We start from the raw sequence: 106,967 nt of genomic DNA on the forward strand, positions 1-106,967 counted from the left end.
CGCTCCTTCGTCGCATGCGCAGCGGCGCCTGAAACTCGAGACGCGCCGAAAACCGCCCAGGTGTAGTTGCTTTGGCTATCGCTTCGCGGCCGGGGTTGGGAGAGTGGTTCAGTTGGTGGGGGTACAGAGACGCTCTGCCGTAGGGCTCTCGGCGCGGCCTGGTCGGCTTACTCAGCCCTTCCCGCGGCCGGTGTAGTTCGGGGCTTCCACCGTCATCGTGATGTCGTGGGGGTGGCTTTCCTTCAAGCCCGCCGCGGTGATCTGGACGAACTGCGCGCGTTGCAGGTCGGCGATGGATTGGGCGCCGGTGTAGCCCATGGCGGCGCGGAGGCCGCCGACGAGCTGGTGGATCACCTGGTTGACGGGGCCGCGGAAGGGGACCCGGCCCTCGATGCCCTCGGGCACCAGCTTGTCCTCGGCCAGCACGTCGTCCTGGAAGTAGCGGTCCTTGGAATAGGACTTGCCCTGGCCGCGGCCCTGCATGGCGCCCAGCGAGCCCATGCCGCGGTAGCTCTTGAACTGCTTGCCGCCCACCAGGATCAGCTCGCCGGGCGATTCGGCGGTGCCGGCCAGCAGCGAGCCCAGCATCACGGTCGACGCGCCCGCCGCGATGGCCTTGGCGACGTCGCCGGAGAACTGGATGCCGCCGTCGGCGATCACCGGGACGCCCGCCGGGTTGCAGACGGCGACGGCCTCGAGGATCGCGGTGATCTGCGGCGCCCCCACCCCGGCGACCACGCGGGTGGTGCAGATGGAGCCGGGCCCGACACCCACCTTGACCGCGTCGACACCGGCCTCGACGAGCGCGGCCGCGCCCTCGCGGGTGGCGACATTGCCGCCGACCACCTGGATGCGGTCGCCGACCTCGGTCTTGAGCTTGGCGACCATCTGCAGCACCTGCGCCTGGTGGCCGTGGGCCGTATCGACGATCAGCACGTCCACCCCGGCGTCGCGCAGGGTCATCGCGCGCGACCAGGAATCCTCGCCGACGCCGACCGCCGCGCCGACGAGCAGCCGGCCGTCGCGGTCCTTGGTGGCATTCGGGTACTGGTCGGTCTTGACGAAGTCCTTGACGGTGATGAGCCCGCGCAGTCGGCCGTTGCCGTCCACGATCGGCAGCTTCTCCACCTTGTGCCGCCGCAGCAGGCCCAGCGCGGCCTCGGCGGTCACACCCTCCTGCGCGGTGATCAGCGGCGCCTTGGTCATCACCTCTTCGACCCGGCGGTCCTGGTCGACCTCGAAACGCATGTCGCGGTTGGTGATGATGCCCACCAGCTCGCCCGTCTCGTCCACCACCGGCAGGCCCGAGATGCGGTAGCGCGCGCACATGGCGTCGACCTCGGCGAGCGTATCGCTGGGGCGGCAGGTCACCGGATTGGTTACCATGCCCGCCTCGGACCGCTTCACGGTCTCCACCGCGGCCGCCTGGTCGACGGCGGCGAGATTGCGGTGCAGCACACCCATGCCGCCGGAGCGGGCCATCGCGATCGCCATGCGGGCCTCGGTGACGGTGTCCATCGCCGAACTCACCAGCGGGGTGCGCAGGGTGATCTCGCGGGTCAACCGGCTGGAGGTCTCCACCGAACTGGGGATGAGATCCGAAGCGGCCGGCAGCAACAGCACGTCGTCGAACGTGAGGCCGAGCATGGCGATCTTGTTCGGATCGTCACCACCCGTATGAGGGCGGACGGCGCGTTCGCCCATCACGGGACTACTCATCGGATCGACCCCTCCTGGACCTCGAAAGCAACGAACCGGGGAACCACCCGGATCGCGAACATCTGGCGGATTGGCGGAGCCGAAGATCGATACCCGGCACCTGTTCCGTCCATGGTATCGACCGCGCAAATCGAACGGCCACGCGACTCGGCGCAGTTATCTCCGCCACACCCGTCAGATGCGACACGCCGACAACCCCGAGCAACCGCGACGCACCACGCGGTTGCGGTCGGCGCACCACCGTGGGTTGCGAAAAACCGAGCCTTACAGGCAACGTAGGCCGGAGACATCGATGGCGGCGGCATCTGACACGGCCAAAACTTCATCCCAGCGCTGGCGCAGGCACCCCTGTTCTGCGTACCGTGGGATTGTGCGTGACCATCTACCACCTGGCCTGCCGCCGGATCCGTTCGCCGGAGACCCCTCCGACCCGTCGGCCGCGCTCGATGCCATCGAGCCGGGGGAGCCGCTGGATCCTCACGAGCGGCTAGCGGTCGAAGAGGATCTCGCCGACCTCGCGGTCTACGAGGCGCTACTGGCGCACCGCGGTATCCGCGGGCTCGTGGTCAGCTGTGAGGACTGTCGGCAGGATCATTATCACGATTGGGATATGTTGCGCGCCAACCTGCTTCAGCTGCTGGTCGACGGCACGGTGCGCCCGCACGAGCCCGCATACGACCCGACGCCGGAGGCCTACGTCACGTGGGACTACTGCCGCGGGTATGCCGATGCGTCGATGAACGAGGCACTGCACGGCGACGGGTTCGAGGGCTTCGAGGCCTGACTCCGGCATCCGGGCGACAGCCTGATTCCGGCGCGCAGACAGAACAAGCCGACCGCCGGTCGGCGATCGGTTGATGCGTTGTGCGTTCACGCCCGCACGACTCATGCACGACACGACTCTCATGCACGATGTGAATGGCTCGATCGCGGCCGGATCCGGCCGCGGTTCCCGAACCCGGTTATCTGATCCCGCCGGGCACCGAACCCCCTGGCGGCACGATGCCGATACTCGGCGACCCGATGCTGGGTGACCCGGCCGACGGCTGTGTCGGGCGGAACGTCGGTTGGTCCGGCAGGGTGCGCTGCGTCGGGATCTCCGGGATCGACGCCCCCGTCGAGCCGATGGTGCTCGGCCCGGCGGTGGGTTCGTTGGTCGGCGGGTCCTGCGTGTGCGGCAGGGTGGTCGGCCGTCCGGTGGTCGGCAGCGACGGCGTCGTGGGCAGGGTGGTACCCGGCTTGGTGCCGCCCGGTGCCGTCTCGTCCGTCTCGGGATTGGGAGCCATCCGCGGATCGACCGTGGTGCTGGGCTTGGTCGCGCCGCCGGTCGGCCATCCGGTGGTCGGCACCTCGGTGGTCGGGGTCGGCCGGCCGGTCGACTTCGGCGGATTGGGCGGCGTCAGCGACGCGGCGATCTCCGGCGCGACCGTATTCAGCTGCGCCCACAGCTCGTTCCAGCGGCGCTCCAGCTCGTTCTTGCGCTGGTTGTCGTCGACCTGGGTGGCGGTATTGCCGGCGCTGGCCAGCAGGGCCTTCGCCTGTTCCGGGCGACCCTGATCCATGAGGGTCGCGGCCTTGGTCATATCGTCCTCGGCGCGCTGGGCGATGGTGGTCTGCGCCTGCTGGCTGAACACCACCTCCTTGACCCGCCACAGCGGATCGCCGGGCTGGGCGCTGTAGGAGAACGCCGTCATTCCGCCCATGATCAGGGCGAGTGCGGCGGCCGCACCCATGATGGGACGGATCAGCCGCAGATGGCTTCGCCGATTGACGTTAACCCTCGCCTGCCGCGCACCGATCTCCTGATTGACCGACGCGACAACAGCATCCAGGTCCGGCCCGGCCGGTAACGGTTCGTCGACGATCTCTGCCCGCCAGTTCGCGAGTAAAGTCGCGAGCTGATATTCCTCGGCGCTGTCCGTCGTCACGGCCCCGTCGCCGGCGATGGCGTCGATCAGAGCATCGTCGCGGCGTACCGCGGCAATGTCGACCGGCCCCGTATCACCGGATGCCTCGGCGTAGGGATCGCTGCTGTGCGATCCAAGCCGCGCCTTCCAGTCGCCCCGACCGCGCTCGCCATCCCTAGCCATACATTTCACCTGCCCTCGCCACTTGTGACTTCAGTTTCGCGAGCGCCCGGTGCTGGGCTACCCGTATAGCTCCCGCCGTACTGCCCACGGCGACAGCAGTTTCTTCTGCTGACAGACCCATGACCAAACGCAGGATCAGGATCTCTCGATGCTTCTCCGGAAGCGTCGCCAGCAAACTGTTCATCTGCCGGCTCGTTTCGGAATCGAGAGCGCGCTGCTCCGGCCCCTGGTCGGTGGATATGACATCTGGTACTTCGGCCATCGCATCCGCCTTGTTACGGGCGGCATTACGATGGGCGTCGGCGACCTTGTGCGAAGCGATTCCGTACACGAAAGCCATGAACGGCCGACCCTGATCCTGATAACGAGGCAGGGCCGTCATCACAGCCAGACAGACCTCCTGCGCAACGTCGTCCGCGGAGAGCTGCCCACGCTCCGCGGATCCGATCCGCGCACGGCAGTAGCGAACTACCAACGGGCGGATGATCTCCAGTACCTGGGCTAAAGCCGAACGATCGCCCTGCCCTGCGGCAGCGACGGCGGCGTCCAACTCCTCGCCCGTGTTCGTCATCGTCAGAGATATTCCTGGCGTTACAAGTGGCACGGTCGGTTCGTGACCAGTGCTTCCGCCGGTCGGCGGAACGCGTCCAACAATAGCGGCTTCCCTTTGTGCACCGGGCAACACGGGGATCAGCGGCCGCCGCGGAACCCGGCCACTACCGCAGCAGACCGCCCCGACCAGCAAGGTCCTCAGCGCACGCCCTTGCCTCGGCGCCCGCCCGCTCGGCCTCGGGCCCCGCCGCCACCCCCGAACGGAGCATCGCGCAAGCCCACCGCAGCGGCAGCAGTTCGTTCTCGCGGCACTGCGCGGACACCGTCGCGGCCTCTTCGCGCGCTCGATCGAGATTTCCGGCCGCCGCGGCCGCGGCGGCGACCAGTAGACGGGACTTGACCCGATGCCGGACCGAGGGACCGTCCTCGGCGATGGCCAGCGCGGTCTCGGCATGCCGCAGCGCGGGCTCGGCGATCAGACCCGATCCCGGAGCGGCCAGGGCCGTTTCGGCCGCGACCCAGTGCCAGCGCAACACTGTGCGCTGCCCCTGGGAAGGAGCCGGAAGAAATGCCCGGCAACGATCCAGCAGCCGCGCGGCCAGATTCGGCCGGGCGGTCCCGAGCGCATCGGCGGCCAGCCCGGTCAACCCGTCGCAAATGGCCTCCGCACGCACCGGATCGGCCGCCGCTCGCGAGTCCGGCGCCAGCACCAGCCCCACCGCCCGGCCGTCCGCGACGGCGGCGCGCGCGTGCCACCCGAGCTGGCGCAGCAGCGATGCCTCGGTGCTCACGGCCAGCGAGCGCAGCACCGGATCCCGGCTGCCGCGCTGCGTGCGCCGCAGTTCGGCGCGGGCGGCGGCATAGCGGCCCTGGCCACCCAGGACGACCGCGCGCAGCCAGGATTCGGCGGCGGAGGCGGCCGCGGGCAATTCGGCAGCGGCGATGCCGGGGCGAGCGCCGAAGGCCGCCTCGGCGAACACCGTGTCACGTGCGGACGGCCACCGATTCGGCACCGCGGAAAACTGATCCACCGCCGCACCCTATCCGGCCGCGTACCGCCGCGGCCCCGGCGCCGCAACGAACTGCGGGCAACCGTTCAGCGTGAAGAAAGCCACCGAGATGTTTCCATCTCGTAAAACCGGTACGGGCTATCACCCAGCACGTATGTTAGGAATTCGTATGCTTTTCGGATAATTAACCTGGACGCCTCGATGCGGCCATCTCCGCTCGCGGACAATCATCCAAACGGTGTCGCCCGTCACATACCACACCCCAGGCAGGCAACGCCTCGGAAACCCCATTGTTTCAACGAAATGCAGTATGACCAGCTTATTTATGAGATCTCACAGCTTTCACCGAGACACCAACCAACTTGGCCAACCGAACAGTATCGCTATCGGTGGGCTCGATGTAAATAGCAGGAAGGTTAAATCTGAGATCCGCCGGTATTGAAATCGGCGACGGACAAACTATTGACTGGATTTCGCCGCGCGTCCTAACGTACGTCATCGCCGTCGTCGGCGCCGTGCGAAATTGCGGCGACCACGAACTGCGATCGCCGGGGCTCCGGCGACACGGTCCGAGCCCGATCTCGGCGAGGTCTCATCCGGCCCGCCGCGCCCGGGTCCGGACAGACCGCTGCTGACAAGCACCGCTCGACAACGCCGACGAGCTCGCACCACTAGGAGTTCACCATGCCCATGCCCACTCACCTCCCCGGTCCGAACGCCGACATCTGGGATTGGCAGATGCGCGGTTCGTGCCGCGGCGTGGACTCCGCCGTCTTCTTTCACCCCGATGGTGAGCGCGGCCGCGCCCGCACGCAACGCGAGCTGCGTGCCAAGGAGATCTGCCGCACCTGCCCGGTCCTCATGCAGTGCCGCAGCCACGCGCTGAAGGTCAGCGAGCCGTACGGGATCTGGGGCGGGATGTCGGAGACCGAACGCGAGATGCACGCGCGGCGCAACCGCCGCCGCGTGACCGTCTGAACCGACCGCCCCACCGGCGCCGACGGGCGCACTCCGAAATTCCTCCCATCCGGATCGCGCGGGGCGCCGAATGCCTAGCAAACACCCGGCCACTGAGCTACCGGCCGGTGAACACCGACACAGGCGCGCAGGCCCATCCGGTCACCGCCGGTCAGCCTGCCGCGAGATGGCCAGAAGCCTTGCCACCTGTGGTCCCGGTGTACACGGTCCGGCCCGATGGAGGCATTCTGTTCACCTACACAGGGCCCCGTGTACGCGGAATTAGACACAGCGTTTCGCAGATTTTCCGGCGTGTCGCGGCGTGTCCCTCCAAAGACTCCCCCGGCGTGTCGAGAAATGTCCGAAAACCGCTGAGCCACAGTCGGTTTGCCGACACCCCACCCGAGAGGAGGTCATAGCGGCACGCTACGGTAGTGGCCGATGACACAGAATGGAGCGTTGTGACAACGCGGCCGCCGGCCGCAGAGGGCGACTCGTTCCAACAGGCAGTCGGGGACGGGGACGAGCGGGTGGAGACACCCCGCACAGACTCTGCGGTGACGGCACGCGCAGCCGAAAGTATCGAACTAGCCGCGCTTCTCGTGCGCTGCGGACGATCGGATCAGCAGGCATTCGCCGAGCTGTACGACCGAACGTGCGCCCGGGTGTTCGGGCTAGTGCTGCGCGTCCTACACGATCCCGGCTACGCGGAGGAGACGACCCAGGAGGTCTACCTCCAAATCTGGCGTACCGCAGCCAACTTCGACGCCGCCAAGGGTTCGGCGGTCACCTGGCTGATGACGCTCGCCCACCGCCGGGCGGTCGACCGAGTCCGTGCCGAGCAGGCGCACGCCCAGCGCGAGGTCGCTTATGGCGCAAGCGCTCTCGGTAACGAATTCGACGAGGTCACCGAAGAAGTAGGACGAAGACTCGAACAGCAAGCGGTACTGGAGGGTCTGGCCACCCTGACGCAGACGCAGCGAGAGGCCATCTCGCTCGCCTACTTCGGCGGCCGGACCTATGCGGAAGTGGCGGAGTATCTCGGCGTAGGGTTACCGACCGTTAAGTCTCGTATCCGCGATGGGTTGACACGACTGAAGAAGAGTTTGGGAGTGACGTGAGATGAACGAAAGCCAGATCGATCTCGCGCACGCGGTCGCGCTCGGATCGATCGGCGACGAGGACCAGCGCGCGGTGCAACAGCTACTCGACTCGGGTGACGATCGACTGCGCGCGGACTTCAACAGGGAAGTGCAGCTAACCAGAGAAGCTCTCACCGTGTTCTCCTCGGCGTCGGCCGACCAGCCGCCCGCCTCGCTCCGTGATCGTCTGCTGGCCGCCATCGCCGAGGACCAGGCTCCCGCGGCGGCCGCCCGCCACCCCCACCGGGTCACCCGCAACCACGACGGAACCGATTCCACCGCCCATCTCTGAACCTCCCCGGCCGGCAATGCCGGAACCCGGATGAACAGTCGATGGCGAACGATGGTCGGGCCACACTCCGGAAATACGAACGGGCCGTTCACATCCGAGATGTGAACGGCCCGCGTTTCGTTAAACCACTCAGTGCGAGTGACCGTGGTGGTCGTGCTCGTCCTCTTCGGCCGGCTTTTCGACCACGGCGCTCTCGGTGGTGAGCACCATGCGCGCGACCGAGGCGGCGTTCAGCACCGCCGAGCGGGTCACCTTGACCGGATCCACGACACCGTCGGTCACCAGGTCGCCGTAGGTGAGGGTGGCGGCGTTGAAGCCGTCCTTGCCCTCGGAGACCTTGCTGACCACGACGGCACCGTCGACACCGGCGTTGCTGGCGATCCAGTACAGCGGCGCCTGCAGCGCCTTGCGCACCACCTCGACACCGATGGCCTGGTCGCCCGACAGCGAGTCGCGCAGCTCGACCAGCTTGGCCGCCGCCTGCACCAGCGCGGAGCCGCCACCGGGCACGATGCCCTCCTCGATGGCCGCCTTGGCCGCGTTCACCGCATCCTCGACGCGGTACTTGCGCTCCTTGAGCGCGGTCTCGGTGGCCGCGCCGACACGGATCACCGCGACGCCGCCGGACAGCTTGGCCAGCCGCTCCTCCAGCTTCTCGCGATCCCAGTCGGAATCGGTGGCCTCGATCTCGGCCCGCAGCTGGGCGATGCGCGCGTCGATGGCGTCCTGGGTGCCCGCACCGTCGACGATCGTGGTGTCGTCCTTGGAGACGACCACGCGCCGCGCCTTGCCGAGCAGGTCCAGGCCCGCCTCGCGCAGGTTGATGCCCAGGTCCGGGTTGATCACGGTGCCGCCGGTGACGGTGGCCAGATCGTCCAGGAAGGCCTTGCGGCGGTCGCCGAAGAACGGCGCCTTGACCGCGACGACCTTGAGCGTCTTGCGGATCGCGTTGACGACCAGGGTGGACAGCGCCTCGCCCTCGACGTCCTCGGCGATGATCACGACCGGCTTGCCCGATTCGGCGATCTTCTCCAGCAGCGGCAGCAGGTCCGGCAGCGAGGAGATCTTCTCCCGGTGCAGCAGGATGAGGGCGTCCTCGTACACCGCCTCCTGCTTGTCGTGGTCGGTGACGAAGTAGCCCGACAGGTAACCCTTGTCGAACTGCACGCCCTCGGTGACCACGAGGTCGGTGCTCACCAGGGAGGATTCCTCCACCGTGACCACGCCGTCCTTGCCGACGGTGGTCAGCGCCTTGCCGACCATCTCGCCGATCTCCTCGTCACGCGAGGAGACGGTGGCGACCTGTGCGATCGCCGACTCGCTGGACACCGGCTTGGCGGCCGCGATCAGGGCCTCGGAGACCGCGTCGGCGGCCTTGCTGATGCCCGCGCCCAGCGCGATCGGGTTGGCGCCCGCGGCGATGTTCTTCAGGCCGCCCTTGACCAGCGCCTGGGCCAGCACCGTGGCGGTGGTGGTGCCGTCGCCGGCGACGTCGTTGGTCTTGGTGGCGACGCTCTTGACCAGCTGCGCGCCCAGGTTCTCGAAGGGGTCCTCGAGGTCGATGTCGCGGGCGATGGTCACGCCGTCGTTGGTCACCGTCGGACCGCCGAAAGCCTTGGCCAGCACCACGTGCCGGCCGCGCGGGCCCAGCGTGACCTTCACCGCGTCGGCAAGCTTGTCGACGCCGCGTTCCATCGCCCGGCGAGCCTTCTCGTCGAACTCGATCTGCTTTGCCATTGATTAAGTCCTTGATGTGGAAGGGGAATGAACGACAACTGCCCCGGCCCCACACGTGCGGGCACCGGGGCAGTGTCGGATCAGTGCCGTAACGGCTGGATCACTTGTCGACGACGGCCAGCAGGTCGCGCGCCGACAGGATCAGGTACTCCTCGCCGTTGTACTTGATCTCGGTGCCGCCGTACTTCGAGTAGATGACGACGTCGCCTTCCTTGACGTCCAGCGGAATGCGCTTCTCGCCCTCGTCATCCCACCGGCCGGGGCCGACGGCGACGACGGTGCCCTCCTGGGGCTTTTCCTTCGCCGTGTCGGGGATGACCAGGCCGGAGGCGGTCGTCGTCTCGGCCTCGTTGGCCTGGACGAGGATCTTGTCCTCGAGCGGCTTGATGTTCACGCTCGCCACGTTGAGCCCTCCACTTTCAGGGGATTCGTCGCGTCCGGGGCGGTTCCCCGGACTCACGGTTTCGGTCATGGTGTCGACCCTGTGCATAGCCCCGTCGTCGCGGGTGCCGGGACCCCTGCTCAGCAGTCATAGCTGGCACCTGAGCAACATCCGCAGTGCCACCTAGCACTCTATACACGTGAGTGCCAGCGCTCAAGGCTGGGTAGTGCCGAACTCTGTTGCCGACGCGACGTTTGCAACACGCCCAAAGGCGTGGCAATTCATCTTCGAAATCTGTAACGTTCGGATAACGGATTGTGACAGTATGGACGACGGCTCCGTGATGTTGCCCTGCCCGACCCACGCCCTGCCCGGTAGCGCTCTGTCACGTGATCCGCCGAGCTCGACACAACTGCTTCACCCCACCCGCGCGACGACCATCGCGCACGCCTGAGACGAGAGCAAGACCGCAAGTGATCGTAGGCCGGTCCCGACACCCGAACGGACGAGGGCCCCGGCCGGATGCACTGCTCGGGTCGGCCGCCATCCATGCGGGCGCCCGCGCTGTCCGTTCGAGATGGTCGGCGACACCATGACCATCCGCTCGAAGGGAGGTGAACATGCGAACATCCCTCGGCATCTCCGCCGGGAACGAAGTGGTGTGCTCGGCACTCGTCGCCACCGCTCCGAACGGCGCTCAAAGCTTCGACTATCGGGTCGTGTCGGCGGACGCCGCACATTCCGATCTCGGTGATCTGGTGGCGTCGTCGATCGAACTGATGACGACCCAGATGCCCACCCGCGACGTCGTGCACCCCGTCGGCGCGCACACCGCCGGGCTCCCGGCCCTGCACCCCGAGACCGCCGCCGGACCACCGGGGGCGATCGCGGTCGCCTACCGCGACCGGGAACAGGCCGTCGCGATCCGCTCGGCGATCGGCCGTCAGCGCCGCGACGTTCAGCTCATCCCCGAAAGCACCGCCGCCCTCACGTATCTGCGCCACACCGGCCTGCTCGACCGGTACGAGACGGTCGCGATCATCGACCTGGGCGCCTCCGGCATGACCGTCACCGTGGCGGACCTGGCCGACGACACCACGCTGCGCTCCGAGCGCACCACCGCCCTCAGCGGCACCGCCGTCGACGAGCTCATCTACCACCACCTGCTGGACTGCCATTTCGCCCGCCGCGGCACCCGCCCCAATCGCGGCATGCTGATCAACCGCAGCCGCGCGGCCAAGGAGCATCTGTCCATCGCCCCGGCCGTGACCATCGACCACGTCGCAGGGCAGCCGCTGAAGCTGACCCGCGCCGACTTCGAGGAGCTGATCGCGGACCTGGTGCGCGAGGCCGCGGTATTCGCCGCCGCGGTGTTCGCCCGCGCGCCGAAGCTGCCCGAGGCGGTCGCCGTCATCGGCGGCGGCGCGAATATCCCCACCGTCGTCGCCGGTCTGGACGAACTGCTCGACATTCCGGTGCTCACCGTGCCGGAGCCCGAGGCCGCGACGGCGAAAGGCGCTGCGCTGGTGGCGGATTCGGCGCAGCCGTCGGCCTTCCCGGTGATCAGCCTGGGTTCCGACGCCTCCACCGGCACCTTCACCAAGCTGGTCGGCACGCTGGCCGGTGCGGTCGTGGTGGTGGGATTGGTGGTCGGCTACGGCATCAAGGAACTGGTCCCCGCCGACGGCCACGACGTCAGCCCCGTGGGCACCAGCGATACCGCCCAACTCACCACCCCGGCGACGCCGACGCCCACGACGAGCGGCTCCACCACCACCGCCGGGCAGACCCAGCCGGGCCAGACTCAGCCCGGCCGACAGCCCGCCGGGAGCTCCGTGCCGTCGTCCCCGTCGGAGTCCGGTCAGCTCCCGACGACCACCGCGAACCAGCCTCCCACCACCACCGCACCGCCACTGCGTCCGGATCCGAACCTGCCGCAGATCCCGCTACCCGATCTGCCGCGCCTGTTCGGCCCCCTGATGGGCACCACAACGCCCGAAACCACCGTTCCCCGGGGTACGGGTACGGCTGCCCCCACTCCCAGTCCCTCACCCAATCGCCCCATATTGCCGAAGGCGAACTCGGGTTCCGCGGGCATGGCGCCCGTGCAACCGGCCGACTGACTCCGAAACCCCCTCAGCGAAGCTGGCTGGTGGAGACAGGGAGGCCGGGGTCGGTGGCGACGGTCAGAGCGGAGGGCTTGGCGCCGCCGGCGATCACATGGGCGCCGAGGGCCGCGATCATGACGCCGTTGTCGGTGCACAGCCGCGGCTTGGGCACACGCAGCGTCAGACCGGCCGCGGCGCAGCGTTCCTCGGCCATCGAGCGGATGCGGGAATTCGCGGTGGCGCCGCCGCCGAGCACCAGCGTGTCCACGCCGACGTCCTGGGCGGCGCGAACGGCCTTGCTGGTGAGCACGTCGGCGACCGATTCCTGGAACGATGCCGCGATATCCGGGATCGGCAGTTCGGTACCCGCGCGCTGAGCGGCCTCGACGTAGCGGGCGACCGCGGTCTTCAGGCCCGAGAACGAGAAGTCGTAGCGCGCATCGCGCGGACCGGTCATGCCGCGCGGAAACATGATGGCGGTCGGATCACCGTGCGCCGCAGCGGCATCCAGCGCCGGACCGCCCGGGAAACCGAGGCCCAGCAGGCGCGCCACCTTGTCGAAGGCCTCCCCCGCCGCGTCGTCGACCGTGCTGCCCAATTCCACGATCGGTTCGGCCAGGTCCGTGACGTGCAGCAGATGCGTGTGGCCGCCGGACACCAGCAGCGCCACGCACGGCGGCATCGGGCCGTGTTCGAGGGTGTCCACGGCGACATGGCCACCGAGGTGGTTCAGCGCGTAGAACGGGATATCCCAGGCCGCCGCATAGGCTTTCGCCGCCGCCACCCCCACCAGCAGCGCACCGGCCAGGCCGGGACCGATGGTCACGGCGAGCGCGTCGGGCCTGGTCACACCGGCGGTCGACAGCGCCCGCCGCATCGCGGGCACGACCGCCTCCAGATGTGCGCGGGAGGCGATCTCCGGGACCACGCCGCCGAAACGCGCATGCTGATCGACGCTGGAGGCGACCTCGTCGGCGAGCAGCTCGCAGCGGCCCTTGCCCTCCGGGCCGTCGGGATGCCACCGGACGATGCCGATTCCGGTTTCGTCACACGAGCTTTCGATGCCCATGACGATCATGACAGGACCTCTGAACTGTGCGAGGTGCCCGGGTGCGGGAATCCGGTCACCGCCGGGCGGCGCATGGTGAACGCGTCGGCCCCGCTGGGCTGGTAGTAACTCTTCCGCAGGCCGATGATGTGGAATCCGTGCTTCTCGTAGAGCGCGATCGCCGGTGCGTTGTCCGTGCGCACCTCGAGAAATACCGGGCCGCCACGCTTTCCGGCCTCGGCCAGCAGCGCCCGCAGCAGCAGCGTCCCGATGCCGCCGCGGTGCAGGGTCGGATCGACACCGATGGTGTGTATCTCGGCCTCGGGATGCGTGGCGGGGCCCAGCAGGGCGATCCCGGCATAGCCGACCATCCGCCCGGATGCCTCGCGGGCCACCAGATACCGGTTGTGCGCACCCGCGAGTTCGGACTCGAACGCCACTTCCGGCCACGGGTCGTCCTCGGGGAACAGCAGTTTCTCCAGCTCGGCACAGCGGCCGATATCGGCCGGGCCCATCGGTTCGATCTCGATGGCCGGCAGTTCGGTGTCGCTCACGACTCCGCCTCGCTAGCGCTCGGCTCCGTCGTGCGCAAGGCGCGCTGTGTCTTCGGTTCGCTCGCAAGCTCGCTCACGACACCGCCTGATAGCTGCGTTCGACGGCGTCGGGGCGCCGCAGATAGAGCGGAACCAGCGGCTCGGCCGTCGTGCCGGACAGCACCTCGGCGGCCGCGCAGCGCACCAGCCCGGCCGGCGACGGGGTCTCGACCGGCAGCACCGGCAGGTCGAAGAAGTCGACGTGCGAGGCGGATCCGGCGATCACGGTGGATTCGCGCGCGTCCAGATCCGCGGGCTTGCACACGCCCGGTCCGGCGACCCGGCCGACCACCCGCGCACCGGATCCGGCGGCCGCGGGCCCGGCGAACTCGGCATCCGGCACGGCGCGATACCGGGCCCAGTACACCTCGCGGCGCCGGGCATCGGTGACGACCAGCAGTTCGGATTCGGCGGCCGTGGCGATCGTCTGCCCACTGCCACCGGTGATCTCCTGCCACGCGTCGGCGGCGATCGCGTCCAGGCTGCAGACGCCGTACACCGGCAGGCCCAGGGCGTCGCCGAAGGCCGCGGCGGTCGCCATTCCGACCCGCAGTCCGGTGAACGGCCCGGGACCCACCCCGGCGACCACCGCGTCGAGATCGGCCCTGGAACGTCCCGCGGCATCGAGACATTCGAGGATCTGCGGGGTCAGCACCTCGTTGTGGGCGCGCGCGTCCACGGTGACCCGGGCGGCGAGGGTGTGGATCTGCGGCGCCGTCTCCCGATCGGCCCGCTGCCGATCGTGCCCGGAGGCGGCCTGCTCCAGCTCCACCAGCCCGGCTGTAACGGCAGGCGTCGCGGTGTCGACGGTAAGGACAAGCATGATTGGGTCAACGATACCGGTTGGTCACCTTCCGGACGGCACCCATACCACCGCCTCAGGACGGGCCGATCCACTCCCAGCTGGCGGTGCGGGTCTCGGATTCGGGCTCGCGGCGCAGCAGCACGCGCAGATGGCGGTCGGCGAGATGCTCGACGACACCGAGGCCCCATTCGACCACCACCACCGCATCGTCGAGATCGGTGTCGAGGTCCAGGGCGTCCAGCTCGTCGAGGTCGCCGCCGAGCCGGTAGGCGTCGACGTGCACCAGCCCCACCGCGCCCGGCCGGGACCCGGCACGATGCTGGCGGGCGATGATGAAAGTCGGTGAGCTGACCCGTCCCTCGACGCCGAGCCCCGCCGCGATGCCGCGGGTGAGCGCGGTCTTCCCGGCGCCCAGCGGGCCGTCGAGCACCACCAGATCGCCGGGACGCAACTCCGCGGCCAGCTCGCGTCCGAGTGCCTCGGTGTCCTCGACCGTCGGCAGCGTTCGCTGCTCACCCATGTGTCACCACCGTCCCGGTTCGCTCGGCCGGATCGCGTGCCGATCACCCACGTGCTGCCTCCCGGCCGTTGCGCTTCCCGGCCCCGAGCAGGCCGCTGCGCAGCATCAGCCGATCCAGGGCCGCGTTGACCAGCTCCGGATACTGCAGATGCACCATGTGCGCGGCATCGGTGACGCGGACCAGGTCCGCGTCGGGCAGCTGCTGCGCCAGCGCCTGCGAGTTGCGGAACGGGATCACCCGGTCGTGTGCGCCGCCCAGCACCAGCGCGGGCAACGGGGCGAGGGTCGGCAGCGCGGCCGATTCGTCGTGCAGCTCCAGAGCTTTCAGGAATTTCACGATCGTCTCGATCGGGGTGTGGTCGATCATCGAGGTGGTGGCGCGCGACAGCGTCGGGCTCACGTCGCCGTGGAACGAACTCACGTGCAGGATCGGGGCGATCACGTGGCGCGCGGTGGCCCGCCCGGCCTGCACCAGCGCGGGCGCGGCATGCACCGCGACCCGGAAGCCGTCGATCGCCGGATGGCGCAGCAGCTGCGTGACTCCGGCAGCGGCGACCTCGGCGGCCGCCGTCGACAGCAGCGCCACCGCCCGCACCCGCTCGGCGAACAGCTGCGGGAACTGCGCGGCCGCGGCCAGAATCGCCATGCCGCCCATGGAGTGTCCGACCAGCAGCAGCGGACCGCTCGGCACACACCGGCCGATCACGGCGGCCAGATCGCGGCCCAGCTGCGGCACGGTGCAGCTCTCGGTGGTCGGCGTCCCGGAGCGGCCGTGCCCGCGCAGGTCGAAGAACACCATGCGAACCTTTGGGCCCCACAGCTTTTCGAGATCGCGACGCTGAAAGTGGAACGACTCCATGCTGTTGCAGAAGCCGTGCACGTAAACCACTGTGGCGGGGGCGTCTTCGGGACCACACTCGCGGACGGCCAGCTCCACGCCGTCGTCGGCGGTTACCGCGACGGCCCGATCCCGGTCCAGCAGGCCGAAGTCCTCCTCGCGCAGCTCGTCCCGGCGGGCGGGCCAGCGCACGGAGGCGCCGACCCGGCGCAGTGCGTGCACCCCGGCCAGGGCGCCGATCGCTCCGCCGGTCGCGATTCCGCCGCGCCATGCGGTGAACCGAAACCGATGTGGCCGTTCGGATTTCATCAGGCCCCCCCTCGCTGTGCGATATCGCCCAGATAGCGTCGCACGACCCGGCCGCGAGGGGAACAGACGATCTCGTAATGGATGGTGCCGAGCAGGTCGGCCCACCGTTGCGGATGCAGTGCGCCGGGACCGAACAGCACCGCGCTGTCGCCCTCGCGCACTCCGGCGGCATTGTCGCCGAGATCCACCACCAGCTGATCCATGCACACCCGGCCGATATTCGGGTAGAGCGCATCGCCGATACCCACCGCTATGCGCCCGCCCAGCGGACGGAACACACCGTCGGCGTAGCCCGCCGGGATCAGCGCGACCGTGGTGGCGTGCGGCGCGATCCATTCGTGGCCGTAGGAGACCCCCTCGCCCGCGGCGACGTGTTTCACCAGCGTCACCCGCGCGCGGAAGGTCATGGCCGGGCGCAGGCCGAAGTCGGAGATCTCCGGAATCGGGGACAGCCCGTAGGCGGCGATGCCGGGGCGCACCATGTCGAACGCCAGGTCCGGGCGGGTCAATGTGGCCGCGGAATTGGCCAGGTGCACCAGTTCGGGTTGCATGCCGTGGTCCTTGGCGGCGGCGATGGCGTCCAGGAAGCGGTCGCGCTGAACGTCGATGGCCGGATGCTGCGGCTCGTCGGCGCGGGCGAGGTGGGAGAAGATCGCCCGCAGGCGCACCACCCGCTCGTCGACCAGCCCCCGCAGCACCGTGAGGACCTGCGGGTATTCAGCATCGGAGACACCGTTGCGGTTGAGGCCGGTATCGACCTTGAGCGAGACGGTCGCGGTGGTACCCGTGGCGCGGGCGGCCCGTTCCACCGCGCGCAGGTGGGCCACCGAGGACACCCCGATCTCGATATCGGCGGCGATGGCCGCGGCATAGTCGGCATCGGAGGTGTTGAGCCAGCTCAGGATCGGGGCGGTGATCCCGCCCGCGCGCAGGCGCAGCGCCTCGGCGATCGTGGTGACGCCGAGTTCGGAGGCCCCCGCGGCCAGCGCCGCCTGCCCGACCCGCACCGCGCCGTGGTTGTACCCGTCGGCCTTGACGACCACCATCACCGCGGCATCCCCGGCATGCCCGGCCAGCACCCGCACGTTGTGTGCGATCGCGTCCAGGTCTACGACGGTCTCCACCTGCGGGTCGGCACTACTCACGATCCCGATCCTGCCACTCCCGCGAATCGGGGCGGCAGCGGCTACCCGGCCGGGAATTCACCCTTGCTCGGAGTGCGCTCCAGGTCGTTAGCGTGATCGGCGCGGGTATCCGCACAGACCATCGAGCAGAGGGAACGACCACATGAGCAAGGTTTGGTTCATCACCGGCGTCTCGCGCGGCTTCGGGCGGGAATGGGCCCTCGCCGCACTCGACCGCGGCGATCGGGTCGCCGGGACCGCACGCGATCTCGCCACACTCGACGATCTCGTGGCGAAGTACCCGGACACGTTCCTGCCGGTACGGCTGGATGTCACCGACCGGGCGGGTGATTTCGCCGCCGTCGAGCAGGCCGCGCGGCAGTTCGGGCGGCTCGACGTCGTCGTGAACAACGCCGGATACGGGCAGTTCGGCATGATCGAGGAGCTCACCGAGGACGAGATCCGCGCGCAGTTGGAGACCAACGTGTTCGGCGCGCTGTGGGTGACGCAGGCGGCGCTGCCGATCATGCGCGCGCAGGGCAGCGGGCACATCGTCCAGGTCTCCAGCATCGGCGGCATCAGCGCCTTCCCGAACCTCGGCGCGTATCACGCGTCGAAGTGGGCGCTGGAAGGGTTTTCGCAGTCGCTGGCGGCGGAGGTGGCCGGGTTCGGCATCCACGTCACCTTGATCGAGCCCGGCGGGTTCGGCACCGACTGGGCGGGGCCGTCGGCGCGGCACAGCTCCCCCAACGCGGCGTACGACGACGCCCGGGATGTCCGCCACCGGGCGCGCGTCGCACAGCACCGCGGCGACCCGGCGGCCACCCGCGCGGCGATCCTCGCGGTCGTCGACGCCGAGCGGCCGCCGCTGCGCACCTTCCTCGGCGAGACCCCGCTGGCCATAGCCACCGCCGACTACGAGTCGCGCCTGGCCCAGTGGAACGAATGGCAGCCGGTAGCCCTTGCCGCCCAAGGCAACTGAAGCCCGCCGCCTCGGCACGCTCCACACGACCGACACGCTCCACACGACCGGCACGCTCCACACGACCGACACGCTCCACACGACCGACACGCTCCACACGACCGACACGCTCCACACGACCGGCATGCTCCACATGTCCCCGGCACGCTCCACATGTCCCCGGCACGCTCCACATGTCCCCGGCACGCTTTTGGCCGGGGTCTCAGGATTCCGGCAAAGCGTGCCGGAAATATTTGGCTGCCTTCGGTGTCGAACCGTCAGGAGGTTTCGGCGAGGGCGCGGAGGGTTTGGATGGCGGGGCGGATGTGGTGGAGGACAGGGCTCGCGGAGACCGGGGCTCCGGCGGTGCCGTGGGCATGGGCGGCGAGGTTGGCGGACAGGGCGTGCACGCGGGCTGCGGCGGCCGCGGCCCAGGACGGGTCGCGGCCCGCGGCGAGCAGGGCGCCGAGGATGCCGGACAGCACGTCGCCCGAGCCCGCGGTCGCGGCCCAGGAACCACCGGCCTCGTTGACCAGCACCGCCCGGCCCGGCCCGGCCACCAGCGTGGCACGACCCTTCAGGAGCACGGTGACCTGCCAGTCCTCGGCCAGCGCGCGCACGGCGGCGACGCGGTCCGGGCCGGGCTCGCGGCCGGTGAGACGGGCGAATTCGCCCGCGTGCGGGGTGAGTACCGTGGGCGCGCGGCGGCCCGTGACCAGGCCGGGCTCCGCCGCCAACAGAGTGAGGCCGTCGGCGTCCACCACCACCGGCAGATCGGTGGCGAGGATCTCCGAAAGCCGTTCGCGGGCAGCGTCTCCGGTACCGGCTCCCGGGCCGAACACCCAGGCCTGCACCCGGCCGGTTTCCGAAACGCTCTGGGCCGCAATGACCTCCGGAAAGTGCGCCAGCACGTCCGCCGAGCCGGTACCGGCATAGCGGACCATGCCGGAGGTCGCGGCCACCGCCCCGCCGGTGCACAGCACGGCCGCGCCGGGGTATGTCGCACTTCCGGCGCAGATTCCGGTGACACCCTGGGTGTACTTGTCGTCCGCCGGGCCCGGCACCGGCCAGTCGGCACCGATCGAAACCGGTTCCAACGCGGCCAGATTCGGCTCCGGAAGCTCCAGGCCGATGGGCACCAGCTCGATTCGGCCGCAGCTGGGGGCCGCCAGGGCGTGCACGGGCTTGTACGCGCCGAACGACACCGTGACGTCGGCCCGGACCGCCGGGCCGTCGACGGCGCCCGTATTCGGGTCGACCCCGCTGGGCAGGTCGGCCGAGACGATCGGAACATCCACGGCCGCCACCAGTTTCGCCGCGGCGGGACGCAGCGCGCCGCGACCCGAGATCCCCACGATGCCGTCGACCACCAGATCCGGCGACCCCGGGTCGTCGCGGATTCGGCCGCCCGTACGCCGCAGTGCCGCAAGGCCTTCCGCGTGCGCCCGCTCCGGTGACAGCAGCACCGCCGACACCGCGACACCGCGCCGCCGCAGCATCGATCCGGCCCACAGCGCGTCGCCGCCGTTGTCGCCGGATCCGACCAGCAGGGTGACCGATCGGCCGGTGATCCCTCCGGTCCGCTCGCGCAGCTCCGCGGCGACGACATCGGCGAGTCCGCGGGCCGCCCGCCGCATCGGCACTCCGTCGGCGACCTGCTTGAACAGCTCCGTCTCCGCCGCCCGGACCTCGTCGACGGTGAAGTATCCGCGCGCCGCCGGTGGGGTCATCTCCGCCTCCTGCCCGCCGCCGCGACCGTGCGCGGGGCTCGGTACCTTCGCGAACTCGCAACGCCAGCAGATTACGCCCGGGGGTGGAGGCAACACGTCCATCACGGCGCAGCTTCTCCGCCCGTCCGGGCTCGCGGCGCTGCCGACGCGGGGCCGGACCGAGCATGGCCTTCCACAACCTGTCGGCCATTGTGCAGTGTTGACCGGAGTACCGGTTCGGCTGAGCATATTCCGCACAGCGTCAGTGCGCTCGGGGCACAATGTGCACCATCGTGCCGGGCATGTCCGCCGAACCTCGCGGCCCGCTGCGGCGTGGTATCTGCATCGAGCTCGCAGAGCCACGGGAGGTCCCGATGCCCGTACACATTCGACCGCGCACCGATATCCGCCGAAGCACCGCGCACCCGCAACCCGCCGGGCCGTGCACGAAGCGGGAAGGCGCTCCCAGCGCCGTCCGAGAAGTGCCGCGACCGGCGGCGGCCACTGCCCGCGGAGAAGCTACCGCGGCGAATGATCCGCTACTCCCGCCTATTACGCTTGCCCGCATGTCGACTGGTTCATCGGGCATTTCGCCCGCGCGCGTCCTGTTCACGGTGGTCGCGGCGGCGGGAGCCCTGATGGTTGCGGGATGCGGGTCGGACGACGGATACACGCAGCCGTCGGCGCCCGCCACGTCCGCACCCGTGACCACCGGCCCCGCGCAACCCGCGACGACGACGGTCAGCGTCGACAAGATGAAGTTCTCGCCGTCCGCGATCACCATCCGCGCCGGAGACACGGTGACGTGGAAGTTCTCCGATTCGGCACCGCACGGCGTGCAGGGCATCGGCGATACCGCCCTGGGCATCAACAGCCCGATCCTCACCGAGGGCGAGTGGAACCACACCTTCACCACCCCCGGCACCTACCGCTACCTGTGCCCCCTCCACCCCGACATGCGCGGCACCGTCACCGTCCGATAACTCACCGCCGCACCCCGCGTGAACGGTGCTCCACCTCGGCGCACCACGCTCGCTGGCTCCACACGCATCCAGAGCCTGTGGCACACATGGTTCCCGCGCACCCTGCACACCGAGGCAGGCGCATGCACGATGTGCGGAACCCGCGAGGTCCGTTGCGGCCGAAGTCGATTCGAGCGCCGGGATCCAGGCCGAGCCCCGGCGGCGGCACGGTCCGGACGATGTGGCGCTGAGCGTCAAGGCCGCGTCGGGTTCAGGACGGGCGGTACTCGCGGGTGCGGGCGCCCGTGGTGGGGGCGGTGTTGAGGGCTTGGACCGCGGCGACCAGTGGGGCCAGTTCGGGGTCGGCGGCGGCCTGGCCCAGCGCTCCCGCCAAGGCCTCGTCGTAGGCGGGGCGGGCCTGGTCGAGTAGCTCGATGCCCGCCGGGGTGACATCGGTGTAGATGCCGCGTCGGTCGTCGGGGCACAGATAGCGCTGCAGCAGGCCGCGGTCCTCGAGGCGGGTGACCAGGCGGGTGGCCGCGCTCTGGCTCAGCGCCACCGAATCCGCGACCTGGTTCATCCGCAGGTGCCCGTTCGGTCCGTCGTGCTGGCGGCTGAGCACCACCAGCACCGAGTACTCGCGGACGCTCAGGTCGTGCGCCTGCAGTGCGCGTTCGAGATGCGCCGCGATCCGGTCGTGCAGCACCGACAGCGCGCACCAGCCATCGGCCAGACCGGTCAGTGCGGCATCCGCTGTCATGAGTTCCTCCTGGGTCCGCGGGGGCGATGTGACCAGGATACCTACTCCGCGCAATATCCCGCGCTTGCAATTAGTAGGCGTGTGCAATTATTGTTGGCGCTCGTAATGCTCGTACGCAAGACTCTGTGGAGGCTGCTTCCATGCCGCTCGCACTGCTGGCCCTGACGCTCGGGGCGTTTGCCATCGGCACCACCGAATTCATCGTGGTCGGCCTGCTCCCGGGCATCGCCGACAGCTATTCCGTATCCATCCCCACGGTCGGCTGGCTGGTCACCGGGTACGCCCTCGGCGTGCTGGCCGGTGCGCCGCTCATGACCGGGCTCGGCACCCGGGTCTCCCGCAAGCGCATGCTGCTGATCAGCCTGCTGCTGCTCATCGGCGGCAATCTGCTGTCCGCGGTGGCGCCGACCTTCGGCCTGATGCTGACCGGCCGGATCGTGGCCTCGCTGGCACACGGCGCGTTCTTCGGCATCGGGGCCGTCGTGGCCGGGACCCTGGTACGGCCGGACCGCCGGGCGGGCGCGATCGCGCTCATGTTCACCGGGCTGACCGTCGCCACCGTGGTCGGCGTGCCGCTGAGCACCCTGCTCGGCGAACAGGTCAGCTGGCGGCTGGCGTTCACGCTGGTGGCGGTGGTCGGAGCGCTCGCCTTCGCGGGCGTCCTGGCGCTGGTGCCCGATCAGCCCGCGCCCCGCGACGCCCGGTTGCGCAACGAACTGGCCGTGCTCACCAATCCCCAGGTGCTGCTCGCGATGGCGATGACGGTGCTCGGTTTCGGCGGCGTGTTCGCGGCGATCACCTACCTCGCGCCGATGATGATCGAGGTCACCGGGTTCGCGGAGAGTTCCGTCACGTGGATCATGGCCCTGTTCGGGCTCGGGTTCCTCATCGGCAACCTGGTCGGCGGGCGCTATGCCGACCGGCACCTGATGCCGATGCTGTACACCACGCTCGGCGCGCTGGCGATCGTGCTGGGACTGTTCACCCTCACCGCACACAACAAGGTCGCCGCGGGGATCACCGTGGTCCTGATCGGCGCGCTCGGCTTCGCCACCGTGCCGCCGCTGCAGAAGCGCGTGCTCGACCACGCCGCCAGCGCCCCCACCCTGGCATCCGCGCTCAATATCGGCGCGTTCAATCTCGGCAATGCGCTGGCCGCGTGGCTCGGCGGCCTGGTCATCGCCGCCGGATTCGGTTACACCGCGCCCAACTGGGTCGGGGTACTGCTGTCCGGCAGCGCCCTCGGACTAGCGGTGCTGTCGGGCGCCCTGGAGCGGCGCTCGAATGCCCGCGCCGCCGCGCCCGCCGAATCCCTTGTCCCGGTGGGGAGTTAGCCCGGACCCGCGAAAGGCCCGGTCCGGCAGCAAGTCCGGGCCGGGCCTGTGCAGATGCCAAGTGTCGCATCCCGACACGGCACGAGTACCCCTATTTCCAGCGTGCTTTGGCCGGGATCCAGACGGCCGGTGTGGATCCCGGCCACAAACACGCGGGATGACGATTCCACTAGGTGGGCCTCGGAAAGTTAGAGGCCGAATCGTAAAGCAGCGCGCAAATACCTTGGCGGACAGCTTTTCCGATTACTACCGCAGACCTTCCTCGGGTAGCTCGCGCACTCCTCCCTTGTCGGCGGATTGGGCGAGCAGGGCGTAGGCGCGTAGGGCCTTCGACACCGGGCGGTTGCGGTCACGGGGACGGAAGCCGGATTCGGACTGCCGGGTCCGGCGGGCATCCAGCTCTCCCTGCGGCACATCGAGAGTCAGTGTGCGCGACGGGATGTCGATGCCGATCAGATCGCCGTCGGCGACCAGCGCGATCACACCGCCGCCCGCTGCCTCGGGTGAGACGTGTCCGATGGACAGCCCGGAACTGCCGCCGGAGAAGCGGCCGTCGGTGACGATCGCGACCGATCCCGCCAGGCCCCGGCCCTTGAGATATGCGGTGGGATGCAGCATTTCCTGCATGCCCGGCCCACCGCGTGGTCCCTCGTACCGGATCACCAGCACATTTCCGGCCTGCACCCGGCCGGACAGGATGGCATCGACCGCCTCCTCCTGCGATTCGGCCACCACCGCGCGGCCGGTGAAGGTGTGCAGATCCTCCGGCACGCCTGCGGATTTCACCACCGCACCGTCGGCCGCGAGGTTGCCGCGCAGGACGGCCAGCCCACCGTCGGCCGAATACGCATGGGCCACATCGCGAATACAGCCGCCCGAAGCATCCAGATCCAGCGACTCCCAGCGCGCGGACTGCGAGAACGCGGTGGCCGAGCGAGCACCCCCGGGTGCGGCATGGAACAGCTCCAACGCCTCGCGACTCGGATGGGTCCCGCGCACATCCCATTCGGCGAGCCACTGCTCCAGCGAATCAGCATGCACCGCATGCACATTCGACTGCAGCTGCCCCGCGCGGTGCAGCTCACCCAGGATGGCCGGGATACCGCCCGCGCGATGCACGTCCTCCATGAGATAACTGCCGTTGGGCGCCACCTTGCACAGGCACGGCACCTGTCGAGACCGCTCCTCGATATCGCGCAGGGTGTAGTCGAGTTCCGCCTCGCGGGCCGCGGCCAGCAGGTGCAGCACGGTGTTGGTGGAGCCGCCCATCGCCAGATCCAGCGTCATGGCGTTGTCGAACGCCGCGCGCGAGGCGACGGCGCGCGGCAGCATCGCCTCGTCGTCCTTGTCGTAGTAGCGACGGGTGATGTCCATGACGGTGCGGCCGGCCGCTTCGTACAGGGCGCGGCGGGCGGTGTGGGTGGCCAGCGTCGAGCCGTTGCCCGGCAGCGCCAGCCCGAGCGCCTCGACCAGGCAGTTCATCGAGTTGGCGGTGAACATTCCGGCGCAGGAGCCGCAGGTGGGGCACGCGTTCTCCTCGATGCGGGCCAGATCCGCATCGGAGACGGTGTCGTTGACGGCCTCGCTCATCGTGGTGATCAGGTCGAGACGGCGCGCGGTGCCGTCGGTCAGCACGGTGCGGCCGCCCTCCATCGGCCCGCCGGAGACGAACACGGTCGGGATGTTCAGCCGCATCGCCGCCAGCAGCATGCCCGGGGTGATCTTGTCGCAGTTGGAGATGCAGACCAGCGCGTCGGCGCAGTGCGCCTGCACCATGTATTCGATCGAATCGGCGATCAGGTCCCGCGACGGCAGCGAGTACAGCATGCCGCCGTGGCCCATGGCGATGCCGTCGTCGATGGCGATCGTGTTGAACTCCCGGGCGATGCCGCCCGCCTCACCGATCGCCTCGCTCACGATCCGGCCCACCGGCTGCAGATGGGTGTGACCGGGCACGAATTCGGTGAAGCTGTTCGCCACGGCGACAACCGGTTTCACGCCGATATCGGCGCTGGGGACGCCGGAGGCCCGCATCAGCGCGCGGGCGCCGGCCATATTGCGTCCGTGGGTGACCGTCCGTGATCTCAGGTGTGGCATGGGTCGATGCTGCCGACCCGCGGCCCGCCCGCGAAGACGGCGGTTGTACTGGTAGTGGGACTACCAGTAGTTAGGCTGAACCGGTGGGCACCGAGGCACACGCGGGGAGACAGCGCGACGGCACAGCCCGTCGGCCGCGGCGTCTCCGCTCCGGCACGACGGCGCGGCATGCTGCGACCACGGATTTCACCGGACGACAGCACATCGCGAGGGATACGGCGTCGCGCCGAGGGCGTCCCGCGACGGAAGTCACTCGAAGGTGACCGAACACGGCGCTGCCTCCGGCCCGGCGGGTGCGTCCGGCCATCAGCGGCGGGCAGAACTGGGGAGCTTTCTGCGGGCGCGGCGGAACCAGCTGGATCCGACCGCGGTGGGCCTGCCACCTGCCGGTCCGCGCAGGCGGGGCGGGCTGCGGCGGGAGGAAGTGGCGACGCTGTCCGGCGTGAGCGCAACCTGGTACACGTGGCTGGAGCAGGGGCGCGATATCCAGCCGTCCCGCCAGGTGCTCGACGCGCTGGCCCGGACATTGCGGCTGACCACCACCGAGCACAGCTACATCCTGTCGCTCGCCGGGTATGCGCCGCTGCACGAATCCGCCGACGCCACAACGGCTTCGGCGCCCACTCATGTGCAGCACCTACTGGATGCGCTGGACTTCCCCGCCTACGCCATCGCCCCCGACTGGCAGATCAGCGGCTGGAATCGCGCCTACGCCGAGCTGTATCCGAACGTGGCGACGGTCGCGCCCGAGGACCGCAACCTGCTGTGGCTGGTATTCACCGATCCGTACGTGCGCGACCTGCTGCCGGACTGGGAGGTCACGAGCCGCCGCTTTCTCGCCGAGTTCCGCGCGGAGGCCGGGCCGCGGCTGGGCGATCTCGCGCACACCCCGGCGATCCAGCGACTGCTCGAGGCCAGCCCGGAGTTCCGCGCGGGCTGGCACAGTCACGACATCGAGGGCTTCGCCTCCCGGGAGCGGGTCTTCCACCACCCCGAGCGCGGCGAGTTGCGCTACGAGCACCATCGCCTGGCGCCCGCCGATCACCCTGACCTCTATCTGGTGATCTACACGCCGGTCGGTGGCGAGACGCTGTGAACCGGCCTGCGCGGGCACTTTTCGCCCGTACACGGCAAGCAATGCCATAACGCGACGATCCGTGTCCGCTCAGGCCGGTTTCGAATCAGTAGGCCGAGAAGACGTTGGCGATCGACCCGTACCGATTGGCCGCGTAGTTGCAGGCGGCGGCGATATTGGCGACCGGATCGAAGATGTCCCACGACGTGCCCTCGACATGGAAGGCGGCGAAGGTGGGGTCGATGACCTGCATCAGGCCCTTGGACGGGATGCCCGCGGCGGCGTTCGAGTCGTACAGGTTGATGGCGGCCGGATTGCCGCCCGACTCCCGCATGATGTTGCGGTGGATGCTCTCGTAGTCGCCGGGGATGCCGTGCTGGCCCATGACGTAGAGCGCATTGCGGATCCAGCCGTCCAGATCGTTCGCGAAGATCGGCGGGAGGAGCTGCGGCAGCGGCTGCGGGAGCGGCTGGATGGCCTGCTGCAACTGCTCCTGCTGCGGCTGCGGCAACTGGTGCTGCCACGCCTCGGCTTGCTGCTGGACCTGCTGCGCCGGGCCCTGGAGCTCCGGCGGCACCCCGGAGATCGGGGCTTCGGCGTGCGCCTGCAGCGGCGCGGCCACGACAGCGGCGAGGACGGTGAAGGGCAACAGTTTTCGTAAGTGCATAGCGAAATGGCTCCGACAGCGCGCGAGTACTGCGGCGCCTGCCCGCACGGGCCGACGTCGTCGATGCGCTGTTGTGTTGTTGTGGGAATTGGAGATTCAGTTGTCCGCGAACAGGACGCGGTGCACCGCGCGCCGATCAGGGCCGGCGACAGAGGCGGAGCCGTAGCGGCGGGCATTCGCAGGAGCGTTCATCACCGCACGCGACAAACAGACTTGCGGTCCGTTTTCTGGCACATCACAGACTGATTGCGACAGGTTAATAGAAGTTGAACTAGAGATGAACTACAGGTTCTATTGTGCTGAGAGAAATTCTCGGAGCAGCCACTATCGAGGGATAGATCACAGTGGACGAATCGGTTGCCGATGATCGTTCGGGCGCACTACATGTTTGCCGGGTGGAGCGAGGGAGATCCCGGGCAAAGCACGCCGGGACCGGGTGATCACACCGGGATCATCGGTTCGCGCCGGACCACCGGGGCACGCCAACCTCACCGGGCCGCGCCGGACCCACCGGCCACACCAGCCCCACCGGACCACCTACCGGGGCACGCCGGGATCGTGAAGTGAAGCCCACGGGGCAACGGGACTCCTGGGCACGGCTCGCCGCGCACTGCTCTTCGTCATTCCGGCGCGCTTGTGGCCGGAATCCGCCTATTCGACGGTGACCGACTTGGCCAGATTCCGGGGCTTGTCGATGTCGTATCCGCGGGCCTGCGCCACCTCGGCGGCGAAGACCTGCAGCGGGACCGTCGACAGCAGCGGCTGGAAAAGGGTTGGGGCAGCGGGGATTTCGATGAGATGGTCGGCGAACGGGCGCACCGTGTCGTCACCCTCCTCGGCGATCACGATGGTGCGGGCGCCGCGCGCCTGGATCTCGCGAATATTGCTGAGCAGCTTGGAATGCAGCACCGCACGGCCCTTCGGCGAGGGCATCACCACGATCACCGGCAGGCCCTCCTCGATCAGCGCGATCGGGCCGTGCTTGAGCTCTCCCGCGGCGAAGCCCTCGGCGTGCATATACGCCAGCTCCTTGAGCTTGAGCGCACCCTCCAGGGCCACCGGATAGCCGACGTGGCGACCGAGGAACAGCACCGTCGGCACATTCGCGAACTGCCGAGCGATCGAGCGCACCTGCGGCGCCGTCTCCAGCACCCGCTCGACGAGCTTGGGCATCGCCTCCAGCTCGCCGAACTCGCGTGCCACCTCGTCCGGGTACTTGGTGCCGCGGGCCTGGGCAAGGGCAAGGCCCACAAGGTAATTCGCGGTGATCTGGGCCAGGAACGCCTTCGTGGAGGCGACGCCGATCTCCGGGCCGGTGCGGGTGTAGAGCACGGCATCGGACTCGCGCGGAATCTGCGCGCCGTTGGTGTTGCAGATGGCCAGCACGCGGGCCTTCTGCTCCTTGGCGTGCCGCACTGCCTCCAGGGTGTCGGCCGTCTCGCCGGACTGCGAGATCGCCACCACCAGGGTGGAGCGGTCCAAAACCGGGTCGCGGTAACGGAATTCGCTGGCCAGCTCCACCTCGACCGGCAGCCGCGTCCAGTGCTCGATCGCATACTTGGCCAGCAGGCCCGCGTGATACGAACTGCCGCAGGCGACTACGAACACCTTGTCGAATTCGCGCAGTTCCTGTTCGGCCAGGCGCTGCTCGTCGAGCATGATGCGGCCGTTGGCGTAGTGCCCGATCAGGGTTTCGGCGACGCCCGCCGGCTGCTCCTCGATCTCCTTGAGCATGAAGTAGTCGTGGCCGCCCTTCTCGGCCGCGGCCAGATCCCAGTCGATGGTGAACGGGCGGGTGGGCACGTCGGCGTTGCCGTCGAAGTCGGTGACCGCGTAGCTGCCCGAGGTGATCACCACGGCCTGGTCCTGGCCGAGTTCGACGGCCTCGCGGGTGTGCTCGATGAAGGCGGTGACATCGGAGGCGATGAACATCTCGCCCTTGCCGACGCCCACCACGAGCGGGGTGGACCGGCGCGCGGCGACGATCGTATCCGGATGGTCGCCGTGCGTGAAGACCAGCGTGAACGCGCCCTCCAACCGGCGCAGCACGGCCAGCGCGCTGGCGACGAAATCGCCTGCGGTGGGGCCGGAAGCGTAGGCGCGCGACACCAGGTGCACCGCCACCTCGGTATCGGTGTCGCTGCTCAACTCGACCCCGGCGTCCTCGAGTTCGCGACGCAGCGGGGCGAAGTTCTCGATGATGCCGTTGTGCACCACCGCGACCTTCCCGGGGGCGTCGCGATGCGGATGCGCGTTGCGGTCGGTGGGGGCGCCGTGCGTGGCCCAGCGGGTGTGGCCCATGCCGGTGGTGCCGGCGAACCGGTCGACTCCGGCCTCGGCCAGCTCGGCCTCCAGATTGGCCAGCCGACCCGCCTTGCGTTCCACCGCGATGGTGCCCGCGCCGTCGAGGATCGCTACTCCGGCGGAGTCGTACCCCCTGTACTCCATGCGGCGCAGCGCGTCCACGACAACGCCGAGCGCGTCCCGGTACCCGACGTAGCCAACGATTCCGCACATGGTGTTCCAGCCTACTTGGGCCCGGCGGCGCGAGCGACGGGACCGTCGGCGGGGGCGTGAGCTGGGATACGGCCGTGACCAGGTGCGCGCGATAACCGGGTCGAGGCGTCGGATTCGCTCGAGTGGGCCGTTCGACGGATCGGCGGCCGGGCGAAACGCCGCAAGCGGGTCGTCATCGGTTAAGTTCGACCACGTGTCGGCGTCTGTGAAATCGCTCCTGAGCACCCTCAGCACCCCGGGTCCGCACCGGGTCATGCGCGGCAACCTCGGCATCGCGGGGCAGCCGGGGGTGGTGTTCACCCCCGAAAAGGGCCTCAACCTGCCCGCGGTCGTCTTCGGCCACGGCTGGCTAGCCGGTGTCGGCAACTATCGAAAACTCTTGGAGCACCTGGCTTCCTGGGGTTTTGTCGCGGCCGGGCCGGATACCGAGCGCGGTCCGATCCCGTCGCATCTGAACCTCGCGTCCGACCTGCTCACCACGCTCGACATCTGTGTCGGCGTGCGGCTCGGCAATGGCGCCATCAGCGTGCATCCCGACAAGCTCGCGCTGGCCGGGCACGGCATGGGCGCCGGCGCCGCGGTCATCGCCGCCGCCCAGCGCAAGGTCGCCGCCGTCGCGGCGCTGTTTCCCGCGCCCACGGCGCCCAACACCGAATCTCTCGCCCCCGATATCGAGACACCCGCCCTGATCCTGGCCGGTGACGACATCGATTCCGTCAGCTCCAACGCCATCCCGCTCGCCACGTCCTGGGGCGGCCCGATGGTGCTGCGCTCGGTCGACAAGGCCACGCACAACGGCATCGTCGAGGGGCGGCGGGCACTGGCGGCGCTGGGGGCGGCCAAGTACGAGTCCAAGACGGATCGGACCGTGCGCGGGCTGCTGGTGGGATACCTGAGCTATCAACTGCTGGGAGACAAGACCTATAAGGCCTTCGCCGACCCCGAGGCCGTGATTCCGCATACGCAGGCGGTCGATCCGGAGGCCGTCGGCGACGAGGAGCCGGAGAAGCCGTCGAAACTGCAACTGCTGCAGGCGGTTCAGATGCTGCGGAAGTAGGGCGCCGCGGGGGTGTGATACATCCCACACGACCTACGCGTTCGAATTCCGTGCGAGGCAACATCACTCGTCCAGGGGGCCTCTGGTTGCCGCTGAGCTGCGGCCATGCTGGAATTTCACATTCGATGGAACCGATCGCCTCCCTTCCGCGTCGGATTCACTGAAGGACCCTTCTAGGAACGAGGTGAGCACGGTGACGGGGGTGCAGTACGACCCGGACGCGATGCGGGCTACGCAGCCGAAATTCGCGGCCTTGGCGGACACCGTGAAGACCGCGTTGACGGATCTGCAGCGGGTGATCGATGCCGAGGGGGAATGCTGGGGCGGCGATGAGACCGGGCAGGCCTTCGCGAAGAACTACACGCCCGGCGTCACGGAGGGGACCGCGAACATCGAGAAGTTCGCGGGTGCGGTTACCTCGTTCGGAAACAAGGTGGTCTCGGCCGCGAACACTCTGCAGCAGGGCGAGCAGTCCAGTACCGGCTCCGTGAACCAGGTGCAGGCCTGATGGGGATCGAAATCCCGGACAGCCTGCAGTGGGTTGCGAAATGGGTGCTCGGCGCGGGTGATTGGCCGGACGGCGACGAGACGGCCATGCGGCGAGTCGCCGACGCGTGGTCGACCGCCGCGACCACCCTCGGGGGGCTCGACGACGACGCCGGGCAGGTCATCGGCCAGGTCCTGGCCGCGATCGACACCGGGCAGACGCACGATGCGATCAGTCAGGCGTGGCAGCAGCTCGCGGGTAAAGAGGGAGCGCTGCAGGGGCTCGTCAAATACTGCGAGAAACAGGCCGAGCTACTCGACGACGGCGCCAACGATATCGAGCACACCAAGCTGACGATCATCGCGACGATGATCATCACGGCCGCTCAGATGGCCTGGGCGGTGACGGGTGTGGGCGCCGCCGTCAGCGCGGCGGCTCGGACGGCGGCGCAGGTCACCATCCGGATGGCGATCCGTGCGTTGATCCAGCGGATGCTGTCGCGCGCGGGCGCCAAGGCGATCGCCCGCGCGGCGTTGCTGGAGGCGGGGAAGGGCGCGCTGGAAGAGGGCGGCGTCGATCTCGGTGCGCGGCTGGTCCAGGTGGCCAAGGGCGACCGTTCGACCGACAAGTTCGGGCTCGGCGAGTCGATCCAGGCCACGGTCGGCGGCGCCGTCGGCGGTGCGGTGGGCGGCGGGCTCGGCAAGAGCGGCATCGGGGAGGTGGCCGACGATACCGCGGGTAGTGCCGTCGGTCGCTTCGCAGGGAAGGCGGTGACGGAGACCGGCAGCGAACTGGCCTCCGACGTCGCCGGGCAGGCGGCCTCCTCGGCGTACGGCGCCGCCTTCCTCGGCCAGGAGTTCAAGCTCGATCTCGGCGCCGACAGCCTCGTCAACGCGGGTGTCGGAGGCGTACACAGCGCCGCGACGGACGGCGGGGGCGGCAACACCGACTCCGGAGGATCCCCGGATCCGGGCGGCAACACCGATACGGGCAGTAACACCGGGCAGGGCGGTAACACCGACACCGGCGGCAACACCGGCTCGGGCGCGCCCAATCCGTCGGGTTCACAGTCGGGGGGCTCCGACTCGGGCTCCGGCGGGCCGACGCCCACGCAACCGTCCGGAAGCACCGGCAGCGGCACCCAGCCATCGGGCACCCACAGCACCGGCGCCTCCGACGGCGGTGCCGGGAGCACGGGGAGCCAATCGTCGGGTTCCACAGGCAACAGCGGCGCGGGTGACGGGGGGACCGGCAGCCAACCATCAGGCTCGACAGGCAATAGCGGCGCAGGCGACGGCGGGACCGGCAGCCAACAGTCGGGTGGCAGCGCACACGGCGGTGGAGCCGACAGCGGCACCCAATCACCGGGCTCCTCCAGCGGCCCCACCGACAGCGGCAGCGCAGGCAGTCATTCGTCAGGCTCGACCAGCGGCCCCACCGACAGCGGCAGCGGCTCCCAATCATCAAGTGACACAAGCGGAAGCACACCCGCCAACGGGGTCGACAGCGGTACCGGCACCCAGCCATCAGGGACCAGCGGCGGCTACACCGGCAGTGGACCCGACAGCAGCACGAGCACCGGATCCGACAGCAGCACAGGCAGTCAGCACTCAGGCGGCAGCACCCACAGCGGTGAATCCGACAGCGGCACCGGCAGTCAGCCATCAGGCTCCACCGGCGGCCACGCTGGCAGCGGATCCGACGGCAACACGGGCGGCCAACCGTCAAGCGGCACAGGCACACCGTCGTCGGGTGGCATAAGCGACGGTGGCGGTACAGGGAGCCATTCGTCAGGGCCCACCGGCGGGCAATCGGAGGGTGACACCAGCGGCACTACCGGCACCAGCGGCGTGGGCGCCCAATCATCGGGCGCGACAGGCGGATCCGACGGCAGCACCGGCGGCCAGCCGTCCGGTGGCGCAATCGGCAGACCACCCGGCGCGGGGTTCGACGGCGGCACCGGTGCACAAAGTTCAAGCTCCCCCAGCGGGACGACCGACGGCGGTAGCGCAGGCCCCCAGCCCTCGGGCACTGCAGGCGGCAACGCTCCGGGTAGCGGATTCGCGAGCAGCACCGGCAGTCAACCGTCAGGCTCCACCGGCGGCCATGCAGGCAGCGGATCCGACGGCGACACGACCAGCCACGCAGCGGGCCCGGCAAGTAGCCCAGGCAGTGGATCCGACAGCCCCGGAGGCAATCAGCCATCCGGTGGCACAAGCGGAAGTACGCACGGCAGCAGTGGTACGGGCGCTCAATCATCGGGCACCGCGAGCGGCACCGCAGCCGACAGCACCGGCAACCAACCGACGGGCTCGCCGAACGACGGCGCCGACCCAGGCACCCGACCGCCAACCTCCCCCAGCAGCAGCCCCATAGGCGGCACGACCAGCGAATCCAGCGGCGGCCAGCCATCAGGTGGCCCAGGCGGAAACCCCCCGGGCACAGGAGTCGACAGCGGCACCGGCACGCAACCGTCGGGTCCTGCGAGTGGCACGGCTGACAGCAGTACGACCAGCCACGCAGCGGGCCCGGCAAGTAGCCCAGGCGGTGGATCCGACAGCCCCGGAGGCAATCAGCCATCCGGTGGCACAAGCGGAAGTACGCACGGCAGCGGTGGTACGGGCGCTCAATCGTCAGGCACCGCGAGCGGCAACTCGGCGGGCGGCACCACAGCCGACAGCACCGGTAGCCAACCGACGGGCTCGCCAAACGGCGGCGCCGACCCAGGCACCCGACCGCCAAGTTCCCCCAGCAGCCCCATAGGTGGCGCGACCGACAGCGGCACACAACCGCCGGGCAACACGAGCGGCGCACCCGACGGCGGGGGGAGCACCGGGTCGAGCCCGCACGCATCCGGCAGCCAACCCACGGGCTCGACGGGCGGCGGCGCCGATCCGAGCGCCCGGCCGCCCGGCTCCGTTGGCAGCGGTCCCACGGGTGGCGCGACCGACAGCGGCACACAACCGCCGGGCAACACGAGCAGCGCATCCGACGGCGGGGGGAGCACCGGGTCAGGGCCGAACGTGTCCGGCAGCACCGCTTCCCCCACGGGACCCGCGCCGACAAGCACGCACGACTCCGGTGCGACCACTCAGGCGACGCCCCAGCAGTCACCCACCGGCCCCGCACAGGGCACCGGCGGAACTCCGGGGCACAGCGATACCGGTTCGCCACAACACAATTCACCATCGAGCACCGCAGGATCTCCCACGCCATCGACCGGCGCCGGCTCCACGCCAACAGCCGCCGAGGGCCCTGTATCGCCGACCAATTCCGGTGCAGCCCAGGACACTCCGGCCCAGTCGACACCAGACACGTCGCCACAGAACGGCCCCGGAACCAACCCCCCTGTCGGCCAGCACAACCCATCGGCCACAACGGGTTCCACCCCGTCCGGCACCGGCCCGACCTCCGCCGACGCGTCGAGCCTGGACCTCCCATCGCAGGACACGACTCCGCCCCGCACACCGACCGCCGACGCCTCCGGTCTCGACCTGCCACCACAGGCGACCCCACCCGGGACCGCGAACACCGGCACCTCCAGCCTGGACCTACCACCAACCCAAACGCCTGGAACCACCCCCAGCTCGGACGTACCGCCCCAGGGCGCAACTACTCCCCGCACACCGGACACCGGCACCTCCAGCCTGGACCTATCGCCGACCCAAGCGGCGGGAACCAGCCCCGGCTCGGACCTGCCCTCGCAGGGCACGATTACTCCCCACGCACCGGACACCGGGGCCTCCAGCCTGGACCTACCCCCGAATCAGAGCACCGGCACCAGCCCCCATGCTTCGGGCACCGCCAACCAGGGCCTGGACCTGCCGCCGCACGACACGGCTCCGGCACCGTCCCGCCCTGACCAAACCTCCTCCGGATCCAGCCTCGACCTCCCCACCCAAAACTCCGGCCCGACAACACAACCCACTGCCTCAGGCTCGGACCTGCCGCCGCACGGCACCACTCCACAGCCGAGCCACCCCACCGGAGCCTCGAGCCCCGATCTTCCTCCACACGACACCGGCGCACCCAGCCAACCGAACCCTGCGAATTCCCACGGCGGCCAACAGGATTCGACACTGCCCTCCACAACCCCCACCGGCCCGGACGCGGGACCGACCTCCACCCACGCCAGCTCGACCGCCACCGACACTCCCCCGACGACTTCATCCGGCTCACCGGCGATGGGCGGCGTCGGCTCCCCAACCGGCGACGCGGGCCAACGCTCCAACGCACCCACCCACACCCCCTCTACGGAGGCGCCGAGCACGAGCACCCCGGTCCAACCACGCACCGACACGGGAACGCCACCATCCCGCCCGGACCCCGGACCGCAGCGCACCGAAACCCCGTCTGCACCAACTCGTTCCACCCCGGAGACCCCCACTTCACCGAACCGGTCCGAAACCGGCCAACCACGCCCCGAGACCACACGCGCCGACTCCACACCCCGGCCGATCTCGACCCCACCTCGGAGCACCGAGCCGCAATCAACCTCTCGCGAGGGCACTGCACACGACCGGAAGCCGCAGGATCACCTGGAGCGTCCGCGGTCTGCAACTCCGCCGATCGCGACAGCCACACCAACTCCGAGCTCGACACCTCCTGTGGAGGCTCCGGGAGGCCTGTTCTCTCGATTCCGATCCGATCACAGCGACGACAACCAGCAGGCAGGACAGCCCGACGCCACTCCGAGCGTATTCAGCCCGGATACCACCGACTCCGATCCGCGAAAAGCCCCTGTGGAGGGCCGCGCTTACTACGCCAACCCACGGTTCCAAGACTCGGCCGCCGCGGAGGCGTACGCGCGCAAGCATTCCGCATATCTGAACGATGCAATGGACATACGGCGGAAATCCATTGATCACCCGGAGATCTCACGCCTGCGATTGGAAGAGATAGCCGTAATTCGGCACAACCAGTTCGATCCGTTGAACGAGAACGTCAACAAGGCCACACGTGACGGCGACACCGGACTTCTCGAGGAGTACGACACCGAGATCCGTGCGCTGATCAACGCGTACAACAAGCTGCCGGACTATCACGGGACCGTCCATCGATCGCTGCGCTTCTACGACACCGGCAAGCTGCAGAAGTTCCTCGCCGCGTACGAGCGTGGCTATACGCCTACCGACCCTGGGTTCGCATCTACCGATAAGGACGCCCGCCTCGGAAACATCCCGATGGGGACCAAGGTCGAGCTTGTAATCCAATCACGCCACGGCAAAGATATATCCTGGGCCAGTAGCGATCAGGATGAAGTGGTATTCCCGCCGGGGAATCGATTTCTCGTCGAGCACCGCAGCTTCGTCGAATCGCCCAACCCTGCCGAAAGCAAGTACGTTATCCATCTGACAGATCTAGGAAGGGATTCCGATGGCGATCACTCCGGAGGAGAACAGGCGAATAGCACGGGAACTCCTCGGTCCCACGATGGAGGACGAGATCACGGATCCGGAGCTCCGCGCGAGGGTGGAACGCGATCAGGCTTGGCTACAAGAGCTGGAGACGAAGGAGGGATCGGGGCCGACAGAGCAGCAGCTCAAGAACTGGGACCGCTGGCTGGACTCCGAGCTGAATCGGATCGATCGGGAGACGGACACCGACCCGAAGTAGCCCCAAACTCCGATGACGGCCGACCGAACCGTTCATCGCGACCAGTCGATACTCCTCCCGAACCCCCGTACCGACACGGCTTCGACCCCGACACTCAGAAATACGTCGCACGCCACAACGACGGTCGGTTGATAACACCCGACCCGATGTACGGCGGCATGTACAGCCCCGAGATTCGTCGGTACCAGCCGACCTGGGAAGAGATCCAGGCCGCGAAGGCGCATCCGCCGGGTGAGAGCCCCGACGACATTCAGATCCGTCAGTACCAGGAGGCTCAGCGGGCACAAGCCGAGGCGGCACGTGCGGAACAGGCAAGCGCGCAGGATCATTCACTCCCACGCAATTCTTCGAGCACACGCGACACCGGACCGGAGGCTCCGGTCGACCGGGCTCCGACGCACACCGCTTCCCCCTCGAACCCGCAGCCCGACACGGCCTCGACGCCTGATCGATCCGATTCCCCGCCGCGCTGGGCGCACCACGATCCCAACCACCACGTGAACTCGGCCCGTCTGCCCGACTGGTGGCCGCAGCCGAACAACTCACCCACCCGCGGGCCGGAACAGGGTTCTGCCCCAACGCATTCCACTCCGTCACCGCAACGCCCGGACATCACATCGCGACCCGCACCGAGCGAACACCTCACTCGTGCACCGGAATCCGCACCTCCGCAGGATCCGGGGCGTCGGCAGCGGCCGAACAATCCGATGCCGCCCCACACCCCGGTCACCCCACAGCACCACGGCCGACCCAACGATTGGGGCCAACCCCCGGCCCCACGGCAGCCGCATCAGACTCCACCTGTCGCACCGCACAACATGCAGCCGGGACCGCACCACACACCACACCATCCGGCGACTCCGACTCCACCGCATCGTGCGGCCCCACCACAGCGCCCGCACTCTCCGGCACCTACCCCAGATATGCAACGGGCAGCCGAGGCTCGGCAGGCACGCGAGTCATACCGCAACCACCCACCGGAGAACGGCCGCACCACACCCGTCACGAATGGCCGAGGCTCCAATACATCTCCGGCTTACGACGTACGCCGCTACCCGAATGCCCCGGGCGGACCGATCACAGTGGTCAGAGTCCGCGTCCACGTCACCGCGGACGGCCATATCCCCCCACACGCAGTCAACCAACTGTGGGAGAACATGCAGCTGGCTTCCGATCTCGGATTCAACCGGGGCCAGCAACTGCTCGGTGGCGACCGCATCCTCCTGGACATCGTCCACACCGCGGACGCGAGTGCGGCAGACATGCAGGTCCACGTCGGTGATACGACGGGCAGACCCAATACGGTGCACCCGAACACCGATATCGCAACCCTCGCCAACAACGTGCGCGATCAGCTCGGCTTGCCACCATCCGCCGCCCCCGGCTTGAGCCTCGATGACATCCGGCAGCTCAGCAACGACATCGCACACGCAAATACGACGGCCCCATTCGAAAGTCCGGCAGAACGAAGAGTATTCGGACCTCACCGTCTCCAGGGTGTCGAGCGTCCCGAGTACCAGACCGATGTCGAAGACGCGCTCCGTGACGGAGACCGATTCCTGGTCGGAGCCGATCCTCGGACCAACTCGTATGGGCGACTCATCAACGATGGCGGGCCTGCCGTTCCTGGACGGAGCAATAACTGCCTCGACTGCTCCTTGTCGGCTTTGTCTTCGTTCCATGGCCGCCCTGAGGTATCCGCGCCGCGCTGGCGGGATCTGTTGCCCGACAACTCCCCCGATACCACCAGCGGTGAGGTCGGCGGGCCGCAGCGGGCTGCCAACTGGATCGGCGGTAGCTGGCAGGATTTCAACAACGGTCGCTCGGTTCCCGAGCAATTCGATGCGCTACACAATTGGGTCAGCCAGATGGGCCCGGGTTCCTCGGCACTGGTCATCAACTCGTGGCAGGCGGGCGGCAGTCACGCGACGGTCCTGGTGTACCCCCACGGCGCCAGCGGACCGGTCTGGTGGGATCCCCAGGCGGGCACTATGTCCGACCAGCCACCACAGGGCATGGTCAACCGGAGTAACGGCCTGCACTTCATGACAACACCCCCTCAGCAAGGAGCAGGTAATGCCGGAACTGCACAACAGGGAGCAAGTGGAGCGCTATCTGGCGGAGATCTTCAGTCCCAATCGCACGTATCAGATGCTGGAGTTCCCGCACGGATGGGTGTGCACCCCGACGCTGACGCAGGAGGAGATCGCAGCGGGCCAGGACGTGGGCCTGACGAAGCTGGCGGTGGACTCCCGAACGGGGACGGTGATCGAGTACCCCAGCTGGGCACCAGAGATGGTGGCGGAGGACTACATCGAGGCGATGCAGACCGGACGACCCCCGATCGGCCGACAGGTGTACCCACGCCAGTGGCGAGTGACCTACCGTCGCATGCAGGAGACTCCGGAGACAATCGAGTACCGGGTGACAGTCGAGTCGCAGGCACAGCCACCGGAACCGAGCGAGGAGTATCCGCTGTTGATCAACAAGCAGACTCTGACCTATCAAGGGACCGGCCATCTGGCGGGGATCGTGCTCGCGTGGGCAGAGATGCAGAGCTCCCGGGACGGGACGTGGCCGGAACAGGGGACGTTCGAGGAGTAGATGAAACATCCGCTCCTGCAACTTCTTCTACTGACGCAAGGCACGGAGACCTCAGTGCAGGTGCAGTCCCAGGCACAACCTCCGGAGCCGAGCGCGGAGTACCGGCTGGCGATCAACAAGAACACTCTCAACTACCAGGGAGCCGGCCCGATGGCGGGGAACGTGCTCGCGTGGGCGGAGCTGCAGAGCTCCCGGGACGGGACCTGGCCGGAACAGGGGACGTTCGAGGTGTAAGCGATTCACGACAGGCGTCTCCCGCAGCCACCGACGTCACCAGTGATGTCGGCCGTACGGGAGAGAGCGCTCCCCAGCCGGGACAGGGCCCGTCCGAAACCGACCGAGGTAAGCCTGACGAGGACTCCGACTCGACACCTAACGAGCCACCCGCTGATCCGCCCTCTGATGGAGACGGACTCGAAAGCTCGCCGAATGAGCCGAGATTCCGGCAGGTCGATGTCGATGATCCGGAGATTCAGCATCTGGCCGATATGCAGATCCAGGTCCGTCGCGCAGCGAACGTCGGTTGGAAAACGATGGGTGGTGCACTCGAATACAGTGTCGGCGAGCTATCCGGTTCGTTTGCCGGATTCAGCGGTCAGGCCGATATAGAGACAAGGGCAGGCAATCGGTCGGATCTGCCGGAAATCGCACCTCCGACACAGACCAATTCGATAATGCCCGACCCTGCCCCGCCGAACGGATTCCGACCGAATGACGCCGAAAACAATATGTTGGAACACCTGCACCGTGAGCTGCAAGAGGCATATCCCCTCGGACCGGATGGCACCAGCCCGGCATCGGGTAGAGTAACTTTGTTCTCCGAGCAGACCCCATGCGACTCTTGTCTACCCACCATCAAGGCCTTTCAACGCATGTACCCGAACCTGGAAATCGATGTCCTCTTCGTGACGCCGTATCCGCCCGTACGGAAAGACCGGCCCACACTGCAGACGCGAGAAGAACGCCAAGGCCAGTAGAAGGGAGCACCCATGAGCTTCATGGCCGACCTCACAGAGCCGCTGATCAGCCGAGGGCTGGTTGCGCGAGAGGCAGTAGAGGGCTGCACCGATGACGAGATAGCGACGCTGATGCGTGCACAGCATGTGTCGCAGTTACCACAGTCCTATCGCGAGTTCTTGGCCTACGGCGGCAAGAACCCCTACTGGCTCTCCCACACCGGCGAATGGGACTTCGACTGGCTTGTGGAGGCCAAAGACCTGGCCCGCGAAATCGCCGAAGACTACAAGAAGGACTTCACACCCTTCGAGGAAGGTTTTGTTTTCCAAACCCATCAAGGTTACATGTTCTATTGTTTTAGCGCAGAGGACCTTTCGAATCCGGATCCAAATTTCTTCATCTTCACCGGAAACGAGCCGATCCGTGACAGCAGACAATCGTTCACCCAGTGGCTTTCAGGACTGGCAGACTACTTGCCCGAAGCGATCAGACTCCGCGAAGAGCTAGGTCTCCAGTAATTGGCAAATTCGAGATCCCTTACCACCGTTCAATGGCCCCAGGGCTCCTTCGACTACACCGGCCCGGCACCGATTCCGCCGCGCGCGACCTATGACGGGTGGACTCGGCAGCCGCTGTTCTACTTTCCTGTCGTGCTACGCGGGGAGCTGGTGGGTTATCTCTGGGCGTCGGTGACTCACAACTCCGCCAGTTTTATTCGTAAGCTTCGGATGGACGGGGGCGATCCATTTTCCGATCCCTCGCTGTGGGCCACCGATGTGTGGGCGGATCGGCTGGCTGCCGCCTATTCGCAGGGTGTTGCCGCGCAGGATGCGGTCCGCGCGTGGGTGGGCGCACCCGAAGATCCTCAGGGCGGCGGGATCCCGGCTGGCGTCGCGGAGCATCGCACCGAAAGCCTCACCGCGCTTTATGAATTCGCGAATCCCGGTGGCCCGCCGCCGCCCGATCCGCTTGTCCAGGACGGGATGTACCCGGACGGCACGCCCGTCGACCGCTCGCAGGGCTGGGGACCGGTGGTGAGTGCTCCGGTGCGCCGGTATCCGACCGTTACCGACGCCGCTGTCCGATTCGCTCCGGTCTCGAAGGACGGCCGGGTCATCGGCTACCTCTGGGCCTCGCTCGCCGACGACGCCGCCGACTACCTGCCCCGAACCGGGGACCGCGACGGCGAAATCGCCGCCGGAACATGGCAACTCCGCCTCAGCCGCGCATATCGGGAGGGGCAGAGCCCCACACAGGCGCTACAACAGTGTCGGCAGCAGCCCGATGACCACCTGGGCGGAGTTATCGGCCTCGACGTCCCGGAGGGGCAGTTCGCCGGCCTGTCGGAGCTGGAAAACCTTGCGCAGCAGTAGATTCTGACCAGATAACCGCCGTCTGCGCGGAGTCCGCCACGGAATACCTACGCGGACGGCGGTCGATCAGCAGTAGGGCTCACTCCAGCCAGCTTTTGCGGCGGTAGTAGGCGTCGTCCTCGTCTTCGTCGTCGACGGGGACGAAGTTCTGGTTGGCCCTGCGGGCCGCGGCGGCGCGAGCGATCGCCTCGCGCTGCTCGCGGGCCTCGGCCTCCTGACGCTCCCGCTCCTCGGCCTCGGCCCGAGCTTCCTCCTCGGCCACAGCTTCCTGCGCCCAACGTTCCTGAAGCTGGCGCGAAGTCTCGGCGGTCCGACGATTGACCTCTTCGATTTCATCCAGCAGGAGCCCCGTTCGGCGACGGCTCTCCGCGGCGATGCGCTCGATCTCGGCTACGTAGTCCATGGGCCGTTCACCTCGTCATTTCAGTGCTCACAGGGGACCGGCCTCGGCCAGTTCGGCACCGCTGCCGAACGGGTCCTCGGGTGGCGCCTGATGCGGCGGAGGCGCTGCCGCATCGGGCGACTGCCGACCGCCACCCTCGTCGTCGCCGCGACGTCCGGGTGGCGGCCCCGGCGGGATATTGCCCGACGGGCCTTGCGACTCGCCGCCGTCGGGTCGGCCATCGGGCGCCGCTGCGGGAGCGTTCGGTCTCGGGTCGGCCGATTCCGAACCGCCCGGGCCGGAGGCATCTTCACCCTGCGGGTCCGAAGCGCCGTCACCCGGCTCGCCCGCACCGGGTTTCGGGGCGCCCTCGACATCTTCGCCCTCGCCGGGATTCGAGCCCTCTTCGCCGGGTCGGCCCTCACCGGGCTTCCCCTCCCCTGTCTCGATAACCGGGTTGCCATGCTCGTCCAGCTTGACGCTGAAGCTCTTTTCTTCGCCGCCTTCCGACATCATCAGCTTCAACTCGCCGTTGGCGCCCATCTCGAACTTCAGATGCTTGCCGGCGATATCGAATTCGGCCGCCTTGCTCCCGTCCGCGCCGCCCGTAGGATTCAGCGCCCCCTGGACGGCCTGCGTGATGCTGTCGACGCCTTGTTGGATCGTCGGTCCCAGTGCGGAAATCCCCTGCTGGATGGTCTGCGCGGCGGTACTCGCCAGCGGGCTGAGAGTGCTCGCCAGCGAAGCCAGACCGGTGAGCCCGGTGTCCGTCGTGCTCGCCGCCGTGGTTTGAGTCGGCGTCTCGGTATTCGTTGTGCTCGGACCCGGAGGTCCGGGTGGCCCAGGGGGGCCGGGTGGGCCCGGCTGTGAGGTGTCCTGGGTCTCGGGCTTCATGTACGGGTCATCGTTGACCTTCTGTAGCGCATCGTCGGCTTTTTTGAAGAAGTTCTCGACATCGAAATGACAGGCGTCACAGACCCTGTTGAATATATCTACTTTGGCCTTGACGTCGTCGTAGAACGGCCCCCGGACCCATTCCCAGCATTTCTTGGCCATGTCACTGTCCGACACCCCCGGAAATATCTTCCTCAGATGATCGATTCTTTGATCACCGTCGAACGGATTTTTACCGGATCCCGAAATAGTGCGCGCCTTGGCAACCTGAACAATATCGTAGACCTCGCTCGGATTCTTGCCGTCGACGAGCCCCCTCGACGAGTCCCAGATATCCTTGACCACAATTGCCTTTCCTGCAATCGCAGTCTTGATCCCGGGGATAGCAGACTCGATAGTGGCGAGGGCGGCCTTGGAGGTGGTCCGGTCCTCGTTCGCACGAGTTACGAGGTCTCGCATCATGTCCGTAGCAGCAGTCGCCGCAGCTCCCTGCCAGATGGATGGAAGGGCTTGGACCTGGCCGTTCTGCACTTCCCATTCGGTGTCCGCCGTCGACAACGCGCGTTTGAGACCGTCCGCGACATTGCTCAGCGCGGTGAGATCCATACCGCGCTGCATATCGTACTTGGCACACATATCGAGATAAGAGGGTCCAGTCGTTTTGACGGCATCCAAGCAGAGCTCGAGGTATCGATCGAAGTACTGAAGCCCAGGGGTGCCATGATCCAAGAGCGCCTTTACATCACCCGAGTTCGCGAGGTCATCGATTGGACTCATGAAAGGCTATTCCTGTCGACTGCTTCGAATTTCCTGATCCACGACTATTTATTTCGCAGAGCCCGTACTCGCCACCTTTTGAGCGCTCGCGGCGTCGGTCGTGCCTATAATAACGACACTCTGCCCCATTGCGTCGGCAAGAGCATTGGAAGCGTCTTGCCATTGTAGTAGCCAGGATTCGATCCGTACCAGACCCTCGTTGATCTTCTTACCGTGATTGCCGTACTGCATTCCCGCTTGAGCAGCGCCGAAGGTATGAGCTTGAATCCCTTTGGCCTGATTTCCTATCGAGCCAGCAGACTGCTTCAGCTTTCCGGCCAGGGCCGACAGTGCCCCGGAATCCACAACAACGCTGCCCGATGCTTGCCGTGCCGACTCCGTCACGATCCCCTCCTCGTCTGCGCCTGGTCGCCCGGCCCGACCGAACTCCGTCCCGCCATACTCCCTTGGACGCGCCGGAACTGGCTCGGGTTCCCCGATCGGGCGAAAACCTTGTACCGGGAAACTACTCGGTACGCGCAGAGGACGGCAACCGAACGCCGCGGCGTGGCTACGACAGCGGCGACGACCGCACTAGGACCGCCCTCCCCTTACTTCCCCAGTTCCCCCTGGTCCGTCCGGACCCACTCGCTTGTCCCGTCGGGATGCTGGTGGAACTCCCAGGCCGAGTATTCGCCGTCCTTGTCGAGGATGGTGACGTGGTCGGCGGTGCCGTCGTGGTCCATGTCGGTCCACAGGTCGGTGCCGCCGGGGCCCGCTACCGATTCGGTGTCGGGGATGCCGTCGGCGTCGATGTCCTGGGTGGGGTGGTGGAGTTCGACGGCGCCGAGGCCGCCTAGGTCGGAGTGCGCATCGACGTCCGGCAGGTTCAGACCCGGCAGATCGTCCGATGTCATCATGTGCGTCTCCTCGAGGGACGTGCGGCGAATGTCGCTCCATCCTGACATCCGCCGGGCCCCTCGCGCACCCTCCTGTGGACAACCGCGGAGACGCGAACCGAATCCTCGCCGTTGCCTGTGGATAACTACGCGCCGACCCCGGTCGGCGCGATTCCACGGCCGAGGCGGGAGGAGTGCTGCCTCAGCGCTTCGGGATGACCAACCACAGGATCAGGTAAAGGATGAACTGCGGCCCGGGGAGCAGGCACGACAGCACGAACAGCAGGCGCACGACGGTGGCGTTCCAGCCGAAGTATTCGGCGATACCGCCGCAGACGCCGGCGATCCACTTGTTGTTGCGTGAGCGGGTGAAGCGGCGGGCGGGGGCGGTCATGGTGTTCTCCTTCTCTCGTTCGCTACGCCTCCACTCTGCGCCGCCCCCGGGCGTCGCGGCATCGGGCTGGGGACCGATCGGCACCCTGATTTCTCCGGGGCCGGACTCAGGGTCGGACCCGGAGCACGGCAGACTTGGTGCGATGAGCGCCACCCTGCACGCCCGCGGCCTCTCCGCCGGGCACGGCGAGCGCACGCTGTTCACCGACCTCGACCTGGTCCTCGCCCCCGGCGACGTGATCGGTCTCGTGGGCGTGAACGGCGCGGGCAAGTCGACGCTGCTGCGGATGCTGGCCGATCGCCGCGCACCGACCGGAGAGATCACGTTCAGCCCGCCCGATGCGACCGTCGGATACCTCGCGCAGGAGCCCGAGCGAATTCCCGACGAGACCGTGCTGCAGTTCCTGGCTCGGCGCACGGGAGTGGCCGCGGCGCAGGCGATCATGGATTCCGCCGCGGAACGCCTCGCGGAATCCGTTGGGGCCACCGACGATTACACTCCTGCCCTGGAGCGCTGGCTGGCACTCGGTGGCGCGGACCTGGATTCGCGGGCCGCCGAGGTGGCGGCAGACCTGGACCTGCTCGACGGCCTCCCGATGGGCCTGGAGACCCCGATGACGGCCCTGTCGGGCGGGCAGGCCGCCCGGGCGGGGCTGGCGTCGGTGCTGTTGTCGCGCTTCGACATTCTGCTGCTGGACGAGCCCACCAACGACCTGGACCTGGACGGCCTGGCGCGGCTGGAGCGGTTCGTCACCGGGGTCCGGGTGCCGCTGATGGTGATCAGCCACGACCGGGAGTTCCTGGCGCGCACCGTGAATCGGATCGTCGAACTGGATCTGGCGCAGCAGCAGGTAGGCGTCTACGACGGCGGCTACGAGGCATTCCTCACCGAACGCGAGACGGCCCGCCGTCATGCCCGGGAGGCCTACGACGAATACGCCGACGCCAAGTCCGCCCTGGAGGCCCGCGCACTCACGCAGCGCAATTGGATGGAGCACGGCGTGCGCACCGCCCGCCGGCAGGCGCGTGATCCGCGAAAGCTGGACTCGGACAAGATCGGACGCAAGATGCGCGTCGAATCCACCGAGAAACAGGCGTCGAAGATCCGCCAGACGCAGCGCCGCATCGAACGTCTCGACGCGGTGGAGGAGCCGCGCAAGGAGTGGGAGCTGCGGATGTCTATCGCCGCGGCGCCGCGCAGCGGATCGGTGGTCGCCACCGTGTCCGACGCCACCGTCACCCGGGGCGAGTTCACATTGGGACCGGTGACGGCACAGGTGGATTGGGGCGATCGTATCGTTCTGACCGGCGCCAACGGCTCCGGCAAATCGACGCTGCTGGCGCTGCTGCTGGGAAAGATGCAGCCCGACAGCGGATCTGCCTCGCTGGGCTCCGGCGTGGCCATCGGCGAGGTGGATCAGGCACGCGGGCTGTTCCGCGGAAATGCCACGCTCGCCGATACTTTCAGCGCCGAGGTGCCCGACTGGAACCAGGCCGATATGCGCACGTTGCTGGCCAAGTTCGGCCTGCGCGGCCCACATGTGTTGCGCGCCAACGACACCCTGTCCCCCGGTGAGCGCACCCGCGCCGCGCTCGCGCTGCTGCAGGCGCGCGGGGTGAACCTGCTCGTCCTCGACGAACCCACCAACCACCTCGACCTGCCCGCCATCGAGCAGCTCGAGCAGGCCGTCGAATCCTTCGCGGGCACACTGCTGCTGGTCACCCACGACCGCCGCATGCTCGAGAGTGTCCGCGCGACCAGGCGCTGGCAGATGGACTCCGGCATCCTCACAGAGGATCGCTGAGCGAGGCGGGCCATCGTCGTGAACGGCGGCGGCCGATGCGCGACGCCGATCCGACCGCGGCCCGGTCGACGAGCCCGGCCACCTCGCCGCCTGTCGTTGGTGCAACCATGCGTCACATAGAGTGACTCGCAGCGAGCGGTGGCGGACGAGAGGATCGCGATGGAACAGCTGGAACTGGGCATCGACACCCGGATCACACTGCTGATCACCGGCCTGCTGTTCCTCTGGGCGTTGCTGCTGGGCGCCTGGAAGTACCACGGGATCCGCACCTCGGAGGAGGGCGCGGCGCACGTGTACGTCGATATCGCCCACCGGTCCGCGCTGATGTACAGCTTCGCCGGTGTCCTGCTGGCGGTGTTCGTGGCGCTCAGCGATTGGCCGTCCGCCGTGAATCTAGTTGCGGCACTGGTGGTTCTGGGTTTCTTCGCCGGAGCGATCGCCACCTACTGCTGGCACGGCTGGCGGCGTGACACCACCAATCAGTTCCGCGGCGAACTCGACTCACCGGTCCGGCTGGCGATGTACGCGCTCATCGCCGGAGAGTTCGGCGGTTTCCTTGTTCCCTTCACCGGTTTCGTACACGCTCAGTTCTGACGGCCCGTCCATCGGCTTGTGCCACACCAGGAAATACCGCCAGTAGACCAGCCGCCGCACCTGCGCCCCGGGCAGCAGCGCCGCGGCCGCATCCCGGGCCTCGCGGGTGGTCAGCGGCGGATCCAGCACCATCGGCATCGCCGGGTCGTCACCGGCGGCGAACCAGCTACCCCGACCCAGCGTGCGCAGCACGAAGAACAGGCCCGCGAGGATCCGCTGGCCGAGCATGGCCACCAGCTCGAAGGGCCACTCGCGCAGATCCTTCCGAGGCAGCACGACCGCCGCCAAGACCCCGCCGGGCCGCAGCGCGCGAGCCAGGGTGGGCAGGGTTTCCTCCAGCGGGACGTGGTGCAGCGCGGTGACCGAGACGATCGCGTCGTATCCGTCGTCCGGCAACTCCCAGTCCCGCACGTCGCCGAGGATGCAGCTGACATTTCCGGGAACCGAGCGCAGCGCCCCGTCGATCATGTCCGGCGATCGATCGATCGCATCCACGTGCTCGGCATGCCGGGCCAGTTCCGCGGCGAACGCCCCGGAGCCGCAGCCGACGTCGAGCACCCGTCGGCAATGCTCCGGCAGCTGACGCAGGAGCAGCCGGTGATAGAACTCGTTATGACTCCAGGCGAACGCGCTCATCGGCGACACCCGAAGATCGCGGCCGTACCCATGTCGAACGCCTGCTCGAAGAAGTCACCTGTGTTCGCCGCATCGGAGGGGAACTCCACGAAGTCGATCTCGTACATCGGCGCCCACACTACCGCCGGCTCGGCTCATCCCCCGTGGATAGCCGTGATCAAGGTGCGGTTGGAAATGGTGCGGGTGGTGACGATCTGGGTGAACGACTTCGGAGGCTCGTCGGGCAGCTGCTGGGTCAGCTTGACCTCCCACTGCCCCTCCCCGCCCGAACGGGTGATGTGCACGCAGTAGCGCGTGCCGACCGGCACCTGGTTGATGCCGCGCTGAATCTGTTCCGCCGCCGGAACATCGGCGGTGTCGGCGACCACGGCACGGGCCGCGAACCCGGAGCGCTGCACGTAATAGGCGCGCTCGAAGGCCAGGATGGCGTCGGGGCCGTTGCCGGTACCGCCGGGATCGGTGCCCGAGATGATATCGGCGGTGCGGCGCTGCTCGCACCCGTCGGTCGCGAAGGTCGCCGGCTGGGTGGTGCTCGCCGGCGGCGCGGTGGTGCGGGCCGGAACCCCTTGCACCGGTGTCGGTTTCGCGGTGGCGGCCGGAGTGCGGTCGCGCGTGGTGTGGATGACGGTCAGCACGATCGAGACGATCACGACACCCAGGCCGAGCATGATCAGCACCGCGACCAGCTTGTCGGCGCGGCGGTTGTCCGGCCGACGCCGCCGCGGATGCCGCAGCCGCATACCGGGATTGCCGCCCGACCGGTCGATCAATTCCGGAATCAGGCCGGACTTGTCTCGCTCGGCGGTATCGCCCTCGTCGATGCCCGGCCCGATCCGGTCCGGTGGGATCGGCTCGGCGGCCGGTTCCCGTTGCGGCGCAACGGTCGGATCCAGCCACTGCTCCCAATCACCCGATTGGTAGGACGGCCCGTCCGGCGGCGGTAGGGCATCGACATCGATCTCGGGCGGGCGTCGGCGCCGGGCACCGCGGCGACCCGGACGCCGCCGCTTCTGTTTGCGCGCCGGCATGCGCACCATCGGCAGGCCCAGGTCGAACGGATTGCCCTGATCCCGGTTCGGATCCCCCGAATCAGATCGTGTCATCGCCGAAATCGCCGATGACGGCCGCCGGGACCGTCTCCTCGACGCGGGCCGGCACCGTCACACCCAGCTGGCCCTCGCCCCGCGGCTTGTGCTCCTGATCGTTCGACGGCGGCGGTGGCATGGCCAGGCCACCGGCCGTACCGGGCGGAACATGGTCGGGCGCCGCGGGTTTCGGTGCGGGCGCGGGGTCGGCCGGGGCCGGGGTGTCCGGCAGGATGGAGGACGGGGGCGGTGCGGCGGGGGCCGGTTTGGCATCCGCCTTCTCCGCCCCGCCGGGCGCGCCCGGTGCATTCGCCGCGGGGGGAATGACGACCCCCGGCGCGGTACCCGACGGTGTCGACTGCCCGGTCTGCCCGGTGCCGCCGAAGTCGAACAGCTTGTTCGACCCGCTGCCGCCGCTCGAGGTGCCGTCACTCGCGCCGGGATTGATCGCCTCGGTGATCGCCTTGTCGGCCGAGGCCGCCACCGTATCGATGGTGTGCGTGCCGACCTCGGCGATCTTGTCGATCAGGTGCGTTCCGATATCGACACCCGCGGTAATCGCCGTGGTGCCGACCTCCACACCCGCGGAGATGAGCTGCTGCTGCAACTGCATCTGGGCGACCAGCGCCGGATCCATCGGCTGCCCCGGTACCTGACCGGGCACCGTCGGGGCCTGCCCCGGCGCCGTCGACCAGGACTGGCCCTGCGTTCCGCCCCAGCCCTGATTGACCCCGGACGGCGTGGTGACGGTGAGCGGCTCCATCCGGTCCAGCCGCCGGGTGTGGTCGTCCATTTCGCCCCGCGCGGTATTGACCGTGCCGAGCGCATCTCGCAGCGCCCGGCTGGCTCGCGCGATCACCGCGTCGGTATCCGGCGACGAGGAGGCGTTGTCCAGGATGATCCGCGCATCGCGGCGGAAATCCTCGATGATCTTGTCTACCTTGGTGGCCGCGCGCGAGCTGGTGGACTGCGCGTCGGCCAGCACCGACAGATAGGCCGGGCCGCGGTCGGAGATGTCACCGATCTCGGTCTGCGTGGTGCGCAGCGAGGGAACGGCGGCATCGGAACCCTTGCCCGTCCAGGTGGATTCGATGGCGTGCAGGCCGTCGCGGTGGGGGGCCTCGGTTTCCGCGGCGCGGGCGGACGCCGACGACAGGGCGGCGGAAATCGCCTCGTCGGGGATGCCGACGCCGGTGCCGAGCGACGCACGCAACGCCAGCAGGGGCTCCACCAGCCGCGCCACGATCGGCGGATCACCCGTGGGATCGGACGCCGCGGCCGGGGTGGTCGGCTCGGACGGCCGATTCTTCAGGCGCCTCATGGTAGGGACTCCCCTGCCTGCTTCATGGCGGCGGCCGCATCGGTCTCGTTGCTCGCCACCGAGGCGTCGAATCCGCGCAGCACCTGCCCGTAGGCCGAGACCAGTTGGCCCGCCGTGGACAGCGCCTGTGCGTGTTCGGTCACCGCCGCGGTGAACCGCGCCGCGAAATCAGCACCGAGCAAGCCCAGATCGGCCGCCAGCCGCTCCGGGTCGACCGCACCTTCAGCAACAGTTGCCGCCGAGGCCAGCTGTTGCGAGACAGTATCCGCGATGGTGGTGTAGGCGGCCATTGCCGCCGGATCGAGCTTCAGCGTGTTCACTGTTCCCCCTCACGGAAACCCAAGCCTTCGCTGTCGCATCATGATTCGGGTCCACCATACGTCGTGGTCCCGAACCTTGCGTCCCGATCCCACGGATGGTCACCGGACGTCCAGTCGAGACTAGCGCTTCTTACCAGCTCATGCATTGTTTCGAGCCGCCGCTCGTGGGAACGGGTCCGACCGGGGTTCACAACGACCTTGGTACGCGCGTACCGCACGGGTGGCGGCATTCGACGCCGATCTCGCGCAACGCCGTTCGATACCGGGCTCAGACGGCGGCGACCCGCTTGGCCAGATCGTCGGCGAGCTGGTGCGCACGATCGGGATCGGTGGCCTCGACCATGACGCGGACCAGCTGCTCGGTCCCGCTGGGACGCAGCAGGACTCGGCCGGTCTCGCCCAGGACGCGCTCGGCCTCGCTGACCGCGTCGCGGATCTCGGGGGCCACGGCGACCGCGGACTTGTCCGAGACCGGCACGTTGATCAGCACCTGCGGCACGGTCTGCACCACGCTCGCGAGATCGGCGAGGCTGCGGCCGGTCCGGACCATGCGCGCCATCAGCTTGAGGCCGGTCAGCACCCCGTCGCCGGTGGTACCGAACTTCGGGAACACCACATGCCCGGACTGTTCGCCACCGAGGGTGTAGCCGCCGCGGCGCAGCTCCTCCAGCACGTACCGGTCGCCGACGGCGGTGGTGCGCATCGTGATTCCCGCCGCCCGCAGCGCCAGGTGCAGGCCCAGGTTGCTCATCACGGTCGCGACCAGGGTGTCGTGGGCGAGTTCGCCGGCCTCGTGCATGTCCAGCGCGAGGATGGCCATGATCGCGTCGCCGTCGACGACAGTGCCCGCGGCGTCCACCGCCAGGCAGCGGTCGGCGTCGCCGTCGTGCGCCAGCCCCAGATCGGCGCCGTGCTCGCGGACCGCGTGCTGCACCTGGTCCAAATGCGTGGAGCCGCACCGCTCGTTGATGTTCAGACCGTTGGGTTCGGCATTGATCGCGATGACCCGCGCCCCCGCCTCGCGATAGGCGGCCGGGCCCACGTCCGAGGCCGCGCCGTGCGCGCAATCCACCACGACGGTCAGGCCGTTCAGGTCGCGCCCGGTCGCCTCCACCAGATGTTCGACGTAGCGTTCGTGCGTGCCCGCCAGGCTGTAGTGGTCGTCGACATGACCGTCGAGGCCGGATACGCTCAGCACCCGCCCGATGGCGGCGCCGGTCGGCCGCGCGAAGGTCTTCTCCCGCACCAGATCCTCGATGCGGTCCTCGACCGCGTCGTCGAGCTTGTGCCCGCCCGCGGCGAAGATCTTGATTCCGTTGTCGGGCATCGGGTTGTGCGAGGCGGAGATCATCACGCCCAGGCAGGCGTCGTAGGCCGCCGTCAGATAGGCGACCGCAGGCGTCGGCAGCACGCCGACCGAGAGCACGTCCACCCCGGCGGCGGTCAGTCCGGCCGTCACCGCGGCCTCCAGCATCTCGCCGCTGGCGCGCGGGTCGCGGCCCACCACCGCCACCGCGCGCTTCTTGCCGCGGCCGAGCACCTGTGCCGCCGCCGCCGAAACATGCAGCGCCAGTTCCGGACTCAGCGAGTCGTTGGCGAGCCCCCGAACTCCGTCGGTGCCGAACAAACGTCCCATTCCCTCGCTCCTGAGCAGTGTGTGGATGCGGCTCGGATCCGCGACGCCCAAGGATCCTATTGCGCCCGCGGCAATCTCCATCGTCACGCAGGCCGGGCGGCTGCGTGCGCGATTGCGTGCCGCGGTGAATACAGCACGAGAGCAGGCGCCCGGACAGGGGCGCCTGCTCTCGTGTACAGCTGCAAGATCAGCGCTTGGAGTACTGCGGAGCCTTGCGGGCCTTCTTGAGGCCGTACTTCTTGCGCTCGGTGGCGCGGGGGTCACGGGTCAGGAAGCCGGCCCGCTTCAGGGCGGGGCGGTCGTCCGGGGTGACCTCGATCAGCGCGCGGGCGATCGCCAGCCGCAGGGCGCCGGCCTGACCGGACGGGCCGCCGCCGACCAGGCGGGCGTACACGTCGAAGGTCTCGGTGCGCTCGACGGTGACCAGCGGGGACTTCACCAACTGCTGGTGCACCTTGTTCGGGAAGTAGTCCTCGATGGTGCGGCCGTTCAGCACGAAGTTGCCGGTACCGGGCACCAGGCGGACGCGAACCACGGCCTCCTTGCGACGGCCGACGGTCTGCACCGGGCGGTCGATCAGAGCCGGGGCGGCGGGAGCCTCGAAGGTCTCCTCGTAGCCGGCACCGTCCTCGACGATCTCGGCGGGAGCTTCCTCGACGTACTCTTCGTTGAATTCCTCAGGAGCGGTCACTGGGCCACCTGCTTGATCTCGAACGGAACGGGCTGCTGGGCCGCGTGCGGATGCGACGGGCCGGCGTAGACCTTCAGCTTGCGGGCGACCTGGTTGCCCAGCTTGTTCTTCGGGATCATGCCCTTGATGGCACGCTCCACGACACGCTCGGGGCGGGTCTCCATCACCTGACGGACAGACCGGGTCTTCAGACCGCCCGGGAAGCCGGAGTGGGTGTGGATGAACTTGCGGTCGGCCTTGTTGCCGGCGATCGCAATCTTGTCGGCGTTGATGATGATGACGAAGTCGCCACCATCGACGTTCGGCGCGTAGGTCGGCTTGTTCTTGCCACGCAGCAGATTCGCTGCCTGCACGGCAAGGCGGCCGAGCACTACGTCAGTGGCGTCGATGACGTACCACTTACGGGTCACGTCACCCGCCTTCGGGCTGTACGTAGGCACAGTGCTTCCCTGTCTGTCGTCGGTGTTCTGCCGGCCAGGCGAACGGTCGGGTGATCCCGGCGGCCAGTGGAGACCCGGGGCCCGTGGGACGACACGAGTCACCTCGCGACGTACCGCACGCCAACGCGCAACGATACCAGCACGCTCTCCACCTCTTTTCCCGGCATGCTTTTGGCCGGGATCAGATGTGCATCGGCGGCCCGTGGTCGATGACTCCGCGCGGGGTGGGGACCGAATATTGCAGGTTGTTGATGCCGAGCTGCGGACAGTCGGCCCCGTCGGACGTGGCACCGACGCCCGGGGAACCCGGTCCGGTCACGCTCGGGGTCAGCGCGCAGAGCGGAGCCGAATGCGGGACGCCCGCGACTTGCTCGATCGAGGGCCAGGCGCCGAAGTCTGTCGTCGCGAAGGCCCCGACCGAGCGGACGTCGAAGTCGCCGACCGCGCCGGGGACGGCCGTGTGCGGGGCGCCCCTATCGGCGCCCGGCGCCGTGAAGCCGATGTCGCGCGCGTCGGCCCACGCGCCCGGCACGTGCGCGGCCAACCCGATGCCATCGGGCGCCTGTCCTTCGGCGGAGGTGACGACCTCGTCGGCGGGATGCGCCACGTGGTCGGCGCCGCCGTCCGGCGACAGCGCCATCGCGGCCAAGGCCACGGCGCCCACGATGGTCGGCGCCCCGAACAGGTTGTCCTTGACCCTGTGCCACATCTTGCCGTGATCGTCGCCCTCCCCGTGAGCGTGCTCGGGGCGTTCGTATTCGGAGGTCGGGCCGGGGGAACCACCGCGATTACCGGTAGCCACGTCCGGCAGCCCATCCGGTCCGCGGGTGACCCGCGTGGTCGGCTCCTCGTCGACCTCGCGCGCGGCGTGCCGCCCCACTCGCGGCGGCGAATCCGTATGCCGCGGAGCCATATACGGCTGCTGCGGCATCGGCTCCGGCTGGCGGCGCAGCGGCTGCGCACCGAGCCCGGCGTGCTGCGACGCCGGGTCGACCGGCCGACCGCCGTGCCGCACCGTATCGCCCGCGACCGCCTGCGGTGTCCGCAGGCTGTGCCGCCCGCCCTCGGAGTCCCGCGTGGCGGGCGAGGACGTCATCCGGCGCCCCGAACCCGGATGTTCGCTGGTCATTCCCTGTCCCCCGGCGGATGTGCCGGGCGCCGAGCTCGTCTGACGAGCCGGGCCCGGCCCGGGATTCCCCGGATCGGCCCCGCGTCCCCCACCGGACAGGCCGGGCGCCGGGTGACCGGAACCGGGCGCACGGCCCTCCCGGCCGACCGCGCGTCCCGGCTCCTCGGCGGAGCCGTGCGCGCCACCCGAACCGGGTGGCTGTCGCTGTGTGGAATACGACGGGCCCTCGCCCGGCGGAGGATTCGGATGGCGGCTTGCGGCCTGGCGCGCGTCGGGGCCGGGCGCCGGTCTGGGCGGCTCCGGATCCGGATAGGCCTCCTCCTCGGCGTACTCGCTGTCGGTGACCAGCAGGTGTGCCGCACCGAGCGCGAGAGCGCGTGCATCGGATGGTCCGCCACGCGTAGTCGATGGCCGAGGTGGTTCTGGAACGCCAGCCGCAGCGCGTCGTTGAAGCACACGTTGCCGGTGAGCAGCACGGTGGAGGTGTCGGCGCTGATCGAGCGGGCCGCGGCCATCACCTCGATCACCACATTGTCGGCCGAATGGGCATCGCGAATGGCATCGGGCGAGATGGGCACGCCGACCGATTCGGTGGGCTGCTCGTCGTCCCCGTGCACGGCGACCACCAGGCACACCCGGCCGTCGGAGTAGACGCCGGTGGCACCCGAACCGGCGAAACCCGGCTCCGGCGGGCGCACCAGGCCGAGCGCGCGCACGTATCCGGACAGTGCCACCGACTCCGGTAGCGGTTCGGTTGCCACATCCAGCAATTCGACGAGCCGGCAGTATTCGTCGATCTTCTCGTCCGGCCAGTCGTCCGGGAAGGGCAGCGCGACGACCTCGGGCTTGCCGCGCAGGTACTTACCCGTCGCGGCGAGCGGGTTGTACATCCGGGCCCGGAACACCAGCTCCACCGGCCAGGTCGCGCCCGCGATCCGGATCTGCCGGTGGCCCAGCACGTCGCGCACGTCGGAGATGGCAATGCCCAGGTCGGGGCGCTGCCGCTCGCCGCCCGCCGTGTGCAGACGACCGGACGCGTCCGCCAGCAGGTACGCCGGCGGCGTGTATGTGCCTTCCACCTGGACCGGGCGGATCGGTGTGCCACCGCCGCCTGCGGCCACGGACACCACATCCCAGCCGAGATGTATTGCCCCAACTCGAGCCGTCACACGCATAAGTGTGCCTGCTGTGACGACGACACGCGCGGGGCAGGTCCAAATCCCCACTCTGACCTGCGATTTTGCCCGATCATGCGGTTGTCTTCTTCAAACGCAGCCGCCACCAGGTCAGGACCGACAGCACCGTCGTGATCACCAGCAGCATGGCGATGTCCAACAGCCAGAAGCCGGGCTTGTGCTGCCACAGCGCATCGGGCTGGGCGTTGGCGAACAGATAGCGCAGGTCCACCGTCGCGGCGCCGGAGGCGAAGCCCCAGCGCGACGGGAAGAGATAGGACAGCTGCTCCAGCACGATGCGGTCGGTCACCGGGATCATGCCGCCCGCCATCACCAGCTGGCACATGATCATCACGACCAGCAGGGGCATCACCTGCTCGTTGGACTTGGCGATCGTCGACAGCAGCAGGCCGATGACGACACAGGCCACCGCCGTGAACGCCAGATCGAAGTACAGCTCGACACTGCCCGACGGGATCAGGGCCCCCTTGCCCGGCGGATTCTTGCCCGCCAGCACGATCGCGACCAGGACAGCGGACTGCAGCAGCGCCGCGATGCCGAAGATGGCGACCTTCGCCAGCAGATACGCCGAGGGCAGCAGCCCCACCGCCCGCTCGCGGAAGAAGATCGGGCGCTCGCCGACGAGATCGCGCACGGTCAGCGTCGACCCCATGAAGCAGGCGCCGAGGATGAGCACCACCAGCAACTGCTGGGTCTCCCCGCCGCCGTCGAGCACGAAGGTGCCGTCCGGCAGCGGCACCGGCACGCCGGGGGCGAAGCCGTTCTCACCCGGCACCACCAGCGACAGGATGCCGAGCACGAACGGCAGCACCACCAGGAAGGCCAGATAACCGCGGTCGGCGAGGATCAGCCGCACCTGTCTCCTCGACAGGGTCGAGAACTGTTTCCAGCCACTGGACTTCGGCGGCCGCCCGACGGCCCCGTTCGGCGCGACCGGCGGCGGGGGCGGCGCCACGGCGGCCTGGCGGGACCGGTAGTTGGCGAAGGCGCCGTCCGGATCGGCCGCCACCCGGGCGAAGATGTCCGCCCAATCGCTGGTGCCCAGGAAGTCGCCGACGGTGGCGGGATGTCCGCAGAACGCGGTCTTGCCGCCGGGCGCCAGCAGCAGCACCTGATCGCACATGTCCAGGCAGGCCACCGAGTGGGTGACGACGATGACCGTGCGCCCCGCGTCGGCCAGCTCCCGCAGCATGGTCATCACCTGGCGGTCCAGCGCCGGGTCCAGGCCCGAGGTGGGCTCGTCGAGCAGCAGCAGCGCCGGGCCGGTCAGCAGTTCCAGGGCCACCGAGGCGCGTTTGCGCTGGCCGCCGGACAGCCGATCGACGCGGGTATCGGCGTGTTCGGTGAGCGAAAGTTCCTTCAGCACACCGTCGATCACCTGCTGGCGGTCGGCCTTGCTGGAGTCGGGCGGCAGCCGCAGTTCGGCGGCGAAGCCGAGCGCCTGGCGGACGGTGAGCTGGCGGTGCAGCACGTCGTCCTGCGGGACCATGCCGATCCGGCTGCGCATCGCCTCGTACTCGGCGTGCAGGTTGCGGCCCTCGAAGGTGACCACACCCGCGGACGGATGCGTCGTTCCCGCAACGAGTTTCGACAGCGTGGACTTGCCCGCGCCGGAGGGCCCGATGAGCGCGGTCAGGGTGCCGCGACCGGCCTGCATGTTCACATCGATCAGCAGCTGCTTGTTGCCCTCGACGACGAATCCGACGCCGTGCACGTGCAGCCCCTGTTCGGCGACCGGCTTCCGGCGGTGCTTCAGCGTGCCTTCCTGCACGACGAAGTCGACATTGCCGATGGTGACGATGTCGCGCTCGCGCAACACCACCCGCTGCTCGCGGCGGCCGTTGACGAAGGTGCCGTTGGCCGAGCCCAGGTCCTCGAGGAGCAGGCCCTCGCCGCCCTTGGCCAGCCGGGCGTGCCGGCGCGAGGCCAGCGGATCGTTGACCACGATCTGGTTGTCGCTGGTGCGGCCGATGGTCAGGCCGCCCGCCGGGATCCGGTCTGCGCGCGCGACCGGCGCGGTGGAGGCGCGGGCGCGCATCGGCGGCAGCGCGGAGCTGTCGGCCTTGGTGGTCATGTTGACGTTCGGCGCGGCCGGAACCGGTTGCTGCGGTTGCGGATCCGGACGGCGCGGCGGCGCACCGGCGCGGCCCTGGGAAGGAGCGGGCGGATGCTGGGGCGGCGTGCCGGGGCGGTGCGGCGGGATGTTCGGGCGCTGCGGCGGAGTCTGCGGTCGCTGCGCCGGGGAATGCTGCGCCGGTGGCTGTTGCCGCGGGGGCGACGCCGGGCGGTAACCGTCGGCCGGTGGCTGCCCGCGGGACGGCCCCGGACGCTGCTGCGGCGGCGGTGCCGGGCGCGCGGATTCGGGAACCAGATGGAGTAGCGGCCCACTGATCGCGTCCCCCAACCGGACCAGTGTCGGCCGCTCGATCGGCACCGGCCGCGACAGCCGCTGCGCGTCCACGAACACGCCGTTGGTACTTCCGTTGTCGCTGAGTAACCAGGCATTACCCTGCCAGACAAGTGTCGCGTGCACACGGGAAACCAGCGGACTGTCGACGAACAGCGTCACCTCCGGCGCACGGCCCATGGTGATCTGCTGCTGGGAGTCGAAGACACGATCGGTTCCCTCATGGCGCACGGTGATCTTCTGCGCCCCCGGTGATGACATGTGCCGGATACTATTCGATGGTCCGGACATCGGTGGGGCTCGAAGCTGCCCTCTATTACCCTGTACCGGCGACCGAGACCGATATGTGACCGGCCCCGGGGAGGGAGTGGATGTGGCGAGACGCCAGGTGATCACGGCGCTGGCCGTCTGGGCACTGGTAGCCACGCTGCTCGCCGGTTGCGCCATGACCACCGACGGCCGGGCGGTATCGATCTACGACGATCCCTTCAAGGTGGCCGGACTTCCCACCACCGATGGGCCGAGCGGCCCGCGCCAGGGCGTCCCCGACACCCCGATGAGCGCCGTCGGCGGCGACAACGGCGAGATCGACAAGCTGGCGCTGAACGCCCTCGACGATATCCAAAACTATTGGCAGGGCGAGTATCACAACGAATTCGAGGGTCAGTTCGCGCCGGTCACCAAGTTCCACTCCTGGAGCGCCAAAGCGCCGAAGACCCAAGAGGGCGAGTTCTGCAAGGAGACCACCTACCGCCTGGTGAACGCCGCCTACTGCCGCCTGGACAACTCGGTCGGCTGGGATCGCGGCGTACTGCTGCCGATGATGCAGGACAGCTTCGGGAAGATGGCGGTGGTGATGGTGCTGGCCCACGAGTACGGGCACGCCGTCCAGACCATGGCGCGCATGGTGGGCCCGAAGGATCCGGTCCTGGTCAAGGAGCAGCAGGCCGACTGTTTCGCGGGGGCGTTCATGCGGCACGTGGCCGAGGACAAGGCGCCGCACTTCACCATCAACACCTCCGAGGGCCTCAACAACGTGCTCGCCGCGACGGTGGCGATCCGCGACGCCAATCCGGAGGATCCCGAGGCCGTGCACGGTTCGGCGTTCGAGCGCGTGACCGCCGTGCAGATCGGCTTCACCGACGGGCCCAAGGGCTGCAAGTCGATCGATATGAAGGACGTCAACCAGCGCCGCAAGAATCTGCCGCAGTCCTACAGCCAGTACGACGACAATCAGGGCGAACTGCAGATCACCAAGGACAGCCTCACCGAGCTGAGCAAGGCGATGTCGTCGATCATGCCGGTCCCGCACGCCCCGGCCTACGACTATCACGGGGCCCAGCTGAACTGCCGCAACGGCGCCGACACCGTGCCGGTCACCTACTGTCCGGCGACCAACACCATCGGCACCGACGTGCCCGCCCTCGCCGAGCGCGGCGTCGCGAACACCGAAGAGCAGGACGGCTTTCCGACCCGCGTCGGCGGTGACTACAACGCCTACGTGGTGTTCGTGTCGCGCTATGCGCTCGCGGTGCAGAACAACGCCCGCCAGGCCCTCACCGGCGCCAAGACCGGCCTCCGGGCCGCCTGCCTGTCCGGGGTGATCACCGCGCGGCTCGCCGACGAGAACCGCTCGCCCACCCAGGGCGATATCGCCCTGTCCCCCGGCGATCTCGACAAGGCGGTCTCGGGCCTGCTCACCGACGGCCTGGCCGCCAGCGACGTCGAGGGCAATACGGTCCCCAGCGGCTTCTCCCGCGTGGACGCCTTCCGGGCGGGCGTCCTCGGCAACCAGCAAACCTGCGAATCCCGCTACTCCTGACCGGCCACCGGACTTCTCGCACCCTCGGCATGACCACGCACCCCGTGCAGGGAGTGCGGGAACACGCGCGGGGTGCGGGAGACGGGGGTGCTCACTCGGCGCGCCGGAGGCGGGTGCGTGGCGAGGACATGGCGTGTGGGCGAGAGTGTAGGAGTTGATCTTCGGACTCGTGGGAGGCGGAACCATGGGTGAGCCCACGCAGGATGTACCCGAGCAATCGATTCCCGTGCGGCGGCGCGGGCCCGTGCTGTGGCTGCTGGTACTGCCGGGGCTGCTCTACTGTCTGGCGCCGTTCGTGGCCGACCGGATCGAGCCGCGAATCTTCGGGATTCCGTTCCTGATCTGCTATCTGCTGGCGGTGACGGTCCTGACCGGGCCGATCGTGGCGCTGGTGGCCCGCTTCGACCCCGCATACCGCAGCGGCGCCGCGGAATTCGTTCCGGCCGACGAGAACCCGGCGGAGCCGTCGTGACCTCGGCCGCGGCGGTGGCGGTCGCGCTGTTCGCCGTCGCGATGGCCGCGACGGTCGCGATCGGGGTGCTGTCCGGCCGGGGCCGGGAACGCTCGATGGCGGAGTGGTCGGTATCCGGGCGCGGGCTGGGCACGGTGTTCGTGCTGCTGCTCATGGCGGGCGAGTCGTATACGAGCTTCTCGTTCCTCGGCGCCGCCGGATGGTCGTACAAATACGGCGTCCCCATCTTCTATCTGATCGCGTACCTGAGCACCGGACTCGTCGTCGCCTACTTCGTCGCCCCGCTGATCTGGACCTATTGCGCCCGGCACCATCTGGTGTCGATCGCCGACATCGCCGAGCACCGCTTCTCCTCGCGCCGCCTCGGCATCGTCGTCGCCGTCGTCTGCACCGTATTCCTGATTCCCTACGTGCAGCTGCAGATCCAGGGCATGGGCGTGGTCGTCAACGCCATGTCCTACGGCGCGATCGATCTGAAGGTGGCCGCCGTGGTGTCGTTCGTCGTGGCCGAGGCGTTCATCCTCGCGTCGGGCCTGCGCGGCTCGGCCTGGGTGAGCGTGCTGAAGGACGGGCTCGCGGTGCTGGCGGTGCTGTTCCTGGCGATCTACGTGCCCTGGCACTACTTCGACGGTCCCGGCGAACTGCTGGATCGTCTCGTCGCGGAGAAGCCGCAGTGGCTGACCTTCCCGGGCGCGGGCGGGGGCACGTTCGGTGCGGCCTGGTTCGTCTCGACGATCCTGCTGAACGTGGCGACCATCTGCATCTTCCCGACCACCGTCGCCGGATACCTGTCGGCCGCCGGACCCACCCCGCTGCGCCGCAATTCGATGCTGCTGCCCTGGTATCAGCTGCTGCTGTGCATCCCGATGTTCATCGGCGCCGCCGCGCTGTTCGTGGTGCCCGCGCTGTCGAATCCGGATCTGGCCCTGTTCGAGCTGGTCACCGACTCGCTGCCGCCCGCGGTGGTGGCGGTGATCGGAATCGCGGGGGCGCTGTCGGCGATCGTGCCGATGAGCGTGTTCCTGGTGTCGATCGGAACGCTGTGGGGCCGCACCATTCTCGGCGGTGGCCTGCACGGGACGCGGCGGGCCGACGGCATCACCGATCGCGGGCAGCGCGGCCGGTCGCAGCTGGTCTGCTTCGTCGTGGGCGCGCTGGCGCTGGCGGGAGCGCTGATCTACCCGAGTGCGCTGGTCGATCTGTCGGTGCTGTCCTACGAGGGCATCGCGCAACTGCTGCCCGCCGTGCTGGTCGGGCTGTACTGGCGGCGACTGACGGCGGGCGGCGTCACGGCCGGGCTGCTGGTGGGCACCGCGATCGTGCTGATCCTGCACGCCCTGGGCCGCGACCCGCTGTTCGGGGTGAACGGCGGGCTCATCGCGCTGGTCGCCAATCTGGCCGTTGCCGTGGTCGTTTCGCTGGTCACCGGGACCGCTGACCGGGTACCGCCAGTCGGAGCACTCTCCGCCTCGCAGTGAGGCGAGCGGACGCGACGCTCGGCTGCAGCGCACGTCGGCACGGTTGACCGGGCCCGCACCTCGGGGCATGGTTGGGCGATGAGCAGCGAAGAGTCACGCGGGGGCGTGACGCTGACCAATCTCGACAAGCCGTTGTTCGACGGTGCGGACGCCACCAAGCGCGACCTCGTCGACTATCTCGAATTCGTCGGCGACCGCATGGTGCGCGGGCTGCGCGACCGGCCGCTCTCGGTGGTGCGCATCCGGCCCGGGCAGGAGCCGTTCATGCAGAAGAATCTGCCCAAGTACACCCCGGAGTGGGTGGCGCGGGTGACGATGTGGGCCGAGAGTTCGCGGCGCGAGGTGACCTACGCCCTCTGCGACGACGTCCGCACGCTGCTGTGGTTCGGCAATCAGCGTGCGATCGAATACCACCCCTTGCTGCTGCTCACCGACCACACCGCCGGGCCCACCCACCTCGTGCTCGACCTCGATCCCCCGTCCGGCCAACACTTCCGGCAGGCCGTGGCGGCCGCCCGTCTCATCAAGGAGGCCCTGGGCAACGACGGCCTGGCGGGCGCGGTGAAGACCAGCGGCGCCAAGGGCCTGCACGTCTTCGTTCCGGTCGAACCGGGCATCGCGATCGAGGACGCCGCGGCCGCCACCCGCGCCGTCGCCGCCCGCGCCGAACGGATCGACCCCGACCTGGCCACCACCGCGTTCATCCGAGAGGACCGCGGCGGCAAGGTCTTCCTCGATTCCACGCGGTCCGGCGGAGCCACCGTGGTCGCGGCCTACAGCCCCCGCGTGCGCCCCGGGGCGCCGGTGTCGTTCCCGCTGTCGTGGACCGAGCTCGACGACGTCGTTCCGGGCGATTTCACGATCCATACGGCGGCAGCGCAACTCGCGGACCGGGACCCGTGGCGCGACGAGATGCCCGCGCCGCAGGCACTTCCGGCCGATCTGGTCGAGGAGGGCCACACCATCCCCATCGCGCGGGTGCAGGCCATGCACGAGGGGAAGCGCCGCGCCCGCGCACGCCGTGCCGCCGAGGACTCTTGACGGGCCGACGAATACGGACCGAACGGTACGTATCGTGCGCGGAACGGCCACTCTCCCAAACTAATCCGGTGACCAGTATGTAATCGGGGCTAATAAAAACTTGCATCACGGTTTGAGTGACTATTTACTGGGTAATTGCCACAGCGTGCGCGAGCATCGCCCGCCAGAACTGGCGGAGCGCAACCATGAGGAGCGCGGCATGTTCGATATTGCCTACCGTCGAGCCCAGCTCGATGAGGATACGCAACGCATTACACCAATGCCGGTCGACGGCGAATCCGACAGTGCACAACGCGTCGGGGAATTCCGCACGGAACCGGCAATTCACACATCGGAGACGGCTGAAAAGCTGTTGACTTAGCGACGTCTCACCGATGTCGGGTCAAATGACCTTCGCAGAAAGTATGTCTATAACGCGGAATTCCGACCGTTCCACAACGGCCGGTGGTTCGCGGTTGCCAGCACATGAATAATTCCCGACGACCGGAGGGCAGTGCGGTGAATGCTGAGAAGGCCCGAAGCCTGCAGCACCGACCGTGAAAGAATCATCACAGCCGTCGCCTGCTGCAGAGGCGGATCTCTGGCTGACGCAATATCGCGATTGTGGCTGTGAACCAGTGGGATTGACGCCGGACAAAGCTCGATTCGTGCGCACGGTGCACGCCGGCCATGGTCCCGGATGCCACCAATACCTGGCCGCTGCGGCCTTTTTGAGCACAGTGGTCGATACAGCGAACGACTCGGTCACAACTCCACACCATCGAGGAGGAAGTACCATGAGCAGTACCCAGTCCGGCACGGATTCGATCCTTCACCAGCTCCGCGGATCCGGCTCGCCGCTGCACATCGTGATGGTCGCACCCCCGTACTTCGAGGTACCACCGGCCGGTTACGGCGGTGTCGAAGCAGTGGTCGCCCAGCTCGCCGATGCGCTCGTCGACTGCGGACACCGGGTCACGCTGCTGGGTGCGGGTCGTTCCGGGACCAAGGCCAATTTCGTGCGAGTGTGGGACGACATTCTCGCGGACCGGCTCGGCGATCCTTTCCCCGAGGTCCTGAATGCACTCAAGGTCCGCCGCATCATCACTGAGATCGCGCAGCACGACCGAATAGACATCGTGCACGATCACACCTTCGCGGGACCGCTGAATGCCCCGATGTACAAGGAGCTCGGCATTCCGTCGGTGGTGACCGTGCACGGCCCCGTCGACGGTGATGCAGGGGAATACTATCGAGCGCTGGGCGATACGGCCCACCTGGTCGCCATCAGCGACCGGCAGCGCTCACTGGCGGCCGAGCTGAACTGGCTTGGGCGCGTGTACAACTCGATCCGGCCGAGCGAGTTCCCATTCCAGGACGAAAAGCAGAATTTCGCACTGTTCCTGGGCCGCTACGCGTCCTACAAGGGGCCGGACCTGGCATTGGAGGCGGCGCATGCCGCGGATATTCCACTGGTCCTCGCGGCAAAAATGAACGAACCGCCCGAAAAGGCCTATTTCGAACGTTCGGTGCGGCCGTTGCTGTCCGATCGCGATGTCGTATTCGGCGAGGCCGATGCGGTTGCCAAGAAGCTGCTGCTCTCACAAGCGCGCTGCTTGCTGTTCCCGATTCGCTGGGAAGAACCGTTCGGCATCGTGATGATCGAGGCCATGGTGTGCGGCACCCCGGTGGTGGCCCTGCGCGGCGGCGCGGTCGCCGAGGTCATCGAGGACGGCGTCACCGGCATCATCTGTGACGACCCGGCCGAACTCCCCGCCGCGATCGCCAAGGCCGGGGACATCGATCCCGCCGCGTGCCGTCGCCGCGTCATGGAGCGCTTCTCGACCGAGCACCTGGGCGCCGGATACGAGGCGGTCTACTACGCCGCCCTCGACTCCGCGGAACTGCCGCGGATCCCCGCCGCCCCCGCCGGTCGGCGGCGCAGCCGCACCCTCTCGGTCGCCAGCAACGGCTGAGACCGAAGGTAATTCGGCGCCAACCGATTGCCGATGATCGATCGCGCCCGAGCCGGACCACCGGCTCGGGCGCGCGGCGTCATCGCCGAAAGCGGTGCCATCGGCTCAGTGCTCCAGACCGCCGAGCCGCCCTTCCAGCATCAGCAGCAGGTCGCCGAGTATCGCCGCCAGTTCCGCGCGCTCATTCGCCGGGAGTCCCGAGAGCAGGTTGTGCTCGTAGGAAAGCTGTTGTGGCAGTACGCGATCCACCAACTCCCGGCCCGCGTCGGTAAGGCCGAGATGGGCGACGCGGCGATCGCGGCCATCGATGCGGCGGGAGACCAGTCCGCGATTCTCCAGTCCCCGAACGCGTTTGGTGACGGCGGCGGGTGACGCGAAGGTCTCGCGCGCGAGTCGGCCGGGGGTCAGCTCGGCGCCGACCCGGCGCAGCGCGCACAGGATGTCGAACTCGGGCCGGGTCAGATCGGCCCGCCCCAGCGGTGCGTCCGTCACCTGCTGCAGCAGCGCGGCACACCGGTTGATGCGCCCGATGACCGCCACCGGTTCGGTATCGAGGTCCGGATGCACGCCGGCCCACTGCCGCAGCACCCCGGCAACCGCGTCCTCCGACGGTCTCCGGCCGACATCCCGCGGCACGGCGACACCACCGCCGCCCGGTTCTTCCACCACCGACACACGATCACCGCCCTAACGACGCAGCATCAACCACGGTTTCCCCGCGGCCGCCCACTGTTGACCCACCACCACTACCCGACCACACCACCGAACGATCACCCACCAACCGAGCAACACCCCGGCCACCTCACCGAACGACCGTCCCCGACCCCGCGCCGACCGACAGATGATGTCACCGGTCGCGCCGTGAACTCGGCGAACAGCCGATGCCCGGTGCACCGGCAACACACTGCACCGGGCACCGACGTAACCCGACTCCCGGAGTACTCCACGCCTGCACGACCTGTGGAGCCGACTCCGCACCGGCCGCCATCAGCGGACAGTCACCGGCCGCGGTGACAGCTCGGCGAGCAGGCGATGTCCCGTGCGTTCGGCCGCCACCACCCGCTCCTGCGGTACCGGCGCGCTCCACCACTCTCCCGATGCGGTGTCGGAGGCTTCGCGTAGTTCGATCAATGCGGCCGCCAGGCGCTCTCGCGCGGCGAGCCGCCCGTCCGGCGTGCGGGCCTGCACCATGGCGGCGTCGACCGTGCGCAGGGCGGCGTCCACCCGGCCGGTCACCCGCCTGTTCGGAATGGCGAGGCAGACCAGCATGCCCACCGCGGCGCCCACGCAGGTGTCGAGCCACCGGTCGGCGACCAGTTCCCGGGCCGGGTGGCGGAGCGCGAACTCGGTCATCACCAGTGCCATCGGCGTGACGAATACGGTGGCCAGGGCGTAGTTGCGGGAGATGGTCGCCTCCACCACCAGCTGGCATGCGAGCGCCACCAAGACGAGAACGGCGGCGCTGCGCAACAGCGGCACGAGCGCGGTGAACAGCAGCACGCCGCCGAGATTACCCAGCACGCGCTGCACCGCACGCTGCCACGTGAGCGCCGTATTCGCGACATACACGGCCGCCGCCGTCACCACGGCCCAATACGGCCGGTCCACGCCCAGCGCCATCGAGGCCCACCCCGCCGCGGCGCTGCCGATCGCGACCCGGGCCCCGATCGGAAACAGCGGCGAAGAAGGAGCGAAAGCCCTTGCCACCCGGCGCAATCCACGATCCCGACGATCGGCGGCCCGCTCCACCGCCAGCCCGAGCACCTCCGCATCCTCCCCCGCAACCCGATCCACCACCGGCACCGGATGCCCACCCCGCAACGCACCGGCCCAGCCCTCCAACACCTCGGCCGGATTCGACTGCGACACCCCAGCTCGCGAGCCGGTAGCACGTCCAGGAACATCGCCGGGAGCACGTCCAGGAACATCCAGGCTTGGTCGGCCCTCGTCATCCCGGCATGCGTCCGGCCGGGATCCACACCGCGCGGCAAGGTTCCGGCCGACAGCACGCCGGAGCGACGGAGGGAACACCGATGCACCCTTCCCGGAGGTACCACCGGCCGCCCCGGCTGTGTCCGTCCGCGGAGTCCCAGCGTGTGAACTGTCGTGTGCAACAGCCCGATCCGGCCGTGGGGCCACGGCGTGCGAATCTTCGAAGGCGGCAGCCTCTCCCGATCGCGGCGCTGAGGTGCGCAGGCTCCCGGGCGGGTGGCGGTGGGCCGCGGCCGCCAGGGATTCGGCGCGGACGACGAGGTGTGCCAGTGCCTCGAGTTCGGCCGCGCGGGCCGTCGTCCGCGCGGGAACCAGGCGCAGCGCGTGCCAGGCCGCCTGTACGGCCGCGGCGGTTTCGTAGCGCAGGCGGGGCGCGGCCGGGTCGTCAGCCGAGAGCAGGCGTGCCGTCGACTCGAGGGCACGGGCCACCGCTCGCCGCTCGGGACCGTGCGGGCGAATCAGGCTGGGCGCCAGGCACACCAGCCACGCCAGCACTCCCCCCGCCAGGACCAGGGTCAGATGCCAGGGCAGGTCGGTCAGGCGGGTCGGCAGGAACGCGGCGGTGGCGGTGACGAAGGTCAGGATGACGTTCCCGGGCGGCCCGATCCGCGTCGCATCGCAGACGACCTTGAACACCCCGGCGAGCAGCGCGATGACCGCCACCCGCACGGCCGCGGACTCTGTGAGCGCCGCCGTGGCCAGCGCGACCCCGGTACCCGCGACCATTCCGGCCACCACCCACGCCAGTGCGCGCGCCCGCGCCGCGTACGGCAGCCCGTGCGCGTACAGCGCGCACAGCCCGCCCGCACAGGTGTAGAACGCCAGCTCCAGATGGCCGACGGCGAGCAGCACCACCTCCGGGACACCGATCGCGATCAGCGCGCTGAGCGCCGACCAGCGCCAGGTGTCGGCCACCGGCCGCAGCCGAAAGGTCCCGCGCAGTGGCATCGTCCGGCGCACGCGGCCGTACCCGCGCACGGCCGGGCCGTGCTGTCGCTGAGCAGGGGATGACATGGCGGAAGCTTAACAGATGTTTTACTTGGAAAACTTCTCCATGCAGGCCTCCAGCTACGGTTGAATACCGACAAATCGGACATTTTCAACAGCGCGGCAGCACCTCCGGGACTTCACCCCAAGCGGACGGCACCGGCAGCTGTGCCGAATCACAAGAATTGCATAGGAAACCGCGTAAGCATTATTTTCTGTTCAACTATCAGGCGATTGATATGGCTCCCAATTTTCGCTGATTTCCGTCCTAAGTTTTGTCCCGAAATCTACTTACGTAATACCGATTGCCGGTATGCCCGCGGGCTCATACCGCGCCAGCGCGTGAAGGCATGGGTGAAGTTCGCGGTTTCGGCATAGCCGAGTCGGCGCGCCACATCCTCGACCGTCGCCGACGTACGCAACAGTTCGGCCGCCTTGATCTCGCGCACGTTGTTGAGCAGGCCACGGAACGTGACGCCCTCGTCGGCCAGGCGGCGCCGAAGTGTGCGCACCGTGACATGCAACTCCACGGCAATCTCGGCCATCGACGGCATCCGATCCGGATCGCTCAGCAGCCGTTCCCGCACCTTCGCCGTCAAACGCCAACTCGCCCCGAGCAATTGCCGGAACGCCTCCCGGCACTGCCGTTCGAGTGCCGATGCGGTACGCGAATCTGCTTGCGGCATAGGGTGATCCAGGAACGACCGAGGCAGGACTATGACGTTCCTGGGCTGCTCGAAGGCCGTCGGATGCCGGTCGAACGGGGTGATGGCCGACAGCTCCTCACCGCGCTCCGCGGAGATCTGCATCTCGACACCGATGACCGGGATCTCGACGTCGAGCAACTCGCCGGCCATGAAGACGAACGCCACCTCGCGCTCGACGAAGAAGTCGCGCACATCCTCGGGAATCGCCTCGCCGTCGACGACTATCGCCACCTCGTCGCCGCGGTCCTCCAGCGCGTAACGCGCCGCGACGGACACCAGGTCCTGGTAGCGGATCGTGATCGCGAGGACGTCCCCGATAGTGGGGCTGACCAGGGCGGCAAGGCCCACCATGCCGCCCTTGCCGATGGTGGCGTGCCGGGCGGTCTGTACGCCGAGGCCGGGCAGGTCGCCGAGGTGGCCGATCAGATTTCGCGCCACGGCGAATTCCTGATCCGGCCAGATTTGCGCATTCTCGTCGGCGAGCTCGCCGGAGGTTATTCCGGTGCCCTCCAATAACAATGTTTCATCCAGCCCGTGCGCCTGTCCGACACTGACCATCATCCGCACACTGACGCTGCTGTGGGGTAGCACGCCGGGCGGACCACCAAAGGAAACCACTGTCCGAAATTACCAACATTCCGTCCCGTCGGCACATTCTTTCGGACAGAAATGCTGAATAGCCTCGATCACACCGGCGTCGGCGCACACCCCACACGACGCCCTCCGGTGTTTCAGGGATCGAAGAAGAGGCCTCCGACGTGGACATGTTCAGTACCTGCTGGATCGAACCCCTCCAGCTCACCCCGCAAAAAGCCCACGCCATCATGCAGATGCACCTGTCCTGCCGGACCGAGGAGTGCCCGAGACGGCGGGCGGCGGTGCGGACCTTGGTCGAGGCCGGGCACCTGGTTCCCGACTCCTCCCGCGTCCGGTGAGCCCCTGCGCACGGCCCACCCTGCTCAGCCGAGCGGGCGCCAGCGCCAAGACATCCCGGCGATCAGCGGAGCGTCCGGGGAGACCGCCTGCGGCGCGGTGTTCAGCCCGTTCGGCGGACCAGACTGCGGCTCGATGCACACGGTGTCGGTGGGGAGGTCGTACACCACCACCCACCGCAGCGGGCTGCGCACGGTCAGCTCGAGACTTTCCGGCCAGGTGAGCGTGACCAGCACGCCGTCGGGCATGCCGAAGCAGTCGTCCCACGGTCCCGGCAGCGGGGCGATGCGGTTGCCGTCGGGCAGGTAGTCGGGGCCGCGCTCCTCCTGCCATGCCGGGGCGAAGTCGATCTCGACCGCCGCGGCATCGGGTCCGAGGCGCCGCTCGAACCAGGGGTGCCAACCGACCTGTGCGGGAAAGGAATCCGACGCCGATTCGACGCTCATGCGGAACGTGGCCGATTCGCCGGTCAACGCGAACGACTGGATGACCCGACCGGCGAACGGCCAGGGCTCCCGAAGCTCCTGGGCGAGAACGACTTCGCTCTCCGTGCGGCGCACCACCTCCCACGGGTGGTCGCGCACCGTGCCGTGGATGGCATGCGGTTCGGCATTGCGGGGCAGCCGGTAGTCGCGCCCGTCCCACCGCAGCACGCCGTCGCGCATGCGCCCACACCAGGGCGCCATCGGGAAGCTGCCGAAGCGCGCTCCGGTCTTCAGCACTTCGAGATCACCGACCCGGAAACGCGCAATCCGCCCGGTGGACGCGTCGACCACCATCCGCGCCGCGCCCGCGACCAGTTCCACACCCTCGTCAGCCACCCTCGACACCTCACCTCGAGTCACCCCGCCGCCCGGCCCAGCATGTCACACCCACCCCTCCCTGCCCGTGCACCAACCCTTCCCGCACCCCCTGCTCGTTCCCGCACCCTCTCCAAGCGCGTGCAGAGGGTGCGTGAACGTGTAAGGGGTGCGTGAAACTCAGCCCTTGGCCCAGGCGGTGGTCCAGGCGCGGGCGATGCGGGTGGCGCGGGCGGAGGGCATGCGATCGGGTTCGGTGAGGATCGCGATGGTGACGCCGTCCAGGAGGCCCAGGAGTTCGGCGGCGGCCTCGGTGGCATCGCCGGCGCGCGCAGGGTTGACGGCGGTGAGGGTGCGGGCGAGCAGGCCCTCGATCGTGCTCCACTGCCCGCGGTGCAGGGCGGCGATCTCCGGATCGTGGGCGGCACGGGCCACCAGCGCGAGCCAGACACGCGCGAGGATGTCGTCGGGGCCGGGGGCGATGAGCAGGTCGACCAGGCGGTTCAGGCGCTCCTCCGGAGTTAGCGCGGGGGCGTCCGAGGCCGCGAAACGGCGGGCGGCCTCGTCGCGCACATGCTCCCAGACCCGTTGCAGCAGGTCGTTTTTCGTCGAGAAGTAGTACTGCACCGTGCCGATCGAGACCTGGGCGCGCGCGGCCAGGGCGCGGATGCTGACGCCCTCGATGCCGTCCTCGGCGATCACCTCTGCCAGCCGGTCGAGCAGTTCGCGGCGCCGGTCGATCGCCTCGGCGGTCGGCACCGCCTTCCTGGCGCCCATCAGGCCGACTCCTCTCCCGCCGATTGCGTCCCCGATCGTAGTGCCAGGCTGCCCCTCACGACGTCGCCGCATCACGGCCGCCGGGACCGCGCTCAGCAGCACCGACGCCTCGGCATCGGCTGGGAGTTCCCTATTCGCCTGCGGCGCGGCGGATTTCGCCGCCCGCCGCGCGATTCCGAGTGGCGCGAGCGGCGGCCGCGTCGAAGGTCTCCAGGTGATCGAACGCGGCGTCCTCGTCGTCGATGTCCATCACGACGGCGCGGCGGCGCAGAACGCGGGCGGCATCGCGGTCGATCGCCTCGTCCTCGCGGCGCGCCGATCCGGACTCGGCATCCTCGGCCCGTCCGCGGCCCCGCGACAGGCGCGCGGCGCGGCGACGGCGGATCTCCTCCTCCATATGCACCTGGCGGCGCAGGTAGACCAGGTAGGCGCCGAGCACCCCGACCGACAGGGCGCACCCCCACCACAGCATCGGCGCCACGGCAAAGGCGAAGGCGCCGAACATGAGTGCGCTCAGCGCCAGCCCGAGGGCGGTGCGCTGCCGGAACCGGTAGCGGGCGCGGCGGGCGATGGCGTCGGACTCCGGGTCGTAGCCGCCGCGACCGCGGCGGGTCGGTACGAAATCCTCGTCGCCGGAATCGGATTCATCGATCTCGGGCAGCAGCGCCGGGTCGGCGGCCGCGCGGGCCGGAGGGATGCGGGCCATCGCCGGGGACGGCTGCTCGTCGTCGTACTCGGTGTCGTCCTCCGCGGTCGCGGGCGCGTCGCGCTCGTCGACATCGTTCACGTCATCGGTTGCCGCACCGTCGATCTCGGCCTCGTCGTCGAACCGAGCGTCATCGAGGTCGGCGTCGTCCATCTCGGCGTCCTCGATCTCGGCGTCGAGGATTTCACTGTCGGTATCGGCCGCCACCGGCTCGTCGCGGTCGCGGTCGCGGGCGGTCTCGTCGTCGCGCTCGGTGACGGACTCATCGGCCGATGTCGTCATCCGATCCTCCGCATCATCGCCGTGGGAAAGCTTTCTGTGCACGCGGGTCGGCACCCAGTCCGGGTCGGACTCGTGCCCGGCCGCCGGTCCCTTCTTCATGCGCCGCTTGGTGCCGCCGCGGTGCAGCACCCGGGTGGCCAGAGCGGCATCCGTGGTGCGCCGGATGCGCGGATGCCGATCGGCGAGCATCGGGAACAGCACGAAGACCCAGAGCACGACCAGGCCGACCCACAAGATCGAATTCGGCATCGCGCTCGCACCTCCGTCCCCGCCTGGCTGATATCCCTTCGACGGTTTTCACCTCATCACCGGCGCAGCGTCCCGCCGCCGCGCCGGTCGCACCGCCGCCTCGTCGGGTCACTTCGCAGGCTCCCTTCCGGTAGCGCAGGACGCACCACCGACGTCCGTAGGCTAGTGCCGCGCCCCAGGAATATCCCGCAGGCGCGCCGCCCACACCCATCACATGAGTAACATTCAGGACAATGTCGCCCGGCCCGCGCGGACCAGGCGTTCGACCACGGTGCCCGAGATCTCCTCGGCGGTCATCGCCACCAGCAGGTGGTCGCGCCAGGAGCCGTCGACGTCGAGGTAGCGGCGCAGCAGACCCTCCTCGCGGAAGCCGACATTGCGGAGCACGGCCTGGCTGGCCAGGTTCTCGGGGCGCACGGTCGCCTCCACCCGGTGCAGGCCCACCGGTCCGAAGCAGTGGTCCAGGCCCATTGCCAGCGCGGCGGTGGCCACGCCCTGCCCGCCGACGTCCTTGGCGACCCAGTAGCCGATCCAGGCCGAACGCAGCGCGCCGCGCACGATATTGCCGACGGTCAGCTGGCCCGAGAACGACCCGTCGACCTCGATCACCAGCGGAATCATCGCTCCGCGACGGGCTTCCGCCTTCAGGCTCGACCACAGCGACGGCCAGTTGGACGGATGGTTGCGCGCCTCCCACGAACCGCGGCCGGTCGGCTCCCACGGTTCCAGGTGATCGCGGTCGCGGACCCGGATCCGCGCCCACGCGGCGGCATCACGCAACCGGATCGGCCGCAGCGTGACCTGACCCGCGGCCACCCGCACCGGACCGAGATGCGCCGGCCAGCCCGGGTGCTGGGCGGCCCGGAACACGTTCATGTCCACATCTCACCCGCGCTGGGCGAGAAAGGCGACCGGAACCTCGTCACCGGTGCGCACCTCGGTGACATCCGGTTCCAGCACGATCAGGCTGTTCGCCTCCGCCAGCGTGGACAGCAGGTGCGACGAGCCGTTGCCGCCGAGCGGCTGCACGAGATACTCACCGGTCTGCTCGTCGCGCATGAGCTGCGCCCGCAGATAACCGCGCCGGCCGGGCATCGACGTGATCGGCATGATGGTGCGCGCCCGCACGACCCGGCGCATCGGATGCCGCCGGCCCAGTGCGATCCGGATCAGCGGCCGCACCATCACCTCGAAGACCACCAGCGCGCCAACGGGATTCGACGGCAGCAGGAAGGTCGGCACCTCGTCGCGGCCCAGCCGCCCGAAGCCCTGCACCGAGCCCGGGTGCATGGCGACCCGGGCGATCTCCAGCTCCCCCAGGCCGGCCAGCGCCTCGCGAATCTGCTCGGAGGCCCAGCCGCCGACCGCACCGGCGATCACGACCACCTCGGAGCGAACCAGCTGCCCCTCCACCACATCGCGCAGCCGCCGGGGATCGGCACTGACGATGCCCACCCGGTTCACATCGGCGCCGGCGTCGCGGGCCGCGGCCGCCAGCGCGTAGGAGTTCACGTCGTAGACCTGACCGGGGCCGGGCGTGCGGTCGATGTCGACCAGTTCCCCGCCGATCGAGATCACCGACAGCCGCGGTCGCGGATGCACCAGCACCTTGTCGCGGCCCACCGCGGCCAGCAGTCCCACCTGTGCCGCGCCGATGATGGTGCCCGCCCGGACCGCGATATCGCCGGGCTGCACGTCATCGCCGATGCGGCGGACGTAATCCCCCGAACGCACCGGCTCGTACACCTTGATCCGAGCCCGGCCGCCGTCGGTGAAGTCCAGCGGCAGCACGGCGTCGGCCAGCGTGGGCAGCGGCGCACCGGTGTCGACCCGCACGGTCTGGCGCGGTTGCAGGCGGATCGGCTGCCGCGACCCCGCGGCCACCTCGCCGACCACCGGCAGCGTCAGATCGATCGGATCGCCGTCCTCGTCGCGGATGTCGGCACCGGCGCCCTGCACATCCACGCTGCGCACCGCGTACCCATCGATCGCCGCCTGGTCGAAGCCGGGTAGCGGCCGCTCGGTGACGACGTCCTCAGCACACAGCAGACCCTGGGCCTCGGAGATCGCGACCCGGACGGGCCGCGGGGCGACGGCCGCCGCGGTCACCTTGATCTGCTGGTCCTCAACCGAGCGCATGCAGCCCTTCCCTCATATGTCCGGCGTCCTTCCGACCCCGCACGACGAGAAACCGGGCTGCCCCCGTCACTCGGACGAGGTCAGCTGCGGATTCCAGTCGGGAGCGAGCCGACGCTCCAGCCACTCACGCAGCGCGGGGCCGTATTCGTCTCGCTCCAAAGCGAAATCGACCGCAGCACGAAGATAACCGCCCGGGTTGCCCAGGTCGTGGCGCGACCCACGGTGCACCACAACATGAACCGGGTGACCCTCGTCGATCAGCAGCGAGATAGCGTCCGTGAGTTGCAGCTCACCACCCGCGCCGGGCTCGATCCGGCGCAGTGCGTCGAAGATCGCGCGATCGAGCAGATAGCGCCCGGCCGCGGCGTAGGTCGACGGCGCGTCGGCCAGCTCGGGCTTCTCCACCATGCCCTTGACGCGCAACACATTCGGATTCGCCGCATCGGGCACCGTGGCCACATCGAAGACGCCGTAGGCGCTCACCTCGTCCTTGGGCACATCGATGGCGCACAGCACCGAACCGCCGCGCTTGCGCCGCACCCGGGCCATCACCTCGAGCACACCGCTGGGCAGGACCAGGTCGTCGGGCAGCAGCACGGCGAGCGCGTCCTCGTCGGCGTCGAGTACCTGCTCGGCCTGGGCCACCGCGTGGCCGAGCCCCAGCGGCTCCTCCTGCACCACCGACGTCACGTCCAGCAGGCCCGGCGCCTTGCGCACCTTCTCCAGCAGGTGGAACTTGCCCCGCTCCTCGAGGGTGCTCTCCAGCATCAGGTCCTCGACGAAGTGCGCGACCACGCCGTCCTTACCGGGCGAGGTCACGATCACCAGACGACCGGCGCCGGAGTCGGCGGCCTCCGCCGCGACCAGCTCGATGCCGGGCGTGTCCACCACCGGCAGCAGTTCCTTCGGCACCGTCTTGGTCGCGGGCAGGAATCGTGTCCCGAGTCCGGCCGCGGGCACCACCGCCGTGCGAAAACAGGCCTGTGTGGGCTGCGTGGCATCAGATCCGGCGTCACGCCCACCCGTCGCCCGGCCGCCACCCCTCACGGAATCGCTGCGCGATGCTGTCATAAGCACACCCTATCCATCTGCAGTCGTCGACCGATGCGGCTTCGCACCGGTCTCGCGTCTTCGAGAGCCTAAGGGGCATCGGGGTCGTGAGCGCGCCGAACGAAATGCGCGGAACTCGCGATCACACCGGCGGGAGCCGGTGGCCGATGTCGGCGGCCGCATATGGGTCACGCCGGACTCCCGCGCATCGAGCAACCCTCACGCCGCCCCTCGGCGTTCGAGGTTGGTTGGATTAGTACCCGCCGACCTGCACCGAAAACCTTTCCCGGCGCGACCCCGTCCGAACGTCACGTTTGCCCGGCCCGCGCCGCGCGGCGCATCTGAGGCCGGACGACCCCGGGGGCGAGACCGCCCGAGCCGGGCGCCGCCGCGACGTTCGGTCTGGTGACGGCGCACGGTGCACGGCTGCTTAAGGTGACCGGTGTGCAAGGACCCGGTCGGTGGGACAAACAGGCTTGGCGCACGGAATTGCTGGCACGCCGCGCGGCGGTGGAACCGGCTGTGCGCGAGGCGGAGTCGGCGGCGCTCGCCGCGGCCGCCGCACGGCTGGCCGCGCAATGGCCGCGGGCCGAGTGGATCGCCGCCTACGTCCCGATTCGGGGCGAGCCCGGTTCGATCGCAATGCTGGACGCGCTGCGCTCCGCCGGGTCCCGCGTCCTGCTGCCGGTGACCGGAGCGCCGGGCCCCCTGGACTGGGCCGAGTACGGCGACGCGGAGGCATTGCGCCCCGCCCGATTCGGGCTGCTGGAGCCCACCGGCGCCCGGATGTCGCCCGCCGCGATCGAATCGGCTGCGGTGATCCTGATCCCGGCGCTCGCGGTGGATCGGCGGGGCGTCCGGCTGGGCCGCGGCGCCGGCTACTACGACCGCACCCTGCCCGCGGCCGACCCCGCCGCGGCGCTGATCGCGGTCGTGCGGGACGATGAGCTGGTACGACGGCTGCCGGAGGAACCGCACGATCGGCGCATGGGCTGGGCGCTGACCCCCGGCGGCGGACTGCACCGATTGGGCGACCGGTCGGACGGGAATTAATGTCGAATTGGCTATGTTGGCACTGTCGGCTGTAGAGTGCTAAGCGGCAGAGACTGTGGAGGTTCGCAAGTGCCTACTTACTCGTATCAGTGCACGCAGTGCGGCGATAAGTTCGACATCGTTCAGTCGTTCTCCGACGACGCCCTGACCACCTGCGAGAAGTGCAGCGGTAAGTTGCGCAAGCTCTTCAATTCGGTCGGCATCGTGTTCAAGGGCAGCGGTTTCTACCGCACCGACAGCCGCAACGGCTCGTCGACCGCGAGCGAGCCCGCCAAGGCCAAGGAGTCCTCCTCGTCGAGTTCGGAATCGTCGAGCAGCAGTTCCGCTGCCACGACGTCCAGCAGCTCCAGCTCCGCCAAGACCGATTCCGCCGCCTGATCCGGCACCTTCCGGCGCGCGAGTTGTCCACAGCCGCATCGTTATCCACAGCTCGGCGATGACCAGCTGATTTTCAGCAGGGTACGTCCCCGGCAGGTCGTAGCGTGCCGGTCATGAAGCGATCGCGTCCCGATGCCGACCTCGGCCGCGGCCCACGCTGGGACCTGGCGATTCGGTACCGGCCCGCCTGGGCCGACGCCACTCTGGCGCGCCGCCTGCTCGCCGCGATCCTCGCGGTGCTCGCCGGTGCCCTGTTCCTGCGCGGCAACCCCCGGACCGAGCAGGTGGAGGTGGTCGTCGCCGCGCGCGACCTGGCCCCCGGCCGAATACTGGACGTCGGCGATCTGCGCCGCAAGCCACTACCCGCCGGCACCCTGCCCGAAGGCGCCGCCCGCGAACTCGCGCCGCTGCTCGGCGCGACCGCGACGGGCGCCGTGCGCGCCGGTGAGATCCTCACCGACCTGCGCGTGATCGGGCCGCGCCTGGCCGCGGTGGCGGCCGGAACTCCGGAGGCGCGAATAGTGCCGATTCGCCTGGCGGACAAGGCCGTTGCCGACATTCTGCGCACCGGCGACCGGGTCGATGTGGTGGCGGCCGAGGAGTCCGCGGACGGCGCCCACGGCACCGGGCCGCCCCGCACACTGGCCGTCGACGCCGCGGTCGTGCTGATCGCGGGCGCCGGGAAGACGCGCGGAGCCGAGGAGCGCATCGTGCTGGTCGCACTCGACGCCACCCGGGCGACCGCGGTTGCCGCCGCCTCGCTGCACACCGCCCTGACCGTCGTCTTCCATTAGTTCATCAAGATCGCCGAACATTTGCCCCAGAACTCGAGTAGCATCCGAGTTACCCGAACCGAACCCAGTCATCCACCGCGTCCAACGCCGCTACCAGCCCTTACCTACGATTCGCAGGGGCGCGGTGATGAGACAGGAGCCGCAATGCTGAAGGGTTTCAAGGATTTCCTGCTTCGCGGGAATGTGATCGACTTGGCGGTTGCGGTGGTGATGGGCACCGCCTTCGTCGCGATCGTCACGGCATTCACCAACGGGATCATCAACCCGCTGCTGGCCATCTTCGGTGACAGTGGCGAGGAACTGGGCTGGGGCGTCCAGCTGGTGGCCGATAAACCGGCCACCTTCATCGCGATCGGCCCGATCGTCACCGCCGCGCTCAACTTCCTGATCATCGCGGCGATCCTCTACTTCGTGCTCGTGATGCCCGCGGCCAGGGCCAAGAAGCGCTGGGGCGCCGCCTCCAAGGACGAGGCCAACGAACTCGAGCTGCTGCGCGAAATCCGCGATCTGCTCGCCGAGAGCGGCCGGAGCGCCGGTGGCCGACACGAGTCCCGAACACCGGGGAGCCTGAACGACACCGAGCTCTGAGTATTGATACGAACGATGGGCCCGGTGCACGCGGCACCGGGCCCATCGCTGTGACGTCGCCGTCATTCCGGCGGGTTCACGACCGGAATCAGCCGAGGCTGAAGGGCTGGCCCCACACCGTCACCCAGCTGATGACGTTGTCGGTCTCGACCTCCACGTTGACGAACGAACGCGCCTGCGCGTAGCCGCCGCAGCCACTCAGGCCGATGGTCGAGTCGGCCCAGGACACCGAGCCGCTGCTGCCCTTGAACTTGTTGCGCTTCTTGTGCGACTCGTTGCCGAAGTCGTCCGCCTGCTCGAGATCGAGGATGTAGAACGACTGCGCCTGGCCGGGTCCGAGGGTCAGGTCACCGCCGCCGGTGCCCTTGAGCGACGGAGTGACATTGCCTTCGCTGTCCCACTCGGCGCCGGCCTCGGGCCCGCCGTTGACGCCGCCGCCGTCGATATTGACCTGGCAGCCCACGACATAGCCGGGGAAGATCGAGCCACCGGTGGCGGTGGTGTCACCGGAGATGTCCACGTGCGCGGTGCCGGAGACCCACGCGTTGCGGTGCACCGGGGTCGAGCCCATCGACGGGTTGATGTTCGCCGACTCGCCGTCGACGTAGACGTGCACCACGGTGCCGTCGGACAGGGTCTTGGTCAGGTCGGCGCCCGGCAGCGGCACGAACGTGTCGGCATTGGCGGCGCCGGTGGAGAACAGGCCCAGGGCGGCGGTGGCGACAGCGCCGATACCGGCCGCGCGAACCACGGACTTTCGGATGTTCATAATTTGGTCCCTCGAGGGTGAATCGCTTTACGCGGGAATGGGATTGGCGGAATCGAAACGTCAGCCGATGGAGAACGGCTGCCCGTAGAGGGTGGTCTTCGAGTAGTGATTACCGACGACCTCGACCACGGTGTACGACCGCGCCTGGGCATAACCCGCGCAGTTCTGGATCTGGATCTCCGCATCCTGGTACTCGACCGAGTAGCGGCCGGGCTTGGTGATGTCCTTGTAGTCGATCTGGACGAACTTGACCTCGCCGGGGCCCAGCTCCAGGCCGATGGAACCGCCGATGCTGGCATCGGTCATGCTGATCCCGCCGGAGATTCCGGCCGAGATGGCGTCGGAGCCGATGTTGACCTGGCAGCCCACGATGTAGCCGCTGTTGACCTGGGACGTGCCGTGCGTGGACGAGTTGTTCGTCCCCGGCGAATTGAGTGGCCCGTTGTTCGGGCCGACGGTGCTCTCGGGTGCGTTCGGCACGTCGGCGATCGCGTTGCCCGACACCCAGACGGTGCGCCCGGCACCGTTGGCCGCCAGGGACGGTGAGATGGTTGCGTGCTCTCCGGTGCGGGTGATCACAACGCCGTTCGGACCCGCCTTCTGGCCGTCCGGCAACGGCACGAAGGTGTCGGCGTTGGCAGCACCGGTGGAGAACAGGCCGATGGCCACGGCTGCGGCCGCGCCGATGCCCGCGAAACGGGCACCACGCCGCAGACCGATGGTGCGGTTCTCGCTCATACTTCCCCTCATCAGGTTTCTAACGTCAGCCTCGACCATCGAGGCTGAAAAGCGGTCCTTTCAGGCCCAGCTCAGTTTGTCGCTGGTTTGTTGCCGCCGTGTAACCGACGACGAACTTCCGGCAACGACAACCAACGGTCGGGACCGGGCTATGTCCCGCTGAGGTCGGCGCCGGCACGCCTTCCTCAAGCCGTTGGGAACCGCAGGTGGAGCAGCCCAAAGTTGGACATTAAACGCACCGGCGAGGCCGTGACAACGTAAGGCCCTGTAAAGGGGGTGTGATCTGGATCACATCAAGCGGGGATACTCATCACGATTTACGCATAAATGCTGTGAGTGCTCGGATTCGAGCGGATTACGACGGCATGGCGCATCTGAGCCGTCGTAATAGCTCCGTAATACACGGAGTCAGCCGTGATGAGGGGGCACCTGCGAGCGCAACCAGTCGTCCGAGGAGACCGGTCGCTCGCCGTCGGGACCGCGCTCGTCACTGGTTGTTTGCGGGAGGGTGTCGCCGAAGATGCGCGCCAGCCTGGCGGCCTCGGCCGAGGAACGCGAACGGCCCCGTGCCGGGCCGTCGGAACGGCGCGGGCTCGGGGCCGGATGCTCCTCGCGCGGCGTGTCTGTCACTCTTCCAATCCGGACAGTTCGTTGATAACCCGGGAGACCAGCGGGCCCAGGGTTGCCATGCCGTCGCGCACCGCGGCGCGGGTGCCGGGCAGATTGACCACCAGCGTGCTTCCGGACACCCCCGCCAGGCCACGGGACAGCCCGGCGTCGAGGGATCCCGCGGCCAGCCCCGACGAACGCAGCGCCTCGCAGATACCCGGCAGCTCGCGGTCGAGCACCTCGGAGGTGGCCTCCGGGGTGACGTCGCGCGGGGACATGCCGGTGCCGCCGACCGAGATCACCAGATCGACGCCACCGATGACCGCGGTGTTGAGCGCGTTGCGAATCTCGACCTCGTCCATGGCCACCGAGACCGTGGCGTCGACCAGGAATCCGGCCTCGGAGAGCAGCTCGGTCACCAACGGCCCCAACGAATCCACCCCGCCGTGCGCGGTTCGGTCGTCGACGACCACGACAAGGGCACGGCCGGCGACAGCGGCATCGATTTCCATGCCGCTAACCGTAGCGTCCACCGCCGACATCGGCGCAGTGTCCCCTGGTCCGGAGCGGTGGTCGGCCAGGACCGAGACCGGGCGCGGGCGGTCGATCATCGGGGGGCTCCGTCCGCGGGCGCGGCGGCCAGGGTCACCTCGACGGTCTTCGGGTTCTGGCCCTTGTCATCGGTGTAGGTGACCTTCACCTTGTCGCCGGGCTGATGCGAGCGGACGGCGGCCACCAGCGCGTTGCCGGAGTCGATGACCTGGTCGTCGACCTTGGTCACCACCGAACCCGGCGGGATACCCGCCTTGGCGGCCGGGCCGTCCGGCGTCACCTCCAGCACCCGGGCGCCGTTGATGTCATCGGCCGGGCGCACCGACATGCCGATCTGGGCGTAGGTGGCGTGACCGGTCTTGATCAGCTGATCGGCGACCCGGCGGGCCTGGTCGACCGGGATGGCGAAGCCGAGCCCGATGGAACCGCTCTGCTGGCCGGTGAGCTCGGAGGAGCCGAGCGTGGCGATCGCGGTGTTGATGCCGATGAGATTGCCGTTCATGTCGACCAGCGCGCCGCCGGAGTTGCCGGGGTTGATCGGCGCGTCCGTCTGGACCGCGGAGATCACCGAGCGGGTCCCGCCGCCCTCCTCCCCGCTGGTGGACACCGGCCGGTTCAGGGCCGAGACGATGCCGGTGGTGACGGTTCCGGCCAGGCCGAGCGGCGAGCCGACCGCCACGACCGACTGACCGACCTGCAGATTCTGCGAGGAACCCAGCTCGATCGGGGTCAGGCCGGACTTGTCGGCCTTGATGACGGCCAGATCCGAGATCGGGTCCAGGCCGACGACGCTGGCGGAGGCGACGCTGCCGTCGCTGAACTGCACCTCGATCTTCGCGTTCGGACCCGCACCGCTGGCGACGTGGTTGTTGGTGAGGATCATCCCGTCGGACGTCAGCACCACGCCCGAGCCCTCGCCCTCGGCCCGGGCGCCCGCCACGCGGATCATGACCACGCTGGGCACCACCCGCTGCGCGACCGCGGGGACGGTCCCGGCCGGCGCGTTGGCGGCGGGCTGGCCCGCCTTGGGCGGCGGCGCGTTCAGCGCGTTGGTGGCCACCGAGTTGTCGTCGGAGCCGGTCACGAGCGCACCGACGGCACCGCCGATGCCACCGCTGACCAGCGCCAGCACGACAGCCCCGGCCACCAGGCCGGTGCGGCCGCGGCGCGGCGCGGGTCCGGCGGGCGGGTACCCGGCGACGGGCTGACCCGGCTCCCCCGGCGCCCCGTAGCCATGCGGGTAGGGCGGGATGGGCGCGGTGTGGTGGGTGCCCGGATCGGGCGGGTAGGCCGAGTGCTGCGCGGTCACCGGCTCGGTCGGCTGCCCGCCGGGCGGCGCGTACGGCGACGGCGGCACGGCAGCGGCTTGCGGCTGCGCGGCCGTATCCGGCTGCCCGGCGGTATCCGGCTGCGCGGCTCCGGTAACCGGCTGCGCCGCGCCGGGCTGCGGCTGCGCGGCACCGGGCTGCGGCTGGCTCGGCTGCGGCATGCTGGGCTGCTGGCTCGGCTGCCCGGGCTGCGGCTGGTTCGGCTGCCCGGGCTGCGGCTGGTTCGAGGCCCAGGGCTGGTTCGCTTGCGGCGCACCGGAATAGGGCTGGTTCGGCTGTGGTTCGTTGGGCACGGCTGTCGGGAACTCCTCGGTCGGCTGTCGACCCGGTGCTTCGGGGTGCGAGCCCGGGCCGACCGGCGTCTCGGCCGACTCGTCCCGCCTGTCCTTCGAATCCTCGGTCATTTCTCTCGTTTCTCCTCGAGTCTGTCGCCCAGCTTGGTGACAAGGACTGAGAGCGGACTGAGACCGCGCTTTCAGTTCTCCGTGAGAGCGGGTGCGGCGCCCTCACCCGGCAATACGATGCGGATCAGTGCTCCGCCACGATCGGATGTGTCGATTGTGATGGTTCCACCGTGCTTAGTCACGACTTGCTTGACGATGGCGAGTCCCAGCCCGGATCCGGGCATCGAGCGCGACGCGGTGGTGCGGTAGAAGCGCTCGAACACCAGCTCCCGTTCGTTGGGCGGGATTCCGGGCCCCGCGTCGTCGACGGTGAATTCCAGCAGGCCCGGACCGGTTTCGCGCATATCGACGCGCACCCGTGCACCCGCCGGGCTCCACTTCGCCGCATTGTCGAGCACGTTGAGAATCGCGCGTTCCAGCCCGGCCTCGTGCCCGTAGACGAACCACGGGCGCAACTCGGCGGCGAATTCGATGCCGGTGCGCCGACGTCGCGCGCGCTCCAGGGCACGCTCGGCCACCTCGCCCAGATCGACTCGCTCGTACACGGTTTCGGGGGCGTCCTCGCGGGCGAGGTCCACCAGGTCGCCGACCAGCGTGGACAGCTCCTGGATCTGCGCCATCACGTCGGCGCGCAGCTCCGCCATATCCTGTTCGGGAATCGGCGGTGCACCGGGACGCTGCGAGGCGATCAGCAGCTCCATATTGGTCCGCAGCGACGTGAGCGGCGTGCGCAACTCGTGCCCGGCGTCCGCGACCAGCCTGCGCTGGCGTTCGCGGGATTCCGCGAGGGCGCGCAGCATGGTGTTGAAACTGTCGGTGAGCCGGGCGAGTTCGTCGTCACCGGAGACCGGGATGGGGGTCAGGTCGTCGGTGCGGGCCACCCGCTCGGTGGCCGACGTCAACCGGGCGATCGGGCGCAATCCGGTGCGCCCCACCGTGGTTCCCGCGGCCGCCGCCAGGACCACGCCGCAGCCGCCGATGACGAACAGGAGCAGGGCGAGCCGATCCAATATCTCCTTGGTCGGCTGCAGCGACCGCGAGATCACCAGCGTGCTGCCGGAGTTCGTGCGCTCGGCCAGCACCCGCTGATTGCCGACGGTGCGCAGCGAGTCGTGGGAACGGCCCTGCGCCACCGCCCATTCCGCCGCCGCGATCGGAGGGTCGAGCGGCTGCGGCGGCCGCCACGGCCGGTCCGCACCCGGATAGATGATCGCGATACCGAGGTCGTTGGAGTACAGGCTGCTGAGCCCGACGATCACCTGGAAACCCTGCAGGTCGATGTCGGCGTTGATCATCACGTCGGCGCGCGACCGCAGCTGGTTGTCGACATCGGCGTACAGGGCGCGGGCCACCATGGCGTAGGCCGCGATCGAGGTCACCGCGACCGCCACCGCGACCACCGAGGCCGCCAGCAGCGTCACCCGCCAGCGCAGCGAGACCGATCGGGTCAGCGGCATGGGCGGGCGCATCTCGTGCGCCTCCGCCCGCGGCCGCAAGCCGGCGACGACCGGCTGGCGCGGAGCTGTCCTTCCCACAATTACGGCACTCCTAGGGCGGCGTCTCGCGCAGCACGTAGCCGACGCCGCGCACGGTATGAATCAGCCGGGTCTCGCCCTCGGCCTCGGTCTTGCGGCGGAGGTAGCCGATGTACACCTCGAGCGCGTTACCGGAGGTCGGAAAGTCGTAGCCCCACACCTCCTCGAGAATGCGGCTGCGGGTCAGCACCCGGCGCGGATTGGCCATCAGCATTTCCAGCAGCGAGAACTCGGTGCGGGTGAGGCTGATGGATCGCTCGGCGCGCGAGACCTCGCGAGTGACCGGGTCCAGCGACAGGTCGGCGAACGTCATCGTCTCCGAGGAGTCGGCCCCCGGATCGGCGGTGGTGCGGCGCAGCAGCGCGCGCAACCGGGCCAGCAGTTCCTCCAGCGCGAACGGCTTGGGCAGGTAGTCGTCGGCCCCGGCGTCGAGGCCGGCGACCCGCTCGGATACCGAATCCCGCGCGGTCAGAACGAGAATCGGGAGGTCGTCGCCGGTGCTGCGCAGCCGGCGGCACACCTCGAGCCCGTCCAGCCGCGGCATCATCACGTCGAGTACGAGGGCGTCGGGCCGCTGGGCTCCCACCTTGTCGAGGGCGTCGACCCCGTCGACGGCCAGGTCGACGGTGTAGCCGTTGAAGGTGAGCGATCGGCGCAGCGATTCCCGTACCGCCCGATCGTCATCGACAACCAGAATGCGCATGACTCTCAGTCTGACTGCAACGACTGAGAGTCGACTGAGAAGCAAACATCCGACACGCCGGGCCATCCTGGGGCGATGACCAGTCGCTTTGGCGGCGGGTCACCGGCCGGCCATCCAGGGCCTTGCGAAACATGTTGTGCGCAGCAAGAATCGCCATTCACGGGAGCCGATCTCCGAATTGCCGTCCCTGACTCCACACGGTATGTTGCCTGCCGTAAAAGAAGACCTCCAGTTGGTTCTGCGCGGGATCCGCCCCACGAAGACCGCTACATCCTGGCAACGAATTCCAGCCTCGAGTCGGAGCTTTCCGGGCTGTGGCAGGGATTGCGGTCGGTACCCGTTCGAGTGGACCGGAGGGCCATAAGCAAGCGGAGGCGACACAAGCGGGATGGGCAATGCACCGCGGCCGTGGCAGAGGAGTCTGTCCAACCTGTCCGTGACGAGCAAGGTCGGCATCGTCTTGCTGCTGCCCGTCATCCTCGCCTCGGCGTTCGGCGTGCTGCGCATCAAGGACGAGCTGTCCACGATCTCGCAATTGAACACGGCCAGTGAGCAGGCTCGGATCATCCGGCCGATGCTGGAATACAGCACGGCCGCCAACCAGCTCGCGGTCACCGCGGCCGCCAGCGGAGGCCCCGGGGACCGCAGCTCACAACCGGCGCTGGATCAGGACGCCGCCCACTTCGACCAGGCCCTGGCCGATCTGCAGGCGGCGCTGCAGGTTTCGCAGCTCGACAAGCGGGTGACCACCGCGATCACCAACGCCCTGGCCGCGGGGCGCACCCTGCGCGACAGCCGCAACGGCACCGCGCCGTTCCAGATCGGCCGGCAGGCCGACGAGGTCTCCACCCATATCGACACCGCGATCACCGCGCTGCCCACCCCCAAGGAAACCGCCATCGAGCGGTACTACGTGCAGATGGGCGTCATCGCCATCGCGCGGCAGATGTTCACTCAGGAACAGCTGTGGATCATCAGCGGGGATCTCGGCAACAATCCGGCACTCGTGGCCCAGGCCCTGCTGTCGGCCGGCGGCGAGTCGGCCACGATCCACCAGTACTCCGCCGTATATCCCGAGACGGCCGAGAAGCCCGATGTGCTGCTCGCCGCGTTGCAGACCCGCGTCGACGCCCTCAGCCAGGGCACGGCCGAACCGATCAGCGTGCCCGGAGTCGCCGAATCGCTGCAGACCAGCGCCGGTATCTACGCCGATTCCACCAATCGTCTGGTGGACCTGATCGACACCAGCCTGTCCGAGCGCCTGACCGATGCGCGCGGACAGGTGCTGCGCGATGTGGCGCTGGTGGTCGTCACGCTGCTCGCCGGGCTGGCGCTTGCCCTGGCCGTGGCGCGCTCGCTGGTGATCCCGGTGCGGCGCCTGCGGCGCGACGCGCTGCAGGTGGCCCACGAGGACCTGCCCGCCGAACTCGCCGTGGTGCGAGGCGGCGGCGCCACGCCGGAGATCGTCCCGGTGGACGTGCAGACCACCGAGGAGATCGGCCAGCTGGCCCGTGCCGTCGACGATATGCACCGTCAGGCCCTGCATCTCGCCGCCGACCAGGCGCGGCTGCGGCTGCAGATCAGCAGCATGTTCGAGACCCTGTCGCGGCGCAGCCAGTCGCTGGTCGAGCAGCAGCTGAATCTTATCGAGGACCTCGAGCGCGACGAAGACAACTCCGTGCGGCTGCAGAGCCTGTTCCGCCTCGACCATCTGGCCACCCGCATGCGCCGCAACGGCGACAATCTGCTGGTGCTGGCCGGTACCGCCCTGCGTCGCGGGCACCTGCCACCGGTTCCGCTGTCGGACATGCTGTGGAGTGCGGTCTCGCAGGTGGAGGACTATCAGCGGGTCGAGATCGGCGCGGTCCCCGACGGCATCGTCGCCGGCGAGCCCGCGGTAGACATCGAGCATCTGCTGGCCGAGCTGATCGACAACTCGCTGCGCTACTCCCCGCCCACGACCCCGGTGGCCGTATCGGTGACGCGCGCCGTGGACGGCGGCTACCTGATCGAGATCACCGACCGCGGTCTCGGCATGTCGGGGGACGATCTGCGCACCATCAACGAGCGGCTGGCGTCGGGCGGCGAGGTCACCATCGAAACCGCCCGCCGCATGGGTCTTTTCGTCGTCGGCCGACTGGCCACCCGGCACACCATCACCGTCAGCCTGCGCCGCACCTCGGCCATGACGCATCAGTCGGGGATCACCGCCAGCGTGCACCTGCCGGGACCGCTGGTGTCGCCGGCGCCGGACGCGGCCGGTGGGCCGCAGCCGATCACGGCGACCTTCGCCGCGGTGGCATCGGGACCGGAGACGACGGAACCCACCACGCCACAGCGTTCCTCGAATGCCTTGCAGGCGGAATTCGGGTCGTTCGGGTCGGCCGGTTCGGGACTGCCGCAGCGACGCCCGGCCGAGCCCGCCCCTGCCCAGCCGGAATCCCGGGGCGATGCCTCCACCGATATTCCCTTCGCGCTGCCGCAGCGTGGCGCGCCCGATCGGCATCCGGAGGAAGACAGGGCCACGGACACCTGGCCGCCGCTGGCATCGCCGGACGGTCCGACCCAGCACCTTCCGACGTTGAACATGGGCTCCGGGACCGACGAGCGCACCACCCCGGCTCGTTCCGAGGAGCACGACTATCTCGCCAACCGGGGTCACTCGGGCCCCGCGACCACCCCCACTCGCGCCGAGGAACGCGACTACTTCGGCAACGGGGCCAACAGCCTCGGCAGCGAGCACGACTACCTCGCCAGCCGCGATCGCCCGGCCCCCGCGGCCACCTCCGCAAACACGGCTGAAGAGCGGGAGGACACCGCAAGCCCGGCCGGACAGTGGGGCTCCTCCGCGACCCCGGTCGAACAATGGGACGACCCGGAGGCCCCAGCCGGTCAATGGGACAACTCGGCGGCTCCAGCCGAACAGTGGGACAACTCGGCGGCCCCGGCCGAACAGTGGAACGACTCGGCGGCCCCGGCCGAACAGTGGAACGACTCGGCGGGCCCGGCCGAACAGTGGAACGACTCGGCGGCTCCGGCCGAACAATGGGACGACGCGGGGGCCGCAGCCGAACAATGGGACGACTCCACGAGCACGGCCGGACAGTGGGACGCCTCCGTTAGTCCGGCCGAGCGATGGGACGACTCAGCGACCCCTCCGAACGGCACCGCCGCGCTGCCGAATCGGAACCCGGCACCGCCGAATCGCATTGCCGCGCGTGCGAATCGGGTTGCCGCACTGCAGAATCGGAATACCGCGCCGCCCCAGGACTCTGCGACACCGCCGGACGCCGCGACACCGCCGGACGCCGCCGACCCGGCACCGTCCAACCGCGAACCCACGACGCCGATCTATCAGCGCATGGTGTCGGAATGGCTGGTGGAGCCGTCGTCGAGCAGCCCGGCCGAGATGTGGAACTCCCCGGCCGACGAGGGCTGGGCCGCGGCCGCCGACGCCGTCCGGCCACCCACCGATTCCCGCACCACCGGCGGGCTCCCGATCCGCCGGCCCGGAGCTCAGCTGGTCCCGGGCGGGCTGGCCCCGGCCACCGACGCCGGCGCTCCCGACCCGGAGGAGATCCGCAACAACTTGTCCAGGCATCTGAGTGGTGTCCGCAGCGGACGAGCCGATGCCCAGCACAACGACGACGGAGGCCCGAGATGACCGACACCGAGCAGACCACGGACGAGAACCTGAACTGGCTGGTCGACCGCTTCACCCGGGAGGTCCCCGGGGTCTCGCACGCGGTGCTCGTCTCGGCCGACGGCCTGCTCCAGGCCACCAGCCCGAACCTGCCGTCGGATCGGGCGGAGCAGCTCGCGGCCGTCACGGCCGGACTGGCCAGCCTGTCGTCGGGCGCGGCGCAGCTGTTCAACGGCGGCAAGGTGATGCAGTCGGTCGTCGATATGCAGCGCGGCTACCTGCTGGTGATGAGCGTCGGCAACGGCTCGCACTTAGCCGTCCTAGCCAACAAGCAGCACGACATCGGCCGCATCGGATACGAAATGGCACTGCTGGTCGACCGCGTCGGTGCGGTCGTACAAGCCACGGCGAGAGCGGTCTAGCGAACGCGATGTCCAACTTCCACGGGGCCGGGCCCGGCCGGCCCACCACTCGAGTCCGCCCCTACGCGCTGACCGCCGGGCGTACCCAGCCCGCGGTGGAGCTGCCGATGGAGGCGGTGATCGAGACGCTGCCCTACGCCAATCAGTTCGACTGGCCCGTCGGCGACGTCCGCACCGATATTCTGCGGCTGGGCGCCGCACGGCTGTCGGTCGCCGAGATAGCGGCCCACCTGCAGCGGCCGCTCGGCATGGTCCGGGTGGTGATCGGCGATCTGGTGGTCGCCGGAACGGTGCGTGTGTACACCACGTTGAGCGACGATGCGAGCTTCGATGAGCGCCGATCTCTGATGGAAAGGACCCTGCGTGGACTCCGTGCCCTCTGATGCTGTGCCCGGTGCCGCACTTTCGGCCGCCGGGCTGGAGACCCCCACCGCGTCCACCAAGATCGTGGTCGCCGGCGGGTTCGGCGCCGGAAAGACCACCTTCGTCGGCGCGGTCTCGGAGATCGTGCCGCTGCGCACCGAGGCCATGGTGACCGGCGTCTCCGACGGCATCGATGACCTGTCGGCCACCCCGGGCAAGGAAACCACCACGGTGGCCATGGATTTCGGGCGCATCATCCTGCCGGGCAATCTGACGCTGTATCTGTTCGGCACGCCCGGGCAGCGCCGGTTCTGGTTCATGTGGGACGACCTGATCCGCGGCGCCATCGGTGCGGTGGTGCTGGTGGACACCCGCCGCATCGAGGACAGCTTCGCCGTCGTCGACTTCTTCGAGGCCCGTTCGCTGCCGTTCCTGGTGGCGGTCAACCGGTTTCCCGACGCCCCGCAGTTCCCGGTCGGCGAACTGCGCGAGGCGCTGTCGATCCGCGAGGACGTGCCGGTCGTGGACATCGACGCCCGGGAGGCGAACGAGGTCCGGCGGTCGCTGGCCGCGGTGACCGAGTACGCGATCGCGCGCCTCACCGCCGCACAGCAACAGCAGACCGTCGCGCAGGGCTGAAGCGCCGAGGAAGGACCAACGGATGATCTATTTCGCCATGGGCTACTGGGTACTCGGCCTGGCCGCGGGTGTCGCGTTGATCGGGGGCGTGGTCGGGCTGGCCTGTGTGCGGCAGTCGACGCTGTCGGTCACCGCGCGCTTCCGGTTGGTATGGCTGACCGCTGCGGCGGTATCCCTCGGCGGCGTCGGGACCTGGCTGGCGGTCTACGTCACCATGCTGGGCGTCGACGTGCCCACCGGCGTTATGCACTACGACGTGGCCCGGATGGTGCTGGCGGCATTCATCGCGGTGGCGGCGGTGCTGGGCGGACTGCTCGTCCGCGGGCGGGTGCGGGATCCGAAGCGACTGGCCGGGGGCGTCGCGGTGATGGGCCTGGGCCTCGGCCTCATGCACTTTCTCGGCATGGGCGCCATCCGGGTGCAGGGCTCGGTCGAGGTGAATCCGTGGGCCAGTGTCGGTGCGACGGCGATCGCCCTGGCGATCTCGTTCGGCGTGCTGTGGGCGACCGCGCGGTTCCGGCCGCTGCCGGTGCTGATCGGGGTGGGGGCGCTGTTCGCCCTCGCGGTCAACGCGCTGCACTACGTCGGTCTGGCGGGCGTCGATGTCCAGGTGGACCCGGCCGTGCTGCCGCCGTCGGGCGAGGTGCTGTTCACGCTGTTCGTCCCGGTGTTCGCCATGGGCACGCTGTCGCTGGCGATCCCGATCACCGCCATCCTCGTCGCCCCGGACCGCAGCCGATCCGCACGGCCCACCGTCCCCACCCCGGACGCCCCGCGTGAACGATCAGCCCAGCGGCGTGTTCCTTCTCCGGTGAGCTGATCCCGGCCAAAAGCATGCCGGGAATGAGTAGGCCGAGCACGCCGGGAATGAGTAGGCCGAGCACGCCGGGAAATGAGAAGGCCGAGCACTCTGGAAGGCCGCACTCCCGGGATATGAGAAGGCCGAGCATCCCGGGATAGCAGGACCAACTGTTGCATCGGGCCGGGCCGCCACTGTGGCGGTCCGGCCCGATTGCTCTTCTAGCCGCGATCAGCCTGCGGCGGGGGTGTTGATCCGGTTGAAGTACTCGATCGCGACGGCGATGCCCGCGACGCCACCGACGGTGATCATGCCCGCCGCGGCGCCCAGCGGGGCGGCCAGCGCGGCGCCGGTGAGGCAGCCGCCGATCGCACCCGGGATGATCAGGAACGGGGTGCCGACGAGCGCACCCAGGGCGCAGCCGGCGCCCAGGCCGATGACGGTGCCGACCAGTGTGCCGACGCCGGTGGCCAGGGCGAATTCGGTACCCGCGTTCGACATCGCATCGTCCATATCCTCGCGGGAGGCGACGTCGTGCAGCATCGGGGCCGGGTGGGCGGTCGCGGGATCGACGCTCGGGGTCAGCGTGATCTTGTTGGCGCCGTCGGCCTGGGCCGCGATCGGGTACTCCAGGCCGTCCCGCAGGTAGCTCAGCGGAAACCCAGCAACCACATTGCCCAGATTGTCGCGGACCTGTAGCTGATTGCCTTCGGTATCGATCGAGCCGACGTCGGTCTGCAGCACCACCGACTTGTCGACCACGTTCGCGTTGTAGTGGATATCGGGATTGTCGACCGCCGCGGGCTGCGCGTAGGACGAACCGGCACTGATCCCGACAGCCGCAATGACCAGGGCGGATGTTGCGGCGAACTTCCTGAACTTCATACCCTCAAACACTTTCTGTCAGCAGTTGCGCCACCAACCTCCGGCGCGCGCAGGCTCGGAAAAATGAACCTGTCAGTAGGTTCACCCGAGATGATTACGGATTGGTAACATACTGTGCCGAAAGGTCGCTAGGGAAGTGCCAGACGTGTTAAAAGGCCGCAAATTCGGACACAGAACATGCTTCTGACGGGCTCAGCAAACTCTCAGCCTGTTTACTGTGAGATGCGCTACAGCGATGCCCCGCGAGGTATCGACCGAGGGCCTGCCGCGCGACCACCGGATCGACCCGCCGCGGCGCGGCGAACCCGCCCGCGAGCAGTTCGCGAATGCGCCAGCGGGCGGCACAGCACGCGAATTACACTGGTGGATATGCGTTTCGGCTTGGACTACGCCGCCGGAAGACCGGGCGGCCGAGCCATCCGGGCCGCCGGATACGACTTCGTGGTGCGGTATCTGTCACCGGGCGGGCCGACCCTGCCGGGCAAGCTGCTCACCCCCGAGGAAGCCGACGACCTGCGCGCGCACGACGTGTCGATCGCGTCGAATTGGGAGACCACCGCCACCCGCATGCTCGACGGCTACGGCGCCGGCGTCACGGACGCGAACGCCGCGCTGGCGCAGGTGCTGCGCTGCGGCGGCCGCACCGACCGGCCCATCTACTTCTCGGTCGATTTCGATGCCACGCCCGGCCAGCAGGTGCCGATCAATGCCTATCTCGACGGCGCGGCCACGGTGATCGGCCGCGAGTGGGTGGGAATCTACGGCGGGTACTGGCCGTTGAGCCGGGCGCTCGACGCCGGGGTCGCGCACTGGGCCTGGCAGACCGATGCCTGGTCGGGCGGCAACGTCGAGCCGCGGCGGCAGCTGCACCAGACCCTCCGGCAGGTGGTCGTCGGGGGCGTGGTCTGCGATGTGAACGAGGCCGAGGCCGAAGATTTCGGACAATGGGATTGGGAGGAACCGGACGTGACGCCGGAACAGGACGCGATTCTGCGCGATATTCAGATCCAGCTGCGCGGACCCGGCCTGTCCGGCTGGCCGCAGTTGGGCAAGGACGCCCAGGGCCGCAATCGCACGCTGGTGGACGGGGTATCCGGCGCACTGGCGTTGATCGACGAATTGCGCACCGAGATAGGCGATCTGGAGGCGACGGTCGCGGAGCTGGAAAAGGAAGTGGAGCGATTGTCGGGCCGCCGCTGGCCGTGGCCGCTGTCGCTGCTGGAGGGCCCGGCCGGGCTGGTCGGCGATCAGTTGGCGCGACTGGAGGCACTACTGCCCGAACTGCCGGGCCGCGGCGACGACCCGCATCGGGCGGACGGCGATCCGCAACGGGCTACCGGCACACCGTCTTCGAAGTGATGGTGCCGACGCGATAGGGGGAGCTGCCCGATCGGGCTACGAAGTGGCGATGAGCGGGTTCTCCCGATCTTCTCGGGGGAACCCGCCCTCTCGGATGAGAGTACCGGCGGCACAGCACGAAATCATCACTTCGATGAGACTTTTTCGTTCCCCAAAAACCAACTACCAGTAGGTAGTTCGCCATTTAGCTACCGGCAGGCAATCGAACCGAGTTTCGCCCGCGCAGCTCATCACCATCTTGCAAGTAGCCACCCGAACGCCACATCCAGGCATATCGGCCATGTCGGACATCTCCCAATAGGACCGGACGGTCTGTTGCCGAAGCGGCCGATACCGCCCGGAACGGGCACACTTCGAGTTATCGTCGGTTGGCACGAACACCACTCGCTCCCAAGGAGATTCCGATGGCAGTCACCGTGTCCCTCGACAAGGCCCTCGACAAGGCGTACGAGAACAAGACGCTGAAGGAGATCCTGTCCGCTCCCCCGTCGGCACTGGCCGGGCTGACCGAAAAGCATGACGCCCAGCTACTGGATGCCCTGGGCGTCAAGACCGTCGCCGACCTGGCGTCGAACAAGTACTTCCGGCTCGCGGCCGCCCTGGCCGACCTGGCCGACAAGGAGGGGTAACCCCTACGAACGACACCGCGGCCACCGTGCGACCGCACGGTGGCCGCGGTGCGTCCGGGCCCGAGGCGCGCTACAGCCGCTCGGGATCGATCAGTCCGCGCCGCACCGCGGCCACCAGCCGCCGCGGCACCTTGTGGATGACGCCCCCGACGCTGACCGGCACCAGGTCGGGTGGCGTCGCCTTCCAGTTCGCCCGCCGGCTGCGGGTGTTCGCCCGCGACATGCGCCGCTTCGGAACCGCCATGGTCTAGTCCTCCCCTCGATCGGACCGGACCGCGGAATCCCCCTGGCCGCGTTGCCGTTTGCCGTATTTGCGTTCGAACTTCTCCACCCGCCCCTGGGTGTCCAGCACGCGGTTGGCGCCGGTCCAGAACGGATGCGAGTCGGAGGTGACGTCGACGGTGATCAGCGGATAGCTGTTGCCGTCGGTCCACTCCGCGGTCCGGGTGCCGGTGGCGGTGGACCGGGTGAGGAAGCGCTTGCCGGTGCTCACGTCCTCGAAGATCACCGGATGGTAATCGGGGTGGATCCCTGACTTCATGGGCCTACCTTTCCTTCGTGCGCCGCTCGCCGGTCGGCGAGGCGCTGTGTGCCGAGTCCGCTTCCGAACCGTCCTCGCACGGGTCGGAATGCCATGCGCCGAACGGGTCCTCCCACTGCGCGACCAGCTCCGGCGCACCGTGCACCAGCAGCAGTTCGGCGTCGTCGACCAGTGCCCAGTGCAGCGCCCGGCGGATCTCGTTCGGGTCGGCGTCACACACCAGGATCGACAGGGAGATATCGCGGTCGCCGAACTGCTCGTGCCAGCGCAGCGCCGCGAGCGCCCGCCGGTCGGGATCGGTGGCGGCACGCTCCTCGTCACTCATCGCCGCCAGCCAGCGACCGGCGCCCCCGACGCGCAGCCCGCCGCCGGCCGACTCCAGCCACACCACCTCGTCGGGCTGGGTGGCCAGCCAGATCCGGCCGCGGGCGGTGACGACGCCGTCGAACAGCACGTCCAGGGCCTCGTGCAGGCGGACCGGATGGAACGGCCGGTCGGTCGAGAATTCGACCAGCGCGACCCCGTGCTCGACGTCCAGTGGCGGCTGCCCGCGCAGCAGCGGGGCGTGCGCGTCGAAGATCCGGCCGCGCCGGGAATCCGCCGGAATTCCGGCAAGCAGCGCCTCGATTCCATTGGCGTCCAAGGCATTCGGCTCCCCCGCCCACGCCACGGGCGCCTGCGGGATCAGCCGATCCAGCACCGCCTGCAGTCGCGCCGCGTCGGTGCCGTCGAGGTCGCGCGCCGTGAAAACCACGGCGGCATCGGCGAATTCGACCTGCCCGACGGCGAGCTGCGCCACCGTCCGATCGTCGTCGGCATCGGCCAGGCCGCGCTCGGCCAGCGTCTCCTCGCTCAGCGCCTCGGACAGCCAGGTCCGCGCGTCGAGGCAGGTGACCACGGCGTCGACGCGCACATCCCGCCCCGCCGGACCGTCCACGCGCCCGATCACCCCGGCGACCGGAACCTGCTCGATCGCGTGGCACACGGCCTCCGCCTCGAACGCCGGATCCAGCGCGATCACGATGCGCCGCACCGTATTCCGCGCGGCCAGCAGACACAGCAGCGGCAGCAGATCGGCGCGCAGCGTGCACGAGACGCAGCCGTGTGCGAGCTCGTGCACGGTGGTGTTCTCGACGGGCGTCGCGCCCTCGTCCGGCATATGCGACACGGTCCGGCGCACGACGCCCTCGCGCAGTTCACTCAGGTCGTGCCGGACCACCACGGTGCCCGGCGCATACCGCAGCATCCGCGCCAGATGGTCCACGCCGGTCGCGGCGAGTCCCTCGAACCCGGCCAGCATCACGACCGGCGTGCGGCGGTCGGGGTGAGACATCACCGGAACCCCTTTCGACAATGATTTTCATTTACCGACGGCCAACGGTACAGTGTCGATCGACTGTTGTCGAAAATGATTGTCATTGCGGTGTGAGCGGACCGGGAGCACCGCCGTCGAGAAAAGGAGGGCTCCTATGTCGGCTCACTGCCAGGTCACCGGACGGAAGCCGGGCTTCGGCAAGTCCGTCTCGCACTCGCATGTGCGGACCAACCGGCGCTGGGATCCGAACATCCAGCGCAAGACCTACTACCTGCCCAGCGAGGGCCGCCGGATCACGCTGACCGTCTCGGCCAAGGGCATCAAGACCATCGATCGCGACGGCATCGAGGCGGTCGTCGCCCGGCTGCGCGCGCGGGGAGAGAAGATCTGATGGCGCGCAACGAGATTCGGCCGATCATCAAACTGCGCTCGACCGCGGGTACCGGCTACACCTACGTCACGCGCAAGAACCGCCGCAACGATCCGGACCGGATGGTCCTGCGCAAGTACGACCCGGTCGTGCGCAAGCACGTGGACTTCCGAGAGGAGCGCTGACGATGGCCAAGAAATCCAAGATCGCACGCAATGAGCAGCGCAAACTCGTCGTCGAACGGCATGCCGAGCGCCGGGCGGAGCTCAAGGAACTCATCCGGAACCCGGCCACCCCGGAGGAGCAGCGGACGGCCGCGCAGTTCGCCCTGCAGCGGCTGCCGCGCGACGCCAGTCCGGTACGCTTGCGCAATCGGGACGCCACGGATGGACGCCCGCGTGGTCATCTCCGAAAGTTCGGTCTCTCGCGCGTGCGCGTGCGCGAGATGGCCCACCGGGGGGAGCTGCCCGGTGTACACAAATCGAGTTGGTAGACCACCCCGGAGCTCTAGCCGAGAAAGGATGCTGACATGGCTGTGAAGCGAGCGCCGTCGAAGAAGGTCCGCGCCGAGCAGGCGCGCCGCCCCAAGAAGAACCCCCTGATCGCCGCCGGCATCGAGACCGTCGACTACAAGGACGTGAATCTGCTGCGCACGTTCATCTCCGACCGCGGCAAGATCCGCAGCCGTCGCGTCACCGGCCTGACCCCGCAGCAACAGCGGCAGGTCGCCACGGCGGTGAAGAACGCCCGCGAGATGGCACTGCTGCCCTTCACCAGCCGCTGAGGAAGCTTGCGAACAACTGGAGAACCCCGGTGCGTACGCACCGGGGTTCTCTGCACATCGGAGGTCGGCCGCTACGGAATGGTCAGCACCTGGCCGACATTGATGGCGTCGGGGTTGTCGACGCCGCTGGCGCCCGCGATCTCCAGGTATCGGTTGCCGTCGCCGTAGAAGCGTTCGGCGATGGCCCACAGGGTGTCGCCCGGCTCGACGGTGTAGGTCTGGGGCTGGGGTGCGGCCGGAGGCGGCGGGGGTGGCGGCGCCTGCTCCTCGACGACCGCCGCCATTTCGATCTCGGGTTCCGGCGCCGGGATCGGGTTGTCGGTGACCGTGTCCGAGGCCCACATCGCGCTGCCGTCCTTGCCGTACAGCACGAGGTTGCGGTCCGATTGCATGACCAGCCGGTCGACGTCCTTGCCGTTGGTATCGGTGGCCCACGCCGGGCCGCTGTCGGAGTAGAGCACGAAATTGCCGTCGTCCTGCAGGACGGCGCGCTGCACACCCTGTTCGTGCGTATTGGTCGCCCAGACGACTCCGCCCGGTTCGGAAAGCACCAGGTTACCGTCGTTCTGAAGCGTCAGGGTGTACGCACCGCCCTGGAGAGATTGGCCGAGACCGAGTTCATCGCCTACGTTCAGGGAGTCTCCCACGGTGGTTCCTTTCGGAGAAGGGGATCACTTCGTCGGTAGCTCGATGGCGCCCGAACCGCGTTCGCTCATCGTTTGCGAACGATAGTTGGCGGACCCCCGGACCGCAGCGTTTACGCGCAGTCGTTGCAGAAAGTTCACTGGCTCGTCGGGCGCGTGACCGGTGCGGAGGGCCGGTCGCCGCCCACTAGGGTGGACGATCATGAACTGGATCTCGCGTGGACGCCGCGCGGCCGCCGCCGGTGCACTGTTGCCGATCCTGCTGGCCGCGGCGTGCGGCGGCACGGACGACGGTGGGACACAAGCGAATACGAGCACGAGCGCGACCTCGGGCCCGAATACCCCGACCGAGCTGGAGCAACCGCAGCCCGGGCGGATGTTCACCGCGAACCCCGCCCTCGTCGGCGCCCGGCCGATCCCGTTCGAAAGCTGGAATCGGGTTGCCCCCGACCGGATCGCGGTGAATTTCCAGGTCGGCTCGCCCGAATGCTACGGCGTGGACGCGAGCACCACCGAGACCGACAGCACGGTCACCGTCGAACTGCGGTCGGGAACACTGCCGGAGGCGGTCGGGCGGATGTGCACGATGATCGCGGTGTTCGGCACTCTGGAGGTGCCGTTGAAGCAGCCGCTCGGCGATCGAAAGGTGCTCAGCGCCAAATAGATTCGGCGCAAGCACAAATGCAAGAACAAAGGGAAGACGTCGATCCGAGGTGTTCGTGTGACGTCGGTCACTATACGGCCTCGTGCTGCATTTATAGCTTCGTGATGTCGCGCGAGACCGCCGCGCCGGTGATACGTTCCCTGACACAAGCCACACGAGCCCCTGACACAAACCACACGAGCCACCCGACTCGCGCCCGGCCCTCGGCCGGGACAGCGAAACCCGGGTGCCGGGATGAGGAAGGCCCGGCGGCTGGATGAGACGAAGCCCTGCGCGGAACGGTATTTCGCGCAGGGCTTCTTCTTCGTGACGACTCGGTCTTCGGCGGTGACTCAGTGCGCGAAGTGGCGCGCCCCCGTCAGGTACATCGTCAGCCCGGCTTCCTTGCAGGCATCGATGGTCAGCTGGTCGCGCACCGAACCGCCCGGCTGCACAATGGCTTTCACGCCCGCCGCGATCAGCTGCTGCGGCCCGTCCGGGAACGGGAAGTAGGCGTCCGACGCCGCGACCGAACCCTTCGCGCGGTCACCGGCGCGCAGCACCGCCAGATGCACCGCGTCGACCCGGTTGACCTGCCCCATACCGACTCCCACCGAGGCGCCGTCGTGCGCCAGCAGGATGGCGTTCGACTTCACCGCACGGCAGGCGCGCCAGGCGAATTCGAGATCGGCGAGGGTTGCCGCATCGGCCGCCTCGCCCGCGGCGAGCGTCCAGTTGGCCGGGTCGTCGCCCTCGGCGTCGACGATGTCGGACTGCTGCAGCAGCGCACCGCCGCTGATCGGGCGCAGCTCCACACCCCCGCGGCGCGGTTGATCGGCGACCAGGATGCGCACATTCTTCTTGCGCTGCAACACTTCCACCGCACCGTCGGCATAGCCGGGCGCCACGATCACCTCGGTGAAGATCTCGGCCACCTGCTCGGCCATCTCCACGGTCACCTCACGGTTGGCCGCGATGACGCCGCCGAACGCGCTGACCGGATCGCAGGCGTGCGCCTTGCGGTGCGCCTCGGCGATATCGGCGCCGACCGCGATGCCGCAGGGGTTGGCATGCTTCACGATCGCCACGGTGGGCGCCGTGTGGTCCCACGCCGCGCGCCAGGCGGCGTCGGCATCGGTGTAGTTGTTGTACGACATCTCCTTGCCGTGCAACTGCTTTGCCTGCGCCAGGCCGCCGCCCGCACCGTCGGCCGCGTACAGTGCCGCGGACTGGTGCGGATTCTCGCCGTAGCGCAGCACCGCCTCGCGGGTCCAGGTCCCGCCCACCCACTCCGGAAACTGTTGCCCGGCAGCGGCGTCGGCGGTCAGCACGCTGGTCATCCAGCTCGCCACCGCGACGTCATAGCTCGCGGTGTGCTGGAAGGCCTTGGCCGCCAGCATGGTTCGCTCGGCGAGGGTGAATCCGCCGGACTTCACCGCGGCCAGCGCGTCGTCGTAGTCACCGGTATCGACGACCACCGCCACGGACGGATGATTCTTGGCGGCCGCGCGCACCATGGACGGGCCGCCGATGTCGATCTGCTCGACGCATTCATCGGGGGTGGCGCCGCTCGCGACGGTCTCGGTGAACGGATACAGGTTCACCACCACCAGGTCGAAGGCCTCCACGCCCAGCTCGACCAGCTGTTCGGCGTGCTCCGGCTTGCGCAGGTCGGCCAGGATGCCGGCGTGCACCCGCGGGTGCAGCGTCTTCACCCGCCCGTCCAGGGTCTCCGGAAAACCGGTCAGGTCCTCCACCTTGGTCACCGGGACGCCGGCGTCGGCGATGCGCCCCGCGGTCGACCCGGTCGACACCAGCTCCACGCCCGCCGCGTGCAGTCCGGTGGCCAGCTCGACGAGCCCGGCCTTGTCGTAGACGCTGACCAGCGCCCTGCGGATCGGTTTGCGCTCAGTCACCGGAAAACTCGCTCATCTGGGATTACTGCCTTTCGTCCATCGGAGACAATGCCTCGGGTCGCGACGGCGGCCACCACATCGGCCAGCAACCGCCGCTCCACAACCTTGATCCGCTCGTGCAGGGCCGCCTCGTCGTCGCCGGGCAGCACCTGCACCGCCTCCTGCGCGAGGATCGGTCCGGTATCGACACCGGCATCGACCAGGTGCACGGTGGAACCCGTCACCCGCACCCCGTAGGCGAGCGCATCGCGCACCCCGTGCGCGCCCGGGAAGGACGGCAGCAGCGCGGGGTGGGTGTTGATGATCCGGCCGCCGAAACGCTCGAGGAATGCGGCGCCGAGGATCCGCATGAAGCCGGCGGACACCACCAGGTCGGGCTCGTAGTCCGCGACCGCCGCGGTCAGCGCCGCATCCCAGGCCGCGCGATCGGGATGGTCGCCCGGCGCCACCCGGAAGTGCGGGACATCGGCGGCCTGTGCGTGTTCGGTTGCGGCGCAAGGCCGGTCGACGCCGACGGCGACCACGCGCGCGGGATAGTCCGGCTGCCGGGTGGCCGCGAGCAGCGATCGCAGCAGCGATCCGGTGCCCGAGGCGAGGACGACGACGGTCGCGGGTGCGGTGGGCGGCACCTGCTGGGCGGACGGGGTCGTCAGCGCTCTACTCCCTGTGTGTCGGGGCCGGCGGAGTCGGCGGCTACGAGGGACCGCCGCCTAGAGCCTAACGACCGCCGGTTCCGCCACCGTCGGGCAGGTCCGCCTCTACCACTTCCGCGTCGACGATGTCGGCGGATTCGTCCATATCGCCGGATACGGAAGCGGTCGCGTCGGCGAGGGCGGGCTGCTCCTCCACCAGCTCGCCCTCGACCACGTCACCGTCCACGGTGTCCGCCGCGGCGTAGTCGTCATAGTCGTCGTATTCGTCGGCGTAGTACCCGTCGGTGCCGTAATCGTCGGCGTACTCGTCGTCCCAGTAGCCATCGGCCGCGTCGGCGTATCCGCCCTGAACGAACGGCCCCGCCGAAGGCAGGAACCAGCGCGCGCACACCAGGCCCACCAGTCCGGGAATCGCCAGCCAGGCGAAGGTGAGCGCGACGGTCAGCCCCACCGCGGGCCCGATGTAGCCGAACGAACCCACCGTGCCGCCCGCCAGCGCGCCGAGCACGGCCAGCGCCGGCGCCGACAATCCGGCCGCCGTCAGGGTCGCCCAGGGCGCGCGGATCTCGTCGTGGGAGGTGCGCGCGCAGTCCAAACCGGTCCAGACGCCGACCGCGGCCGGGGCCAGCAGCAGCACCGGCCACCAGCCCGCGGCGGGCCCGGAGGGCACCGCGGCGAGGATCGGCAGGCCCGGAACCGGCGCTCCCGCAACGGAAAACACGCTCAGCGCGCCCGTGCCGATGTGCACGTCGGCCCCGACCAGCACGCTGGTCGCGTCGATGGCGACATTCGGCAGGTACGCCAGAGACAGCAGGGTCAGGCCGAGCACCCCACCCGCATTGCCCGCCGCACCGTAGGTGTCGCCGATCCGCGACCAGTGTGCGAGCAGCGAGATCAGAGTGACCGCGGCCGCGACCGCCAGCAGCCGCAGCAGCGCGCGCAGCGCGGCCCGCGCACCCGGCTCCGCCCAGTCGGGCAGCACGGCGAACAGCTGCTCCCGCAGCGGATTCGGCCGACTCGCGATGCCCGCCACCGCCGCCAGGAGATGCAGGCCGCCCACCCAGCCGAACGCGGCCAGCGTCGCCGGCGGCTGCAGCGCCACCACGGCCGAGGCGTCCTCGGCCACGGCCAGGCACACGGCGGTGATCACGAGGGGTCCGGCCAGCGCGGCGCCCACGATCCAGCCCAGATCGGCGCGAGAGGCGTCGGGTTCCACCGCCCGGGCGCAGTCGCGCGCCACGAACCACAGCAGCACACCGGTCGGCAGCAGCGGCAGCAGACCCAGCGACGTCTTGCCGATCACCAGCGGAACCTGGTGCACCGCAAGCCATCCCGCGGCGATCGCACCGGAGGCGCCGGTCATCGAGCTCCCGGCCGCCAGCAGCGTCGCGAGCACCACGGCCACCACGATGACCACGGTGAAGCCGGAGGTCCGCGCGGCGAGGAACGCCAGCACCTTGGCCCGCTCCGGGCTGAGGGAGAGAAAGACGTTGTCGTCCCCGGGAGTGCGGCCGGATCCCCCGCGGTGCCGCTCGGGCCTGCCCGGCGGTTCCCGGTGCCCTTCCCACCGAGCCAGCGAAGATCTCATGCCACCACCTTGTCGATCATCGGCACGGGCCGGAACGAGCCCGATCGTGCACGACCGCCGCGGCACCGCTCGGCACCGAGGACGGACTGCGGTGCAGGACACCCGAATCCGGCACCCTCGGCCGAGCGAAGATCCGATCCGGGTCCGCGACCCGGCGCCCCGGGCGACGACGGCCGGGCCCCGGCAGCTCCGGCCGTGCGATATACCGCCCGGACCGGCCGCTGCACACCTCACTCACAAGAACTCAGAGTGTCACCGAAACGCGCGTCGGCGAGCCAGGCGCGCCGTCAGAAGGCGCCACCGGACTCGCCGACGTGCGAAATGCGTTGTTACTTCTGGTCGTCCTCGGGGCGGAACGCCTTGGTGGCGTCCGCGGCCGGGTTGGCGGCCTGGCCCTCGCCGAACGGCTGGCTCTGCGAGCCCTGGGCGCTCTGGCCCGCCTGCCCGAAGTTCAGTCCGCCGTACTGCTGTCCCGCCGCGGACTGCGCGCCGAAGTGCTGGGTGGCGTTCTCGTCACCGGCGGGCTGCTGCGGGCGCTGCTGCGCGCCGTAGGCCGCCTGCCCGCCCTGCTGCGCACCGTAGCCCTGCTGGCCGTAGGGCTGCTGGCCCGGCTGAGCCGTCTGGCCCTGCTGGCCGTAGGACGGCTGCTGGCCGTACTGCGACTGGCCCGGCTGGGCCGCCTGCCCGGTCTGGCCCGGCTGACCGTACGACGGCTGCTGACCGTACTGCCCGTAGGACTGCTGACCGGCCTGACCGCTCTGCCCGTAGGAAGGCTGCTGACCGTACTGGCCGTAGGACTGCTGACCGGCCTGACCGCTCTGCCCGTAGGAGGGCTGCTGACCCTGGCCGTAGCCGGGCTGCTGACCGTAGCCGCCCTGACCGCCGAACCCGGCGGCGGGCTTCGGCGCCGGTGCGGACATGATCTCGGCCTCGAACAGCACGGCGACGACCGCAGCCGCGGTCTGCACCAGGCCCAGGAACAGCACCACCCAGGCGCCCCACGCGAGGCTGATCTCGTCCGGCAGGGTGAACGCCTGCACCAGCAGGCCCAGGAACCCGGCGGCGCTGGCCGCGGCGGCCGCACCGACATAGTTCTGCTTGCGCAGCAGCGAAACGGCCGCCAGCAGCCCGCCCAGCAGCAGGAACACCAGCAGCGGCGAGATGCCGATTGCCTTGAAGAAGGTCTCCGACTGCTCCTCGGTGCGCACGCCCATGCCGAGGTCCTGGGCCTTCGTCTTGGCGAAAGCGGTGAAGCCCAGCAGGAAGTTGATGATGCCCAGCGCGGCGACACCCACGGTCAGGAAGAACGGCAGCCCCTTGGCAGCCCCGCCACCCGATTCCGGGGTGCCGGATCCTGCACCGGTACCGCTTGCCGGCTGCCCGTAGCTGGGCGCTGCAGAGGGCGTCGGCGCGGGCGCGTTGTACCCGGAGCCCCCGGTCGGGTATGACATGTCGTCGTCTCCTATCGAGTCCTTCATGGTCTACACGGCTGGATGCCCTCACTGACGCTACTGCAATCGAGCGTCCTGGTCACGGGCACAGCATGCGGGTAGATACTCCCCGGTTCCCGATGAACTCGCGAACCGGCCGAATCGTGATGCAGGCGAGACGATGGGAGGTGTCCGAATGGATCTCAACGAGATGTTCTGTCAGGTCGTGCGCGTGCTGGGCCTGTGCCACGTACTACCGGCCCCCTGACGTCGAAGGCCGCCTTCCCCGGAACGGGAAGGCGGCCTTCGACGTATTGCGGTGGATCAGGCGGTGACGCTGGCCTTCTCCAGAATGGCGCGCGCCAGGGCGGCGGTCTCGGACGGCGTCTTGCCGACCTTCACGCCCGCGGCCTCCAGCGCTTCCTTCTTCGCCGCGGCGGTGCCCGACGAACCGGAGACGATGGCGCCGGCGTGGCCCATGGTCTTGCCCTCCGGGGCGGTGAAGCCCGCGACGTAGCCGACGACGGGCTTGGTCACGTTCTCCTTGATGTAGGCCGCGGCCCGCTCCTCGGCGTCGCCGCCGATCTCGCCGATCATGACGATCAGCTTGGTCTCCGGGTCCTTCTCGAAGGCCTCGATGGCGTCGATGTGGGTGGTGCCGATGACCGGGTCACCGCCGATGCCGATGGAGGTGGAGAAGCCGAAATCGCGCAGCTCGTACATCATCTGGTAGGTCAGGGTGCCGGACTTGGACACCAGGCCGACCGGGCCCTTGCCGGTGATGTTGGCCGGGGTGATGCCGACCAGCGCCTCGCCCGGGGTGATGATGCCGGGGCAGTTGGGGCCGATGATGCGGGTCTTGTTGCCCTTCTCGACGTTGTAGGCCCACGCGTAGGCGGTGTCCTGCACCGGGATGCCCTCGGTGATGACCACCAGCAGCGGGATCTCCGCGTCGATGGCCTCGATGATGGCGTCCTTGGCGAACTTCGGCGGCACGAACGCGATCGAGACGTCGGCGCCGGTCTCCTTGATGGCCTCCGCGACGCCGCCGAACACGGGCAGCTCGACGGCGTTGCCGTCCTTGTCGGTGTGCGAGACGGTGGTGCCCGCCTTGCGGGCGTTGACGCCGCCGACGACCTGGGTGCCGGCCTTGAGCATCAGCGCGGTGTGCTTGGTTCCCTCGCCACCGGTGATGCCCTGGACGATGACCTTGGAGTCCTTGTTGAGGAAGATAGACATTTTGTCCTTGTCCTTACTTGGCCGCTGCCAGCTCGGCGGCCTTGTCGGCGCCTTCGTCCATTGTCTGCGCCAGCGTCACCAGGGGGTGGTTGGCGTCGGCGAGAATCTTGCGGCCCTCTTCGACGCGGTTGCCGTCGAGACGGACGACCAGCGGCTTGTTGGCCTCGCCGCCCAGGATCTCCAGGGCCTTCACGATGCCGTTCGCCACGGCGTCACACGCGGTGATGCCGCCGAACACGTTCACGAACACGCTCTTGACCTGCGTGTCGTTCAGGATGACGTCGAGACCGTTGGCCATCACCTCGGCCGAGGCGCCGCCGCCGATGTCCAGGAAGTTGGCCGGCTTCACGCCGTTGTGGTTCTCGCCCGCGTAGGCGACGACGTCCAGGGTCGACATGACCAGGCCGGCGCCGTTGCCGATGATGCCGACCTCGCCGTCGAGCTTGACGTAGTTGAGGTCGTTCTCCTTGGCCTTCAGCTCCAGCGGATCGGTGGCGTCGATATCCGCGAACGCCTCGTGATCCGGGTGCCGGAAGTCGGCATTCTCGTCCAGGGTGATCTTGCCGTCCAGCGCCAGGATCTCGTTGTCCGGCGTGCGGACCAGCGGGTTTACCTCGACCAGGGTGGCGTCCTCGCCGACGAACACCTCCCACAGCTTCTGGATCGTGACCGCGGCGGCATCCAGGATGTCGGCGGGCAGGTGGCCCTGCTCGGCGATGGAGCGCGCGAACGCCAGGTCCACACCCTTGACCGCGTCGACCGGCACCTTGGCCAGGCGATCGGGCTTGGTGGCGGCCACCTCTTCGATCTCCATACCGCCCTCGACCGAGCACATGGCCAGGTAGGTGCGGTTGGAACGATCGAGCAGGAAGGAGATGTAGTACTCCGAGGCGATGTCCTTGGCCTCCGCGACCAGGATCTTCTTGGTGACGTGGCCCTTGATGTCCAGGCCCAGGATGTTGGAGGCGTGGGTGAAGGCGTCCTCGGGGGTCGCGGCATACTTCACGCCGCCGGCCTTGCCGCGGCCACCGACCTTGACCTGCGATTTGATCATCACAGGCTTGCCGATCTCGGTCGCGATCGCACGGGCATCCTCGGCCGAGTCCGTGACCCGGCCTTCCGACGAAGGCACTCCGTGCTTTACGAAGAGCTCCTTCGCCTGATATTCGAAGAGATCCATTTACTCACCGTCTCGTCTGCGTTGTTGTGCAACGTCTTTGTTGGCGGCCCGTCGTCTGCCCGTAGCGACTGCTTGCAGGTCGCTCGAAATGGTCAGCCGGGTCGGGTCGGACTCTAATCAGTCACACCGAGCCGAAATCAGCCGCATACAGCCTAAGTGGCGCAGGTCACGGGACCGCATACCGGGCGGCAAAACCGCTGGCCAACACTACCGGTGAGTAGGTTGCTCGCGGCACGCCAGGTCGGGCCGGAGAAGGTACATATTCGGGGTCGGCTACTACACCTCGTCGTCAAGCGGGCTCACGCGAGTGCCCACCCGACAGTGAGATATTCCTTGCTGTTATCGTGATCAATCTCACATGTCAGGACAGAACGAGCGCAGCGCTTGCCGACCTGCAATCGTTTCGTTACCGTCGATGCGGTCGATGTCACAGCACGGTCACGACGCTGTCGGGAAGAAAACTTCCCAGCGGCGGCAGTATGCGTAACCACGGCGGGACTCATCAAACGACACAGGAGGACGGCAGGCTTGTTGCAGCACAGCGCTCCGCAGGTAGAGAGCCGCTCCGCAGGCGACCCGTCCACCTCACAGCTTCCTCCCGTGCCGGAATTCCGCCGATGAGCGTCGACCCTTATCAACCCGGTCATCGCGCGCAGTCCGCACGCCGTTATCGCCGTAATGACGAACCCTTCGGCGGCCAGCAGCATTTCGGTGGCGCCGAATCGTTCGGCGGGTACGCCGGCTCAGCCCCCGCGCGGCAGACACAGTCCACCGGCTGGAGCGCCCCCGGCGCTGCCGAGTGGAATCCGGGCCCGGCCGAGAACACCTGGGCCGCATCCGGATCCGCCGACTGGAACGCCTGGGACACGCCGAACATTCCGGACGGCGACGATCAGCACGGCGCGTACGACTACCCCGCCGCGGACGATCAGCCTTTCGACCCCGACCGGTTGCGCGCCGGATGGCCGCGCACCGACGTCGGCGACACGCCCAGTCCCCTCGCCCGGCCCACTCGGGTGGCCGCCCGAGGCTCCGGTCTGGAGGTTCTATTGGGAGGTCCTCGACGGCAAGAGCGAAGCCATCGCTTTCCGCGACGTC

Annotated in this window: 104 protein-coding genes and 3 pseudogenes; 45 read left to right on the forward strand and 62 right to left on the reverse strand. The window is 68.8% G+C overall.

Annotated elements, in window-relative coordinates; translation table 11 throughout:
• Positions 1-171: 171 nt before the first annotated feature.
• On the reverse strand, positions 172-1,719 hold the full coding sequence (guaB, locus tag NM1_RS05895; protein WP_246011129.1) for an IMP dehydrogenase: 1,548 nt from the start codon (positions 1,717-1,719) through the stop codon (positions 172-174).
• A gap of 370 nt (positions 1,720-2,089) precedes the next feature.
• On the opposite strand from guaB, the gene NM1_RS05900 reads away from it, so the two are divergent.
• Positions 2,090-2,503 carry a DUF5319 domain-containing protein gene (locus NM1_RS05900; RefSeq protein ID WP_068014746.1) on the forward strand — a complete coding sequence of 138 codons (414 nt, stop codon included), beginning with the start codon at positions 2,090-2,092 and terminating at the stop codon, positions 2,501-2,503.
• Positions 2,504-2,681: 178 nt separating this feature from the next.
• On the opposite strand, the gene NM1_RS05905 is transcribed toward NM1_RS05900, so the two are convergent.
• The 3 genes from NM1_RS05905 to NM1_RS05915 form a co-directional block, all read right to left on the reverse strand.
• Complete coding sequence (locus tag NM1_RS05905) at positions 2,682-3,809, reverse strand: anti-sigma-D factor RsdA (RefSeq protein WP_114699510.1); 1,128 nt, start codon at positions 3,807-3,809, stop codon at positions 2,682-2,684.
• Entirely contained in the window at positions 3,802-4,380 is a 579-nt protein-coding gene (locus NM1_RS05910; RefSeq protein WP_068014750.1) for a sigma-70 family RNA polymerase sigma factor, read from the reverse strand. Before NM1_RS05910 ends, NM1_RS05905 begins: the two co-directional genes overlap by 8 nt.
• Positions 4,381-4,525: 145 nt before the next feature.
• On the reverse strand, positions 4,526-5,392 hold the full coding sequence (locus tag NM1_RS05915; RefSeq protein WP_114699511.1) for a hypothetical protein: 867 nt from the start codon (positions 5,390-5,392) through the stop codon (positions 4,526-4,528).
• Between the two features lie 663 nt (positions 5,393-6,055).
• On the opposite strand from NM1_RS05915, the gene NM1_RS05920 reads away from it, so the two are divergent.
• The 3 genes from NM1_RS05920 (at position 6,056) to NM1_RS05930 (ending at position 7,762) form a co-directional block, all read left to right on the forward strand.
• On the forward strand, positions 6,056-6,349 hold the full coding sequence (locus NM1_RS05920; RefSeq protein ID WP_068014753.1) for a WhiB family transcriptional regulator: 294 nt from the start codon (positions 6,056-6,058) through the stop codon (positions 6,347-6,349).
• 536 nt (positions 6,350-6,885) lie between these two features.
• The gene (locus tag NM1_RS05925) at positions 6,886-7,449 is read left to right on the forward strand and encodes a sigma-70 family RNA polymerase sigma factor (protein ID WP_174556846.1); all 564 of its coding nucleotides are present in this window, start codon (positions 6,886-6,888) and stop codon (positions 7,447-7,449) included.
• A 1-nt stretch (position 7,450) separates the two neighbouring features.
• Entirely contained in the window at positions 7,451-7,762 is a 312-nt protein-coding gene (locus NM1_RS05930; protein ID WP_068014755.1) for an RskA family anti-sigma factor, read from the forward strand.
• A gap of 129 nt (positions 7,763-7,891) precedes the next feature.
• Here NM1_RS05930 and groL read toward each other — a convergent pair whose 3' ends face one another.
• Both groL and groES read right to left on the reverse strand, forming a co-directional pair.
• Positions 7,892-9,499: a chaperonin GroEL gene (gene groL, locus NM1_RS05935; RefSeq protein ID WP_068014757.1), complete on the reverse strand. Its 1,608-nt coding sequence runs from the start codon at positions 9,497-9,499 to the stop codon at positions 7,892-7,894.
• 100 nt (positions 9,500-9,599) lie between these two features.
• The gene (groES, locus tag NM1_RS05940; RefSeq protein ID WP_068014759.1) at positions 9,600-9,902 is read right to left on the reverse strand and encodes a co-chaperone GroES; all 303 of its coding nucleotides are present in this window, start codon (positions 9,900-9,902) and stop codon (positions 9,600-9,602) included.
• A gap of 599 nt (positions 9,903-10,501) precedes the next feature.
• Here groES and NM1_RS05945 point away from each other — a divergent pair.
• Positions 10,502-12,004 (forward strand): DUF7159 family protein, encoded by a 1,503-nt coding sequence (locus NM1_RS05945; RefSeq protein ID WP_068014761.1) that lies wholly within the window; start codon positions 10,502-10,504, stop codon positions 12,002-12,004.
• A gap of 13 nt (positions 12,005-12,017) precedes the next feature.
• Here NM1_RS05945 and tsaD read toward each other — a convergent pair whose 3' ends face one another.
• From tsaD to alr, 6 genes are all read right to left on the reverse strand, one after another.
• The gene (gene tsaD, locus NM1_RS05950; protein WP_068014763.1) at positions 12,018-13,067 is read right to left on the reverse strand and encodes a tRNA (adenosine(37)-N6)-threonylcarbamoyltransferase complex transferase subunit TsaD; all 1,050 of its coding nucleotides are present in this window, start codon (positions 13,065-13,067) and stop codon (positions 12,018-12,020) included.
• On the reverse strand, positions 13,064-13,552 hold the full coding sequence (gene rimI, locus NM1_RS05955) for a ribosomal protein S18-alanine N-acetyltransferase (protein WP_068014924.1): 489 nt from the start codon (positions 13,550-13,552) through the stop codon (positions 13,064-13,066). Before rimI ends, tsaD begins: the two co-directional genes overlap by 4 nt.
• A 112-nt stretch (positions 13,553-13,664) precedes the next feature.
• Complete coding sequence (gene tsaB, locus NM1_RS05960; RefSeq protein ID WP_068014765.1) at positions 13,665-14,453, reverse strand: tRNA (adenosine(37)-N6)-threonylcarbamoyltransferase complex dimerization subunit type 1 TsaB; 789 nt, start codon at positions 14,451-14,453, stop codon at positions 13,665-13,667.
• Positions 14,454-14,508: 55 nt separating this feature from the next.
• Positions 14,509-14,955 carry a tRNA (adenosine(37)-N6)-threonylcarbamoyltransferase complex ATPase subunit type 1 TsaE gene (tsaE, locus tag NM1_RS05965; protein WP_068014766.1) on the reverse strand — a complete coding sequence of 149 codons (447 nt, stop codon included), beginning with the start codon at positions 14,953-14,955 and terminating at the stop codon, positions 14,509-14,511.
• Between the two features lie 43 nt (positions 14,956-14,998).
• A complete protein-coding gene (locus NM1_RS05970; RefSeq protein ID WP_068014768.1) occupies positions 14,999-16,102 on the reverse strand; it encodes an alpha/beta fold hydrolase in 1,104 nt (367 codons plus the stop codon).
• Positions 16,102-17,247 (reverse strand): alanine racemase, encoded by a 1,146-nt coding sequence (gene alr, locus NM1_RS05975; RefSeq protein ID WP_307719300.1) that lies wholly within the window; start codon positions 17,245-17,247, stop codon positions 16,102-16,104. Before alr ends, NM1_RS05970 begins: the two co-directional genes overlap by 1 nt.
• A 142-nt stretch (positions 17,248-17,389) precedes the next feature.
• Here alr and NM1_RS05980 point away from each other — a divergent pair, with 142 nt between their 5' ends.
• Entirely contained in the window at positions 17,390-18,208 is an 819-nt protein-coding gene (locus NM1_RS05980; RefSeq protein WP_068014772.1) for an SDR family oxidoreductase, read from the forward strand.
• A 257-nt stretch (positions 18,209-18,465) separates the two neighbouring features.
• Here NM1_RS05980 and NM1_RS05985 read toward each other — a convergent pair whose 3' ends face one another.
• Complete coding sequence (locus NM1_RS05985; protein ID WP_068014774.1) at positions 18,466-19,917, reverse strand: NAD(P)H-hydrate dehydratase; 1,452 nt, start codon at positions 19,915-19,917, stop codon at positions 18,466-18,468.
• Positions 19,918-20,462: 545 nt separating this feature from the next.
• Here NM1_RS05985 and NM1_RS05990 point away from each other — a divergent pair.
• Positions 20,463-20,879: a cupredoxin domain-containing protein gene (locus NM1_RS05990; RefSeq protein WP_084519202.1), complete on the forward strand. Its 417-nt coding sequence runs from the start codon at positions 20,463-20,465 to the stop codon at positions 20,877-20,879.
• 250 nt (positions 20,880-21,129) lie between these two features.
• Here NM1_RS05990 and NM1_RS05995 read toward each other — a convergent pair whose 3' ends face one another.
• A complete protein-coding gene (locus tag NM1_RS05995; protein ID WP_068014775.1) occupies positions 21,130-21,618 on the reverse strand; it encodes a MarR family winged helix-turn-helix transcriptional regulator in 489 nt (162 codons plus the stop codon).
• 140 nt (positions 21,619-21,758) lie between these two features.
• On the opposite strand from NM1_RS05995, the gene NM1_RS06000 reads away from it, so the two are divergent.
• A complete protein-coding gene (locus NM1_RS06000; protein ID WP_068014777.1) occupies positions 21,759-22,952 on the forward strand; it encodes an MFS transporter in 1,194 nt (397 codons plus the stop codon).
• A 246-nt stretch (positions 22,953-23,198) separates the two neighbouring features.
• Here the strand turns inward: NM1_RS06000 and ilvD are convergent, their stop codons facing one another.
• Positions 23,199-25,049, reverse strand: coding sequence for a dihydroxy-acid dehydratase (ilvD, locus tag NM1_RS06005; RefSeq protein ID WP_068014779.1), 1,851 nt, complete (start codon positions 25,047-25,049; stop codon positions 23,199-23,201).
• Positions 25,050-25,308: 259 nt separating this feature from the next.
• Between ilvD and NM1_RS06010 the strand changes: the two genes are divergently transcribed.
• Positions 25,309-26,145, forward strand: coding sequence for a helix-turn-helix transcriptional regulator (locus tag NM1_RS06010; RefSeq protein ID WP_068014781.1), 837 nt, complete (start codon positions 25,309-25,311; stop codon positions 26,143-26,145).
• 85 nt (positions 26,146-26,230) lie between these two features.
• Here the strand turns inward: NM1_RS06010 and NM1_RS43505 are convergent, their stop codons facing one another.
• Positions 26,231-26,791, reverse strand: a complete 561-nt coding sequence (locus tag NM1_RS43505; protein ID WP_114699512.1) for a transglycosylase SLT domain-containing protein — start codon at positions 26,789-26,791, stop codon at positions 26,231-26,233.
• A gap of 651 nt (positions 26,792-27,442) precedes the next feature.
• Positions 27,443-29,308, reverse strand: coding sequence for a glutamine--fructose-6-phosphate transaminase (isomerizing) (gene glmS / locus NM1_RS06020; protein WP_068014782.1), 1,866 nt, complete (start codon positions 29,306-29,308; stop codon positions 27,443-27,445).
• A 193-nt stretch (positions 29,309-29,501) separates the two neighbouring features.
• Here glmS and NM1_RS06025 point away from each other — a divergent pair, with 193 nt between their 5' ends.
• From NM1_RS06025 to NM1_RS44770, 3 genes and pseudogenes are all read left to right on the forward strand, one after another.
• Positions 29,502-30,365 (forward strand): poly(ethylene terephthalate) hydrolase family protein, encoded by an 864-nt coding sequence (locus NM1_RS06025; RefSeq protein WP_068014784.1) that lies wholly within the window; start codon positions 29,502-29,504, stop codon positions 30,363-30,365.
• A 184-nt stretch (positions 30,366-30,549) separates the two neighbouring features.
• Positions 30,550-30,873 (forward strand): WXG100 family type VII secretion target, encoded by a 324-nt coding sequence (locus NM1_RS06030; RefSeq protein ID WP_068014785.1) that lies wholly within the window; start codon positions 30,550-30,552, stop codon positions 30,871-30,873.
• Positions 30,873-31,256: pseudogene (locus NM1_RS44770) on the forward strand (WXG100-like domain-containing protein); the annotation flags it as partial. The gene NM1_RS06030 and the pseudogene NM1_RS44770, both read left to right, overlap by 1 nt.
• On the opposite strand, the gene NM1_RS41940 reads toward NM1_RS44770, so the two are convergent.
• The 3 genes from NM1_RS41940 to NM1_RS42940 form a co-directional block, all read right to left on the reverse strand.
• Positions 31,164-31,766, reverse strand: coding sequence for a hypothetical protein (locus NM1_RS41940; RefSeq protein ID WP_147288943.1), 603 nt, complete (start codon positions 31,764-31,766; stop codon positions 31,164-31,166). The pseudogene NM1_RS44770 and the gene NM1_RS41940 sit on opposite strands and share 93 nt — an antisense overlap.
• Positions 31,767-33,478: 1,712 nt before the next feature.
• Positions 33,479-33,922, reverse strand: a complete 444-nt coding sequence (locus tag NM1_RS41945) for a hypothetical protein (protein ID WP_157123848.1) — start codon at positions 33,920-33,922, stop codon at positions 33,479-33,481.
• A gap of 2,143 nt (positions 33,923-36,065) precedes the next feature.
• The gene (locus NM1_RS42940; RefSeq protein ID WP_169814203.1) at positions 36,066-36,203 is read right to left on the reverse strand and encodes a hypothetical protein; all 138 of its coding nucleotides are present in this window, start codon (positions 36,201-36,203) and stop codon (positions 36,066-36,068) included.
• A gap of 25 nt (positions 36,204-36,228) precedes the next feature.
• Here NM1_RS42940 and NM1_RS42945 point away from each other — a divergent pair, with 25 nt between their 5' ends.
• The 7 genes and pseudogenes from NM1_RS42945 to NM1_RS06070 all read left to right on the forward strand — a co-directional run bounded on the left by NM1_RS42945 (position 36,229) and on the right by NM1_RS06070 (position 41,402).
• Positions 36,229-36,468 carry a hypothetical protein gene (locus NM1_RS42945; protein ID WP_169814204.1) on the forward strand — a complete coding sequence of 80 codons (240 nt, stop codon included), beginning with the start codon at positions 36,229-36,231 and terminating at the stop codon, positions 36,466-36,468.
• A gap of 1,649 nt (positions 36,469-38,117) precedes the next feature.
• Positions 38,118-38,447, forward strand: a pseudogene (locus NM1_RS44775) (toxin glutamine deamidase domain-containing protein); the annotation flags it as partial.
• 97 nt (positions 38,448-38,544) lie between these two features.
• Positions 38,545-39,072: an SUKH-4 family immunity protein gene (locus tag NM1_RS43790; RefSeq protein ID WP_246011132.1), complete on the forward strand. Its 528-nt coding sequence runs from the start codon at positions 38,545-38,547 to the stop codon at positions 39,070-39,072.
• Positions 39,073-39,126: 54 nt separating this feature from the next.
• Positions 39,127-39,306: a hypothetical protein gene (locus NM1_RS43795; RefSeq protein WP_246011133.1), complete on the forward strand. Its 180-nt coding sequence runs from the start codon at positions 39,127-39,129 to the stop codon at positions 39,304-39,306.
• 440 nt (positions 39,307-39,746) lie between these two features.
• The gene (locus NM1_RS44585; RefSeq protein WP_373864024.1) at positions 39,747-40,049 is read left to right on the forward strand and encodes a deaminase domain-containing protein; all 303 of its coding nucleotides are present in this window, start codon (positions 39,747-39,749) and stop codon (positions 40,047-40,049) included.
• 12 nt (positions 40,050-40,061) lie between these two features.
• Positions 40,062-40,547 carry an SMI1/KNR4 family protein gene (locus NM1_RS06065; RefSeq protein ID WP_068014799.1) on the forward strand — a complete coding sequence of 162 codons (486 nt, stop codon included), beginning with the start codon at positions 40,062-40,064 and terminating at the stop codon, positions 40,545-40,547.
• Between the two features lie 150 nt (positions 40,548-40,697).
• Positions 40,698-41,402 (forward strand): hypothetical protein, encoded by a 705-nt coding sequence (locus tag NM1_RS06070; protein WP_147288945.1) that lies wholly within the window; start codon positions 40,698-40,700, stop codon positions 41,400-41,402.
• A 79-nt stretch (positions 41,403-41,481) separates the two neighbouring features.
• Here the strand turns inward: NM1_RS06070 and NM1_RS43305 are convergent, their stop codons facing one another.
• The 5 genes from NM1_RS43305 to NM1_RS06090 all read right to left on the reverse strand — a co-directional run bounded on the left by NM1_RS43305 (position 41,482) and on the right by NM1_RS06090 (position 44,727).
• Positions 41,482-41,805 (reverse strand): hypothetical protein, encoded by a 324-nt coding sequence (locus NM1_RS43305; RefSeq protein ID WP_068014803.1) that lies wholly within the window; start codon positions 41,803-41,805, stop codon positions 41,482-41,484.
• 27 nt (positions 41,806-41,832) lie between these two features.
• Positions 41,833-43,455, reverse strand: coding sequence for a hypothetical protein (locus tag NM1_RS06080; protein WP_147288946.1), 1,623 nt, complete (start codon positions 43,453-43,455; stop codon positions 41,833-41,835).
• Positions 43,456-43,503: 48 nt separating this feature from the next.
• A complete protein-coding gene (locus NM1_RS41955; protein WP_147288947.1) occupies positions 43,504-43,839 on the reverse strand; it encodes a hypothetical protein in 336 nt (111 codons plus the stop codon).
• 206 nt (positions 43,840-44,045) lie between these two features.
• Positions 44,046-44,354, reverse strand: coding sequence for a DUF6802 family protein (locus NM1_RS06085; RefSeq protein ID WP_068014806.1), 309 nt, complete (start codon positions 44,352-44,354; stop codon positions 44,046-44,048).
• A 181-nt stretch (positions 44,355-44,535) separates the two neighbouring features.
• Positions 44,536-44,727, reverse strand: a complete 192-nt coding sequence (locus NM1_RS06090) for a PspC domain-containing protein (protein WP_068014807.1) — start codon at positions 44,725-44,727, stop codon at positions 44,536-44,538.
• A 142-nt stretch (positions 44,728-44,869) separates the two neighbouring features.
• On the opposite strand from NM1_RS06090, the gene NM1_RS06095 reads away from it, so the two are divergent.
• Positions 44,870-46,531: an ABC-F family ATP-binding cassette domain-containing protein gene (locus tag NM1_RS06095; RefSeq protein ID WP_068014809.1), complete on the forward strand. Its 1,662-nt coding sequence runs from the start codon at positions 44,870-44,872 to the stop codon at positions 46,529-46,531.
• Between the two features lie 159 nt (positions 46,532-46,690).
• Positions 46,691-47,125, forward strand: coding sequence for a hypothetical protein (locus tag NM1_RS40840; protein ID WP_084519213.1), 435 nt, complete (start codon positions 46,691-46,693; stop codon positions 47,123-47,125).
• Here the strand turns inward: NM1_RS40840 and NM1_RS44425 are convergent.
• From NM1_RS44425 to NM1_RS06140, 10 genes are all read right to left on the reverse strand, one after another.
• The gene (locus NM1_RS44425; RefSeq protein ID WP_068014811.1) at positions 47,033-47,761 is read right to left on the reverse strand and encodes a class I SAM-dependent methyltransferase; all 729 of its coding nucleotides are present in this window, start codon (positions 47,759-47,761) and stop codon (positions 47,033-47,035) included. The genes NM1_RS40840 and NM1_RS44425 overlap by 93 nt on opposite strands.
• A 134-nt stretch (positions 47,762-47,895) precedes the next feature.
• Positions 47,896-48,864: a DUF8176 domain-containing protein gene (locus NM1_RS06105; protein WP_068014813.1), complete on the reverse strand. Its 969-nt coding sequence runs from the start codon at positions 48,862-48,864 to the stop codon at positions 47,896-47,898.
• Complete coding sequence (locus tag NM1_RS06110; RefSeq protein WP_068014814.1) at positions 48,851-50,167, reverse strand: hypothetical protein; 1,317 nt, start codon at positions 50,165-50,167, stop codon at positions 48,851-48,853. Before NM1_RS06110 ends, NM1_RS06105 begins: the two co-directional genes overlap by 14 nt.
• Positions 50,164-50,487: a hypothetical protein gene (locus NM1_RS06115; RefSeq protein WP_068014816.1), complete on the reverse strand. Its 324-nt coding sequence runs from the start codon at positions 50,485-50,487 to the stop codon at positions 50,164-50,166. Before NM1_RS06115 ends, NM1_RS06110 begins: the two co-directional genes overlap by 4 nt.
• A gap of 268 nt (positions 50,488-50,755) precedes the next feature.
• Positions 50,756-52,123: a phosphoglucosamine mutase gene (gene glmM / locus NM1_RS06120; RefSeq protein ID WP_068014818.1), complete on the reverse strand. Its 1,368-nt coding sequence runs from the start codon at positions 52,121-52,123 to the stop codon at positions 50,756-50,758.
• 187 nt (positions 52,124-52,310) lie between these two features.
• Positions 52,311-52,814, reverse strand: a complete 504-nt coding sequence (rpsI, locus tag NM1_RS06125; RefSeq protein WP_084519203.1) for a 30S ribosomal protein S9 — start codon at positions 52,812-52,814, stop codon at positions 52,311-52,313.
• On the reverse strand, positions 52,811-53,254 hold the full coding sequence (rplM, locus tag NM1_RS06130) for a 50S ribosomal protein L13 (RefSeq protein ID WP_068014820.1): 444 nt from the start codon (positions 53,252-53,254) through the stop codon (positions 52,811-52,813). The genes rpsI and rplM overlap by 4 nt, the downstream gene beginning before the upstream one ends.
• Before the next feature lie 181 nt (positions 53,255-53,435).
• Positions 53,436-54,383: a hypothetical protein gene (locus tag NM1_RS42955; protein WP_169814202.1), complete on the reverse strand. Its 948-nt coding sequence runs from the start codon at positions 54,381-54,383 to the stop codon at positions 53,436-53,438.
• Entirely contained in the window at positions 54,380-55,552 is a 1,173-nt protein-coding gene (locus NM1_RS06135) for a hypothetical protein (protein ID WP_255286164.1), read from the reverse strand. Before NM1_RS06135 ends, NM1_RS42955 begins: the two co-directional genes overlap by 4 nt.
• A 79-nt stretch (positions 55,553-55,631) precedes the next feature.
• Positions 55,632-58,247 (reverse strand): FHA domain-containing protein, encoded by a 2,616-nt coding sequence (locus NM1_RS06140; RefSeq protein ID WP_068014821.1) that lies wholly within the window; start codon positions 58,245-58,247, stop codon positions 55,632-55,634.
• A 112-nt stretch (positions 58,248-58,359) separates the two neighbouring features.
• Between NM1_RS06140 and NM1_RS06145 the strand changes: the two genes are divergently transcribed.
• The 6 genes from NM1_RS06145 to NM1_RS06170 all read left to right on the forward strand — a co-directional run bounded on the left by NM1_RS06145 (position 58,360) and on the right by NM1_RS06170 (position 64,754).
• Positions 58,360-59,808 carry a neutral zinc metallopeptidase gene (locus tag NM1_RS06145; RefSeq protein ID WP_068014934.1) on the forward strand — a complete coding sequence of 483 codons (1,449 nt, stop codon included), beginning with the start codon at positions 58,360-58,362 and terminating at the stop codon, positions 59,806-59,808.
• Positions 59,809-59,992: 184 nt separating this feature from the next.
• Positions 59,993-60,280: a DUF3311 domain-containing protein gene (locus tag NM1_RS06150; RefSeq protein ID WP_068014824.1), complete on the forward strand. Its 288-nt coding sequence runs from the start codon at positions 59,993-59,995 to the stop codon at positions 60,278-60,280.
• The gene (locus tag NM1_RS06155) at positions 60,277-61,758 is read left to right on the forward strand and encodes a sodium:solute symporter family protein (RefSeq protein ID WP_068014825.1); all 1,482 of its coding nucleotides are present in this window, start codon (positions 60,277-60,279) and stop codon (positions 61,756-61,758) included. The genes NM1_RS06150 and NM1_RS06155 overlap by 4 nt, the downstream gene beginning before the upstream one ends.
• Before the next feature lie 78 nt (positions 61,759-61,836).
• Positions 61,837-62,799: a non-homologous end-joining DNA ligase gene (gene ligD, locus NM1_RS06160; protein ID WP_068014826.1), complete on the forward strand. Its 963-nt coding sequence runs from the start codon at positions 61,837-61,839 to the stop codon at positions 62,797-62,799.
• 112 nt (positions 62,800-62,911) lie between these two features.
• Positions 62,912-63,160, forward strand: coding sequence for a hypothetical protein (locus NM1_RS41960; protein WP_147288948.1), 249 nt, complete (start codon positions 62,912-62,914; stop codon positions 63,158-63,160).
• A gap of 415 nt (positions 63,161-63,575) precedes the next feature.
• Entirely contained in the window at positions 63,576-64,754 is a 1,179-nt protein-coding gene (locus tag NM1_RS06170; RefSeq protein WP_084519204.1) for a glycosyltransferase family 4 protein, read from the forward strand.
• 105 nt (positions 64,755-64,859) lie between these two features.
• Here the strand turns inward: NM1_RS06170 and NM1_RS06175 are convergent, their stop codons facing one another.
• The 3 genes from NM1_RS06175 to NM1_RS06185 form a co-directional block, all read right to left on the reverse strand.
• On the reverse strand, positions 64,860-65,423 hold the full coding sequence (locus NM1_RS06175; protein ID WP_246011145.1) for a MarR family winged helix-turn-helix transcriptional regulator: 564 nt from the start codon (positions 65,421-65,423) through the stop codon (positions 64,860-64,862).
• A 318-nt stretch (positions 65,424-65,741) separates the two neighbouring features.
• Positions 65,742-67,760, reverse strand: a complete 2,019-nt coding sequence (locus NM1_RS06180) for an FUSC family protein (RefSeq protein WP_211339379.1) — start codon at positions 67,758-67,760, stop codon at positions 65,742-65,744.
• 260 nt (positions 67,761-68,020) lie between these two features.
• On the reverse strand, positions 68,021-68,998 hold the full coding sequence (locus NM1_RS06185; protein ID WP_169814206.1) for an AraC family transcriptional regulator: 978 nt from the start codon (positions 68,996-68,998) through the stop codon (positions 68,021-68,023).
• 200 nt (positions 68,999-69,198) lie between these two features.
• Here NM1_RS06185 and NM1_RS41965 point away from each other — a divergent pair, with 200 nt between their 5' ends.
• Positions 69,199-69,375 (forward strand): hypothetical protein, encoded by a 177-nt coding sequence (locus NM1_RS41965; protein WP_157123850.1) that lies wholly within the window; start codon positions 69,199-69,201, stop codon positions 69,373-69,375.
• 24 nt (positions 69,376-69,399) lie between these two features.
• Here the strand turns inward: NM1_RS41965 and NM1_RS06190 are convergent, their stop codons facing one another.
• The 6 genes from NM1_RS06190 to NM1_RS06215 all read right to left on the reverse strand — a co-directional run bounded on the left by NM1_RS06190 (position 69,400) and on the right by NM1_RS06215 (position 75,397).
• Positions 69,400-70,194: an aldose epimerase family protein gene (locus NM1_RS06190; RefSeq protein ID WP_068014829.1), complete on the reverse strand. Its 795-nt coding sequence runs from the start codon at positions 70,192-70,194 to the stop codon at positions 69,400-69,402.
• A 159-nt stretch (positions 70,195-70,353) separates the two neighbouring features.
• On the reverse strand, positions 70,354-70,950 hold the full coding sequence (locus NM1_RS06195; protein WP_068014831.1) for a TetR/AcrR family transcriptional regulator: 597 nt from the start codon (positions 70,948-70,950) through the stop codon (positions 70,354-70,356).
• A 130-nt stretch (positions 70,951-71,080) separates the two neighbouring features.
• Positions 71,081-72,187 (reverse strand): divisome protein SepX/GlpR, encoded by a 1,107-nt coding sequence (gene sepX, locus NM1_RS06200; protein ID WP_068014833.1) that lies wholly within the window; start codon positions 72,185-72,187, stop codon positions 71,081-71,083.
• Between the two features lie 225 nt (positions 72,188-72,412).
• Positions 72,413-73,063, reverse strand: coding sequence for a GNAT family N-acetyltransferase (locus tag NM1_RS06205; protein ID WP_114699539.1), 651 nt, complete (start codon positions 73,061-73,063; stop codon positions 72,413-72,415).
• Between the two features lie 9 nt (positions 73,064-73,072).
• A complete protein-coding gene (gene glp / locus NM1_RS06210) occupies positions 73,073-74,326 on the reverse strand; it encodes a molybdotransferase-like divisome protein Glp (RefSeq protein WP_068014834.1) in 1,254 nt (417 codons plus the stop codon).
• Positions 74,327-74,392: 66 nt separating this feature from the next.
• The gene (locus tag NM1_RS06215; RefSeq protein WP_246011147.1) at positions 74,393-75,397 is read right to left on the reverse strand and encodes a UTP--glucose-1-phosphate uridylyltransferase; all 1,005 of its coding nucleotides are present in this window, start codon (positions 75,395-75,397) and stop codon (positions 74,393-74,395) included.
• A 423-nt stretch (positions 75,398-75,820) separates the two neighbouring features.
• Here NM1_RS06215 and NM1_RS06220 point away from each other — a divergent pair, with 423 nt between their 5' ends.
• The 4 genes from NM1_RS06220 (at position 75,821) to mscL (ending at position 78,189) form a co-directional block, all read left to right on the forward strand.
• Complete coding sequence (locus NM1_RS06220) at positions 75,821-76,429, forward strand: 5-formyltetrahydrofolate cyclo-ligase (RefSeq protein WP_068014952.1); 609 nt, start codon at positions 75,821-75,823, stop codon at positions 76,427-76,429.
• A gap of 69 nt (positions 76,430-76,498) precedes the next feature.
• Positions 76,499-76,807: an FmdB family zinc ribbon protein gene (locus NM1_RS40845; protein WP_084519208.1), complete on the forward strand. Its 309-nt coding sequence runs from the start codon at positions 76,499-76,501 to the stop codon at positions 76,805-76,807.
• 113 nt (positions 76,808-76,920) lie between these two features.
• Positions 76,921-77,601, forward strand: a complete 681-nt coding sequence (locus NM1_RS06225) for an SAF domain-containing protein (RefSeq protein WP_068014844.1) — start codon at positions 76,921-76,923, stop codon at positions 77,599-77,601.
• Positions 77,602-77,745: 144 nt separating this feature from the next.
• Positions 77,746-78,189, forward strand: coding sequence for a large conductance mechanosensitive channel protein MscL (gene mscL / locus NM1_RS06230; RefSeq protein ID WP_068014847.1), 444 nt, complete (start codon positions 77,746-77,748; stop codon positions 78,187-78,189).
• Between the two features lie 88 nt (positions 78,190-78,277).
• Here the strand turns inward: mscL and NM1_RS06235 are convergent, their stop codons facing one another.
• The 7 genes from NM1_RS06235 to NM1_RS06265 all read right to left on the reverse strand — a co-directional run bounded on the left by NM1_RS06235 (position 78,278) and on the right by NM1_RS06265 (position 84,827).
• On the reverse strand, positions 78,278-78,958 hold the full coding sequence (locus NM1_RS06235; RefSeq protein ID WP_068014851.1) for an MspA family porin: 681 nt from the start codon (positions 78,956-78,958) through the stop codon (positions 78,278-78,280).
• 60 nt (positions 78,959-79,018) lie between these two features.
• Complete coding sequence (locus NM1_RS06240) at positions 79,019-79,696, reverse strand: MspA family porin (protein ID WP_068014853.1); 678 nt, start codon at positions 79,694-79,696, stop codon at positions 79,019-79,021.
• A 408-nt stretch (positions 79,697-80,104) separates the two neighbouring features.
• Positions 80,105-80,326, reverse strand: coding sequence for a hypothetical protein (locus NM1_RS06245; protein ID WP_068014856.1), 222 nt, complete (start codon positions 80,324-80,326; stop codon positions 80,105-80,107).
• The gene (locus NM1_RS06250; protein WP_114699514.1) at positions 80,323-80,817 is read right to left on the reverse strand and encodes a MogA/MoaB family molybdenum cofactor biosynthesis protein; all 495 of its coding nucleotides are present in this window, start codon (positions 80,815-80,817) and stop codon (positions 80,323-80,325) included. The genes NM1_RS06245 and NM1_RS06250 overlap by 4 nt, the downstream gene beginning before the upstream one ends.
• A 95-nt stretch (positions 80,818-80,912) precedes the next feature.
• Positions 80,913-82,589: a trypsin-like peptidase domain-containing protein gene (locus NM1_RS06255; RefSeq protein ID WP_084519209.1), complete on the reverse strand. Its 1,677-nt coding sequence runs from the start codon at positions 82,587-82,589 to the stop codon at positions 80,913-80,915.
• A gap of 71 nt (positions 82,590-82,660) precedes the next feature.
• Positions 82,661-84,058 (reverse strand): sensor histidine kinase, encoded by a 1,398-nt coding sequence (locus NM1_RS06260; protein WP_084519214.1) that lies wholly within the window; start codon positions 84,056-84,058, stop codon positions 82,661-82,663.
• A 79-nt stretch (positions 84,059-84,137) separates the two neighbouring features.
• Positions 84,138-84,827 (reverse strand): response regulator transcription factor, encoded by a 690-nt coding sequence (locus NM1_RS06265; RefSeq protein WP_068014864.1) that lies wholly within the window; start codon positions 84,825-84,827, stop codon positions 84,138-84,140.
• Positions 84,828-85,263: 436 nt separating this feature from the next.
• On the opposite strand from NM1_RS06265, the gene NM1_RS43805 reads away from it, so the two are divergent.
• Genes NM1_RS43805 through NM1_RS06290 form a run of 5 tightly spaced genes read left to right on the forward strand, consistent with a single transcriptional unit; the run spans position 85,264 to position 90,714 of the window.
• The gene (locus tag NM1_RS43805; RefSeq protein ID WP_307719301.1) at positions 85,264-88,491 is read left to right on the forward strand and encodes an ATP-binding protein; all 3,228 of its coding nucleotides are present in this window, start codon (positions 85,264-85,266) and stop codon (positions 88,489-88,491) included.
• Entirely contained in the window at positions 88,488-88,892 is a 405-nt protein-coding gene (locus NM1_RS06275) for a roadblock/LC7 domain-containing protein (RefSeq protein WP_068014869.1), read from the forward strand. The genes NM1_RS43805 and NM1_RS06275 overlap by 4 nt, the downstream gene beginning before the upstream one ends.
• A gap of 8 nt (positions 88,893-88,900) precedes the next feature.
• Complete coding sequence (locus NM1_RS06280; RefSeq protein WP_068014872.1) at positions 88,901-89,275, forward strand: DUF742 domain-containing protein; 375 nt, start codon at positions 88,901-88,903, stop codon at positions 89,273-89,275.
• A gap of 34 nt (positions 89,276-89,309) precedes the next feature.
• The gene (locus NM1_RS06285; RefSeq protein WP_068014958.1) at positions 89,310-89,894 is read left to right on the forward strand and encodes a GTP-binding protein; all 585 of its coding nucleotides are present in this window, start codon (positions 89,310-89,312) and stop codon (positions 89,892-89,894) included.
• A gap of 22 nt (positions 89,895-89,916) precedes the next feature.
• Entirely contained in the window at positions 89,917-90,714 is a 798-nt protein-coding gene (locus NM1_RS06290) for an MHYT domain-containing protein (RefSeq protein ID WP_068014874.1), read from the forward strand.
• A 210-nt stretch (positions 90,715-90,924) separates the two neighbouring features.
• Here NM1_RS06290 and NM1_RS06295 read toward each other — a convergent pair whose 3' ends face one another.
• Positions 90,925-91,578 (reverse strand): DUF8020 domain-containing protein, encoded by a 654-nt coding sequence (locus tag NM1_RS06295; protein WP_068014876.1) that lies wholly within the window; start codon positions 91,576-91,578, stop codon positions 90,925-90,927.
• A 369-nt stretch (positions 91,579-91,947) separates the two neighbouring features.
• Between NM1_RS06295 and NM1_RS06300 the strand changes: the two genes are divergently transcribed.
• Together NM1_RS06300 and NM1_RS06305 are read left to right on the forward strand one after the other, a co-directional pair.
• A complete protein-coding gene (locus NM1_RS06300) occupies positions 91,948-92,937 on the forward strand; it encodes a DUF1906 domain-containing protein (protein WP_068014879.1) in 990 nt (329 codons plus the stop codon).
• A 404-nt stretch (positions 92,938-93,341) separates the two neighbouring features.
• Positions 93,342-93,566 carry a hypothetical protein gene (locus NM1_RS06305; RefSeq protein WP_068014882.1) on the forward strand — a complete coding sequence of 75 codons (225 nt, stop codon included), beginning with the start codon at positions 93,342-93,344 and terminating at the stop codon, positions 93,564-93,566.
• Between the two features lie 70 nt (positions 93,567-93,636).
• Here NM1_RS06305 and rpmF read toward each other — a convergent pair whose 3' ends face one another.
• The 3 genes from rpmF to mrf are packed head-to-tail and all read right to left on the reverse strand — an operon-like array spanning position 93,637 to position 95,440.
• A complete protein-coding gene (rpmF, locus tag NM1_RS06310) occupies positions 93,637-93,810 on the reverse strand; it encodes a 50S ribosomal protein L32 (protein ID WP_068014885.1) in 174 nt (57 codons plus the stop codon).
• A gap of 3 nt (positions 93,811-93,813) precedes the next feature.
• Positions 93,814-94,107 carry a type B 50S ribosomal protein L31 gene (locus NM1_RS06315; protein WP_068014888.1) on the reverse strand — a complete coding sequence of 98 codons (294 nt, stop codon included), beginning with the start codon at positions 94,105-94,107 and terminating at the stop codon, positions 93,814-93,816.
• Between the two features lie 4 nt (positions 94,108-94,111).
• Positions 94,112-95,440 carry a ribosome hibernation factor-recruiting GTPase MRF gene (gene mrf, locus NM1_RS06320; RefSeq protein ID WP_068014889.1) on the reverse strand — a complete coding sequence of 443 codons (1,329 nt, stop codon included), beginning with the start codon at positions 95,438-95,440 and terminating at the stop codon, positions 94,112-94,114.
• 136 nt (positions 95,441-95,576) lie between these two features.
• Between mrf and rpmB the strand changes: the two genes are divergently transcribed.
• Genes rpmB through rpsR form a run of 4 tightly spaced genes read left to right on the forward strand, consistent with a single transcriptional unit; the run spans position 95,577 to position 96,576 of the window.
• The gene (gene rpmB / locus NM1_RS06325; protein ID WP_011211510.1) at positions 95,577-95,813 is read left to right on the forward strand and encodes a 50S ribosomal protein L28; all 237 of its coding nucleotides are present in this window, start codon (positions 95,577-95,579) and stop codon (positions 95,811-95,813) included.
• The gene (gene rpmG, locus NM1_RS06330) at positions 95,813-95,977 is read left to right on the forward strand and encodes a 50S ribosomal protein L33 (RefSeq protein ID WP_068014892.1); all 165 of its coding nucleotides are present in this window, start codon (positions 95,813-95,815) and stop codon (positions 95,975-95,977) included. The genes rpmB and rpmG overlap by 1 nt, the downstream gene beginning before the upstream one ends.
• 2 nt (positions 95,978-95,979) lie before the next feature.
• Positions 95,980-96,285 (forward strand): 30S ribosomal protein S14, encoded by a 306-nt coding sequence (gene rpsN, locus NM1_RS06335; protein WP_068014894.1) that lies wholly within the window; start codon positions 95,980-95,982, stop codon positions 96,283-96,285.
• 36 nt (positions 96,286-96,321) lie between these two features.
• Positions 96,322-96,576: a 30S ribosomal protein S18 gene (gene rpsR, locus NM1_RS06340; RefSeq protein ID WP_040792133.1), complete on the forward strand. Its 255-nt coding sequence runs from the start codon at positions 96,322-96,324 to the stop codon at positions 96,574-96,576.
• Between the two features lie 71 nt (positions 96,577-96,647).
• Here rpsR and NM1_RS06345 read toward each other — a convergent pair whose 3' ends face one another.
• On the reverse strand, positions 96,648-97,223 hold the full coding sequence (locus NM1_RS06345; RefSeq protein WP_068014897.1) for a LysM peptidoglycan-binding domain-containing protein: 576 nt from the start codon (positions 97,221-97,223) through the stop codon (positions 96,648-96,650).
• Positions 97,224-97,422: 199 nt separating this feature from the next.
• Here NM1_RS06345 and NM1_RS06350 point away from each other — a divergent pair, with 199 nt between their 5' ends.
• A complete protein-coding gene (locus NM1_RS06350) occupies positions 97,423-97,884 on the forward strand; it encodes a hypothetical protein (protein ID WP_068014899.1) in 462 nt (153 codons plus the stop codon).
• Positions 97,885-98,216: 332 nt separating this feature from the next.
• Here NM1_RS06350 and purH read toward each other — a convergent pair whose 3' ends face one another.
• The 6 genes from purH to sucC form a co-directional block, all read right to left on the reverse strand.
• A complete protein-coding gene (purH, locus tag NM1_RS06355) occupies positions 98,217-99,779 on the reverse strand; it encodes a bifunctional phosphoribosylaminoimidazolecarboxamide formyltransferase/IMP cyclohydrolase (protein ID WP_068014902.1) in 1,563 nt (520 codons plus the stop codon).
• Positions 99,776-100,408 carry a phosphoribosylglycinamide formyltransferase gene (gene purN / locus NM1_RS06360; RefSeq protein ID WP_068014904.1) on the reverse strand — a complete coding sequence of 211 codons (633 nt, stop codon included), beginning with the start codon at positions 100,406-100,408 and terminating at the stop codon, positions 99,776-99,778. The genes purH and purN overlap by 4 nt, the downstream gene beginning before the upstream one ends.
• A gap of 88 nt (positions 100,409-100,496) precedes the next feature.
• A complete protein-coding gene (locus NM1_RS06365) occupies positions 100,497-102,020 on the reverse strand; it encodes a cell division protein PerM (protein ID WP_147288949.1) in 1,524 nt (507 codons plus the stop codon).
• Between the two features lie 329 nt (positions 102,021-102,349).
• Positions 102,350-103,471, reverse strand: coding sequence for a DUF5336 domain-containing protein (locus NM1_RS06370; protein ID WP_068014910.1), 1,122 nt, complete (start codon positions 103,469-103,471; stop codon positions 102,350-102,352).
• A 303-nt stretch (positions 103,472-103,774) separates the two neighbouring features.
• Positions 103,775-104,689 carry a succinate--CoA ligase subunit alpha gene (gene sucD / locus NM1_RS06375; RefSeq protein WP_068014913.1) on the reverse strand — a complete coding sequence of 305 codons (915 nt, stop codon included), beginning with the start codon at positions 104,687-104,689 and terminating at the stop codon, positions 103,775-103,777.
• 13 nt (positions 104,690-104,702) lie between these two features.
• Complete coding sequence (sucC, locus tag NM1_RS06380) at positions 104,703-105,869, reverse strand: ADP-forming succinate--CoA ligase subunit beta (RefSeq protein ID WP_068014915.1); 1,167 nt, start codon at positions 105,867-105,869, stop codon at positions 104,703-104,705.
• Positions 105,870-106,486: 617 nt separating this feature from the next.
• Between sucC and NM1_RS41975 the strand changes: the two are divergent.
• Positions 106,487-106,967 (forward strand): annotated as a pseudogene (locus NM1_RS41975) (hypothetical protein); the annotation flags it as partial.

Origin of the sequence: Nocardia mexicana NBRC 108244, assembly GCF_001613165.1 — a bacterium.
GTDB classification, from domain to species: Bacteria; Actinomycetota; Actinomycetes; order Mycobacteriales; family Mycobacteriaceae; genus Nocardia; species Nocardia mexicana.

Excerpts from the sequence above, each read along its gene's own strand:
- guaB (WP_246011129.1), bottom strand. The coding sequence starts at position 1,719 with ATGAGTAGTCCCGTGATGGGCGAACGCGCCGTCCGCCCTCATACGGGT.
- NM1_RS05905 (WP_114699510.1), bottom strand. The coding sequence starts at position 3,809 with ATGGCTAGGGATGGCGAGCGCGGTCGGGGCGACTGGAAGGCGCGGCTT.
- NM1_RS05910 (WP_068014750.1), bottom strand. The coding sequence starts at position 4,380 with ATGACGAACACGGGCGAGGAGTTGGACGCCGCCGTCGCTGCCGCAGGG.
- NM1_RS05920 (WP_068014753.1), top strand. The coding sequence starts at position 6,056 with ATGCCCATGCCCACTCACCTCCCCGGTCCGAACGCCGACATCTGGGAT.
- NM1_RS05930 (WP_068014755.1), top strand. The coding sequence starts at position 7,451 with ATGAACGAAAGCCAGATCGATCTCGCGCACGCGGTCGCGCTCGGATCG.
- groL (WP_068014757.1), bottom strand. The coding sequence starts at position 9,499 with ATGGCAAAGCAGATCGAGTTCGACGAGAAGGCTCGCCGGGCGATGGAA.
- NM1_RS05945 (WP_068014761.1), top strand. The coding sequence starts at position 10,502 with ATGCGAACATCCCTCGGCATCTCCGCCGGGAACGAAGTGGTGTGCTCG.
- tsaD (WP_068014763.1), bottom strand. The coding sequence starts at position 13,067 with ATGATCGTCATGGGCATCGAAAGCTCGTGTGACGAAACCGGAATCGGC.
- rimI (WP_068014924.1), bottom strand. The coding sequence starts at position 13,552 with ATGGGCCCGGCCGATATCGGCCGCTGTGCCGAGCTGGAGAAACTGCTG.
- tsaB (WP_068014765.1), bottom strand. The coding sequence starts at position 14,453 with ATGCTTGTCCTTACCGTCGACACCGCGACGCCTGCCGTTACAGCCGGG.
- tsaE (WP_068014766.1), bottom strand. The coding sequence starts at position 14,955 with ATGGGTGAGCAGCGAACGCTGCCGACGGTCGAGGACACCGAGGCACTC.
- NM1_RS05970 (WP_068014768.1), bottom strand. The coding sequence starts at position 16,102 with ATGAAATCCGAACGGCCACATCGGTTTCGGTTCACCGCATGGCGCGGC.
- NM1_RS05980 (WP_068014772.1), top strand. The coding sequence starts at position 17,390 with ATGAGCAAGGTTTGGTTCATCACCGGCGTCTCGCGCGGCTTCGGGCGG.
- NM1_RS05985 (WP_068014774.1), bottom strand. The coding sequence starts at position 19,917 with ATGACCCCACCGGCGGCGCGCGGATACTTCACCGTCGACGAGGTCCGG.
- NM1_RS05990 (WP_084519202.1), top strand. The coding sequence starts at position 20,463 with ATGTCGACTGGTTCATCGGGCATTTCGCCCGCGCGCGTCCTGTTCACG.
- NM1_RS05995 (WP_068014775.1), bottom strand. The coding sequence starts at position 21,618 with ATGACAGCGGATGCCGCACTGACCGGTCTGGCCGATGGCTGGTGCGCG.
- NM1_RS06000 (WP_068014777.1), top strand. The coding sequence starts at position 21,759 with ATGCCGCTCGCACTGCTGGCCCTGACGCTCGGGGCGTTTGCCATCGGC.
- ilvD (WP_068014779.1), bottom strand. The coding sequence starts at position 25,049 with ATGCCACACCTGAGATCACGGACGGTCACCCACGGACGCAATATGGCC.
- NM1_RS43505 (WP_114699512.1), bottom strand. The coding sequence starts at position 26,791 with ATGCACTTACGAAAACTGTTGCCCTTCACCGTCCTCGCCGCTGTCGTG.
- glmS (WP_068014782.1), bottom strand. The coding sequence starts at position 29,308 with ATGTGCGGAATCGTTGGCTACGTCGGGTACCGGGACGCGCTCGGCGTT.
- NM1_RS42940 (WP_169814203.1), bottom strand. The coding sequence starts at position 36,203 with ATGGATAACGTACTTGCTTTCGGCAGGGTTGGGCGATTCGACGAAGCT.
- NM1_RS42945 (WP_169814204.1), top strand. The coding sequence starts at position 36,229 with ATGGCGATCACTCCGGAGGAGAACAGGCGAATAGCACGGGAACTCCTC.
- NM1_RS43790 (WP_246011132.1), top strand. The coding sequence starts at position 38,545 with ATGCCGGAACTGCACAACAGGGAGCAAGTGGAGCGCTATCTGGCGGAG.
- NM1_RS44585 (WP_373864024.1), top strand. The coding sequence starts at position 39,747 with ATGCCCGACCCTGCCCCGCCGAACGGATTCCGACCGAATGACGCCGAA.
- NM1_RS06065 (WP_068014799.1), top strand. The coding sequence starts at position 40,062 with ATGAGCTTCATGGCCGACCTCACAGAGCCGCTGATCAGCCGAGGGCTG.
- NM1_RS43305 (WP_068014803.1), bottom strand. The coding sequence starts at position 41,805 with ATGGACTACGTAGCCGAGATCGAGCGCATCGCCGCGGAGAGCCGTCGC.
- NM1_RS06080 (WP_147288946.1), bottom strand. The coding sequence starts at position 43,455 with ATGAGTCCAATCGATGACCTCGCGAACTCGGGTGATGTAAAGGCGCTC.
- NM1_RS06085 (WP_068014806.1), bottom strand. The coding sequence starts at position 44,354 with ATGATGACATCGGACGATCTGCCGGGTCTGAACCTGCCGGACGTCGAT.
- NM1_RS06090 (WP_068014807.1), bottom strand. The coding sequence starts at position 44,727 with ATGACCGCCCCCGCCCGCCGCTTCACCCGCTCACGCAACAACAAGTGG.
- NM1_RS06095 (WP_068014809.1), top strand. The coding sequence starts at position 44,870 with ATGAGCGCCACCCTGCACGCCCGCGGCCTCTCCGCCGGGCACGGCGAG.
- NM1_RS40840 (WP_084519213.1), top strand. The coding sequence starts at position 46,691 with ATGGAACAGCTGGAACTGGGCATCGACACCCGGATCACACTGCTGATC.
- NM1_RS44425 (WP_068014811.1), bottom strand. The coding sequence starts at position 47,761 with ATGAGCGCGTTCGCCTGGAGTCATAACGAGTTCTATCACCGGCTGCTC.
- NM1_RS06105 (WP_068014813.1), bottom strand. The coding sequence starts at position 48,864 with ATGACACGATCTGATTCGGGGGATCCGAACCGGGATCAGGGCAATCCG.
- NM1_RS06110 (WP_068014814.1), bottom strand. The coding sequence starts at position 50,167 with ATGAGGCGCCTGAAGAATCGGCCGTCCGAGCCGACCACCCCGGCCGCG.
- glmM (WP_068014818.1), bottom strand. The coding sequence starts at position 52,123 with ATGGGACGTTTGTTCGGCACCGACGGAGTTCGGGGGCTCGCCAACGAC.
- NM1_RS42955 (WP_169814202.1), bottom strand. The coding sequence starts at position 54,383 with ATGACCAGCGAACATCCGGGTTCGGGGCGCCGGATGACGTCCTCGCCC.
- NM1_RS06140 (WP_068014821.1), bottom strand. The coding sequence starts at position 58,247 with ATGTCATCACCGGGGGCGCAGAAGATCACCGTGCGCCATGAGGGAACC.
- NM1_RS06150 (WP_068014824.1), top strand. The coding sequence starts at position 59,993 with ATGGGTGAGCCCACGCAGGATGTACCCGAGCAATCGATTCCCGTGCGG.
- ligD (WP_068014826.1), top strand. The coding sequence starts at position 61,837 with ATGAGCAGCGAAGAGTCACGCGGGGGCGTGACGCTGACCAATCTCGAC.
- NM1_RS06170 (WP_084519204.1), top strand. The coding sequence starts at position 63,576 with ATGAGCAGTACCCAGTCCGGCACGGATTCGATCCTTCACCAGCTCCGC.
- NM1_RS06180 (WP_211339379.1), bottom strand. The coding sequence starts at position 67,760 with ATGTCATCCCCTGCTCAGCGACAGCACGGCCCGGCCGTGCGCGGGTAC.
- NM1_RS06185 (WP_169814206.1), bottom strand. The coding sequence starts at position 68,998 with ATGGTCAGTGTCGGACAGGCGCACGGGCTGGATGAAACATTGTTATTG.
- NM1_RS06195 (WP_068014831.1), bottom strand. The coding sequence starts at position 70,950 with ATGGGCGCCAGGAAGGCGGTGCCGACCGCCGAGGCGATCGACCGGCGC.
- sepX (WP_068014833.1), bottom strand. The coding sequence starts at position 72,187 with ATGCCGAATTCGATCTTGTGGGTCGGCCTGGTCGTGCTCTGGGTCTTC.
- NM1_RS06205 (WP_114699539.1), bottom strand. The coding sequence starts at position 73,063 with ATGAACGTGTTCCGGGCCGCCCAGCACCCGGGCTGGCCGGCGCATCTC.
- glp (WP_068014834.1), bottom strand. The coding sequence starts at position 74,326 with ATGCGCTCGGTTGAGGACCAGCAGATCAAGGTGACCGCGGCGGCCGTC.
- NM1_RS06215 (WP_246011147.1), bottom strand. The coding sequence starts at position 75,397 with ATGACAGCATCGCGCAGCGATTCCGTGAGGGGTGGCGGCCGGGCGACG.
- NM1_RS06225 (WP_068014844.1), top strand. The coding sequence starts at position 76,921 with ATGAAGCGATCGCGTCCCGATGCCGACCTCGGCCGCGGCCCACGCTGG.
- mscL (WP_068014847.1), top strand. The coding sequence starts at position 77,746 with ATGCTGAAGGGTTTCAAGGATTTCCTGCTTCGCGGGAATGTGATCGAC.
- NM1_RS06235 (WP_068014851.1), bottom strand. The coding sequence starts at position 78,958 with ATGAACATCCGAAAGTCCGTGGTTCGCGCGGCCGGTATCGGCGCTGTC.
- NM1_RS06240 (WP_068014853.1), bottom strand. The coding sequence starts at position 79,696 with ATGAGCGAGAACCGCACCATCGGTCTGCGGCGTGGTGCCCGTTTCGCG.
- NM1_RS06250 (WP_114699514.1), bottom strand. The coding sequence starts at position 80,817 with ATGGAAATCGATGCCGCTGTCGCCGGCCGTGCCCTTGTCGTGGTCGTC.
- NM1_RS06255 (WP_084519209.1), bottom strand. The coding sequence starts at position 82,589 with ATGACCGAGGATTCGAAGGACAGGCGGGACGAGTCGGCCGAGACGCCG.
- NM1_RS06260 (WP_084519214.1), bottom strand. The coding sequence starts at position 84,058 with ATGCGCCCGCCCATGCCGCTGACCCGATCGGTCTCGCTGCGCTGGCGG.
- NM1_RS06265 (WP_068014864.1), bottom strand. The coding sequence starts at position 84,827 with ATGCGCATTCTGGTTGTCGATGACGATCGGGCGGTACGGGAATCGCTG.
- NM1_RS06275 (WP_068014869.1), top strand. The coding sequence starts at position 88,488 with ATGACCGACACCGAGCAGACCACGGACGAGAACCTGAACTGGCTGGTC.
- NM1_RS06280 (WP_068014872.1), top strand. The coding sequence starts at position 88,901 with ATGTCCAACTTCCACGGGGCCGGGCCCGGCCGGCCCACCACTCGAGTC.
- NM1_RS06290 (WP_068014874.1), top strand. The coding sequence starts at position 89,917 with ATGATCTATTTCGCCATGGGCTACTGGGTACTCGGCCTGGCCGCGGGT.
- NM1_RS06295 (WP_068014876.1), bottom strand. The coding sequence starts at position 91,578 with ATGAAGTTCAGGAAGTTCGCCGCAACATCCGCCCTGGTCATTGCGGCT.
- NM1_RS06300 (WP_068014879.1), top strand. The coding sequence starts at position 91,948 with ATGCGTTTCGGCTTGGACTACGCCGCCGGAAGACCGGGCGGCCGAGCC.
- NM1_RS06305 (WP_068014882.1), top strand. The coding sequence starts at position 93,342 with ATGGCAGTCACCGTGTCCCTCGACAAGGCCCTCGACAAGGCGTACGAG.
- rpmF (WP_068014885.1), bottom strand. The coding sequence starts at position 93,810 with ATGGCGGTTCCGAAGCGGCGCATGTCGCGGGCGAACACCCGCAGCCGG.
- NM1_RS06315 (WP_068014888.1), bottom strand. The coding sequence starts at position 94,107 with ATGAAGTCAGGGATCCACCCCGATTACCATCCGGTGATCTTCGAGGAC.
- mrf (WP_068014889.1), bottom strand. The coding sequence starts at position 95,440 with ATGTCTCACCCCGACCGCCGCACGCCGGTCGTGATGCTGGCCGGGTTC.
- rpmB (WP_011211510.1), top strand. The coding sequence starts at position 95,577 with ATGTCGGCTCACTGCCAGGTCACCGGACGGAAGCCGGGCTTCGGCAAG.
- rpmG (WP_068014892.1), top strand. The coding sequence starts at position 95,813 with ATGGCGCGCAACGAGATTCGGCCGATCATCAAACTGCGCTCGACCGCG.
- rpsN (WP_068014894.1), top strand. The coding sequence starts at position 95,980 with ATGGCCAAGAAATCCAAGATCGCACGCAATGAGCAGCGCAAACTCGTC.
- rpsR (WP_040792133.1), top strand. The coding sequence starts at position 96,322 with ATGGCTGTGAAGCGAGCGCCGTCGAAGAAGGTCCGCGCCGAGCAGGCG.
- NM1_RS06350 (WP_068014899.1), top strand. The coding sequence starts at position 97,423 with ATGAACTGGATCTCGCGTGGACGCCGCGCGGCCGCCGCCGGTGCACTG.
- NM1_RS06365 (WP_147288949.1), bottom strand. The coding sequence starts at position 102,020 with ATGAGATCTTCGCTGGCTCGGTGGGAAGGGCACCGGGAACCGCCGGGC.
- NM1_RS06370 (WP_068014910.1), bottom strand. The coding sequence starts at position 103,471 with ATGTCATACCCGACCGGGGGCTCCGGGTACAACGCGCCCGCGCCGACG.
- sucD (WP_068014913.1), bottom strand. The coding sequence starts at position 104,689 with ATGTCTATCTTCCTCAACAAGGACTCCAAGGTCATCGTCCAGGGCATC.
- sucC (WP_068014915.1), bottom strand. The coding sequence starts at position 105,869 with ATGGATCTCTTCGAATATCAGGCGAAGGAGCTCTTCGTAAAGCACGGA.